The organism is Curtobacterium sp. RIT-PI-V (assembly GCF_025642935.1).
Taxonomy (GTDB): Bacteria; Actinomycetota; Actinomycetes; order Actinomycetales; family Microbacteriaceae; genus Curtobacterium.
In genome coordinates this window covers 1-94139 of record NZ_JANZKM010000016.1, presented here as the reverse complement: position 1 = coordinate 94139, position 94139 = coordinate 1, and the positions used below count along the sequence as shown (strand labels likewise).

Below are 94139 nucleotides of genomic sequence, written 5' to 3'. Positions count from 1 at the left end.
GGGCCTCCCGGCCAATAGCGTCGACGCAGGCGGCGCAGGCCGTCGCGAGAGGGGTACGACATGCTCACCATCGAAGGGGTGACCAAGCACTTCGGCGACCGCCGGGTGCTCGACGACGTGGGGTTCACGGTCGGCAACGGCCGCCTCACCGGGTTCGTCGGCGGCAACGGCGCCGGCAAGACGACCACCATGCGCATCATGCTCGGTGTGCTGCAGGCCGACGCGGGATCCGTCTCGATCGACGGCACCGTGGTCCGGCCCGCCGACCGCCGCCGCTTCGGCTACATGCCCGAGGAACGCGGGCTGTACCCGAAGATGCCGGTGGCCGAGCAGATCACCTACATGGCCCGGTTGCACGGCGTCGACAAGCGCGCGGCGACCACGCGGACCACCGAGCTGCTCGAACGGCTCGAGCTGACCGGCCACGCCGACGACGCCGTCGAGAAGCTGTCGCTCGGCAACCAGCAGCGGGTGCAGATCGCCGCGGCCCTCGCCCACGACCCCGAGGTGCTGGTGCTCGACGAACCGTTCTCGGGCCTCGACCCGATGGCGGTCGACACGGTGCTGGGCGTCCTGCGCGAGACCGCGGCGCGCGGGGTCCCGGTGCTGTTCTCGAGCCACCAGCTGGACGTCGTCGAACGGCTCTGCGACGACGTCGTCGTGATCGCGGGCGGCACCATCCGTGCCGCCGGCCCGCAGGACGAACTCCGCAAGCAAGCAGGGCCCGCCGCCTGGGAGCTGCTGGTCGACGGCGACGTCGCCTGGCTCCGCGACGAGCCCGGCGTGACGGTCCGCGAGTTCGACGGCGGCTACGCCGTCTTCGAGGCCGACCCGTCCACCGCCCAACACGTCCTGCAGCGGGCCGTCCAGCAGGGCACCGTCGGCTCGTTCGCCCCGCGGGTCCCGCGGCTCAGCGAGGTCTTCCGGGAGGTCATCCGATGAACGACTCCTTCGTGCAGGCCGTGCGGCTCGTCTCCGCACGCGAGATCCAGGCACGCATCCGCAGCAAGGCCTTCGTGGTCTCCGCCCTCATCCTGATCGGCATGGTCGTCGCGTCCATCGTGGTCGGCGGGATCGTCGGCAAGGCCACCGCCGACGACACCACGCCGGTCGCCGTGGTCGACGGCGTCTCCCTGCCCACCACGAGCGGACTCGACGTCACGAAGTCCGGTTCCGTGGCCGACGCCGAACGGCTCGTGCGGGACGGCGACGTCGACGCGGCGGTCGTGCCGTCCGACGACCCGCTCGGCTACAAGGTCGTCGGACTCGACGAGGCCCCGACCGACGTCGTCTCCGCGCTGAGCGTCACACCGCGGATCGAACTGCTCGACCCGGACGCGCTGCCCGGCGGACTCGTCTACCTCATCGCCATCGCGTTCGGCGTCGTGTACTTCGCCTCGGCCGTGACCTTCGGCCAGTCGATCGCGCAGAGCGTGGTCGAGGAGAAGTCGACCAGGGTCGTCGAGATCCTGATGTCCGCGATCTCGGCCAGGGCGCTGCTCGCCGGCAAGGTCCTCGGCAACAGCGTGATGGCGTTCGCGCAGATCGTCGCCGTGGCCATCGCCGCGGTCGTCACCCTGGCGGTGACCGGGCAGGACAACATGTTCTCGATGCTCGGCCCGAGCATCCTGTGGTTCGTCGGGTTCTTCGCCGTCGGCTTCGTGCTCATCGCGTCGCTGTTCGCCGCGGCGGCCGTGCTGGTGTCGCGGCAGGAGGACGTCGGCAGCGTCACCACGCCGGTGATGATGCTCGTGATGATCCCGTACATCCTGATCATCGTCGCGTACAACAACCCGACGGTGCTCGGCATCATGTCGTACGTGCCGTTCAGCGCACCGATCGGCATGCCGATGCGGATCTTCCTCGGCACGGCCGAGTGGTGGGAGCCGATCCTGTCGCTCCTGATCGTGGTCGCCGCGGTGGTCGTGGTCGTCCTGGTGGGCGCCCGCGTCTACGAGAACGCGCTGCTGCGGACGGGCAGTCGCGTGAAGCTGACGGAGGCGCTGCGCGGCTGACGCCGCGGTGTGGACGGGAGGCCCGGATCACGTGAGCAGACCGCTCACGTGGGACGGGCCTCCTGTCCGTTGCCCGGTGCCGGTCCGGCACGCAGCGCCGGTCAGGCGCTCAGCGTCGCGAAGGCGGACCGGTGCCAGACCAGCGGGCTGTGCGCGAAGTCGGACATGAGTCCGAGCACCCGGAGCACGACGATGTCGTGGTCGCCGGCGGGGTACGTGTGCTCGACCGAGCACTCCAGCCAGATCGGGGCCCCCTGCAGGAAGACCGCTCCAGTGTCGGCGACCGTCGTGTCGACCCCGACGAACCGGACCGACTTGTCGCGTGAGGCGAGCTGCCGCGTGACCTGTGCGTGCCCCTCGCCGAGGATCGAGACGCCGATCGTGCCGGCGTCGCGGAGCACCGGCCACGTGGTCGAGGTGTGCTGCACGGCGAACATCACCAGCGGTGGGTCCTGCGAGACCCCGACGGTGAACGACGACGCGACGAGCACGGTCGGTTCACCGTCCACGACGGCGGACAGTGCGGCGACACCGCAGGGGAAGCCCGAGAACGCCTGCTTGAGTGCGGAGAGGTCAGGGGCCTCGGTGGAGTAGGGGCTGATCATGACGCGGTTCCTTCCTGGTGGCTGACGGTCGCACCGAGGACGACGTCCCGCCAGCGGGCGAGCCAGACGTCGGTCGACGCGGGGTCCGAGTACTGCTTGTCGTTCAGGTACAGGGCGGGGGCGGGGACGGTCGCGCCGAGTTCGACCAGCACCGGTTTGAGGAAGACCTCGGGGGCGAGCGCGTGGGCCGGACCGGCACCGAGCATGAGCGGCACCGCGACGACGCCGGCGAGCCCGTCTCCGGTGCCGAACTGGTCGAGGAACAGCTTGAGCACGCCGGTGTAGGTGGCCTTGAACGTCGGCGACGCGACGACCACGAGGTCGGAGCCGGCGACGGTCCGGACGGCGTCGGACACCGCCGTGTCGCCCCAGCCGAGCAGACCGGCGCCGAGGTCGATGACGTCGACGACGTGGTCCGGGGCGCGACCGGTGAGGCGTTCGAGCACGACCGTCGCGGCGTCGAGCGTCCGTGAGGCCCGCTTGGGGTTGCCGGCGACGACGGTGGTGATCATCGGGGTGCTCCTGTCGTGGTGGCGGGGGTGGTTCGTTGGTGCAGTCCACCGCTCGTTCGTTTCGCCGCCGTGCCGGATCCGTATCGGCTGGGTTACGCCAGCGGCCCCCGGGCCGGCGACGCCGGAATGTCCCGGTCAGCCGGGCTGTGCGGCCAGGGACCCGGGGCATTCCGCCAGCCGCCGTGCGCGGCCGTCGCATCGAATTGTGAGAGCGCCGTTACCGGAAGTCGCCTCGGATGCGTCCGGCGTGTTTCGCCCCGCCGTCGCCGCCCCGTCCCCGTCCGGATCCGCGCGTGCACGGGCCTCGGTGGCGCAGTCGTCCCCCGCGGAACCACGCGGCGGACGCCCCACGCGCACCACCGCAGCGGGTGGCCTAACACCAGCGAAACAAACGCCTAACAGGACCGTTACCGGGCGACCGCCTGCTGGCTCCCCGCTGCCGTTACATTCGCATCAGCCCCACTGCAGCGGCCGGCGTCACCCCGACGCCCCGCCGCCGGTGAACGTCTCCCGGCTCCCTGCACACGCCACCCCGCGCCGCGGGGTGTTCGTCGTACCCGCTGCAGCTTCCCCGCACCTTCCCTGCTCCACCCGTCCAGGAGGTCCCCGACCGATGTCGTCCCCCGCACCGTCCCGAACGCGTCTCCCCCGTCCCGCGCTCCTCGCCGCCGCACTCTCCGGCGTGCTGTTCCTGTCCGCCTGCTCGGCCACCTCGACCGCGTCGACGAGCTCCGGCGACGACACCGCCGGGGTCGAGCACGCCACGAGCCAGATCGAGGCGGCCAGCGTCGACCCCGAGTTCACCTTCGAGGGCGAACCCTTCGACATGTCGGGGATCGCCGGCAAGACGATCTTCAACATCCCGAACTCGTCCGCCGTCCCCTTCATCACCGCGGTCGACGAGGCCGGCGAGAAGGTCGCCGAGCAGTACGGCGCGAAGTGGATCGAGTACACGAACCAGGGCACGCCCACCGAGCACTCCGCCGGCATCGACCAGGCGATCAGCCGCGGCGCCGACATCATCGTGCTGGCGCAGGGCGTCAACGGTGAACTCATCGTCCCGGCGCTGAAGCGTGCGAAGGCCGCGGGGATCCCCGTGCTGATCAGCCACACGTACCAGACCGGCGAGGCGCTGCCGGACCAGCTGCAGGACCTCGTCGCCGCGCAGGTGACCGCCCCGTTCCACGAGGCCGCGAAGCTCAACGCCGACTGGGCCATCAAGGAGACGAAGGGCCAGGGCGACGTCCTGATCATCACCTCCTCTGAGGTCCCCCCGTCCGACGGCATCGTGCAGGCGATGCAGGACGAGTTCGAGGCGCAGTGCGACGGCTGCGCCGTCAAGGTGACGAACGTGCCGGTCGCCGACTGGGCGACGAAGATCTCGTCGACCGTGCAGTCCGCCGTGCAGTCCAACCCGAACCTCGACTACGTGCTGCCGGTCTACGACTCGATGACCCTCTACGTCGAGGCCGGCGTGACCGCGGCGGGCAAGACCGGCCAGGTGTTCACCTCGTCGTACAACGGCACCCCCGCCGTGCTGAAGATCCTGCAGGACGGCAGCGTCCTCACGATGGACATCGGCGAGAACATGGAGTGGCTCGCGTACGCCACGCTCGACCAGGCCGGCCGCATCCTGACCGACACCCCGATCATCGAGGACGGCGACGAGAAGACCCCGCTCAAGGTCTTCACGAAGGACAACGTCGACGAGACCGGCACTCCGCCGGCGCCGAGCAAGGGCTACGGCGACGCCTACAAGACCGGGTACGAAGCCATCTGGGGCGCGGCGAAGTGACCGCCACGCCGGTGCTGCGGATCAGCGGGCTCACGAAGCGCTTCGGCGGACTGACCGCACTCGACGACGTCGACCTCGAGGTCCTGCCGGGCCAGGTCCACGCGCTCCTCGGCGAGAACGGCTCCGGCAAGTCCACCCTCATCAAGATCCTGTCCGGCACCTACGCGCCGGAGCCGGGAGCGACGATCGAGGTCCGTGGCGCCCGACTGCCACTGCCGGTGCCGCCCGGGTACTTCCGCCGCGTCGGGATCAGCTTCGTCCACCAGGACCTCGCGCTCGTCCCGTCGCTCGGCGTGACCGAGAACCTGCGGCTCGCGACCGTCGTGGCCGGCCGGGGCCCCTTCGTCCGCTGGGGCGCCGAGCACCGCGCCGCCGCCGAGCTGTTCGCCCGGTACGGGGTCGACATCGACCCCCGCGCACGGATCGACGAGCTCTCCGACACCCAGAAGGCGCTCGTCGCGATCCTGCGGGCCGTCGCCGAACTCGGCGACGACCGCGCGCTCATCGTGCTCGACGAACCGACGGTGCTCCTGCCGAAGGAGGACGCCGACCTGCTGTTCCGGGTCGTTAAGGACCTCGTCGCGGACGGTCGCACCTCGGCACTGCTCGTGTCGCACGACATGTCCGAGGTCCTCGAGCACGCCGACCGGGTCACCGTCCTGCGGGCCGGCCGGGTCCAGGCGCACCGTGACACCGCCACGACGACGGCCGACGAGCTCGTCGCGCTCATCGTCGGCCGCGGGCTCGACGGCGCCGCCGCCAGGACCCCGCGTCCGGCGACCACCGGTGACGCCGTCGTGGCGGTCCGAGACCTCCGGGTCGGTGTCGTCGACGGCCTGTCGTTCGACGTCGCGGACGGCGAGGTCGTCGGCATCACGGGCCTCGCCGGCTCGGGCGTCGAGGACGTGCTGCCCGGCCTGTACGGCGCACGACCTGCGACCGGTTCGCTCACCGTGCGGGACGACGAGGTGCAGGCCGCCCCGATCGACCTGGCCCGGGTGTCGCCCGGTTCCTCCATCGCCCGCCGTGTCGTGTACGTCCCCGCCGACCGCAAGCGCGAGGGCGGTGCGCTCACCCTGTCCGTCGAGCAGAACGTCACGCTCCCCGTCCTCGGGAAGCTCCGCGGACTGCTCGGCCTCTCGCCCGCGCGGGAACGGTCGCACGTCGCGGGACTCGTCCGTGACTACGACGTCCGACCCGCCGACCCGTCCGCCCTGTTCGGCACGCTGTCCGGCGGCAACCAGCAGAAGGCCGTCCTGGCGAAGTGGATGCAGGACGACCCCCGGCTCGTGCTGCTGCAGGAACCGACCCAGGGCATCGACGTCGGCGCCCGTGCTGCGATCTTCTCGATGCTCCGCCGGAGTGCGGAGCAGGGCGTCGCAATCGTCTGCGCCTCCACCGACTACGACCAGCTCGCGCAGCTGTGCGACCGCGTCGTCGTCCTCGCCCACGGTCGCGTGCACGACGTGCTGACCGACGGACGCGTCGACCGCGACGTCATCGCGGCCGCCGTCGTGGCGAGCCTCGTCGACGCGGCCGAACCCGCCGCGCCGTCCCCCGCTGCTCCGTCCCCTGCTGCTGTTCCCTCCCTCGTCAAGGAGAACGCCTGATGTCCACCACCGCCGACCCCGTCCTCGAGACCTCGATCGTCCGTCCGACCCGCCCGCGCTTCTCGTGGGGGCACACCGAGCGCTACGCCCTGCTCGGTGCCTGGCTCGTCATCGTCATCGCGTTCAGCATCGTGCTGCCCGACACGTACCCGACCCTCGGCAACCTGCAGAACATCCTCGGGTCCCAGTCGGTGCTGCTCATCCTGGCGCTCGGGTTCCTCTTCCCCCTGACCGCGGGCGAGTTCGACCTGTCCGGCGCCTCGACGATGTCGCTCTCCGCCATGACCATCGCCGTGCTCAACGCGAAGATGGACGTCCCACTCGTGCCCGCGATCGCCGCCGGTCTCGTCATCGGCGTCGTGGTCGGGCTCGTCAACGGCCTGCTCACCGTCGGCTTCCGCATCGACTCGTTCATCGTCACGCTGGGCACCTCGACGTTCATGATCGGGATCATCCAGTGGATGAGCGCCTCGTCGTCGGTGACGGGCATCGATCCCGCCCTGGTGCAGGCCACGGTCGGGTGGCGCGGGCTCGCCGGCCTGCCGCTGGCCTTCGTGTACGGCCTGATCGCCACCGTCGTCGTCCTGGTCGTGCTGAGTGCCACCCCGGTCGGCCGACGGCTGCTGTTCGTCGGCACCGGCCGAACCGTCGCCGAGCTCTCCGGGCTGAACGTGCGACGGCTCCGGGTCGGTGCGTTCGTCGGCGCCGGCCTCACCGCCGCGGTCGCCGGGGTCGTCTACGCCGGCACGCTCGGCGGCGCAGACCCGTCGAGCGGACAGTCGTTCCTGCTCCCCGCGTTCGCCGCCTGCTACCTCGGCGCGACCGCCATCATCCCGGGCCGCTTCAACGCGATCGGCACCTTCATCGCCGTGTACTTCCTGTTCTCCGGGGTCGTCGGCCTGCAGATGCTCGGCGCCGACAACTTCGTGCAGCAGCTGTTCTACGGCGGCGCCCTCATCGTCGCCGTCGCCGTGTCGCAGACCATCCGGCGGCACTCCGTCGCGACCGCCGCCAAGGCCGCCGCGAAGCGTTCCTGACCCACCTCGTCCTCCCCTCCCTGCTCGACACCCACCACAGAAAGCGAGTCCCCCATGGACATCGGAGTCTTCATCCCGATCGGCAGCAACGGCTGGCTCATCTCCACCACGTCGCCCCAGTACAAGCCGTCCTTCGACCTGAACCTCGAGATCGTGCAGAAGGCCGAGGCGTACGGCTTCGACTTCGCGCTGTCGATGATCAAGCTGCACGGGTACGGCGGCCCGAGCGGATTCTGGGACGAGAACCTCGAGTCGTTCACGCTGATGGCCGGTCTCGCCGCCCGCACCGAGCGGATCCGCCTGTTCGCCACGACCGCGGTCCTGACGATCCCGCCGGCGATCGCGGCGCGCATGGCGGCGACGGTCGACTCGATCTCGCACGGTCGCTTCGGGCTGAACCTCGTCGCGGGGTGGCAGAAGGCCGAGTACGACCAGATGGGCCTGTGGCCCGGCGACGACGTGCACTTCAAGCGCCGCTACGCCTACCAGACCGAGTACATGCAGGTCATGAAGGAGCTCTGGGAGCACGGCGAGTCCGACTTCAAGGGCGACTACTTCACGATGAACGACTGCAAGATGCTGCCGAAGCCGACCGGACACATCCCGATCGTCTCGGCCGGCCAGTCGTCCCAGGGCATGGCGTTCGCCGCCCAGTACTCCGACTACAACTTCTCGATGGGCGTCGGCGTGAACACCCCGACCGCCTACGCCGACCAGAACAAGGCCCTCATCGAGGCACGGGCGAAGACCGGTCGCGACGTCGGCTCGTACGTGCTGTTCATGGTCATCGCCGACGAGACCGAGGAGGCCGCCCAGGCCAAGTGGGCGCTCTACAACGACGGCGTCGACGTCGAGGCGATCTCGTGGATGACGGGCCAGGCACTCACCGACACCGAGGGCGAGGAGGGCAACACCGCCAAGCGGATCTCCCTGCCCGAGGGCGCCGTGAACATGAACATGGGCACGTTGGTCGGCTCGTACGAGCAGGTCGCGGCGATGCTCGACGAGGCCGCCGTCGTCGAGGGCACGAAGGGCATCATGCTCGTGTTCGACGACTTCCTGCAGGGCATGGACGACTTCGGCACGCGCATCCAGCCGCTGATGCGCACCCGCGAGGGCGTGGAGTCCGTCGCCCCGAGCGCGGTCACCGCATGAGCACCGCATCGAACCGACCGGTCATCGAGGTCGCGGTGGTGCAGGCCGGACAGACCCCGGCCGACGGCGACGCCGCGCTCGACGAACTCATCACCCTGTTCGAACAGGCGGCCGAGGGCGCCGACCTCGTCGTGTTCCCCGAGCTCTGCACCACGCCCTACTTCTGCGGCGTGGTCAACGACAGCCGCAAGGCCTGGGCGCAGCCCGTCCCCGGCCCGGTGACCGCACGGTTGGCCGCCGCGGCGAAACGTCTGGGTACCGCCGTCGCCTTCGGCCTGTACGAGGACGCGGGCGACGCGCAGTACAACAGCGCCGTGCTCATCGACGCCGACGGCACGCTCGTGCACGGTACCGACGTGCACGGCGAGCAGGTGGCGTCGTACCGCAAGACCTCGATCCCGACCAACGCGATCTCCGACGTCGACGAGAAGCACTACTTCGCCGCCGGCTCCGGACCGGTCGTGTTCGACGCGCTCGGCACCCGCTTCGGCATGCTCATCTGCTACGACCGGAGCTTCCCGGAGTACTGGCTCGCATCGCGGGCCGCCGGTGCCGAGGTGATGCTCGTGCTGGTGTCGTCGATGGGCTTCCGCGAGACCCTGTTCACCCAGGAACTGCAGGTCCGCGCGCTCGAGACGCAGACGTGGATCGTCGCCCCGAACCGCGGTGGCGAGGAGACCGTCGACGGCAAGACCGTGAGCTACTTCGGTCGGTCGTCGGTCGTCTCACCGCGGGGCGACCTGGTCGTCTCGGCACCTGCCCACCAGGCGGGGCCGATCATCCGGGCCACCGTCGACGTCGGCGAGGTCGCGGCGGCACGCGACGACTTCCCACTCGGACGCGACCGCCAGCCCGGGGTGTTCCGGTACCTCGCCGACGCCCACGCACCGGCGGCGGTCCCAGCATGACGGACGTCGCCGCCGTGGTCCGCGGCACCATCGCCCCGCAGCTCGACCGGGCGCTGGCCGCGAGCCGCGCGAACCCGTTGCCGGCCGCCCCGTCGGCGCTGCGCGCGGAACCGGCACACAGTGCGCAGCTGTTCGGCCGGCTGCTGGGCGCCGCGATCGACGCTGCGCCGACCGCGGCACGGCCCGAAGACCCGCCGTCGGCGTCCCGCCCCGCTGCCGACGCCGCCGCCGACCCCGCCGCGGCCACGGTCGTCGAGCTCCTCGACGCCTACCGTTCCGGCACCACCACCCCGTGCGCCGTCCTGGCCGCACTCGCTCCGCACTGGACGAGCGACGACGTCTGGTCGGACGCGGTCCTGCGCCTGGTGGACGGGGCCGAGGCGGCCGCCGCCGAGTCCACCCGTCGCTGGGCGGACGACGAGGCCCGACCGCTCGAGGGCATCCCGTTCGCCGTGAAGGACATCATCGACGTCGCGGGGACGATCGTCACCAGTGGCTCGCTCCAGACCGGCGACCGTGTGGCCCCGGCCGACGCGACCGTCGTGGCCCGACTCCGTGCAGCCGGCGCGATCCCCGTGTTCACGGCGGCCACGACGGAGTTCGCCTGCGGTGGGCCGCACAACGCCCGGTACGGTGCCGTGCGGAACCCCTGGGACCCCGAGCGCTGGACCGGTGGCTCGTCGACCGGGTCGGGTTCGGCGCTCGCCGCCCGGATCGTCCCGTTGGCGCTCGGATCCGACACCGGCGGGTCGATCCGCGTGCCCTCTGCGCTCTGCGGCACCACAGGGATCAAGCCGACCTACGGCCTCGTGCCGCGCACCGGGGTCGCGAGCCTGTCGTGGACCCTCGACCACGTGGGTCCGATGGCCCGCTCCGCCGAGGACCTCGCGCTCGTCCTGGCGGTCGTCGCGGGGTCCGACGGCGAGGACCCGACGTCGTTCACCGCCGTCCCGCTCATCGAGGCGGCACCGGAACGGGTCGAGGGGCTCCGCATCGGGGTGCCGCGCGGCTGGTTCACCGAACGCGTCGACACGGCGGTACTCGACGCCCACGCCGCCGCGACCGAACGGTTCCGCGAACTCGGGGCGACCCTCGTGCCGATCGAGTTCGACGACCTCGAATCGATCGACGCGGAGTGCTGGACCGTCTTCTACGGCGAGCTCGCCGCGAACCAGGAGGCGAACGCCGCCACGGCCGACCTGTTCGACGCCGGGACCCGCGCGCGGTTCGACGTGTCGTTCCTGCCGACCGCGGCGGACTACCTCCGGGCACTCCGCCGCCGCCCGCTCGTGCAGGCCGCGATGGTCGCCCGGATGGACGAGGCCGGCGTGGACGTGGTGCTCACCCCCGGCATCGGGGCCACCGCCCCGCGACTCGACGACCTGACGATGTCGGTCGACGGCGAGCGGTTCAACCTGCACGACGTCGTCCCCCGGAACACCCGCCTGTTCGACTACGTGGGGTTCCCAGCGCTGATGATGCCGGCGGGCACCGCGCCCGACGGTCTGCCCGTCGGCGTGCAGCTCGTCGCGCGGCCGTGGGACGACCGCCTGGTGCTGTCCGCCGCCGCCGCCTTCCAGCGGGTCACGACGCACCACCGCCTGGTGCCGCCGTCGTCCGCCGTGCGAGGGCCGACCGATCAGTAGCCGCACCATCGACGAGGGCGCCGCCCGACGACGCGCCTGGCAGGTGCTCTGCGCATCGAGCCTGAGCGTCGTCCTCGTCTTCATCTCCTCGAGCGCCCTCCTCGTCGCACTCCCCGACGTCAGCCGCGACCTCGACGCCAGCGCGGTGCAGTCCAGCTGGGTGCTCCTGAGCTACATGCTCACCACGACCACCCTGATCCTGGTCTTCGGACGGATCGCCGACCTGGTCGGCCGGCGGCGCCTGTACATCGCCGGCATCCTCGTCTTCCTGCTCGCCTCGCTCGCGTGCGGGTTCGCCCCGGACGCCGCCGTCCTGCTCGGTGCCCGGCTCGTGCAGGGCGTGGGTGCGGCGGCCATCGTCACGAACACGACCGCACTGCTCACCGACGTCTTCCCGGAGTCGATCCTGTCGCTCGGCCTCGGCCTGAACGCCACCGTCGCCGCGGTGGGGCAGGTCATCGGCCCGGTCGTGGGCGGGTTGGTCGCCGAGTCCTTCGGGTGGCGCTGGATCTTCCTCGCCGGCGTGCCGATCTCACTCGCCGGACTCGTCTGGTCGCTCCGGTTGATCCCGCACAGCACCCGTCCCCGTTCCGGCGAGCGCCTCGACGTACCGGGGTCGATCCTGTCCGTCGCGGCCGTCGGCCTGCTCGTCGGTGCCGTCTCGATCGGCGGCTCGATCGGCTGGTCGGCCGTGCCCGTCGTGGCGATGGCCTCGGGCGCAGTGGTCCTCGGTGGCGTCTTCGTGTGGGCCCAGCGGCGGGTCGCACACCCGCTGGTCGACCCGGCGATCTTCCGCGACCGCGCCACCATCACCCTGTTCTCCGCCGCCGGGCTCTGCGCCCTGTCCAGCTACGCGCTCGTGCTGCTGGCGTCCCTGTCGTTCCAGGCCGTCGACGGCAAGGACGCCGTCGAGGCCGCCCTCTGGGTGCTCCCGACCCCGATCGGCACGACCGTCGCCGCCGTGAGCGCCGGGTTCCTCGCCCGCCGAGTGGCCGCGCGGACCCTGTCGACCATCGGCATGCTCCTCATCGCACTCGGCGCCGCGGTGCTCGCGGTCTCGCTCGCCGACGGCAGCGCCTACGTCGTCACCGCCACCGGCCTGGGCGCGGTCGGGGTCGGGACGGGCGTGTTCATGACGCCGAGCACGTCCGCACTGATGACCCGGGTCCCGGAACACCGACGCGGCATCGCCAACGCCATCCGCTCCGCCCTGCAGAACGCCGGCTTCCTGTTCTCGACGGCCCTCGGACTCGCGATCGCGACGGGTGGACTGTCCGCCTCCCAGGCGGCAGCCGCCTACGACGGCAGCCTGCTCGGTCTGCCGGCCGGCGACGTCCAGGTGTTCGTCGACGGCGTCCGCGCCGCAGCGCTGACCTTCGCCGGCTGCGCGGCCCTCGGCGCGCTCATCGTCGCGTTCGGTCCGTTCGGACCACCCGACCGGGAGGCACCACTCCGGCCCGACAGGGCGGGTCCGGTCCCCGAGCCGGGGGCGTCCACGTGACCGTCCCCACCCTGGCAACGACCACCCACGACGGAAGCAGGACCCCATGACCGACGACCACCAGGACTACGCGGCGGCCGGGTTCACCGGCGCGCTGCAGCCAGGACGACGCGCCGCGCTCGTCGTCGTCGACCCGGTCCGCGCCTACGTCGACCCCGACTGCGGGCTCTACGCCGGGGTCGAGGAACCCGTCGAGCGGATGCGGGAGCTCACGACCGCTGCCCGCGCCGCCGGGGTGCACGTGGCGATCACCACCATGGCACTGTCCGCCGACGGGTCGAACGCCGGGGTGTTCTTCCGCAAGGTGCCGGCGCTCGCCGCGTACCTGCCGGGGGCGTCCACGGGCGCGTTCGTCGACGGGCTCGAGCCCCAGGCCGGGGACACCCTGGTGCCCAAGCAGTACCCGAGTGCGTTCTTCGGCACCTCGCTGGCCGCCGACCTCGTCGCCCGCGGTGTGGACACCCTCTTCATCGCAGGGCTGTCGACGAGCGGGTGCATCCGTGCGACCGCCACGGACGCCATGCAGCACGGGTTCGTGCCGATCGTCGTGCGCGAGGCGGTGGGCGACCGGTTGCCGAGCGTGCACGAGGCGAACCTGTTCGACATCGCCGCCAAGATCGGCGAGGTCTGGAGCATGGACCGGGTCCTCGAGCACTGGGACGCGGCATGAGCCCCGCGACGAGCACCACGGCGAGCACCGTGACGGGCACCGAGGCGCCGGCCCGCGGTCGGCCTCGGAGTGCCGCCGTCGGCGAGTCCGTCTACACGGCGTGCGTCGAGATCCTGGCCGAGGGCGACCCGCGCGCGTTCACGATCCGGGCCGTCGCCGACGCTGCCGGGGTGGGGGCGGCGACGATCTACCGGCGGTGGTCGAGCAAGGAGGTGCTGCTCACCGAGACCGTCATCCGGTTGATGGAGGAGCACATCCCCACGATCCAGGACGCCCCGATCGCCGAGGGGGTCCTCGGGCTCACCCGGGGGTGGGTGCACGCCCTGGTCGCGACGCCGGTCGGCCGCGCACTCCCGCTCATCGTGGAGACCGCGTCGCACGAGCCGCGCGTCGCCGAGGCCGTCACCGAGTGGCACCTGGACCGACGGTTGCGGGTGAACGCGATGCTGCAGCGGGCGATGGACGCCGGCGACCTGCGCCCGGACGTCGACCTCGGCATCGCCGTCGACCTGCTCGGCGGGCCGACGTTCTACCGACGCGTGTTCGTCTCGCTCGACATCCAGGCGCCCGACTACCCGGTGCGACTGGCCCGGGAGTTCCTGCGCTGGGCCGGCTGGACCGGCGACGTCTCGACGGTGGGGGTGGCCTCGTGACCGGGATCGTCCCGGAGGAGTTCGCCCCGACCGCGGCCTGGACCGACATGGGCGTCGGGACGACCCCGTCGGCGCCGGGGCACTGGATCGGGTTCAACCGACGCTCCGACGCGGCGCGCCAGGTGTCCGACCTGATCCGGGCCGACATCGTCGCCGGCCGCTTCACCGGCCCGCTGCCCTACGAGTGGGAGCTGCTCGACCTGTACGGCACGACGCGGAACGTCCTGCGGGCTGCGCTGACGTTGCTCAAGGAACAGCGGCTGCTCACCCGTGCACCACGATCCGGCACGTTCGGTGTCCGGCCCGTCGCCTCGGTGAGCCTGGCCCGCACGTCCGACGAGGTCACGATCTACGGCGAGACGGCCGGCGGCAGCGTGTTCGAGTCACCCCGGCTCAGCATCGTGCACCTGTGCGTGCAGCAGGTGACCGCGCCGGAGACCGTCCGGCGCAACCTGCAGATGACCGGCAGCAGCGCGTTCTTCGTCGAGAGCCTCATCTCGTTCGACGGCGAACCGAGCCGGGTCCGGACGAGTTGGGTACCGCACGAGCGCTTCCCCGACCTGGTCGCCGAGCCGCTCACCGAGTACGTGCCGGACGTGCTGGTCCGGAAGGCCGGTACGCGTCCGGAGGCCCGGCGGCTGCTGCTGAGCACCGTGAACGCCGACCAGTGGACGGCCGACCTGCTGGACATCGACCCCGGTCAGGCGATCTTCCACATCGAGCGGTTGATGTGCCTGGCGGACGGGACGCCCGTCGAGTACGGGTTCTCGCGGTACCGCGGGGACCGGGCGGTGATCGACTCGCGGATCATCTGACCCGTGCGCCCGGGCTCAGTCGGTCCGCACCGAGAAGACGTCGCCCGGCTGGCACCCGAGCTCCTGGCAGAGCCGGGTGAGCGTGGAGAAGCGGATCGCGCGTGCCCGGTTGTTCTTCAGCACCGACAGGTTCACCACGGTCACCCCGACCCGGTCCGCGAGCTCGGTCAGCGTCATGCCCCGAGCGGCGAGCAGCTCGTCGAGGTGGCAGACGACCGCGTGGCCGTCCTCTTGTTCCGGGGGCATCAGACCAGCCCGGACTGGTCGCGCACCATCCGCTGCGAGGCGGTCAGGGCGAACCGGAAGCAGATGACGACGAGCAGGCCGAGGTACACGGGCACGAACTGGTGGTCGACGTCGGGCGTCGGCAGACGCCCGTCCCAGCCGAGCCCCGACACCACCCAGTTCCACCCCATCCGGCGGACGAACTGGGGCACGAACCCGGCCACGAGCACCGCAGCCGCGAGCCAGTCGAGGATCCGGGTCGTCGACCGGTCGAACAGCCCACCGCGCGAGATCTTCCACGCCACCGCCGCCACGAGGGCGATGAGCGCACTGACGAACAGGACCTCGAGCGCATCACCGACCCGGATGTACCCGATCGCCCCCGCCGGCACGTCCGCGATCGGGGCCCGGAGCACGAGGTGGTCGGCGGTGACGGTCGCACCGCCGGGCGGCTGCGGGACGTCGCTCGTCGCGGTCATCCGGACGGGCACGGACACCGTTCCGGAGCTGACCGAGCGGACGAGCAGGTCGACGTACCGCCAGACGACGAGCGCGATGCCGATCACGCAGCAGGCGACGTAGGCGAGGTAGGAGTTCCGGCCGCGGGGCGGTTCGTACACGGGTGCGGTCATGGCGTCTTCCCCTGTCGATCATCGATACCATCGAATTTCGATACAACGATAAACGATGGGTCGGACCGGTGCAAGACCCCGTCCCGCTCCGACCTACAGCAGGCCGAAGACCGCCTGCGCGCCGAGGCTCGTGCCCGCCACGAGCGCCCAGAGCGCGATACCGAGCAGCATCGGACGGAAGCCGGCACGTCGCAGCGCCGCGAAGTCCGTCGAGCAGCCGATCGCCGCGAGCGCCACCGTGATGAGGAACGACGCCGCGGTCGAGAAGCCGGGGGCCGCACTGGCCGGCAGCACCCCGACGGTCCGGAGCAGCACCACCACGAGGAACCCGATCAGGAACCACGGGACCAACCGGAACACGCGGAACCCGCTGCGCGACCCCGTGTCGGGCGTGAGCTGCTCGCGGGAGGCGCGTCGGGCCTCCAGTCCGGCCAGCCCGATGACGATCGGGATGATCATCAGGGTCCGCACCAGCTTCACGACGACCGCCGTGTCGGTCGCCTGGCGACCGTAGACCGTCGCCGTGGCGACGACGGACGACGTGTCGTTCACCGCCGTCCCCGCGAAGACGCCGAAGGCGTGCTGGCTGAGGCCGAGGGCGTGGCCGAGCAGGGGGAAGGCGAACACCGCGGCGATGTTGCAGAGGAAGATCGTCGACATCGCGTAGGCGACGTCCGCGCTGACCGCACCGATGACGGGCGTGACGGCCGCGATCGCGGACGCACCGCAGATGCCGGTCCCCACGCCGATCAGGGTGCGGAGGGTGCCCGACACCCGGAGCAGTCGGCCGATCCCCCACGCTGCTCCGAGACACACGACGAGCGTCGTGAGCATCACCGGCAGGGTCTCACCGCCGATGCGCAGGACCTCGCCGATGGAGAGCTGCGCGCCGAGCAGGACGACCGCGAACTGCAGGACGCGGCTCGACGAGAACTTGACGCCGGGAGCGAGCACGGCGAGGGTACCGCCGGTGCGGCGACGGACGAGCCAACCGAGCACCGCGCCGATCAGGACGGCGGGGACGGGCCCGCCCACGACCGGGACGACCGATCCGATCAGGGTCGCGACGAGGCCGATCGCGACGGCGACGGCGACACCGGGAGCGGCGGTGCGGGCGAACTGCATGGGAACAGCATCTCGTGCTCGCGGCCGTGGTGCGGTCCAGCCGGGCAGGATTGCGTGGTGGAGTACTCGGGCGAGCGGTGGGTGCAGCGGCTGCGTGACGGCGAGATGCCGAAGCGGTGGCCGGTCCTGCTCGTGGCCGCGGTGACGACGGCCGCGGGGCTCGGCGTGCTCGTCGCCGAGTTCGCGTCGCCGGACTTCCTGCGCGGTCTCGACAGCGCCCGCACACAGGCCAACTTCGTCCTGTGGCCGCTGTTCGTCGCCGGGTTCGGCCTGCTGCTGGCGGTGGTGACCTGGAGCGCCGGTCGGACCGATCGCCGCACCCTGGCACGGATCCGGGAACGCCGCGCGCCCCGGTTCCACCTGCCGGTCTCCGCGTCGGGGTTGCGGGCGACCGACGACCTGCCGGGCCCCCGACCCGAGATCTGGACCGTCGACGCGTCCGGTCTGCACGCGTGGGCGCCGTCGCGGGCGGAGCCGGTGTTCGACCTGCCCTGGACCCACATCCGGAAGTTCTCCGTCGCCACGAAGGACGCACGCGGACAACGGGTCGACTTCGGCGTCTGGATCAGCACGACGGTCGGCGAGGACGTCGTGGTGGAGCCGCGACCAGCACTCGGACGTGGGTTCGAAGGCGGCCCGGACAAGCTCGCGACGATCGTTCGGGTCCTCCGCGCACTGCAGCGCGAGCTTGCTGCCGCCGATCAGCCCTGAGCGGGCGGGACCTCGCCGGTCATGTCGACGCGCTCGGTGCCGTCGTTCCAGATGTACGTCGCGGTGGTGCGACCGGAGGCGTCCGCGTTCGCCTCGTTCGCCTTCGCGTACGTGTAGGTGACCTTGATCGAGGCGTCGGCCAATCGTTCGACAACCGGCTCGAACGCGTACTGCTCGGAGGTCGCGGTGCCGAGGTACCGGCCCTGGTGGAAGAGCAGGATCGCGTACGGCGAGCCGGCGGTGCCGAACTCGGGCGCGACGACGGACCAGGACAGTGAGGCGCAGGCGTCGTAGCCGGTGTAGTCGGCGTTCGCAGCGTCCCACTTGGTGTCCTCGAGGCCGGCGGGCGAGGGCAGCGCAGCGATCCCGGCGGCTGCTGCCTCGGAGCCGGTCGCGGGACCACAGGTCGGGGTGGGGGTCGGCGTCGGTGTCGGCGTGCTCGTCGGCGACGGGGTGGCTGCCGTGTCCGTCGGCGCCGCGGTCACGGTCTCGGTGACGGTCGGGGCCGCGTCGCCACCGTCCCCGCCACCGGAACAGCCGGTCAGCAGGGCGACCACGGCCGCGCCGGTCAGGAACAGAGCAGTCTTCGAGGTGCGCACCACTCCACGGTGCACCGACGGCAGTGTCGGCGCTCGCATCGTTACCGGCCCGTAGTCTGCTGGCATGCGGAGAGAGGACATCGGGGCATCGGCGGACGTCGTGGACGACCACGTCGTGGGTCCGCACGGACCGGTCCCGATCCGGCGCTACCGCCCGCAGGACCCCGCACCCGCTCCGACGCTGGTCTGGCTGCACGGGGGTGGGTTCTTCCGCGGCGACCTGGACCTGCCCGAGTCGGACGCCGTGGCCCGTGCGCTCAGCGCCCGCGGCATCCCGGTGATCACCGTCGACTACCGCCTCGGTCCGCTGCCCGGCATGCCATGGATCGGGCGGACGGGTCCACGAGCACGCCGACGTGCACCGCACGCGCGGGACGAGGTCGTAGCGGTGCTCCGCTCGCTCGCGGAGGAGTGCCCGGCCGGCCTGCTGCTCGGTGGCGCGAGTGCCGGCGCATGCCTCGCGGCGTCGGCGGTCGCCGCTGGCCCGCCCCTGGCCGGCACCGTGCTCGCGTACGGGTTCTTCCACGCGCGGATCCCCCGCGACCCGGCAGTACAGCGTCTCGTGCGCGGGCACCGGCGGATCACGCACGCTCCACTGTTGCTCGACGCCGCGAACCGCACCTACGCCGGGCCGCTCGGCGCCGGAGCGTTCCCGGCACCGGAGGACCTCAGCACGTTCCCGCGCACCCTGGTGCTCGACGCCGAGCGAGACACGATGCGCGCATCCGGCGACCGGTTCGCACGGCAACTCGGTGCCGCGGGGGTCGATCTCGAGCGTCACGTCCTGCCCGACAGCCGGCACGCCTTCCTCAACCGACCGGGCAGCATCGACTTCGCGGCTGCCGTCGACCTGGTCGCTTCGTGGGTGGTCCGCCGACCCGACTGAGCGTTCGAGCGTGTGCGACCGTCGGACATTCCGGTGACGCCACGGCGAACCGGACGTATTCTGCTGTCGGAAGCAACGGCGGTTCCGAACACCCTTCGCCACGTTCACCGTCGTGGCGTCCCGCCTCTGCGACGAAGAGTCCAACCGTGACCGAACACCTCATCGAGTACGTCGCCCGTGACCGCACGGGCATCACCGCCGTCGTGACGACCACCAGCGTCATCGACGTCGACACCGTGATCCAGCACATCAGCTCCGGCCACACCGGCTACTACGTGGCTGCCGACTCCTGGAAGCGCACGCCGGTCCGGAGCATGTCGTTCATCGGCGGCACCTACCTGTTCGCGAACTGGGACGGCTCGAAGCGGAACATGCTGCACGACCTGGCGTTCCGGTCGCCGACGCGCGCGGTCCGGACAGAGGAGCCGACGGAGACCCGCTTCGCGCGCTTCCTCAGCGCGGTGTTCGGCCGCCGACTGCCGCAGCCCTGACCCCCGCCTACCCTGCTGCTGCCGCTGCGCACGTCCGTGAGAGCATGACGGGCATGCAGAAGGGGGAGCACATGCTCGCGAAGGACGTGTCCGACAAGCGGTTCCGACCGACCAAGTGGCGGGAGGGCTACGACCAGGGTGAGGTCGATGCGTTCCTCGACCGGATCCAGACCACCCTCGCCGGGTACGAGCAGGGGCGGCCGGTGGATCCGCTCACGCCGGATGACGTGACCGCCGTGCGATTCCAACCGACGAAGTTCCGCGAGGGCTACGACCAAGACCAGGTCGACGACTTCCTCGACCAGGTCGTCGTGGCACTCCGCTCGCACATGGCTCGCTGAGACCGGCGCCGACGCAGAACGACATCCCCGTCGTCGTACGACGTCGGGGATGTCGTTCCGGGTCGATCCCGCCAGTCGAGCGAGCCCTCAGACCTGCGCGCCCTCCAGCGTCGCCGCGAGCGGGTCGAAGTCCTCGGGCAGCGACGCGATCGGTGCGACGGTCGACTCGACCTCGATGAACGAGCGGGCGGCGATCGACTCCTCGACCGCGACCATGGTGTCGAGCACGTGGTACCCGACCTCGCCGGTCGCGATGTGCGACCCACCACCGCGGATCGCCCGCGCCATGTCGAGCACGCCGAGGCCACGACCGACGGTGGGCTCCTCGTCGAGCAGGACCTCGAAGTCCTGCGAGAAGGGGAACGTCGCGTCCGCGGTCAGCGGTCGCGCGATCCGGATCGGGTGCCCACCACCGAACGTGTTCGGGTCGGGCAGGACGATCGTGCCCTCGGTCCCGTTGACCTCGAACACGCCGTGGCGGAACAGCGGGGTGTCGAACGACAGCAGCGACTGTGCGTTGCCGCCCTGCTCGAACGAGGTCAGGACGGAGACGTGGGTCGGCACCTCGACGGGGAACGAGTCGCCGGCGTTCGGTCCGACGACCAACTGCCGCGTCGACCGCGACTGAGACCCCGTCGCGACGACGGAGTCGATCGGTCCGAGCAGGTGCACGAGCGCCGTGAAGTAGTACGGGCCGATGTCGAACAACGGGCCCGCACCCTTGGCGTAGAGGAACGACGCGTTCGGGTGGAACACGTCCGGCCCCTGCCACTGCATGCTCGTGACCGCGGTGAGCGGGGTGCCGATCACACCGGCCTCGATCGCTCGCTTGGCGGTCTGCCAGCCCGGGCCGAGCACGGTGTCGGGGGCGATGCCGAGCTTCAGACCGAGGGAGTCGGCGAGTTCGACGAGCGATGCGGCCGAGGCACGGTCCACGCCGATCGGCTTCTCGCTCCACACGTGCTTGCCGGCACGCAGTGCGTCCATCGAGACGGCGACGTGCGTGGCGGGGAGCGTCAGGTTGATGACGATCTCGACGTCAGGGTCGGCGAGCACGGATGCGCCGTCGCCCGAGGCCGCGACACCCCACTTCGAAGCCGACGCCGCGGCGCGCTCCGTGTCGATGTCGCCGATCCGGACGACCTCGACGTCGGGGAACGTCGTGAGGTTCGCCAGGTACTGCTCGCTGATCATGCCGGCGCCGATGAAGCCGATGCCGACGCGTCCGGTGCGGGTCATGCGGACACCTCCGATGCGGACGACGAACCGGCCGGCGCGAGCTGTGCCGCGAGCCACTCGTACGACTGCTGCACACCGTCGAAGACGTCCCCGTCGAACCCGTCGAACTCGATGACGGCGTACTCGAGCGCCGTCGCCGCACGCAGCGCCTCGGCGAGCCGGACGTCGCCCTGGCCGGCCGGGGTCTGGTCGGTGGGGATCGTCGCGGTGGAGATGTCGTCGCGCATCGGACCGTCCTTGACGTGCACGGCGACGATGCGGTCGCCGAGCTCCTCGATGAACGCGACGACGTCGATGCCCGCGGCCGATGCCCAGTACAGGTCGAGCTCGAGCACCACGGCCGGGTCGAGCAGCGACGCGAGCACCTGCAGCGCGGGCTGCCCGTCGATCTGCGGTCGGAGCTCGTGGTCGTGGTTGTGGTAGCCGACGCGCAGACCGTGCTCGGCGGCCTCGACGGCGGCGGCGTTCAGTCGTGCGGCGACGCGCTCGACGCCCTCGCGGGTCGTCCACGCGTCGGGCCCGACGAACGGGTCGATGACGATCTCGAGGCCGAGTTCGTTCGCCGCGGCGAACGTGTCTGCGTGCGACGGAGCGGTCATCACGGTGCCGTCGGGCAGCGGGATGGTCTCCTCGACCAGGAACGCGTGGCCGGTCTTCGCGGTGATGCCGTGGGCGTCGAACGCGGACTTGAGCTGCGGTGCTCGGTCCACGAACGCGAACGCCTCGACGGTGTCGAAGCCGATCTCGGCAAGGCGGCGGACGCCGCCGTCGAGGTCGGGCTCCAGCGCGGCGTTCACCGTGTAGAGCTGCAGGGAGATGGCGGGAGCCATGTCGGGTCCTTTCCGGGGGTGGTACAGGTGACTGCCTGGAGGCGCGACTCGCGTTGCGGACGCGAGTCGCGCCTCCCGGCTGGTTGCGTTGGTCAGCGGACCGACTTGATCGGCAGGATCACGAGGGCACCGAGGATGACGGCGACGCCGGCACCCCAGAGCATGAGCGTGTAGTTCTGACCACCGCCGATGCCGAGCAGGAACAGGCCGACGGCCGGAGCGAGCGACTGCGGCAGCGCGTTCGCGATGTTGATGACGCCGAGGTCCTTGCCGGGGCGTTCCGGGTCGGGCAGCACGTCGACGATCAGGGCGGTGTCGATGGCGGCGTAGATGCCGAAGGCGAAGCCGAGGACGATCTCGGCGAAGTAGAAGCCGCCGACGGTGTCGACGTGGGCCAGGATCACGAGGCCGACCGCGGTCAGTGCGGTGGAGCCCCAGACGAAGACCTTCCGGCGCTGGACGCGGTCCGACACCCAGCCGGAGACGGCGGCGCTGACGAGCAGGGCGACCGTGTACAGCAGGACGCCGAACGCGACGACCCCGACGGCCTCGGCCTGCGGCAGACCGATGCGGTCCTGCATGTAGAGCAGGCGGTACGTCGTGAACATGAACGTGCCGAAGGTGATGAGGAAGCGACCCCACCATGCCAGGCCGAAGTCCGGGTGCTTGATCGGGTTGGTCCAGAACGAGCTGATCAGGTTGATCCAGCTGAACGGCTTGACCGGCGTCGTCGGCAGGTCGTCGCGGGCCACGAAGCAGTAGACGAGGATCGCGATGATCGCCAGGACACCCGGGGCGATGAAGAGCACCGGGAGGTTGCCGACCAGGTACACGGCCAGGTACAGACCGGCGAGGATGGCAGTGTTCTGCGCGAGGGCGATGACGCTCGAGGCCTTGCCGCGCTGGAACTCCGGCACGTTGTCGGCGAAGCTCGCGGTCAACGTGGCGAGGACGGCGTTCGCCGTGACCTGCGCGAGGACCCAGGCCAGCGTGAGCTGCAGGACGTTCGGCGAGAACGCGAGCCAGGCGAGCGAACCGACGAAGACGATGACGCCGCCGAGCATCCACGGGCGTCGGCGTCCCCAGCGGCTGCGGGTGCGGTCGGAGATCGCACCGAACAGCGGGTTGGCGAACAGCGCGCCGAGGGCACCGAACGGCAGGACCGAGCCCACCACGGTCTCGGGGCTCGTGGGGTTGAGCTCGGTCGCCTTGATCGACATGCTCACGAAGACCGGCGTGAGCAGGGCGACGAACAGGCCGAACTGGGCGAAGCTGAGGCCCCAGAGGTAGCCACGGCCCACACGCATCGTGCTGACGGACTGCGTGATCCCCTCGACTGAGAACGCTCGGGGCGCCGCGGCGTCCGAGGCGGTGGCACCGGCGGCTGCGGTGACCGCTGGTGATGCGGTCCCGGCGATGCCGCGTGTGGGTTCTTCCTTCGACGTCGGTGTCGACATGACTCCTCCTCGAGTCATAGGGGGCTTCGGGGCCCTCGAATACCTAGTGCTGCTAGGTGATCGGGACTGTAGCACCGGAAACCTCCGACCGGAAGTTTTTGAGCCGATTGTTGCGCCGGTACATTGGCAGGCGTGACCTCCAACGATGGAATCGGCACCAGGGGCCCCTACGCCAAGGGCGTGCAGCGTCGGCGGGAGATCCTCGACCAGACGCTCGACGTCGTCGCCTCGCGCGGGATCGACGGCACCTCGCTGCGCGCCATCGGCGATGCGATCGGGGTCTCGCACGCGGCGCTGAAGCACTACTTCTCGTCACGCGAAGCGCTGCTGGTCGAGGTCCTGCGGGAACGCGATGCCGCCTCGGACCGGGCTCTCGGCGACACCGAGGGCGTCTTCACCAGGCTGTCGTTCGTCGCCGACCGGAACGTCAGCGAGCCGGCACTCGTGACCCTCTACACGACCCTGCTCGGGGCATCGGTGGAGGACGGCAACGAGACGGCGCGGGAGTTCTTCGCCGCACGGTTCGACGAGGCACGGGGGAACCTGGTCGCCCAGCTGCGCGACGAGCTCGCGGCGTCGGGGCGACACTCGGACGCCGACCTGGAGCAGGTGGCGTCGCTCATCATCGCGGCGTTCGACGGACTGCAGGTGCAGTGGCTGCTGGACCGGAACGTGGACATCGCGGGGACGCTGCGGTTGCTGGAGCGGGTGCTGTAGGGGGGCATGCCACGTGTCGACGTGGAACGACGTCCTCGTCGTCGTACGACGACGAGGACGTCGTTCCGAGTCGACGAACGACCCCTACTCCTCGCCGTCCTCTTCCGGGTTGAAGTGCGAGTCGTCCCCGACGTGCCCAGCGGCCAGGCCGTCCGGGTGGTTGGGGATGGTGTTGTCGTCGCCGAGCCCACCCGGCTTCTCGGTGCCCTCGGAGTCGTTCACGGGGGCCTTGGCGTCGTCGTCGTGCGTGTTGCTGCTGTCGGTCATGGTCTGCTCCAGTGCAGTGGTCGAACCGAGGGCGACGCCCCCGGCAGGTGCTGACCTCGGACGCTACGTGCCGCTGCTCGGAATCCCCCCACCAGCCGCGTGCCCCGACCGGTCGACAGCGGGGTCGCCGCTCGGTAGATTGTTCAACAACCCGCGACGACAGGGAGTCCCCGTGACGACGATCGACCTGAACAGCGACCTCGGCGAGGGGTTCGGCGCCTGGACGATGGGCGACGACGCCGCGATGCTCGACGTCGTGTCGAGCGCCAACATCGCCTGCGGATTCCACGCCGGCGACCCGACGATCATGCTCGCCACCGCCCGCGCCGCCGCCGAGCGCGGGGTCGCCATCGGAGCACACGTTGCCTACCGCGACCTCGCCGGCTTCGGTCGCCGTCCGGTGCACGTCACCCCGGACGAACTCCACGCCGACGTCGTGCACCAGCTCGGCGCGATGGCCGCCACCGCGCGGGTCGCCGGCACCGCTGTCACCTACGTCAAGCCACACGGCGCCCTCTACAACACCGCCTGCGCCGACCCGGTCCAGGCCGAAGCCGTGGTCCGGGCGGTCGCCGACGTCGACAGCGCGCTCGCGGTGCTCGCGCTGCCGGGATCCGAACTCCTGCTCGCTGCCGAACGCCACGGGCTCCGCGCGGTCGCCGAGTCCTTCGCCGACCGTGCCTACGAACCCGACGGCGCCCTGGTGTCCCGCAGCACGCCGGGATCGGTGCTCGACGATCCGGACGAGGTCGCGGCTCGCGTCCTCCGGATGGTCACCGACGGGGTCGCGACCGCCGTCGACGGCTCCGAGCTGCAGGTCAGCGCCGACTCCGTCTGCGTGCACGGCGACTCCCCCGGTGCCGTCGCGATGGCGCGCGCGATCCGATCACTGCTGACCGAGCACGGCGTCACGATCGCGCCGTTCGCACCGTGACCGTCCTCGACCTCCGGCCCGCTGGGCGCGCGGCCTTGCTCGCCACGTTCGACTCGCTGCCGCAGGTCGTCGCGTTCCGCGCCGGGCTGACCGCGGCTCGGCTGCCCGGCCTCACCGAGGTCGTGTCCGGCGCGCGGACCCTGCTGCTCCGGTACGACCCGGCGTCGACCGACGCCGCGAGACTCCGCAGCGCACTCGAACGGGTCGTCCCGTCCGTCGACGCCGAAGCGGCGAGCGCCGCGGACCCGCTCGTCATCCCGGTGGTCTACGACGGCGAGGACCTCGACCAGGTCGTCGCCCTGACGGGCATGCGCCGCGACCGCGTGATCGCGTGGCACACCGGCCAGCTCTGGACGAGCGCCTTCTGCGGCTTCGCCCCGGGCTTCAGCTACCTCACCGGCACCGAGCCGTCACTCGACCTGCCCCGCCGGAGCACGTCGCGCACCGCCGTCCCGAGTGGCGCCGTCGCGCTGGCGGGCGAGTTCAGCGCCGTCTACCCCCGCGTCTCCCCCGGCGGCTGGCAGCTCATCGGCCGCACCGACGTGCCGATGTGGTCGCTCGACCGGGAGCCGCCGGCGCTGGCACCCGCCGGCACACGGGTCCGGTTCGTCGACGCGGGTGCGGCATGAGCGGGCTGACCGTCCTGCAGGTCGGCTTCGGCGTCGCCACGCAGGACCTGGGGCGCCCCGGCTTCAGTGACATGGGCCTCGGCGCGGCGGGCGCCGCCGACCGCGGATCCGCCGCACTGGCCAACCGGCTGGTCGGCAACCGTCCCGATGCGGCCGTCCTGGAGGCCCTGCTCGGCTCCGTCACCCTGCGGACCGACGCGTACGTGGTCGCCGCCACCGCCGGGGCCGCCTGCCCGGTCGAGATCGAGCGGGCAGACGGGCGGGTCCGCGGTGCGGCCTCGCACGAGGTCCTGATGCTCGCCCCGGGCGACACGCTCCGGATCGGTACGGCCACCGCCGGGCTGCGCTCATACATCGCGGTCCTCGGCGGGTTCGCGGTCGAGCCCGTGCTCGGCAGTCGCTCGTGGGACTCGCTCGCACGCCTCGGGCCTCCGCCGTCGTCACCGGGTGACGTCCTGCCGATCGGCGACGCGCGCGCTTCGTGGCCGATCGTCGACGCCGTGCCGCAACCCGACGAGCGCTGGCCGGACGACCCGGTGGTCCTCGACGTCGCCGCCGGCCCCCGTGACGACTGGTTCACGCCGGGCTGGCGCGACACCCTGACCGGACAGGACTTCACCGTCGGGTCGGACAGCGACCGCGTGGGGGTCCGCACCACGGCTCCGCAGCCGCTCGTCCGCGCCGTGACGCACGAGCTGCCGAGCGAAGGCGTCGAGACCGGGTCGCTGCAGGTCCCGCCGGAGGGCTTCCCGGTGCTGTTCCTCGCCGACCACCCGGTCACCGGCGGCTACCCCGTCGTGGCGGTCCTCACGCCGGAGTCGGTCGACCGGGCGGCGCAGCTCCGGCCGGGCGACACCATCCGCTTCCGGCTCGTCCACTGACGACCGGCCGGCTGACCGATCCGGAACAGGGCGGTGCCGCCGCCGGTTGAGTCGGACACTACCGACGAAAGGTGCACCACATGTCGATCACCGTCCTGCTCGAAGTCCAGTTCCAGAGCGACGTCCCCGCTGACACCGTCGAGGCGGCGATCCGCGAGACGCTCGCGCAGACCCGCGCGTTCGACGGCTGCGAGTCCCTCGAGGTGCTGGTCGACGACGCCGACCCGACACGCATGGTCGTCGTCGAGTCCTGGACGAGCGGGGCCGCCCACGACGCCTACGAGGCATGGCGGGCGACCCCGGACGGTGCCGCAGCGATCGGACCGATCGTCGCCGCACCGCCCCTCGCGCGGACGTTCGCACGGACGATCGCGATCGGCTGACCTGCTGCGGGTCAGCCCGTGTACTCGTAGGTGCTGACCCAGTCGATGTCGAGGTGCCCGGCGGCGCCCCAGTTCCCGACCTGGAACATGTACCGGTGCGCGGTCGTCGGCACGTTCGACGCCACCGTCTTGATGACCTTGCCGTCGAGCAGGTACTGCACCGACTTGCCGGGGATCCACTCGACCGAGTAGACGTGCCAGCTGCGCCAGGTCACCCCGGTGCTCATGCTCGTCGAGTTCGCTTCCTGCCCGGCGACCATCGAGTGGTGGTGGAGCATCGGCGATCCCTCGAAGTTCGCCTCCGGGTAGTCGATCTCGCCGTCCGACCAGACGTTCGACGACGGCCACAGCATGAACGCTGCACCGTTCCCGTTGCCGCCGGTGGCCTTGGCACGGACGCTGAACTTGCCGCCCACGTGCGACCACGCGCCGTTCGGGGTCCCGAAGGTCCCCGCGGCTCCGTGCTTGCCGTCGAGCGTGACGTCCATGTAGCCGTCGCGGGCGCTGACCTGTGAGCCCGACCAGTACGTGCCGGCCGTCCCGTCCGGGTAGGGCTGCCACGAGTTCGCGTAGGTCATCGCGAACTGGCCGTTCGCCGAGGCCGTCGTGCTGAAGTTCTCGACGAAGGTCTGCTTGAACTTGCCGACGTTGCCGACCGGGGCGGTGACCCCCGCGTAGGCAACGGTTCCCGCTCCGAGCGGCGCCGCCACGACGACGGCTCCGATGAGTGTGGCGATGAGTGCTGTCCGCCTGATCCTGCGGTGCTGCATGTGTCACTCCCTGGTGTGACTGGTGGCACCCGTTCCCCTCGGACACCCAGCCGGATCTCGGCTGCGCGTCGAAGGTAGGTGCATTCCGCAACGAATGCCGGGGGTTGACACCCACCCGCTGGAGATGTTGCAGAGCGGCACACCTGTGACCACGAGCCACATCGCGCCCTCGTCAGCGGTATCGTGTTTGCATGCAAACGTCGGTCGTTGATGGTGTCTACACCACACCCATCTACGCGTTGAACGAAGCCGCGCAGATCGTCCGCGCGCCCTCGAGTTCGTTCGCGCGGTGGGCCCATGGACACAAGTTCCGACAACGGCGCGAGGGTGAGTGGGGGTGGAGCGAGCCGATCCTCACCGGAGTGCGCGAAGGACGTGGCTACACCGTCCCGTTCAATGCCCTCGCTGAGGGGTACATCGTCGAGACCTTCCGCCGAGCTGGACTGCCCATGGCGCGGATCCGTCCGGCGATCACCGCGCTCCGGAACGAGATCGGCATCGAGAACGCGCTTCTGAGCGAACGCCTCAAGACTGACGGTGCGGAGATCCTGTTCGAGAACGGTGACGACGAGCTGGTCGTCGTTCGGAACAAGCAAGGCGTGTTCCGGGACGTCGTCGCGGAGTACCTCCGGACGATCACCTACCGCAACGGATACGTCCAGTCCGTACGACTCCCGACCTACGAGCGGGCAGAGGTCGTCGTTGATCCGCTCCGGAACTCGGGCCAGCCGACGATCGACCGGATCGGCGTGAGCGTCGAGAGTGTCGTCAGCCGCGTCCGCGCCGGAGAACCGATGGCGGATGTCGCTGAGGACTTCGGTCTGGCGAAGCGAGAGTTGCAATCCCTGCTCCTGCAGGCAGCGTGATCGTGCTGTCTGCCCGGTTTCTTCTCGACCGATCTGTCGGAGGGCGACTCCTCGTCCGCAGGCTCCGCGAAGCAGGCTGGGACGCTCGCACGCTCGCAGAGGAGTACGGCGACGACCGCGCACAACGAATGCGCGACGAAGAGTGGATTGCCGAGCGCACTCGCGGCGGGTTCCTTCTGCTGGCCAAGGACCACCGCGTGGCCAGCCGGCCACTCGAAGCACCGGCGATCTACATGAACGACGCGAGAGTCATTGCCTTTGCGCGCGGAGAGACCACCGCTGGAGTGGTGGGTGACCTGTGTCTCGAGCACGAGCGGTCCATCCATCGGCTGGCGCAGGCCAGCGCGCCGTTCGTGATGTCCCTCAGCGAACGCGGGATCCGTCGGAAGCGCCTCAACTTCCCGTGACGGGACTCAGCTGACGGCAGGGTCAGCGTGCGGCGTGCTCCCGCGCTTCCATGGCATCCCAGGCGAAGCTCGCGAGCCAGTGCGTGGAGTAGTACTCCTCGCCGACGCTGGCGGCCAGACCCGAGGCCAAGAGCCGGTCGGCCGCCTCGTCGAGCAGGGTCGCGAGCCCGTCGTCGTCGAACTCACCGGCGCGCAGGGCGTCCGCGATGCGCCGGGCCGAGCCCGCTCGCGACAGGTCGAGCCCGAACAGGTGCACCTGCTGCGGGTCGTTCTCGTCGCGGACCACCGTCGACTGCAGGATCGCGTCACCCGACCGCACCTCGGCGAAGAAGCCGTCCGACCACGTCGCGAACTCGGCCGGGGTCAGCACAGCCCGCATCAGGTCGGCCTCGGCCAGTCCGGCGGACAGGAAGTCGTGCCCGCTGCGCTCCCAGGCGAACGGCCACCCGGCGTCCTCGCCGAACCACTCGCGCGCCGCCCGCTCCACCGTCGTGGCGAGCTCGTCGCGACCGAGCGACCGTGCGGCCTCGAGCACGAGCAGCAGCCCGAAGGCCGAGTTCGAGTGCACCCCGTGCCGCACCGGGTGGGCAGCGCCGTCGACCCAGCGGGCGACGAGTTCCTCGAGCACGTCGACGACGGGCGCGAACCCGGGGGCGAGCTGCCGGATGGCCGGCACCTCGGACGCGGAGACCTCGGCGGCGAGCTTCGCGAGCCAGGCCCACCCGTAGGGGCGCTCGAAGTGCGGCGTCGTGTGGAAGTAGGCGGCTTCCGTCGCCAGGTGATCCGCGCTCAGGTGGGCCTGCAGGATCGTGGTGAGCCGGGCCTCCTGGTCGGCCGGCAGGCCGTGCGCGACCAGGCGCGCTGCGAGCCAGTGCATGTGCACGGACGAGTGCCAGTCGTAGGACGTCGCGAAGGCGGGGTGCAGCTCGACCGGCAGCGCTCGGTCGTCCGGGCCGGACGTCGTGTGGTGCGCCGCGTACGGGTACTCGCGCGAGGTGTTCTCGGCGGCGACGGCCGCGAAGCGGTCGGCCCACGCGGCCCGGGTCAGGTCGAGCGGGGCAGCATCAGAAAGCGACAAGGTACATGACTCCCATGTTGACGACGAGCAGGATGGCGGCGGTCGGGATCTGCGCCTTGATCGGACCGTACTTGTCCCGCATCTCGAGCAGGGCGGCCGGCACCAGGTTGAAGTTCGCGGCCATCGGTGTAACCAGCGTTCCGCAGAAGCCGGCGAGCATGCCGATGGCGAAGACCGCGGCGGGGTTGCCGTCGAAGCCCTGCACCAGGACGGGCCAGCCGATCGCGGCCGTCATGATCGGGAAGGCGGCGAACGCGTTGCCCATGATGATCGTGAAGAGCGCCATGCCGAGGCAGTAGACGACCACCGCGGCGATCAGCGAACCGCCGGGCAGGATCGACTTGATGATCGTGCCGACGGCGTCGCCGACACCGGCCTGGGTGAACACGATGCCGAGGGTGGAGAGCATCTGCGGCAGCAGCGCCGCCCACCCGATGGCCTGCAGCAGACGACCGCCCTCGCGGATGGGCGTGGCGATCCTCGGCGGGCGCAGGACGAACACCGCGACGACCACGGCCAGCACCGAGCCGATGCCCAGGCCGGTCAGGGTCGCGCTGCCCTCGGCGAGCAGCGGTTCGCCACCGATCGAGACGAGCGGACCGAGCGTCGCCACGAGGACGGCGACCACGGGCACGACCAGCGCCGGGATGAAGAGCTTGTTGCCGAACCGGGTGGCGAACGCCGCACGCTCGTCCGGGCTGGTGGTGGCGAGGACACTCGTGCTGGCGGACGGTTTCGTCGCGGCAGCGGTTGGCTCGGCCGGGCCGGTCTCGGCACCCGTGCCGGCGCCGGGGATGCTGGCGACCCGCGAGCGACTGGTGGTCCCGGTGAACCCGAGTCCGGCGAGCGCGACCATCACCAGGACGGCGATGCCGAGCACCCACGACGGCGCGGTCTTCGCGGCGACGAAGGTGCCGTAGAAGAACGAGACCCCGAGGATCCCCCAGAACGCCGCGTTGCCGAGTCGCTTCGCGTGCGCGGTGTCCGTGACGATGAGCACGGCCACCGCGATGAAGAACGCGCCGATGAGCCAGTAGAGCCATTCGCTGGTGATCACGCTGCGGCTCCCTGCGTCGGGGCGTCGACGCGTGCGTCGGCAGCCATCTTGTCGAGCGTGCGGTCGAACAGCAGCAGCCGCGTGCCGTGGACGAGGAGCGCGGCGATGCCGGTCGGGATCGCCCACAGCGCCAGGTCGATGGGTTCGAGCGACAGACCGTAGGTGGCGTCGACGAAGGTCGTGATGAGCAGGATCGAGCCGACCGCGACGAACACGTCCTCGCCGAAGAAGACCCCGACGGTGTCCGACGACGCCGAGTAGCCCTTGATCTTCTCGCGCATCCGCTCGTCGATCCGGCCGTACTTCTTGATCGCCGCCCCTTCGGCCATCGGGTGCACGAGCGGCCGCACGGTCTGCGCCGGCCCGCCGATGCTGGTGAGGCCGACCGCGGCCGTGACCTGCCGGATGGCCAGGTACCCGGCCAGCAGACGACCCGTCGTGAGCCTGTCGAGCTTCGCGATCAGGCGCTTGGCCTGGTCCTGCAACCCGTAGCGCTCGATCAGGCCGATGACGGGCAGGACGAGCGCGAAGGTCGTGACGGACCGGCTCGACGCGAAGCCGTCGCCGAACGCGGTGAGGATGCCGACGGGACCGATCCCGCCGATGGCCGCGGTGACGATACCCGCGACGGTCACGACGAGCAGCGCGTTGATGCGCAACGCGAACCCGATGATGACGACGGCGACGCCGATGAGGACGAACATGCGGGACAGTCTGGACCGCATTGTTCAACAATCGCAAGGGGGTGTTCTGCTCTGTAACACGACGGTCACACGGTGCAGGGTTCGCACCCTCGATGCCCGAGGCCGTGTCAGGATCGGGACATGACCCGAACCGTCAGTGGTGCCGACTCGACGGCCGAGCGGCTGCGCACCCTGATCGCGGCGGGCGAGTTCTCCCCCGGGACGCAGCTGTCCGAGGAGCGGTTGAGCGACCAGCTCGGGGTGTCGCGGAACACGCTGCGCGAGGCCTTCCGGCTGCTCGCACGCGACCGGCTCGTCGAGCACGTGTTCAACCGCGGGGTCTTCGTGCGACGACTCTCCGCCGAGGACGTCGCCGACCTGTACGCCGCCCGGCGGGTGCTCGAGGAAGCCGCGGTGCGTGCGTGCTCACCAACGGCACCGGCACTCGATGCAGCCGCGGCGGCCGTCACGGCTGCACGGGACGCTGCTGTCGCGGGCGACTGGGGCGCCGTGGGCACCGCGGACATCCGGTTCCACTCCGAACTCGTCCGCGCGGTCCCGAGCGCTCGGATCCACGGGCTGATGGACGGGCTGCTCGCCGAGATGCGGCTGGCGTTCCTGACGACCGACGACCCGGGGTCGTTCCACGCCGAGTTCGTGGAGCGGAACGACGCGATCGTCGTGGCGCTGCGCGCCGGCGACCAGGCCGGGGCATCGGCGCTGCTGGCGGACTACCTCGACGATGCGGAGCGGACGCTGCGGGCGGCCGCGGGCGCGGCAGGCTGACGGGAGGCCCGGTGCGGGTCCTGCCGACGCGCTCGGACCGCCTCGACTAGCGCTGGTACCGGCCGAGGCCGCGCTTCCTGCCGCGGAGCGCGACGGCGAGCATGCTGCCACCGAGCACCAGCCACAGGACGGCCATGATCGTTCGGAACGTGCTCGGCTCGACGATCGCCAGGACGCCCCAGACCACCCCGACCGCGATCCACACCACGCCGACCCAGACGAGCGGCCGCCCGAAGGCCGCGCGGAAGAACCGGTCGTCGCTGCTCATGGGCCGAACCCTACGCCCAGCCGTGCGACACGTCAGCCCCCGACGAGCGCCTTGACCGCGTCGATCACGATCTGCCGACGCCGCGCGGGTGCGACCGCCGCGACCAACGAGCCGTACTCGGGAGAACTCGAGCTCCAGAACGCAGCGAGGTGCATCACCAGGCCCAGCAGCACCGCGGGCCGGTAGCTGCGCGGCAGGACCCCGGCGCGCTGTGCGTGCTCGACCGCGGCGACGGCCTCGGCGTTGCTCGCAATGACGGCTTCGAGCGCACCGTCACTCCCCCGCTCGAGGCGGTGCCACGTCGCGAGCCGTTCGGCCCAGGGCCGCTGGACGTACGAGTCGTGCAGGCGGGCCGCCCACTCGGCGAGGTCGTCGGTGTCGACGGGGACCTCGTCGAACGTCTCGGCGACGGTCTGGGCGAGGAGGGCGTCGAACAGCCCTTCCTTGCTGCCGAAGTAGTGGAAGACCTGCGCCTTGTTGCTCGACGACGCCGCGGCGATCCGCTCGACCTTGGCGCCGACGAGCCCGGCCGCGGCGAACTCGTCGCGTGCTGCGAGCAGGAGTCGTGCGCGCATCGCGTCGGCGGCTGGGGGCGTGAAGCGTGCCATGCAGACAACCGTACTGACGCATTGGCAACTCGTGGCAACATTTCAGTGTCACACCGGTGATACTGACACTTTGCTAGCGTCGACTGTGTACGAACGGGCGCCGGACCAGGCACGGTCCGACGCGCTTCCGGCGCACGAAGAAGGAGGGTCCGTGCCCGTCAAACACTCTCGTCTGCGCCACATGGTCAGCACCGGGCTCGCAGTGAGTGCAGTCCTGCTCGGGACAACCTGTGTCGTGCTCGTCGCCAGCGGCTGGCCGCTGTCGGTCGCAGCCGGAGCAGCCGGGCTGACCGCCTCGGGCTTTGCAGGCACCGTCGATCCGAAGAGCAAGGCCGCCCCGGCCGCCTTCCTGATCTGCGTTGCAGCAATCGGCACGGCGTTGGTTGTCCATCAGGTGGTCTCGTGAGCGACCCGATCGAACTGCGCGGGGTCCGCAAGGCCTACGGAAAGCACGTCGCCCTCGACGATGTGTCCTTCACCTGCCCGCAGGGGACGATCACAGCGTTCTGCGGACCGAACGGCGCCGGCAAATCCACCGCGCTTCGGATCCTGACCGGGATCACCCGAGCGGACGTCGGCACTGCGATGGTGAACGGTCAGGAACTCCAGGAGCTGCCCACTCCGGCCAGGTTCCTCGGTTCCCTTCTCGACGCGTCAGCGTTCCACCCAGGTCGGTCGGTTCGCGAGACGCTCCGACTCACCGCCTTCACCATCGGTGAGCCCAGGCAACGAGTCGACGAGTGCCTCGAGACCGTCGGGTTGCAGTCGGTGGCCGCGAGGCGAGTCGGCAAGCTCTCCCTCGGCATGCGGCAACGACTCGGGCTTGCGCATGCACTACTCGGACGCCCTCGGGTGCTCGTCCTGGATGAGCCCTCCAACGGTCTGGATCCCGAAGGAATGCAGTGGCTCGACAGAATGCTTCGCCAATTCGCTGATCAGGGCGGGACGGTGTTGGTCTCCACACATCAGCTCGCGGCGGTGGAGCGGACTGCGGATCGCATCGTTGCGATCTCGCGCGGACGGGTCGTCGACCAGGTTCGGCTTGAGGAGCTGCGCGCACGAACCGGGCGGAGTTTCCTCGTGGCCGAGGATCAACCGCGCTTCGCGCATGCTTTGCGGCTCGTCGGGGCGCACCCATCTCCGATGGCAGAAGGCTTGCTCGTGGACCTCGAGCCCGTGGAAGTCGGGCGGCTTGCCAGAGATTCGGGCATCGCGCTCTCCGCACTCCGCGCAGAGGACGTCCGGCTTGATTCCTACTTGTCCTCCATCACTGAGACCGAATACGAGGGGAAGTCGACGTGATCCGATTAGTTCTCGTCGAACTGCGACGCGCGGTCGATACGCGCGGGCCGCGCTGGGCCTTCGCGGCGGCGGCCGTCAGCGGGGTCCTGTTGTCCTTTGTCGTTGCGCGAGATGCGACGACGTTCGCGGCGTTCGTCGCCGGACTCAGCCTTGCGCTTCCGCTGCTCATGGGCCTTCTGGCTGTCATGGCGTTCACGGCGGAATGGAGCACGCGCGCTGCGTTGACGACGTTCACTGTCACGCCACGCCGACAACGAATACTCGGTGCCCGTTACGCCGCAATCCTGCTCCTCGCTGCCTCGACTCTCGTTGCCATCCATCTCCTCGCAGCCGTCGGCTTCGTTGTCAGCAGGCCCGGTTCTGTCGGTTCCGTTTTCGACGTTGCCGTTCTGGCGCAGTTCTGGCAGATGCTCGCGACAGCGGTCGCGGCAACCCTCACGGCAATCGCCGTTGCGAGCCTCGTGCTGCGAACGGCGCTCGCCCTGCTCATCGCCGTGTTCGGACCTTTTCTCCTGACCATCGGGCTCGCGTTCACACCCGGCCTGGTCGACTGGCTGAACCCGTACGGCTTCGCGTCTTGGCTCGCGGAGCCGCAACTGTCCTGGACCATCACGTCGGAGACCACTGTCGGACTCGGGCCCGCGGTGACGTCATTCGCGGTCTGGACCGCACTCCCGCTCGCGCTCGGGTGGGTCCGACAACTCCGCGCGGAGCCTCGCTGATGCTTGGTCCGACCGCGGGCAAGGCAAGCGGGCGCCCTCCGAGACATCGCGTACCGACGCTCGACCTCGTCGGCGGGGTGGTCGTGACCTGCGGCGCCTGGCTGGTTCTCGACCTGCTCGCCGCCTGCGTTGCTGCGCTGGCCACGCTCGCCTGGGCGGCGTCTGCGCCGAGCGTCACCGGGACCACGCCGATCCCCCAGGGAGCATCGCCGGACCCTGCGGCAGTGCGGCGATGGCGCGCAGAGCACCCGAGCTCGACCGTGAGCGAGGCGATCGCCGCCATCACGAAGTCGTAGCTGTTGACGGTCCCCCGAGCCCGCGCCGGCGAAACGTTGCGCGCCGAGCGACATCGCGTGCGCTGACAATGCCCCGGCGCACGATTCCCCCACGGATGGGCAAGAATGCGTCCCCCGATCCTCCCTAGGCTCATGACAAGCGCACCACCACGCCGCAGATCCGCGGCCAGCCCAATGACGGGAGGTTCGACATGTCACAGTTCGTCCAGGAGTTCACGCAGGGCGCCATCGTCGGAGAACCCGAGGTCGTCGAGGACCGCCCGTCGGTGCGCGAGGTCGCCGAGCATCCCGCGTGGACGCGGCTGAAAGCCGCTGTCGTGTCGTTCCGTGCGCTGCAGACGGCCGACGGCTCGATACCCGACCAGTCGGACCACGCGACCGCTTCGGAGCACCTGGCCACGATCCTCCCGGCCATTGCCGAACTGGCCCCGTTCTTTCCGCACGATGCGGCGTACCTCGTTGCACTGCAGCGCGACTTCGCACGCTGGGAACGCGACGGTTTCGGCGTTCCCGACTTCCTCGATGCACTGAACGCATTCCAGCCGCAACAGCACCGCGTCGACGGGCTCGGCCACCTGGTCGTCTTCCCGATGGTGACGCAGAACGGCAGTTCCTCGCGGCTCGTCGAAGCCGTCCTGGTCGAGGTCATCTGGCCGGAGTTCATCGCGGAACTCGAAGCGGGCGACTTCAGCAACAAGCTCTTCGTCGCGTTGCGGTTCGTCGACTTCACGCCCGGGTACGACACGAATTCTGCGGTGCTGTTCCCCGAGACCGTCGCGATGCGCGAGATCCCGACGTTCACGTGGGGTGCGATCTTCCAGGACCGCGAAGCCGCTCGCTACCGCCGAGTCGTCCGTGCCGCTGGGGAGATCACCAAACTGGAGTTGCCGGACGACGCTGCAGCGATGCTCGACGACCAGGAGCTGACGGAACGGGTCTTCGTGATGTGGGACATCATCCACGACCGATCGCACATGCGCGGCGACCTGCCGTTCGACCCGTTCATGATCAAGCAGCGGATGCCGTTCTTCCTCTACTCGCTGGAAGAACTCCGCTGCGACCTGACGGCGTTCCGGGAATCCGTGCGGCTCGAACGCGCGCTTTCCGCGGTACCGGATGCAGATCTCGACGAGGCGCAACGCGCGATCCGCGACCACGCCCGCCTGGTGCAGTACGCCGTCGTGTTCGACCGCATCTTCCGGTTCGCGATCACCGGCAGCCGCGTCCGGAACTACGACGGGCTCGGCGGGCAGTTGTTGTTCGCGTGGATGCACCAGCACGATGTCCTGCACTGGACCGACACACGACTCACGATCGACTGGGATGCCGTTCCCGATGTGATCATCGCGCTCAGCGATCAGATCAACGAGTTGTACCGGCGCTCGATCGACCGGCCGAAATCGGCACACTGGCTCGCTGCGTACGAGATGCTGACCCGGACACTCACGCCGCACCCGGCCTCGAAGTGGGCGCGGGGACTGCCGGAAGAAACACTCGCCGGAATGCCGAAGGGCTACACCGACGCCGTGCTCGACGACGAATTCCCACTGTCGATGTTCTACGAGGCGCTGAACAAGAAGATGGCTGCGGTCATCGCTTCGACGGCTGGCATCACCGGCTCGTCGTCAATTGCTCCCTCCGCTGTTCCGTCCGTTCCGGACGTCGCCGCGTGAGCGCTGGATCCCTGTCCGGTCGCACGGTGCTGGTCGCGGGCGCGACCAGCACCAGCGGCACGGCCGTCGCGCGCGCACTCACCTCCGCCGGGGCGGCCGTCGTCGCGGTCGGCACCAGACCAGACGCACTGGAGGCACTGCGCGCCTCCGTCCCGGGCGTCACGACCCACACGTGCGACCTCGCAGACCTCGGGGCGGTCACCGCGCTCGCGGCTGCGGTCCGCGAGACGGCGGGACCGGTCGATGGACTGGTCCACCTGGTCGGTGGGTGGCGCGGGGGCGGGGGCATCGCCGGCCAGTCGGACGACGACTGGGACTTCTTCGACCGGGCGTTCCGCACCCTGCGGAACACCACGCGCGTCTTCTACGACGACCTGGTGGCGTCCCCGGCCGGACGACTCGCGTTCGTCTCGTCCACCGCCGTCGACTCCCCCACCGCCGGTGCCGCGAACTACGCAGCCGCCAAGGCCGCTTCCGACGCGTGGGTCCGTGCCGTCGCCCAGGGCTTCCGGAAGAACGCACCGGACTCGGCGGCAGCCACCGTCTTCGTCGTCGGCGCTCTGGCCGGTCTGGAGGACCGCCTCGGCGACGAGGTCGTACGGCTCTGGTCGGCACCGCCGGCCGACGTGAACGGCGCCCGTCTCCCGCTCCCGCTCTCCTTAGGATGAACCAGTGACCCTTCGACTCCACGACCTGGACCTGCGGGGCTTCGCCTCGGACAACTACGCCGGTGTCCACCCCGAGATCCTCGACGCGATCGCCGCGGCCAACGACGGCCACCAGATCGCCTACGGCGAGGACGTCTACACGGCGCGGTTGCGCGAGGTGGTCCAGGAGCACTTCGGTCCGCAGGCCGAAGCCTTCCCGGTGTTCAACGGCACGGGCGCGAACGTCGTGGGCCTGCAGTCGATGCTCCCCCGCTGGGGTGCCGTCGTCTGCACCACGACCGCGCACATCCACACGGACGAGGCCGGCGCACCCGAGCGCATCGGTGGGATCAAGCTCCTGCCCGTCGAGACACCCGACGGCAAGCTCACCCCCGAGCTCATCGACAAGGAGGCCTGGGGCTGGGGTGACGAGCACCGTGCCCAGCCGCTCGTCGTGTCGATCACCCAGACCACCGAGCTCGGCACCGCGTACACCGTGGAGGAGATCCGCGCGATCGCCGACCACGTCCACGCGCTCGGCATGACGCTGCACATGGACGGCGCCCGCATCTCCAACGCCGCCGCGACCCTGGGCCTGCCCCTCCGCGACTTCACGACCGACGCCGGCGTCGACGTGCTGAGCTTCGGGGGCACGAAGAACGGGATGCTCTACGGCGAGGCGATCGTCGTGCTGAACCCGGCGGCGTCCGATGGCCTGCACTACCTCCGGAAGATGAACATGCAGCTCTCGTCGAAGATGCGGTTCGTCTCGGCGCAGCTCATCGCGCTGCTCACCGACGACCTGTACGTCCGATCCGCGGGCCACGCCAACGCGATGGCCACACGACTGCGCGGGGCGCTCGAGGCCGGGATCGCGGACGGCAGCATCCAGGGCGTCGGGTTCAGCCAGGAGACCCAGGCCAACGGGGTGTTCGCGACGCTGCCTGCGGGGGTGGCCGAACGCCTGCGCAAGCACTTCCGGTTCTACGACTGGGACGCCAGCCGCAACGAGGTGCGGTGGATGTGCGCGTACGACACCTCGGAGCAGGACATCGACGACTTCGTGGCGGCGTTGACGCGGGAGCTCGACGCGGCCTGATCCAACGTAGAATCCCGTGTGATCTCCGAGCACCCCGAACCCAGCGGCATCCTCCCCGAGGACCTCGACGCCACACTCCGGGTGCTCGAGCAGATGAGCGACATCGACGAGACGCACCCGGACTTCGTGCGGGTGCGTCAGGCCACGGCGAAGATGTTCAAGGCCGTGAAGCGGGCCCACCGCCTCGAGAAGCGCGCGGTCATCGCCGAGGCCGACCGCCGCGTGATCGCCGCCACCGCGACCGGAGCAGCCGACCGCATCGACGACGAGACCCGCGGGGTGCCGATCAGCACCTCGACCACGGCGTCCACCGCAGGCACCCTGCTGAAGTCACGCCCCTGCTACATGTGCAAGCAGCAGTACACGGTCGTCGACGCGTTCTACCACCAGCTGTGCCCTTCGTGCGCGGCGATGAGCCACGCGAAGCGCGATGCCCGGACCGACCTGAGTGGCAAGCGGGCCCTGCTGACCGGCGGCCGCGCGAAGATCGGCATGTACATCGCGCTCCGCCTGCTGCGCGACGGCGCCCACACGACCATCACGACGCGGTTCCCCCGCGACGCCGTGCGCCGGTTCACGAGCCTCCCCGACTCGGCCGACTGGATCTCGCGCCTCAAGGTCGTCGGCATCGACCTGCGCGACCCGGCCCAGGTCATCGGTCTCGCCGAGGACGTCGCCGCTGCTGGCCCGCTCGACATCCTGATCAACAACGCCACGCAGACGGTCCGCCGGTCGCCCGGCGCGTACCAGCCCCTCGTCGACGCCGAACTCGCGCCGCTACCGGACGGCCCGTTGCCCGAGCTCGTGACCTTCGGGCACACGAACGACCAGCACCCGCAGGCGCTCGCCCGCTCGGTGACGGCGCACCCGATCCTCGCGGCCGCCGCAGCCCGCGCCGACGAGCTGACCGAGCAGGCCATGGCTCCGGGGTCGAGCTCGCTCGAGCGCCTCGCCATGGGCACCGCGATCGACGCCGGTGGTCTCGTGCCCGACCTGCACGACGTCAACTCGTGGACGCAGGCCGTCGACGAGGTCGACCCGCTCGAGATGCTCGAGGTCCAACTCGCGAACACCACGGCGCCCTTCATCCTCATCTCCAAGCTCCGCCCCGCGATGGCGGCGAGCGAGGCGCACCGCACCTACGTGGTGAACGTCAGCGCGATGGAAGGTGTGTTCGGCCGGGCCTACAAGGGACCGGGGCACCCGCACACGAACATGGCGAAGGCCGCCGTGAACATGCTCACCCGCACGAGCGCGCAGGAGATGTTCGAGACCGACCGCATCCTGATGACGAGCGTCGACACCGGGTGGATCACCGACGAGCGACCGCACCCGACGAAGGTCCGGCTGGCGGAGGAGGGCTTCCACGCCCCGCTCGACCTCGTCGACGGGGCGGCTCGCGTGTACGACCCGATCGTGCGGGGCGAAGCGGGCGACGACGTGTTCGGTGTGTTCCTGAAGGACTACAAGCCGAGCTCCTGGTGAGCCCCGCGGCCCGTCCGCCGCTCAGTCCCCCTCGTGCGCAGCCAGGGTGGCGAGTACGAGCTTCGTGATCCGACGCTGCCCCTCGTCGTTCGGGTGGATGCCGTCCGTCGAGTAGATCCCCGAGCCTGATGTGTCGGCCTCGGGGAACGTGTCAGCCATGCTGACGTACGCGGCCCCGCCCTCCGCTGCGGCACGCTTGATCTCGGCGAGGTAGCTCGACCACGGCTCCGACATGGCGTCCGTCATGCTCGAGGCCGGGGTGAACTCCCCGATCACGAGCAACGAGGGCTTCGTGGGCAGCGCCGCGAGCGTCTCGAGGAACGCCACGTACTGGGCGCCGAGCTCCTCGGGTGTGAGGTTCGCCGCGTCGTTACCACCCAGCGTGATGGTGATGAGGTCCGGAGCAGCACGGCGCATCGCCGTCAGGAAGCCCTCTTGGTTCTTCGTGAACGTCGCGATCGTCGAGCCCGAGTGCGCGGAGTCGTAGCGGCGGATCCCCTTGTCGCGGTCACCGTCGTAGATCGTGAACCCCAGCAGTGAGAACCGCGCGACCGCGGTGATGGTCACCGTGTGCTCCCCGCTCGACAGTCCGTCCACCGTCGTGGTCGTCCCGGTGCCGGCGGTCCCGGTCGTGGCGACGGTCGTCGGTGCGGCTCCGTCGACGCTGTAGGTGAAGTCGCCGGACCCGGGGTATCGCGCCCACCAGATGTCGATCCCGGTGCCCGTGAAGTCGTAGCTCCGCGAGGCGCCCGCCTGCATGGTGACCGAGCGGTAGCCGAGGCCGGGGGCGGTGACGTCGAACTGGCTCTCGCCCGTGCGCGCCGTCGCCCAGTCACCCCAGGTCGAGTCCGGTGCGTACACGGCGAACTGCGCCGGCAGGTACCCGGCCCCTCCGGTGACCCCGTCCGTCGGGTGCTCCGTGCGCAGCTGGTCGAGCGTCAGGTCCATCCACCGTGTGGAGCGGGACGAGGCGCCCTGCCCCTCGGTGATCGAGTCCCCCAGGGCAACCCAGTTCGCGGGCGCCTCGGTCCGGTCGGCCACGGCAGCGTTCCAGGTCGCGAGCGGCTCGGCGGCCTCCGGGGGCTTCGCCGCGGAGCACCCCGTCACGACGATCGACACGAGTGCGACGACCAGTCCGGCGACGAGCCGGGGCGCCCCTCGACGCAGTCCGCGATCGGTGGTGCGCTCGTGGCCGTTCACGTTGTCTCCCTTGGGTGGGATGGGGTCCGCGACCGGGCGTCGGGGCGGCAATGCTATCCGCGCAACCCTGGTGAACTACCGTCGTGTCCGTGCCCTCCTCCACCGGAACTCCGGACCCGACCACCGGTCCAGCGACTGCACCGCACCTCGTCAGACGGACCATCGCGGTCGGTCTGGCGGTCGTCGTGTCGGCAGCAGCCCTGGTCGGCATCGGTGCGGTCGCGGGATCAGCGGACACCGCGGCGTCGCCCGTGAAGATCACCAAGGTCGCCGCGACCTCGACCGGCAGCGCCGTGCGCACCACCTTGAAGGTCACGAACACCACCTCGGTGCGGAAGCCGGCTTCGTCCGCCTGGCTCTCCCTGTCGACCGGCACGACGAAGTACTCGCTCGGCCGGGTCGCGGTGCGGGCACTCGCCCCGGGCTCGAGCACGACAGTCAGCGCAGTCCGCACGACGCCTTCCCGAGCCGCGGCCGGGAAGTACTCGGTCCTCGCCTGCTCGGGTGCGTACTCCGCGCAGCACTGCCGCACGTCGACGGCGACCGTCACCACCAAGCCCTCGAAGCGCGCACGTCCCGAGACCGGTGTGATGCTCGACGTCGCCCGTGCCTACTACCCCGTGGCGCTGATCAAGCGGTACATCGACCTGCTCGCCGGCAACGGCGGCCGCTTCCTGCACCTGCACCTCACCGATGACCAGAACGTCGGGATCGAGAGCACGGTCCTCGGTCAGACGCTCGCGAACGCTGATCTCGACCACGGCGTCTACACGAGCCGCGTGACCGGCCGGCCGTTCCTCAGCGCCGCACAGGCACGCACGATCGCCGACTACGCGGCGAAGCGGGGCGCGGCGATCGTGCCCGAGGTCGACACTCCCGGCCACATGGCTGCCGCCTTCGTCCTGCTCGAGGCGCCGCACGGCACGAAGTGGGTCGACCGCATCCGTTCGGGCGAGAGTGAGCTCGACCCCTCGGCGCCCGGCAGTCTCGCGCTGGCGACGAAGCTGTACGCCGAGGTGCAGCGGACGTTCCCGTCCAGCCGCACCGTGCACATCGGTGGAGACGAATGGGGCGGCGACGTCACCGCCGACGGGCGCGTCGCGTGGCTGAACGCGATGGCCGCCGCGCTCGGCAACCGCGAGGTGTGGGCCTGGAACGACGGGATCGATCGGGCTGCCGTCGGGCGACTGGATCCGCGCATCCGCATCATCTACTGGAGCTTCGACGGTGACACCGAGGACGCAGCGGAGCGCAGCGAACGCCGAGCACGACGGGCGAGCGCGGTCGACCTCCAGAAGGCCGGGATCGACCTGCTCAACTACAACTCGTACTACCTCTACGAAGTGCCGACCGACCTCGACCCGGCCGACAGCGAGTACACCGTCGCCGACCTCCGCGAGCACTGGTCGCTCCGGACGTGGGACGGCGACTCCGGAGCACGTCTCGCTGCTCCGATGTCCGGCGCGGCCGTCGCGATCTGGGGCGAGGACCTGGAAGGTCCACCTACTGACGCCCTCCTGCGGTGGAGCGCGCCGCAGGTGAAAGCGATGATCGAGACCGCAGATTCCTGACGGACGCGGGACGGGCCTCCAGGCCGACCGCCGGAACCGCCGGAACCGCCGGAACCGCCGAAAGCGCCGGACCCGCCGGACCCGCCGGACCCGCCGCCCGCCTACCCGAGCGGTTCGACGCCGTAGCTGGTGACCACCGCGCGCAACTCGTCCAGGTACGTTTGCGCCTGCACGGTGAGGGGAACCGAAGCGTGCGCGATCCAGCCGATCTCGATGCGTTCGTCGACGTCGAGGGGGATGGCGACGATCTCGGGGTCGAGGTCGTCGCTGATCAGGCCCGTCGAGATCGTGTAGCCACCCAGGCCGATCATGAGGTTGAAGATCGTCGCCCGGTCCGACACCCGGATCTCCCGCTTGCTCGACATCGTCGACAGGATCTCCTCGGACAGGTAGAAGGAGTTGTTCGCGCCCTGGTCGAACGTCAGCCGCGGCAGGTCGGCGAGGTCCTCGAGGGTCGCACGCTCCCGTGACGCGATGGGGTTCCGGCGGGCCACGAAGATGTGCGGCTGCGCGACGAACAGCGGCGTGAACACGACCCCGGCGTCCCGCAGCAGCTTGCCGAGGACCTGCTTGTTGAAGTCGTTGCGGTAGAGGATGCCCACCTCGCTGCGCAGCGTGCGGACGTCCTCGATGATGTCCCAGGTGCGTGTCTCGCGCAGCGAGAACTCGTACTCGTCCGCGGCCGCGCCTTCGACCATCCGGACGAAGGCCTCGACGGCGAACGAGTAGTGCTGGGCGGACACCCCGAGCAGCCGACGCGACCGTTGGCCACCGACGTAGCGCTGCTCGAGCAGGGAGACCTGCTCGACGACCTGTCGGGCGTAGCCGAGGAACTCGACGCCGTCGACGGTGAGCACGACCCCTCGGGCCGATCGGGTGAAGAGCGGGCGTCCGATCCGCGTCTCGAGGTCCTTCATCGCCGCGGACATGGTCGGCTGCGACACGTAGAGCAGATCGGCTGCCGCGCTGATCGAGCCCTCGGTGGCGACCTCGATGAAGTACCGGAGCTGCTGCAGGGTGATGTCGTTCGAGACGCGGGCCATAGGCGCAGGCTATACCGGTGCATAGCGTCTCGGTATTACCTGATGGCTCGTGGTTCCCGCCATCATCGGAGTACCCCTTCCCCAGTGCCCTCGGGCGCTCGACGAACAGATTGCCGACCATGGCGAACGACCTCACCTTCAGCATCACCCGGACCCGCTTCGACGAGGACTACTCCCCCGCGGACAGCTCCCGGCTGACCACGAACTTCGCCAACCTGGCGCGCGGCGAGCACCGTCAGCAGAACCTCCGCGCTGCGCTGGCGATGATCGACGGACGCGCGAACGACCTCTTGGTTGCCGGCGATCGCTACCGCCTGCAGCTCGACATCGTCTCGGCCACACTGGCGTTCTCCGACGGTGGGTCGGACGCCGAGTTCCCACTGCTCGAGATGCTCGACGTCACGATCGTCGACCAGCACACCGGCGAGCACCACCACGGCATCCTCGGCAACAACTTCTCGTCGTACCTGCGCGACTACGACTTCTCGGTGCTGCTGCCGTCGTCAGAGGGCCTGCCGTCCGACTTCGGTGTGCTCCACGGGGCGCTCTTCCAGCGGTTCCTTTCGTCGCCGGCATTCCGCGACGGGTTCGGTGGCGAGCCCGTCGTCTGCATCAGCGTCTCGACGAGCCAGACCTACCGCCAGACCGGGTACGTCCACCCCGTCCTCGGCGCCGAGTACGAGCACGAGCACTCATCGCTCACCGACGACTACTTCGGTCGGATGGGCATGCGGGTCCGGTACTTCCAGCCCGCCGGAGCGTCGGCCCCGCTCGCGTTCTACACGCGCGGCGACCTGACCGGGGACTACACGGACCTCCAGCTCATCGGCACGATCGCCACCATGGAGACCTTCCAGAAGATCTACCGCCCGGAGATCTACGCCGCGAACACCCCGGCCGGCAGCACCTACCGCCCCACCCTCGACCACACCGACTTCACGCCCACCCCGGTCACCTACGACCGCGAGGAGCGCAGCCGCCTCGGGATCACCCAGGGCCGGTGGACCGAGGAGCACCTCGTGACGCCGCACCACGCGCTCCTCTCGCGGTTCGCGGCCGACGCCGCCATTCCTTCTCTCTGATCGTTAGGACTCGCACCCGCATGAGCACCCTCCTGCCCACCTCGATCGTCGGCAGCCTGCCGAAACCGTCCTGGCTCGCCGAGCCCGAGAAACTCTGGTCCCCCTGGAACCTGCAGGGCGCAGCGCTCACCGAGGGCAAGCAGGACGCACTCCGCTCCGCCGTCCACGAGCAGGAGCGCCGCGGCATCGACATCGTCAGCGACGGCGAGCAGACCCGCCAGCACTTCGTCACGACGTTCATCGAGCACCTGGACGGCGTCGACCTCGAGCGCAAGGAGACCGTCCGGATCCGTGACCGGTACGACGCGGCCGTCCCGACCGTCGTCGGTGCCGTCAGCCGACGCGCACCCGTGTTCGTGGACGACGCCCGCTTCCTCCGCGCCCAGACCGACCGTCCGATCAAGTGGGCGCTCCCCGGCCCGATGACGATGATCGACACGCTCTCCGACCAGCACTACAAGAGCCGCGAGAAGCTGGCGTGGGAGTTCGCCACGATCCTCAACCAGGAAGCGCGCGAGCTCGAAGCCGCCGGCGTCGACATCATCCAGTTCGATGAGCCCGCCTTCACCGTCTTCCACGACGAGGTGCAGGACTGGGGCGTCGCCGCACTCGAACGCGCCACCGAGGGCCTGCGCGCCGAGACCGCCGTGCACATCTGTTACGGCTACGGGATCGAGGCGAACAACAAGTGGAAGGAGACGCTCGGAGCGGAGTGGCGGCAGTACGAGCAGTCCTTCCCGCTGCTGCAGCAGTCGTCGATCGACATCGTCTCGCTGGAGTGCATCCACTCCCACGTGCCGCTCGAGCTCGTCGAGCTGATCCGCGGCAAGAAGGTCATGCTCGGCGCCATCGACGTCGCGACCGAGACCGTGGAGACGCCGGAAGAGGTCGCGGAGGTGCTGCGGCGGGCGCTCGAGTTCGTCGACGCGGACAAGCTCATCCCGAGCTCGAACTGCGGGATGGCGCCGTTGGCTCGTGGGGCCGCGCTGGACAAGCTCGGTGCGCTGTCCGCTGGGGCGGACACCGTGCGGGCTGAGCTCGTCGGCTCGGCGGTCCCGTCGGCCCGCTGATCGCCGCGAAACACCACGGCGGCTCTCTTCCGGAAGGAGGAGGACCGCCGTTCGTGTTGCGTCCGCCGCGTGCGCGGCTCTCGATCCGGCCTGGAGGCGCGGCTTCCGTCCGGCTGGCAGGTTGCGTTGGCAACGCCCGCACCCTCTACTGCCCCTCGACCCCGGTCACGGCCTCAGCGATCCGCTTTCAGTCCCTCGCGCGGGAAAGCAGCCAGTACGGAACAACGGCCCACGCGGGCGCCGCCGCGAGAAGCCACCAAGCCGTCGGACTCAACGTCGAAGACGCCAATCCCACGATGATCAGCCAGCTCATCGCGAGAGCCGCGACGAACCCTGCGGTGACCGCACACGAGATGCGACCTCTGCGCCGGTCTCGAGCGAAGGCGGACCCGACAGCCGCCACGAGAAACAGCGCCTGTATCGCCGCGAGCAGGATCGCGGTTCCCAACGGTGTTCCGTACCCGCTCGGGCTGCCGTCGGGGCCGAACGTCGTGGCGATCCGTTCGGGTAGTCGATCCCACCAGGCGCTGGTGAGCGCAACCTCGACGACGACGGGCAACGCGGCAGCGACGGCAGCGAAGATCCCCGCTCGCCTGCGTCGGCCGCGGGCGTTGGCCATCGGTGCGTTCATCAGCCGCTGCATGTCTCCCGCGCTTCCCGCTCGATGAGCGCCGTGGCGATCGCGTCGGCCGCGCGTGGGGCCTTCGCGAGCGTGTGCACCACCGCGGTGAACCCTGCCGCGTTGGCGATGATCGCTCCCGCCGCTCGCACCTCTCCGTTGATCCAGGTCGATGCCCCTTCCCGCTGCCAGCTCACCGTGCGGGAGCGCCCGGCTCCGCGTTCGAGCGCCCAGTCGGCGTAGCGACAGAGATCGTCGAACGTCGACCAGACGCCGCCTGCCGCCGCGAACGACGATTCTCCGAGCGCCCACGGCTTGATCGCGCGACCGAAGAGCTTCGGCACCACCCGGTCTGCTGGAGCGGGCACGAGGACCGCCGAGCTGATCCCCGCCGGCTCGAGGACGTGCTGGCGCACGGCGGCGAACCAGTCGCCGTGCACCTCGTCGAGTACTGCGCCGAGGAGCGCGTACCCCAGGTTCGAGTACTCGAACTGGCCTCGGGGAGTGACCGGCCCCGCAGCTGCCAGGTCCAGAGGAACCCCGACAGCCTCTCGGTACGGGTCGCCGAACAGTCGGTCGCGCATCGTGGCCGGAAGCCGTGGCAAACCCGAGGTGTGGTGCACGAGGTCAGCAACGGTCATGTCGGCGTCGGGCACACCGGGGAGGTAGTGCACGACAGGCCGGTCGACCTCGAGCGTGAGCCAGGCCGTCGCGCCGACGAGTCCCTTCGTGATGCTCCCCCACTCGAGCATCGAGGCGGTGGCGTACGGCCCGCGGGGCTCACGGACGGTTTGCCAGCCGTCCGCCGCGCGAAGACTTGCGCGCCAAAGCCCTTGGGGCTCACGCGGGCTCCGCACCGGATCCCTTCCTCCGCAGAAGGGTCGTCAGGGGGTGTGCAGCGCCGTTCCGCCGTGACCGGACTCGGCGCTGGCGGCTCGGGACATCACCGCTCACCATGCGGTGAGAATCAGGCGTCGTCATCGAGGTACCGGAACCTCTGTCGCCGCCCGCGGAGCCGAACGGCGAACCACGACACCGGACCGACGAAGGGGACGAAGAGGACGACGAGAGCCCAGGCAAGGAACTGCAAGCCCGTCGGTGACGCTGCTCTGATCAGCGACGCGAGAGCCGCTAGGGCAAGCAACAGCCCGAAGATGCAAACGCTCATCGCGGCGCCATCCAACACTGTCGGGACGAGAGGGCTCACGCCCAGTCCTCCGTCGGATTCGACATTCTGTCCGCTCCCCTCCTCGGCGACAACACAGCACTCGAAACATTGCCGTTCACACATCAGCACAGTAGCGTCGAACTCATGGATGAGGCAATGGTGTTCGCGCTGGCTCTCGAGGTCGGTGCCGCGGTACTCGTGACCTGGCTGACCTGGAGAGCCGCGAACGGGTCGCTGGCTCGGAACGATCTCGCCGGCGTCCGGACCCGGATCACCATGTCCAGCGATGCGGCCTGGCGCATCGGGCATCGCGCGGCACTGCGCCCCACGATCATCAGCGGGACGATCACCGCGGCGTGGTGCCTCACCAGCATCGGCCTTGCTCCGCTCCGCAATCCGGTCTCGGTACTCGTGGCCGCAGGAGTGCTCGTCGGCGGCGCACTCCTGTCGATTCCGGTGGCGCACCGTGCCATCCGTCGAGCCTCCCTCGAGAGCTGATCGCCAAGTCGTCTCTCCCGGGTCTGCGTGCCACGCGCCGGACGGGAGGCGCGGTTCCGGCTGTGAACTGGTCCCGCGCCTCCTGCCCAAACACGCGTTGCCGCGAAGCGTCAGGCGCACGGCGTTGACTACGGCCATGATCTCCAAGAGCCTCATCCATCAGGTCGAGAGCGCGCGCAAACACTTCGGGCTGTATGCCACTGGCGCGGCGACGGGGGACATGGGCGACCCGCACGAAAACCTCGATCAGGCCGGCACCGGCCCCGCGGGCGCGGACGACACCGAGGGCGCAGGGACGACGCCGGCGGCCTAACTGTGCGCCCGGAGGGAGCGGCATTCGCTGAGATTCCGTGCTCCCTGCAAGCGGACCTCGCCCCGTGCAAAAAGAAGTCTTGAGCCGAGCGTGCGCTGGTTGGTCACGGTGTGCCTGTTCCGAAGTCTCCTACCAGCCAGGGTCCTCGCCGTCTTCTCCGTGATGTCGTCTACGAGCAGATGCTCGAGGCGATCGAGAACGGCACGCTCGAGGCGGGGGAGCGACTCAACGATGACGAGCTCACGAGCTGGCTTGGTGTCTCGCGTACTCCGGTGCGGGAAGCGATCGCCCGGCTCGAGTCGGAAGGGCTCGTGGAGCCTGTCCGGCCCTGCGCACGACCAGGCGGCCATGCTCCTCGCTGCGCTCCACACGTGGGCGGTCGACCACGCGGGCGAGGCGACCGCTGATGCGCGGACGAGCGCGGCCGCTGCTGCGAGCAAGGCCACTGCCGGCGTTGACGCGCACGACGTCGAGGAATACCGGGAGCTGCAGGATGCGGGTCGCGGTGCTCATTCGGGTTCGACAACCCGCTCTTCACGGCGACAGAGGCCGCAGTTCGTGGCCGGGTGAAGTTCCATGCTCCCGCGCCGGACGCGAACATCGACTGGGATGCGGCGTCTGCAACGGCGGGCGCTCTCGCGAAGATCTGACCGCCGCCGCTTGGCGCGGGGTGCGATGTATCGCGGGCTGATGACAACGCCGACGTGTTCCCAGGGCTAGGACCACGCGCAAGGGCCTCACCAGCTCCTGTGCGGGCCTGGGTTGAGGCGACGCCAGCGTAGCCGACGAAGAGAACCTCGCAATCACTATTTGGATGCGTCTTTCACCAGCGTGGCGAGCACGTTTTGGTTGATCGGGCCGAGAATTCGTGCGCTCACACGACCATTGCTGTCGAGCACGATTGTTGACGGCGTCGAGTTTGGTGCCGTTCGCCCTGCAAAAGCCAGCTGGACCGCACCGCTCTCAGCGTCGACCACGTTGTCGTAGGGAACTTTGTACGAACGTACGAACGCGTCAGCGGTGCCCGCGGAGTCCCGGACGTTGACGCCGATGAAGCGCGCCTCGTCTGCGGTGTCCTGACTGACGGCGGCGAGATCGTCCGCTTCCGCCCGACACGGAGCGCAGCTCGCGTACCAGAAATTGAGGACGAGTGGCTTGCCGCGGAACTGCTTGGCCGTGATGGCCTTACCATCGAGGTCCTTGGTGGTGAAAGTGATCTGGTCGCCGCGGTCCTTCGCGGGAAATTCCGTGACCGCCCCGTCGCCCGAGATGTAGTTCTTCGTATCACCCGCTCGGTATTGAGCGGCGAGACCATCCGACTGAGTGCAGCCGGCCATCGTGAGCATCACGGCCATCCCTGCCGCTACCGTGACCCATCGTTGCCTCATGTACCGAGTCTACTTCTGGCCGTTGACAGACCACCCGGACCGCACCACGCTGGAACCCTCTGAGACTTTCTCAGGCGTGAGCTCAAAATTAGGGGAAACAGTGAAGTTTTATATCAAGAGTGTCGCGTCGGTGCTGGGCGCTGTGGCTCTCGGCGCCACGTTGATCGTCGCTCCCGCAGCAACAGCTGCGGCAGCGCCGCTTTCGACCCAGAGCGTCGGAACCTGCACCAACACCGTCGCGAACCCTGCAGCCGGCGGTAAGACCTACACCTCACCAGCTACAGCGAGCCGCAACCGCGACTGCCGGCTCGAGCAAGGCAATCAGGGCTCTCCCGTGACTCGCCTCCAACAGGAGCTGAAGAACGGATGCGACAGCGCCCCACAGCCGAGCCTTGTTGTGGACGGGCAGTTCGGCCCAGCAACGAAGACTGCCCTCATCAAAGCGCAGCGCGAGCTCGGCATCACCGCCGACGGAATCTACGGCACTGAGTCGGCCAGGGCCTTCTCGTGGCTGACCACGGACGGCAGCCTCTGCTACCACCCGGGCCTCTAAGCCAAGGAACAGCGCGATGGGTCGGGGATATATCCCCGACCCATCGCGCTGGACACGGCACCGGCCACCCCTCGGGGCAGCCGGCTGTTTTCGTCGTCGGCGACACCGCACGCTGATGCTAACCGTTCAGACCGTGAATGCCTGACCGCAGAGAAGGCAGTGAATCGGCATCGCAGCGTCATCGGGGACCTTCACTGGTTCCCAGGGATGACAAGGCGGAGCCAGCATGGCCATATCGTCAGGCTCCACCAACGGATCGGGCTCGGGTGGCCCGTCTGCGTTGCCTCGCTTGAAGGCATGCTGGCGGTGCTGGAAACGCGTTAGACCTTCCGCCACCGGGGGCACCATCGCTGGCTGCGCTGACGCATGAAGGCCCCTTCCAAGACTCTTGGAACGGGCCCTCATGCTGAGGCGACTACTGCTTCATTGCGCTGGTCTTGCCGCTGAGAACCGAGTAGAGCACAGTTGCGAGCGGAACAACGGCTAGCAGGAAGCAGACCACGATGCCGACGATTGCCGGTAGAGGAAGAGCCGCAACGAACCAGCCCAGTCCGACGCCTGCCAGTACCAGACACGTAGCCAGCACGGCACGCGTTCCCTTGCTGAGGGCGATCGGCTTACTCATCGTCGCCATCGTACGCACCGTTCACCCAGCGGTGGGCAACTACTCCGATACCAACCGTGACACCCACCACACCTCCGATGGCAGCTCCAACGCCTAGTCCAGCCAGCGCTCCCGCGGGCCCACCGGTGAGCAATCCAACACCGGCTCCGATTCCAAGTCCTGCAAACTCCCCGGCGCCCGCTACTGCTCCGAATTCGCTCGCAGCCTTGATGAACTTGAATCGGCCGGAGGGGTCGTACCCGTTGACGGGGTCGTTACCGGCGTAGGCGTAGCGGTTGGCGTTTGACGGGTTTAACGGGGCGTCGAGCGTGTCACGCTCAGTCCACTGCCCCGTCGTCGAGGACTGCCACCGGTACCCGAACTTCGTCAATCCCGCGTCGCCGTTGCTCGAGCTGAGGCCGGTCTTGTATCCGTAGGGGTTCTGTAGCCACTGCGTGCTGGTCTTCCCCTTGGTGACGGTTTCGGCACCGTACGCGTCGTAGGAGACCTGGTAAGCGATCTTGCCAGTGTCCGCGATCAACATGGTCGAGTTCCCGATGCCATCGAGGACGTACAAGCTGGTGACGCTGTCAATGGTGCGGAGGTCCAGCGGCTGCCCGGTGACCGGGTCGGTCAGCACTGATGCGGTACCGGTGCCGATCTGCTCGCGGGTGGCGATCACGGGAACGCCGTTGGAGTCGCTGGTGCCATACGCGTAACCGTATTCTGCTCCCCCGTCGGTGGACTGCCAGAGCAGCTTGTTCATGTCCGCGCCGGCGTACTCGCAGCTGGTCTTCACCCCGTCCTTCGTGGACGCGGTCAGCTGCTGCGCCCCGTTGTACGTATACGTCTCGCCCGGCGCCTTGGTGAGGTTGCCGGTCCCGTCGTACGTGTACCCGTCCGTGGTGATCTGCGATGCGGCGTTGTAGGTCAGCTTCTGGTCACTGATCACGGCGCTGGTCGCAGCGTTGGTGGCCTTGGCTTCGGTGCGGTTGCCGGCGTCGTCGTACGTGAATGCCCAGTTCGTCGGGTTGGTGCCGCCGGACTGCGTGATCCCGGTGAGGTGCTTGGTCTGGGTCTTCCCGTCCGTGTCCGTGTACCCGTACGTGGTGGCCTGCTTGCCGATGTTGTCGTACGACCACTGCAGCTTCGTGCGGTCGTTGCCTTCCGTAGCCGTGCACGTCGGGGCGGTGGTGGTGGCCATGTAGCAGTAGTCGGTGTCGACGACGAGCTGCGGGTCCTCGTTCGCCGCCCACGCCTGCACCTTGGTGACCTTGCCGGACTTGTCGTAGCTCAGCTTCTGGTGCGCACTCCACGTCGACGGTGCAACACCGGGCGTTGCCGATGCGTCGGCTCCGAGCCACGTGTCGGTACGGCGGCCCGGCGAGTCGGTGAGGTAGATCTGCTTCGCCGTGCCCGAGCTCGTCGGGTACGTCGTCGCGGTGAGCACCTCGGACGCGTCGTACGTGTGAGTGACGGTGCCGGTGGAGTCGGTGACCTGCGCCGTGTTCCCGGTAACGGCGCCTCTCACGCCGGCATGGGTGGCCCCTATCAGCCGAATGCGCCTTGCAGAGCAAGTTCAGTGATCGCGGACACGGCGCTGCTCGTTGCTGCCGCCAAAGCGGCACCACCAAGCTTTTCGGTCAAACTCCGGAGCTTCCCGGTGAGCCGCAAGACTTCACCCGACTCAGCTCCCTCTGTGGTCATCGCGGCCTCGAGGTCTCGCACAGCAGCTTGGACATCAGCTTGCTGTGACCGCTCCAACTGGTTTGCGGCCTTGGCTACCTCCTTGAGCAGGGTTACCGCATCCGCGATGCTCAGACCTGCGTTGGCCGACGACTCCCGCCCGATCGCCGTTGGGCCGCTCGGCTGAAGCACTGTGGTGTTGTAGACATCACCCACATGCTCTCTCACCGCGGCGTCCACACTTGCTCGCCCAGGCAACTCCGTTAGGGGAGTGCTCGCTGTGAGGTCAGCGATCATATCGACAAGATTCGTGCGCACCTGCGCCAAAATCCCACTCAAGAAAGAGCCAGGGACTACAAACGCAAGCGAAACGACACTTTGATACGGCCCGAGTTCGCTATTCCATACAGTCTGCGCCATCGCGAGACCTGCGTGTCCAAAGTTGAGATGCTTTTGCTGCGCAAGCTGCGCCAACTCCTCAACCGGCTGCACGAACGAGATGAACTCCGGGACGTATTCTCGAGCCTTTGCCGGGACTTGAAGACGGGCTAGATTCTGCCCTTTTGCCCAAGTGTTTCCACTCATCGAATCCATGACCATTGGCACTCCGTGGAGCTTTCGGTAAGCCGGAACGTCGTCACCCTCGGGCGGGTAGCCCTTGAGCTCAGCTCGCGCCCACGTCCTCAAAGACTCAGACCCAGTCTCGGCACCGAGCAGGAGACACTTTCGCAGCAGACCGGCCAATGGCTCAGTCTCGTCGAGCATCACTTCGCGGAGGGAGCGAAGAAGAGGTTCGGTCATGGTCGGATACTATCCGTGACCACGGACATCCATGGCGGCACAATGAAGCACATCCATGGGGCCACTGATGCATCGGTGATGCCTCTGCCTCAGTCCTCGAGGCGGCGAGGTCACTGGCCTGCAAAGCGGATAGCGCCAGCGCCAGGAGCGATCCCGGCTTAGCGGGCGTCCGTTAGCCGGTCGGCCATCGAACGAACTGCTCCACGCTTCAGCAGGTAGATGAGCTTTGTCTCACATAGCCCGTCCGCGCGCAACTTCGTTGACGGGGCGACATACGGACACAAGAACGCCCCGCCAGCCGAAGCCAGCGGGGCGTTCCCCGGTCGATCGGAACCTAGAAGTCCCAGTCCTCATCCTCGGTCTTCTCTGCCTTGCCGATGACGTACGACGACCCGGACCCCGAGAAGAAGTCGTGGTTCTCGTCGGCGTTGGGCGACAGCGCCGACAGGATCGCCGGGTTCACGTCCGTCGTCTCCTTGGGGAACATCGGCTCGTAGCCCAGGTTCATCAGCGCCTTGTTGGCGTTGTAGTGCAGGAACTTCTTGACGTCCTCGGTCAGCCCGACCTGGTCGTAGAGGTCCTGCGTGTACTGCACCTCGTTCTCGTAGAGCTCGAACAGCAGGTTGAACGTGTAGTCCTTGATCTCCTGCTTGCGCTCTTCGGAAGCGCCTTCGAGGCCCTTCTGGAACTTGTACCCGATGTAGTAACCGTGGACGGCCTCGTCGCGGATGATCAGGCGGATCAGGTCAGCGGTGTTGGTGAGCTTCGCGCGCGAGGACCAGTACATCGGCAGGTAGAAGCCGGAGTAGAACAGGAACGACTCGAGCAGCGTCGAGGCGACCTTGCGCTTCAGGGGGTCGTCACCGGTGTAGTAGTCGAGGACGATCTGGGCCTTCTTCTGCAGGTTCACGTTCTCGGTGGACCAGCGGAAGGCGTCGTCGATCTCGGGCGTCGACGCCAGGGTCGAGAAGATCGACGAGTAGCTCTTCGCGTGGACCGATTCCATGAACGCGATGTTCGTGTAGACGGCTTCTTCGTGCGGGGTGATGGCGTCGGGGATCAGGCTGATCGCGCCGACGGTGCCCTGGATGGTGTCGAGCAGCGTCAGGCCGGTGAAGACCCGCATGGTGAGCTGCTGCTCTGCCGGCGTCAGCGTGTTCCACGACTGCACGTCGTTCGACAGCGGCACCTTCTCGGGGAGCCAGAAGTTGTTGACCAGCCGGTTCCAGACCTCGACGTCCTTGTCGTCCTGGATTCGGTTCCAGTTGATGGCACTGACCGCACTGATCAGCGGGATGGACTTGCCCGTGGCGTGGACCGGGTCGGTGAGGGTCATGGGATTGTCTTCCGGATTCGAGATGGTGATCTGATGACGGACTGGAGGCGCGGGGCGGGGCCCGCCCCGCGCCTCCAGGAAGAGAGCGGCAGCTCTACAGCATGCAGCTGACGCAGCCCTCGACCTCGGTGCCCTCGAGGGCGAGCTGGCGCAGACGGATGTAGTAGATCGTCTTGATGCCCTTGCGCCATGCGTAGATCTGCGCCTTGTTGATGTCACGCGTGGTGGCGGTGTCCTTGAAGAACAGCGTCAGGGACAGGCCCTGGTCCACGTGCTGCGTCGCCGCGGCGTACGTGTCGATGATCTTCTCGGCACCGATCTCGTACGCGTCCTGGTAGTAGTCCAGGTTGTCGTTCGTCATGAACGGCGCCGGGTAGTAGACGCGGCCGAGCTTGCCTTCCTTGCGGATCTCGATCTTCGACGCGATCGGGTGGATCGACGACGTCGAGTGGTTGATGTACGAGATCGAACCGGTCGGCGGCACGGCCTGCAGGTTCTGGTTGTAGATGCCGTGCTCCTGGACGGACGCCTTCAGCGCCTTCCAGTCGTCCTGCGTCGGGATCGTGATGTTCGCGTTGTCGAACAGCGAAGCAACGCGAGGGGTCGCGGGGGTCCACGCCTGGTCGGTGTACTTGTCGAAGAACTCACCCGACGCGTACTTCGAGTCACGGAAGCCGTCGAAGGTCTCGCCGGTCTCGATCGCGATCTTGTTCGACGCACGAAGGGCGTGGAACAGCACCGTGTAGAAGTAGATGTTCGTGAAGTCGATGCCCTCTTCGGAGCCGTAGTAGACGCGCTCACGAGCCAGGTAGCCGTGCAGGTTCATCTGGCCGAGGCCGATGGCGTGCGACTTGTCGTTGCCGTCCTCGACGGAACGCACCGAGGTGATGTGCGACATCTGCGAGACCGAGGTCAGGCCGCGGATGGCCGTCTCGATGGTCTTGCCGAAGTCCGGCGAGTCCATCGTCAGCGCGATGTTCAGCGAGCCGAGGTTGCAGGAGATGTCCTTGCCGATCTCCTTGTAGGACAGGTCCTCGTTGAAGGTCGTCGGGGTGTTGACCTGCAGGATCTCCGAGCACAGGTTGGACATGTTGATCCGACCCTTGATCGGGTTGGCCTTGTTCACCGTGTCCTCGAACACGATGTACGGGTAACCCGACTCGAACTGGATCTCGGCGATGGTCGTGAAGAAGTCACGCGCCTTGATCTTCGTCTTCTTGATGCGCGAGTCGTCGACCATCGCGCGGTAGTTCTCGGAGATCGGGACGTCGCCGAACGGGACGCCGTAGACCTTCTCGACGTCGTACGGCGAGAACAGGTACATGTCCTCGTTGTTCTTCGCCAGCTCGAACGTGATGTCCGGCACGACGACGCCGAGGGACAGCGTCTTGATGCGGATCTTCTCGTCGGCGTTCTCGCGCTTGGTGTCGAGGAACTTCATGATGTCCGGGTGGTGGGCGCTGAGGTACACCGCGCCGGCACCCTGACGCGCACCGAGCTGGTTCGCGTAGGAGAAGGAGTCTTCCAGCAGCTTCATCACGGGGATGATGCCCGACGACTGGTTCTCGATCTGCTTGATCGGGGCGCCGGCCTCGCGGATGTTGGAGAGCAGCAGGGCCACGCCGCCGCCGCGCTTCGAGAGCTGCAGCGACGAGTTGATCCCGCGCGAGATCGACTCCATGTTGTCCTCGATGCGGAGGAGGAAGCAGGAGACGAGTTCGCCGCGCTGGGCCTTCGCCGTGTTGAGGAACGTCGGGGTGGCGGGCTGGAAGCGGCCGGCGACGATCTCCTCGACGAGGTCGATGGCGAGCTGCTCGTTGCCCTGCGCCAGGCCGAGGGCGGTCATGACGACGCGGTCCTCGAAGCGCTCGAGGTAGCGCTTGCCGTCGAACGTCTTGAGCGTGTAGCTCGTGTAGTACTTGAACGCACCGAGGAACGTCTGGAACCGGAACTTCTTCGAGTACGCCAGGTCGTTGAGTCGCTGGATGAAGTCCAGCGAGTACATGTCGATCGTGGCTTTTTCGTAGTACTCGTTCTCGACCAGGTAGTCGAGCCGCTCCTTCAGGTTGTGGAAGAAGACGGTGTTCTGGTTGACGTGCTGCAGGAAGAACTGCTTGGCGGCCTCACGATCCTTGTCGAACTGGATGTTCCCGTCCGCGTCGTAGAGGTTGAGCATCGCGTTGAGGGAGTGGTAATCCATCCCCGTCTGCGGCGACGTCAGATCGACGTCTGCAACTGCTGCGTCCAAAATGCATCCAATCCTGAGTTGACCGCCGACACGTCGTCAGGGGTCCCGAAGAGTTCGAATCTGTAGAGAAGGGGGACGTTGCACTTCCGCGCGATGACGTCCCCTGCCAGGCCGTAGGCCTCGCCGAAGTTCGTGTTGCCGCCGACGACCACACCGCGGATGAGCGAGCGGTTGTGCGCGTCGTTGAGGAACTTGATGACCTGCTTGGGGACCGCACCCTCGCCGTTGCCGCCACCGTAGGTGGGTAGGAACAGGACGTAGGGCTCGTCCACGTGGAGGAAGGGTTCGCTCGGGTAGAGCGGGATCCGGTCCGCGTCGCGGCCGAGCTTCTCGACGAAGCGCGCGGTGTACCCGGACACGCTCGAGAAGTAGACCAATCGGCTCATGGTGCGCTCCTGTGGTGAAGGTGCGGAACAGGCGGACCGGAGGGTGTCTTGCGGGCGGTGATCCGGGCCTCCTGAACGGAACCGGGTGACCGTCCACAGGACGGGAGGCGACCTACGCCAGTTCGGCGCTGAGCGTCGCGATCTTGTCGGGGCGGAAGCCCGACCAGTGGTCGTCGTCCGTGACGACGACGGGGGCCTGCATGTAGCCCAGGCTCTTGACGTGCTCGAGGGCTGCCTCGTCGGTGGAGACGTCGTGCACTTCGTACTCGATGCCCTTGTTGTCGAGGGCCCGGTACGTCGCTGTGCACTGGACGCAGGACGGCTTGGTGTAGACGGTGACGGCCATGTTCTCCCCTGGTTTCTGGGCCTGATTCCAGGTCCGAAGTTCGTGTGCGGTGCTGAGGACGACGCTACTACATGTTGTGCCCGGCGGACCCGTCGACCACAAGAGAAAGTGTTACACGCCTGTAGTTTCCACAACCCGATCCACAGACTGTGGATTCCCGGAGGCCCGGTTTTCCGCCACTTTCGCACCGACCACCGACAGTCCTCCACAAGCTGTGGACGGAAGTTCTCGACACCTCCCGTCGGCGTGTCTGAGAACGGTGTCGACGAGGACCTCGTCCACACCTCCCCCGGACGGGTGACACCCCGTTCCGTCCGGTCCGTACACTCGTCTCGTGAGTACGTACGGCCCCCTCCTGAAGACCCCCGGCGTGGGTCGCGTCATCGCTGCACAGCTCACCGCGCGCTTCCCGTTCGGGATGCTCTCGCTGGCCTACCTGCTGCACGTCGAGCACGTCTTCCACTCCTACGGCGCCGCCGGCCTGGTGCTCGCGACGACGAGTGTCGGGCAGGCGCTGGCGGGCCCGCTCACCAGCCGGTGGATGGGCAGCTGGGGCATGCGCCCCGTCCTCATCCTGACGAGCATCGTCGCGCTCCTGAGCATGGGGGTCATCGGCTTCGTCCTCATGCCGCTCTGGGGCTACGTGGTGGTCGGGTTCCTCGGCGGCCTCGCGGTCCCGCCCGTGCAGCCGGCGGTGCGCACCATCTACCCCAAGATGGTGACCTCGTCGCAACTCACTCCCTTGTTCTCGCTCGACGCCAGCGCCCAGGAACTCATCTGGGTCGCCGGCCCGGTCATCACCACGTTCGTCGCGACCCAGGTCGGCACGGTCGAGGCGATCGTCGTCGCGATGGTCTTCCTGGTGGTCGGCGGTACGTGGTTCATCGCCTCACCCGAGCTCGGCCGCGTCCGCATCCCCCGCTCGAAGCGCGCGTTCGGCGTGGTGCTGAAGCGCCCGTCGGTCGTCGTCGCCACCCTGACCGGTCTGCTGCTCATCGGGGCGTGCGCCGCGGTCGAGGCCAGCGTCACCAGCGTCTTCGGCGAGGGCAGTCCGAACGCCGGCATCGTCCTGGCCGTCTTCGCGGTGGGCTCACTGTTCGGCGGCCTGGCCTTCGGCCACCGTCCGATCTCCCCCAACACCCTGTGGACGCGCATGGCGATCGTCTTCGTCGGTCTCGCGCTCGCCCTGGGCGGCACGAGCTTCTGGTGGCTCTGCCTGGCCCTCATCATCGCGGGCATCGGCATCGCGCCGGCACTCGCGGTGATGTTCGGCTCGGTCTCCGCCACCGTCAAGTTCTCCGACACCGCCGAGGCCTACGGCTGGATGGGCACCGGTCAGCTCATCGGTGCCGCGGGCGGTTCCGCGGTCGCCGGCTTCCTGATCGACAGCAGCGGCTCGATCGGCGGCTTCACCGTCGGTGCGGTCATGGCCGGGGTGGGTGTCGTCGTCGCGCTCGGGGCCAAGCGCTGGCTGCCCGACCTGCGCGGCCGTGACGCCAGCCCCATCCCCGACACCGAGCCGGTGGTCCTGCCGACCTGAGCGGGGCGGACTTTCGGCGTACCTGGTCGAATCGGGCGTACCTGGTCGGAAGTTCTGACCAGGTACGCCCGATTGCGTTCGCGATCGCGGCCCGTATGGGAAGGAACGTGCTTCCCACGAGCGGGTCGCGTTCTCCACAGATGGCCGGGAGGCCCGACGCGCGCCCGCCACGCACCGGCAGGATGGGTGCATGGTCGGTTCACTTCCCCTGCGCGATGGCAACGCGATCCCCGCGATCGGGTTCGGCGTCTACAAGGTCGACGACGCCGAGGCCGAGACGGCGGTCGGTCTCGCGCTCGACTCCGGCTACCGGCACGTCGACACGGCCGAGATGTACGGCAACGAGACCGGCGTCGGCAAGGCGATCCGGGCCTCCCGGCTCGACCGTGACGACGTCTTCGTGACGACCAAGGTGTGGAACGACCACCAGGGGCGCGACGCGACCTTGCGGGCCTTCGACGGCAGCCTCGAGCGGCTGGGGCTCGACGCGGTCGACCTCTACCTGATCCACTGGCCAGCCGCGGCGAACGACCGCTACGTCGACACCTGGCGCGCGCTCGTCGAACTGCGCGACTCCGGCCGGGCACGGAGCATCGGGGTCTCGAACTTCCAGGTGCCGCACCTCCAGCGGCTCATCGACGAGACGGGCGAGGTCCCGGCGCTCAACCAGGTCGAGCGGCACCCGTGGCTCCCCCAGCGCGAGCTCATCGCCTTCCACCAGCAGCACGACATCGTCACCGGAGCCTGGTCGCCGCTCGGTCGCGGTCGGCTGATCGACGAACCGATCCTGACCGGCATCGCAGACGCCCACGGGGTGAGCGTCGCGCAGGTCCTCGTCCGGTGGAACGTGCAGCAGGGGGTCGTGGTGCTGCCGAAGTCCGTGACGCCGTCGCGGATCCGGTCGAACCTCGAGGCCGACTGCTTCGTCCTCGGTGACGACGAGCTCGCGGCGATCGCGACACTCGAGTCCGGGCAGCGGACGGGCTCCCACCCCGACTCGGTCTCGTGACGCGGAGCGTGCGTGACGGCGTAGGTTCTTCGGAGTGAACGATCCTCAGCAGACCGCCCGCGAGCACCTCCGACCCGACGAGCACCTGTACTGGGCCGGCACGAGCGACCCGGCGAAGCTCTTCTCGGGGCGAGACGCCTTCCTCGTGCCGTTCTCGCTGCTGTGGACCAGCTTCGTCGCGTTCTCGATGGTCGACATCGTGCGCAACGGCTCCCTCGGCGTGGGCGCGATCATCCCGATCGTCTTCTCGATCGTCGGTTTGCACCTGGTGTTCGGCCGCTTCTTCGTGAAGGTCCACCGCAAGCGCACGATGGTGTACGCCGTCACCGACCGCCGCGCGCTGATCATCGGGCCGAGCACCACCCGCGAGGTCCCGGTCGGACGCACCGACCGTACCGTCACCTGGACCAGGGGCCGACGACACTGTTCGGTGGAGTGGAACACCGGCGATCCGAGCGGAGTGGCGGCGTTCTTCGGCGGCGGAGCGACCGCCAAGATCTACGCGAACACCGGACTCGACGGACTGTTCGGACCGCAGGTGTTCGCGTTCTGGGACGTCCGCGACGGCGAGGAACTCGTGCGCGAACTCGACCGGGTGTCCGGCTAGCCCCGGCGGTCCTCCTCCGACTGCCACGGCAGGTGCAGGTCGCCCGGTGCGGGCTCGACGTCGCCGGCGTCGTCCGCGCCGCCCGTTCCCGGTGCGGCGGTGATCTTGGACGTGTCGATGCCGTCCGCCTCGAGCTCGGCGTCGCTGCGCTGGTTCGTCTGCGACGCTTCGGTCTCCCGCTCGCTCGACGGGCTGTACGCGGTGTCGGTCGAGTCGGGTTCCGGCGTCTCCGGGATGCTGTCGCTCATGTCCCGGACGGTAGTCCGTGTGCCCCGAGTACCAGTTCGGTCACGACCATCGATCGGGCTGGACCCCGGCGGTACGCTCCTGCCGTGGGGGAACGATGACACGGATGCGAACCGCGGCGAGCGCGGTGATCGGCACGGCGATGGTGGGGCTGCTGCTGACGGGCTGCACGGCGTTCGGCGGGGACGGCACCCTGCCGAAGCCGACCCGACAGGCCACCGAGCGCACCGCGGAGCCGATCCCCGATCCGACGCTCACGACCGAGCAGGTCGGCGGCAACGCGGACGAGGTCGAGCAGGTCCTGCCCACGGGCACGGTCGCGGCGGAGACCGACATCACATCCCCGAGCGGTGACACGAGCATCCACGTGCGCATCGTGGCGAACGACATGGGTACGTTCACCGCGCAGCTGTCCGACTACCGCACGACCAAACCGCAGCAGATGAGCCTGCAGTTCCGGCACCGGACCGCCAGCCCGCTCGACGGCGGTGACGCGTCGGCGCGGGACACGACCGAGTGGACCGCCGCCTCCGGGCCGCCGAAGACCGTGGTCATGCACGACGCCGGTGCACGACCGGACTACTTGCAGAGTGTCGTCCTCGTCCCTGCCTCGGTGCCGGACGAAGACCCGTCGATGCGCCCGTGGGTGGGATCGGTGCTGGCCGCCAGCGCCCTGGACTGGAAGATCCCGAACCCCTACCCCGACCTGCGCGTCACCGTGGGCAAGGACCGACCGGGGGCGTACGGCATCGTGACGGACTCCGACGGCAGCCCGGCCGACTACCTGGTGGCACACGGCGACGAGCTGACCACCGTCGCGCAGCGGTTCGGCATCACGCCGGCCGAGGTGCAGTGGCTCAACCCGTACCTGGAGACCCGCGCCGACGACTGGTTGCTCGAGGGCAGCACGCTGAACCTCGATCCCGCGCGCCGATGACCTCGGCACGGACGGTGCTCGACCGTCCGTTACGCTCGACGGGCACCAGCCCCGACCAGGAGGTCCCTTCGTGACGATCGTCGCCGCAGCAGACGGCTCAGCCCTCGGCAACCCCGGCCCCGCCGGTTGGGCCTGGTACGTCGACGACGACCGCTGGGCCGCCGGTGGCTGGCCGCGCGCGACGAACAACATCGGCGAGCTCACCGCCGTCCTCCAGTTGCTCCGCGCGACGAAGGACACCGGCGAGCCGCTGCACATCCTGTGCGACAGCCAGTACGCCATCAAGGCCTGCACCGAGTGGCTGGCTGGCTGGAAGCGGAAGAACTGGCGCAAGGCCGACGGCAAGCCGGTCATGAACGTCGAGATCATCAAGGAGCTCGACGCCGAGCTGCAGGGCCGCAAGGTCACGTTCGAGTGGGTCCGCGGGCACGTCGGCCACGAGATGAACGAGGCCGCCGACGTCCGCGCCCGTGGTGCCGCCACCGCGTACCAGAACCACACCGACGTGCCGCACGGTCCGGGCTGGCCCGGAGTCGAGGTCACCGAGCCGTCCGCACTGCCCGAGGCGACCCCGCCGGCCACGCTCTTCTGACGCGGCCACCCCTGGCCGGTGGCCGAGTCTCGGCCTGAGCGACTGATCTCGCGGCCGCGCGCCCGAGAACCGTCGCTCACCGCGAGTCTCGGGCCAGCGCGTCCGCCCTCGGTCAGCCTGGGTCTCGGAGACCCAGGAACACCGAGGCACTGGTCCGCGTCGGGACTGCTGGCGATGCTGGACGCATGGAGAACACCGAACACGTCCTGGTCACCGGCGGCTCCGGCTTCATCGCCGGCCACCTGATCCTGCAGCTGCTCGACGCCGGACACCGCGTCCGCACCACGATCCGGTCCCTCGACCGTGAACCCACGGTCCGTGCGGTCCTCGCCGAAGCCGGCCTGACCGCCGACGACCGGCTGGAGTTCGTCGCCACCGACCTGACGTCCGATGACGGATGGTCTCAGGCGGTCGCGGACATCGACATCGTGCACCACGTCGCCTCGCCGGTGATGCCCGGCCACGTCGAGGACGAGGACTCGGTGATCCGTCCGGCCGTGGAGGGGACGCTGCGGGTGCTGCGCGCCGCACACGCTGCCGGAGTCGATCGCGTCGTGCTGACCTCGGCCTTCCACGCGGTCAGCTGGGGCCATCCGCACACCGATCACGTGTTCACCGAGGCCGACTGGACCGTGCTCGACGGGCCCGGGGTCGACGCCTACGGCACGAGCAAGACCCTCGCCGAACGGGCCGCCTGGGACTTCGTCGCGTCCGAGCCCGGTGCGCCGGAGCTCGTCACGACGATGCCGGTCGCGGTGATGGGACCTGCGATGGGACACACGGTGTCCGGCGCGAACCACATCCTGCAGACCATGCTCTCCGGCGCGATGCCCGCGACGCCGCGACTGTTCATCCCCGTCGTCGACGTGCGCGACGTCGCCGCGGCGCACGTCACCGCCACGACCGAACCGGACGCAGCGGGCAAGCGGTTCCTGCTCTCGAACGGTCCGGCGCTCGAGATGGCCGAGATCGCCGCCACCCTGCGCGAGCACCTCGGTGACGACGCACACGCGGTCCCGACGCAGACGCTGCCCGACGACGTCGTGCGAACCGCGGCCGAGACACAGCCGCAGTTCCGTGCGATGGTGCCCGACCTCGGCTCCGCCAAGCGCACCTCGAACGAGCGAGCCCGCACCGTGCTCGGCTGGACACCTCGTGATCCCCACGAGGCGATCGTGGCGGCGGCTCGGAGCCTCGTGGCCAAGGGCCTCGTCGGTCGCTGACCCACGAGGATCAGACCGCCCGCTCCCAGAGCGCCACCGTGCTCTCGAGCCCGTCGTACCGGTACGGCTTCCGCTCCCCCGTCGGCGCGTACCCGAGCGCCCGCCAGAACGGCTCGGCACTGGCCGCGTTCGTCGCCACGATCCCCAGTCGCAGGCGGTCGGCGCCGGCGTCGGCTGCCAGGGACACGAGGGACTCGTGCAGGACCCGACCGAGGCCGGACCCCTGCCGATCGCCGCGGACCACGAGCAGTCCGATGTACGCCGTGGTCGGCGCCGGGTACCCGAGCAGCACGTCCGCGAACGCCACGAGCGAGTCGCCGTCCCACAGACCGATCCCGTGCTTGCCCACGGGGTCGAAGCCGTCCGGCACCGACACGAGTGCACTCAGCGCGTCGGACGGCCCCGGCGGGTACCCGGTGATCCGCTCGGCGTAGCCCGGCACGGTCTCGAGCAGCACCTGCAGCGCGTCGACGTCGTCCGCACCGAGCGCTCGCACGACGAACGAGCCAGCACCGCGCGGCATCAGTCCACGTCCACGTCGGCCCACCCGTCGAACCGACCGATCTCGGTGACCCGGACCACGGCCTCGCCGGCTTCGTCCGAGGCGTCGAGGTCGATCGTCGCCGAGAACCCGAAGTCCTTGTCACCCGACGGGTCCGCGAAGATCTGCCGAACGCGCCAAACACGCGACGGGCTCGACGCCCCAGCACCAGCACCCACACCCGTCGCGCCCGCCTGGTCGAGCACCAGGTAGGACATGGACCGCGCCTCGGCGTCGGTGCCGATGGTGTCGTGCTCCTCGTAGTACTCCTCGAGCACCGCGTCCCACGCGTCGCCGTCGAACCCGGCAGCGGCGTCGAGCGCCCCGAGCCCGTCGACGTCGTCGCGTGCGGCGAGCAGCACCCGCTGGAACAGCGCGTTCCGCACGAGCACGGTGAAGGCCCGCACGTTCCCGGTGAGCCGTGCCGGCTGCGGCGGCGCGATCTCCTGCTCCTCGGCGAGGGCGAGCAGCACGTCACCGTTGAGCAGCGCTTCCCACTCATCGACGAGCGAGGAGTCGGTCTGCCGGACGACCTCGCCGAGCCACTCGATCAGGTCGTCCAGCTCCTGGTTCCGCCGCTCCTCGGTGATGGTCTGCCGCATGGTCCGGTAGGCGTCGGACAGGTACCGGAGCACGAGCCCCTCGGACCGGGTGAGCTGGTAGAACCGCACGAAGTCGCCGAAGGTCATCGCGCGTTCGTACATGTCACGGACGACGGCCTTCGGCGAGAGCGCGAAGTCGAGGACCCAGGGCTGTTCCGCCGCGTACGCCTCGTACGCCGCCTCCAACAGCTCGGACAGCGGGCGAGGCCAGGTGACCTCTTCCAGCAGCTCCATCCGCTCCTCGTACTCGATGCCCTCGCGCTTCATGCGGGCGACCTCTTCGCCGCGCTCCTTGAACTGCTGCTGCGACAGGATCGCCCGCGGGTCGTCCAGTGTCGCCTCGACGATCGAGACCATGTCCAGCGCGTAGGTGGGAGAAGCAGGATCGAGCAGCTCGAACGCGGCGAGCGCGAACGGGGACAGGGGCTGGTTGAGGGCGAAGTTCGACTGCAGGTCGACGGTGAGCCGGTAGGAGACCGGAGGCCCCGGCACCCGCTCGATGACCTGCGCGTTGATGAGGGTCCGGGCGATGACGAGTGCCCGCCGGGCCATCGCGAGCTGCCGCGCACGGGGTTCGTGGTTGTCGAACACCAGCGAGCGCACCTCGTCGAACGCCGAACCACCGCGGGCCACCACCGAGAGCACCATCGCGTGCGTGATGCGCATCCGCGAGACCATCGGCTCCGGTTCGGCGCCGATGAGCCGGTCGAACGAGGCCTGTCCCCAGGACACGAACCCCTCCGGCGCCTTCTTCCGCTTGATCTTGCTCTTCTTCTTCTGGTCGTCACCGGCCTTGGCGACCGCGCGGGCGTTCTCGATGTCGTGCTCGGGGGCCTCGGCGACGACGTCACCCTCGGTGTCGTACCCGGCACGTCCGGCACGGCCGGCGATCTGGTGGAACTCACGTGCCGACAGCTGCCGCATCTTCGTGCCGTCGAACTTCGTCAGTCCGGTGAACAGCACGGACCGGATCGGCACGTTGATGCCGACGCCCAGGGTGTCGGTGCCGCAGATGACGGGCAGCAGTCCGCGCTGTGCGAGCTGCTCGACGAGCCGTCGGTACTTGGGCAGCATGCCGGCGTGGTGGACGCCGATGCCGGCGCGGATCAGGCGGGACAGGGTCTGTCCGAACCCGGCGCTGAACCGGAAGCCCGCGATCGCCTCCGCGATCTGGTCTCGGCGCGCCCGATCAGCGACCTTCGCCGACATCAGCGACTGCGCCCGTTCGAGCGCGGCCGCCTGGGCGAAGTGCACGATGTAGATCGGCGCCTTGCCCTCCTCCAGCAGCCGTTCGACGGTCTCCTGCACGGGCGTCATCACGTACTCGTACTCGAGCGGCACCGGTCGGCTGACCCCGGTCACGCGGGCGGTGGGTCGGCCGGTGCGCCGTGACAGGTCGTCGGCGATGGTGGTGACGTCGCCGAGGGTGGCGGACATCAGCAGGAACTGCGCGCGCTCGAGCACGAGCAGCGGCACCTGCCACGCCCAGCCGCGGTCGGGGTCGCCGTAGAAGTGGAACTCGTCCATCACCACGACGTCGACGTCGGCGTCAGGTCCCTCCCGCAGGGCGAGGTTCGCCAGGATCTCGGCCGTGCAGCAGACGATGGGGGCATCGCCGTTCACGCTGGAGTCGCCGGTGACCATGCCGACGTTCTGCGCGCCGAACAGCTCGACCAGCTGGAAGAACTTCTCGGAGACGAGCGCCTTGATCGGTGCCGTGTAGTAGCTCCGTTTGCCCTCGGCGAGCGCGGCGAAGTGCGCGCCGGCCGCGACGAGCGACTTGCCGGTGCCGGTCGGGGTGCTCAGCACGACGTTCGCACCGGACACGAGCTCGATGACCGCTTCGTCCTGTGCCGGGTACAGCGGCCGGCCGCCCTCGGCTGCCCAGGCGGCGAAGGCCTCGTAGACCTCGTCGGCGTCGACGACGCCGTCCACCGCCGCCGGGATCGCGGCGACGAGCGGGGGCACGGTGGTGACGTCGGTCATGGCCCCATCCTCCCAGGCTGCGGTGACGAGGTGGTCGGCCCGGTCGACCGGGAGGCCCGGCTCCATACGCGCGCATAGACTCGCGTCATGCGCGAACTCGGCTTCCTCACCTTCGTCCCGAACCACGGCGGCACTGCGGGTGCGGCGAGCGCCCTGCAGGACGGTCTCCGGCTGTTCGAGACGGCCGAGACCCTGGGCTACGGCACGGGCTGGGTCCGTGGCCGCCACTTCGAGCCCTTCCTGACGAGCCCGATGACGTTCTTCGCCGCCGCGGCCCAGCGAACCAGCACCATCGCCTTCGGCACCGCGGTGCTCGGCATGCGCTACGAGGACCCGGTGCGCCTCGCCGAGGACGCCAGCACGGTCGACCTGCTGAGCGGCGGCCGCGTGCAGCTCGGCATCAGCACGGGCATCGCCGGGTACGGGCCGATCCTGGACCCGGTGTTCGGCGCCGTCGACCGCTCGTTCCGCGACGAGGCCGAGGCCCGGGCTTCCCGACTGCTCGAGGTGCTCGACGGCGACGCACTCGGCAGCGCCGGCTCTGGCTACGAGAGCATCCCGGCCGGTGCGGACCTGACCCTGCAGCCGCTCAGCCCCGGCCTGCGCGACCGCGTGTGGTGGGGCGGCGGGAGCGTGGGCACGGCGGTGCGCACGGCCGAGAAGGGGCTGCTCCTGCACTGCTCGACCCTGAACACCGAGGACACCGGTGCACCCTTCACCCAGGCGCAGGCCGACCAGATCGCCGCGTACCGGGAGCGGTTCACCGAGCTGCACGGCGGGACCGGCCGTCCGTCGAAGGTCGCCGTCGGCCGCATCGTCGTACCGTTGCTCGACGACCACGACCGCGCGGTCCACGAGGAGTTCCTGACCGGGTACGCCTCGGGCATGGACGACGAGGGCCGACCGCTCTCCGGCCCGCCGTTCCGGTTCAGCAAGGTCCTGTCCGGCGAGCCGGCCGCCATCGTCGACGCACTGCTCGCCGACCCCGCCGTCACCGCGACGGACGAACTCGTGATCACCCTGCCCGCGAACGGCGACGTGGCCGCCCACGAGCGGATCCTGCGCATCGTCGCCGAGGAGATCGCGCCGGCACTCCGGGTCTGAGAGCGGATCAGGACACCCGGCGGGGCTCAGATCGAGTCGGTGATGCTCGAGAGCCCTGCCGGATGACCATCTCGTCCCTGATCCGCACGGGATGGTGGGACCATCGTTCCACCTACCGAGCGGTTTGTCACACTGAGTTGCGCCCTCAGGGCGAGAAAGTTGATCATCCGTCACCCGTTTTGCCCGGATCGCACGAAGTCCGTCAACCGGTTCGCCGAACCCCTTCCAGGACGGAAACGGTCTGGACGAACGAATGCGCCCCCGCGCGGACGCGGGGACGCATTCTGGACGCACCGGGGAAGCTGGGGCATCGTCAGCCGGATCAGGAGGCTGAGTCGCACAACCAGCGACCCCGTAGTCGGTGCGTGCGCCGACGGTAACCAGCCGACTGGCGCACGTCGATGTTACTCAACAGGCGTCGTCGGCGCGCGGAAACCGGACGAACTGGTCACTCCAGTTCGAGGGCCGCGCTCCCGGACTCGTCGGTGACCGAGGCCCCGACGTGCAGCGTGAAGGTGCCGGGCTCGTACTGCCAGGCCCCGTCCCAGTGCGCGAACGCGCGGGCCGGCACCTCGATCGAGACCTCGGTGGACTCCCCCGCGCCGAGGCGGACCGGGGCGAACCCGACGAGCCACCGCGCCGGACGGTCCACCGCCGACGACTCCCGCGAGGCGTAGACCTGCACGACGTGCTTGCCGGCACGCTGCCCGGTGTTCGCGACCGTCGCCGTGACGATGACCGCGTCGCCCTCGGACACGGTCGGCGTCGCGACCACGCCGTCGATGCTCCACGTGGTGTAGCCGAGGCCGTGCCCGAACGGGTACGCCGGCGTGGTGCCGGCACGGAGCCAGGCGCGGTACCCGATGTGGACACCCTCGTCGTACGAAACCTTGCCGTCGACCGGGGTGACGTCGAGCACGGGCACGTCCGCCATCGCGACCGGCCAGGTGGTGGGCAGACGGCCGCCGGGCTCCTGCGCGCCGGTCAGGACGTCGGCGAGCGCGTTGCCGTACTCCTGCCCACCGAACCAGGTGAGCAGGACCGCGGCGACGTCGTTCCGCCACGGCATCTCCACGGGCGAGCCGGCGTTCACGACGACGACCGTGTTCGGGTTCGCCGCCACGACCGCACGCACCAGGTCGTCCTGGTGGCCGGGCAGCGCGAGCGACGAGCGGTCGTACCCTTCGGACTCGACCTTCGAGTTCGTGCCGACGACCACCACGGCGACGTCTGCCGTGCGGGCAGCCTCGACTGCGGCATCGATGAGCACCGACGGGTCCTCGTCGGACGGCTCGGTGCCGAACTGGTACGCGAGCACGCCGCCGAGGGTCTCGTCCTGGATGACGTCGTACTCGATGCGAATCGCGACCTGCCGCCCGGACGTCACCGACACGGGCACCGAACGTGCCGGCGGGTTGAGGAAGGCCGCGCCGAGCTGGTCCCCCTCGAAGGGCACGTCCTCGTCGAGGACGAGCTCGCCGTCGATCCACATCCGCGACCGGCCGGCCGCACCGATGCCGATCCGCACGGTGCCGGTGGACGGCGCGGTGTAGGTCGTGGTGATGTCGAGCCGGTCGGCCTCGCGCGTGGGGGCGTCGCCGCCGAACCAGAACAGCGCCGTGGCGCGCCGGTCCTCGACGTACAGCTCCTCGCCGTCCTTGACGAAGGCGACGCGGGCGCCGGGCTCGCCGGTGCCGGGGTTCGTGATGGTGGACAGCGGGAACTCCGCGATGCCCTCCTGCACGACGGCACCGATCGCGTAGTCGATCGTGGCGCCCGGGAACGCCGAACGGATCCCGTCGAGCGGCGACACGACCTGCGACGGCACGACCGTGGCCGAGCCACCACCTTGCGTGCGGGCCTGGTCGGCGTTGTGACCGATGACCGCGATGCGGGAGACGGCGGGCGCGTCGAGCGGCAGCACGCCGGTGTTGCGGACGAGGACGGTGCCCTCGGCCTCGGCCTCGCGCACGAAGGCGACGCCGTCCTCGACGTGCACCGGCTGTGCGGCCACGGGCTCGAAGCCCTCGAGTGCGCCGACGCGGGCGGCCAGGGTCAGGATGCGGCGGACCTTGCGGTCGATCGCCTCGATCGGCACGGCACAGGACTGCACGGCGGCGAGCAGCGGTCCCTCGCTCCACCACTGGTTCGGCCCGGGCATCGCGACGTCCTGGGACGCCTTCGCCGAGTCGACCGAACGCACGCCGGTCCAGTCGGACACGACGATGCCGTCGAAGCCCCACTCCGAGCTCAGCGGCGTCTCGAGCAGGTCGTGCTCCGACGCGGTGACGCCGTTGATCGAGTTGTACGACGACATGATCGCCCAGGCGTGCGCCTCGGTCACGGCCTTCTCGAACGCGAGCAGGTACAGCTCGCGCAGCGCCCGGTCGGAGACCTCGGTCGACGCGGTGAAGCGGTCGGTCTCGTAGTCGTTCGCGATGTAGTGCTTCGGGGTCGCGGCCACGCCGTTCTCCTGCACACCGTCGACGTACGACGCAGCCAGGTCGCCGGTCAGGACCGGGTCCTCGCTGAACGCCTCGAAGTGCCGGCCGCCGAGCGGCGAGCGGTGCAGGTTGATGGTCGGGCCGAGGACGACGTCGACGCCCTTGCGGCGTGCCTCGACGGCTGCTGCGGCGCCGTAGCGCTTCGCGATCGCGCGGTCCCACGACGCCGACAGGGCGGTCGCCGAGGGCAGGTTCAGCGACGGGTCGCGTTCGTCCCAGACCTCACCACGGACGCCCGATGGGCCGTCCGACATCAGGATCCGGCGCAGCCCGATCTTCTCGATGGGCCAGGTGGTCCAGAAGTCGCGCCCGGTCAGGAGCTGCACCTTCTCGTCGGTGGTCAGTTGGTCGACGAGCGCGTCGATGCGCTCGGCCGTACTGGAGGCAGGTGTCACGTCGTTCACGGTAGTCACGGTGGTCGGTCCTTTCGTTCAGAGCCTGGGGAAACGTGGTCAGCGCACGCCGCGGATGCGGGACACCGAGACGATGCCGAGCAGTCCGACGACGGCGCCGGTGATGAAGAAGCCGCTGTACCCGCCGGTCAGGGCGATGACGCCGGGGGCCGCAGCGGGCACGATCGACTGGGGCAGGGCCTGCGCGATGTTGACGACGCCGAGGTCCTTCGCGTTGTCCTCGTCGGACGGCAGCACGTCGGTGATGAGCGCCAGGTCGACGGCGTAGAAGACGCCCATGCCGGCACCCATCACGAACTCGCCGACCAGGACCGTGCCGAGCGACGGCGCGAGCGCGATGATCACGAGCCCGACCACGCCGACGATGCCCGCGATCGCGACGAACAGCTTGCGGCGGCCGAGCTTGTCCGACAGCCAGCCGGCGATGAGCGAGGTGAGGACGATGCCGACGACGTTCCACAGCGTGCCCTGGAACACCGCGTTCGCGACGTGGTCCGGGTCCACGCCGATGTCGTCCCGCAGGAAGTACGTCAGGTAGCTCACCGCGGTGTACTGCGCAGCGACCATCAGGAACCGGGTGAGCCAGGCCCAGCCGAGGTCCGGGTGCTTCACGGGGTTGAAGACGAACGAGCCGAAGACCTGCCCGACGCTGAGCTTCGACGTCGGCCGGTTGGTGAGCACGCGGTCGCGGAACACGAGCGCGTAGAGCACGACGACGATCGACCCGATCGCACCGGGGATGATCATCTGCGTCGCCGAGGTCGAGAAGAGCTGCACGAGGAACGTGCCGCCGACGAGCGCGAGGTTCTGGGAGAGCCCGAGCAGCGCCGCGACCCGGCCGCGCTGGGACCGCGTGACGTGGTCCGGCAGGACCGCGGTCAGGGCGGCGATCGTGGCGTTGTAGGCGACCTGCGTGACGCCCCACGCGATCACCAGCACGACGGTCGAGGTGGTCGTCGCGACGACCACGAGGCCCGCGAAGCCGACCACGGTGCCACCGATGATCCACGGACGACGCATGCCGAGCCTCCCGGCAGTCCGATCGCTGAAGCGACCGGCCAGGGGGTTGGCGACCATCGCGGCGAACGCGCCGACACCGAGTGCCAGGCCGAGCACACCCGCTTGGTTGTCCGGCGCGATCTCGGCGACCTTGAGCGCCATGGCGACCAGCACCGGCGGCAGCAGCGCGATGTACAGGCCGAGCATCGCGATCGGCATGCCGAGCGTGTACATGAGCGGGGCACCTCGGCCGCGCGTGGGTGCGACTGCGGTCGGGGTGTCGTTGATGGTCAGGGCATCGCCAGCCACTGCAACCTCTTCTCAGGGACGCCACCTGCATCGGTGACTCGCACGCCTTCGTCGGCGGCTGGTGCCACCGTAACACCAAAACCAAGCACTGCTAGGTTTTCCGTGTGCACTCCGAGCGGTACAGTCCTGCCATGGCACGACGGGGTTCGTACGCGAAGGGCATCGCGAAGCGCGAGGAGATCCTCACGGTCGCGCTCGACCTCGTCGCCTCGCAGGGGTTCCGCCGCACCAGCATCAAGGACATCGCCGATGCCGTCGGGCTGACCCAGGCCGGCCTGCTGCACTACTTCGACTCCAAGGACGAGCTCTGGGTCAAGATCCTGCGACGACGCGACGAGATGGACCTGCAGCACGACTGGCAGGCACCGGACCCGGCCGCCCTGCTCGCCGCGATCGTCCGGCACAACGCCGAGGTCCCCGGCCTGGTGCAGATGTTCGTCAACCTCTCCGCGGCCGCTGCGACCGACCCCGAGCACCCGGCCCACGCGTACTTCCAGGAGCGCTACGAGCGCAGCCGTCGCGACCTGTCCGCCGACTTCCGCACCATGCAGCAGGACGGCCGGCTCCGCGCCGACGTCGATGCCGAGGAGCTGACGAGCGTGCTGCTCGCCGTGTCCGACGGCATGCAGATCCAGTGGCTGTTCGACCCGTCCAGGGACATGGCGCAGCACGTCGAGCTCGTCGCCCGGCTCGCGATCGCCCAGGTCGCCCCCACCGCCTGACGCTCCCCCGCCGGACAGCGGGGTACGGACAGGGCCTGGTCGGGTCAGGCGGCACCGGGCAGGATGGGCCGTGCCCGAAGGGCGACCCGACGAGGATGTGGAGTGACGCGATGACGCGTGTAGTGGTGACCGGCGGCAGCGGCAAGCTCGGACGAGCGGTGGTGCGCGACCTCGATGCACACGGGTACGACGTGGTGCTGCTCGACCGCGTCCCCTCCTCAGACCAGCCCGAGGGCGTGCAGTTCGTCCGGATCGACCTGACCGACTACGGCCAGGTCCTGAACGCCCTGCTCGGCATCGACGACCGGTACGACCACGTGGACGCCGTCGTGCACCTCGCGGCCGTGCCCGCTCCGGGGCAGGTCCCCGACGTGGCGCTCATCACGAACAACGTGACGGCGTCGATCAACGTCTTCCACGCCGCACGTGCCGCGAAGATCAAGAACCTGGTGTGGGCGTCGAGCGAGACCCTGCTCGGCATCCCGATGGGCGAGCACCACCCGCCCTACCTGCCCGTCGACGAGGAGTTCGCCGTCCGCCCGCAGTCGTCGTACTCGCTCGGCAAGGCAGTCGAAGAGGAGATGGCGCGCCACTTCACCCGCTGGGACCCGGAGCTGAAGATGATCGGCCTGCGGTTCTCGAACGTGATGGACGAGACCGACTACCCGGCGTTCCCGTGGGACGCCACCCCCGAGGCGAAGACCTTCAACCTGTGGTCGTACATCGACTCGCGTGACGGCGCCCAGGCGGTCCGCAAGGCCGTCGAGGCCGAGCTCACCGGGTTCGAGGCGTTCGTCATCGCGAGCCCCGACACCGTGATGGACACCCCGACGATCGAGCTCGTCGAGCGCTACGTGCCCGACATCGAGCGTCGCGCGGACATCGACGGCGTCAGCTCGCTGCTGTCGTCCGAGAAGGCCCGCGAGCTGCTCGGCTACGCCCCCGAGCACAGCTGGCGCGACGGGCGCTGACAGCGCCCGCGACCGCGGCTACGCCGGCAGCAGCAGCCCGTCGAGCACCAGGTCGCGCGCCGCCGGCAACAGGTCGGCGGCGAGCACCTGCTCGTCGACGCCCGTGATCTGCGCGAGCGCACCGACGATCGCCGCGACCGACAAGTCCCCGTCGCAGGCTCCGACGAACGCGGCGAGCGCCGTGTCCGCGTCCACCCGCCGTCCGAGTCCGCCGCCCTGCACGAGCGTCATCACCGTCGGGTCGTCGTTGCCCGGCCAGTAGTAGCGCTCCTCGGTGACGTCGCCCGCCACCGTCAGGTGCGTCGTGGCGAGCGCGGCGTCGTCGTGCGCAGCGAGCCACGCGGCCGCGTCGAGGACGCGAGCGACCGTGTCACCGAGCCCGGCGGGGTTGGAGCCGAGCGTCTCGGGGACGCGCTCGAACCGGCGGAGGCCCGCCGTTCCTCCTGGCAGGGCTCGACGCACCACGACGTACCCGAAGCCGACGCCGGTGACGCGGCGGTCCGCGAAGTCGTCGAGCCAGGCACCCATCAGCGTGTCGAACTCGGGAGTTCCGGGCTTCGTGCCGCCGTCGCGGATCCAGGTCTCGGCGTACGACGTCGGGTCCTGGCGCTCGCGCTCGATGACCCACGCGTCGAGGTCGGTGTCCGCGAACCAGCTGCGCACGCGGTCGAGCCCGTCGACGCCCCAGTGGTACTCCCAGTTGCCGAGCAGCTGCGCGGTGCCACCGGGCTCGAGGTGCTCGGACAGGCCTCGGAGCACGGTCTCGACGAGCGCATCGCCGACCATGCCGCCGTCGCGGTACTCGTACGAGGGGACACCCGGTCGGCGAGGCGTGATGACGAACGGCGGGTTCGACACGATGCGGTCGAACCGCTCCCCCGCGACGGGCTCGAAGAGCGAGCCGTACCGGAAGTCGATCCCGTCGATGCCGTTCAGCTGCGCGTTGAACCGGGCGATGTCGAGGGCGCGGCGCGAGATGTCCGTGGCGACCACGTGCTCGGCGAAGCGCCGGGCGTGCATGGCCTGGATCCCGCAGCCGGTGCCGAGGTCGAGGACCGTGCGGACTGGGACGGGCACCTGCAGGCCGCTCAGGGTGGTGGTGGCGCCGCCGATACCGAGGACGTGCTCCTCGCTGATCGCGTGGCCGAGGGCGAGCTCGCCGAGGTCCGAGACGATCCACCAGCTGCCGGCGCCGAGGTCGTCGACGAAGGCGTAGGGCCGCAGGTCGACCGTCGGGCGGACGTCGTCTCCGTCTGCCGTCAGCAGCCCTGCCGCCACCACGGCGTCGAGCCCGGCGGTCGGGAACGCGGCAGCTGCGTCCGCGCGGGACGTCGGCAGGCCGAGCACGAACAGCGTGGCGAGCGTGCCGAGTGGCGATGGCTCACGAGCAGCCAGGGCACGGAGGGCCGCCACGCGCGAGCCCCGGTGCAGCGACGCGGCCGCTTCGGTCCCCCACAGCGCGTCGACCCGGTCGACGGTGAAGCCGGCGGCGTCGAGGTCCGCGGCGAGCGCCGTCGTCACGGCCGGGTCGGCACCGATGTCGGGCAGCCGGTGCACGGCCGCCCCGGCACCGGCGGCGGCACCCGCGCCGGGCACCGTGCTCACGACTCGATCCCGTCGCGCAGCAGGGCCGCGGGCACCTGCCAGTCGAGCACCAGGTCGAGCAGCCCCGGGAACCGCTGCTGCACGTCCTCGACCCGGACCCGGCTGATGCGGGTCAGGCCCTCGAGGTGCTGTTCGAGCAGTCCGGCCTCGCGCAGGACCCGGAAGTGGTGGGTGAGCGTGGACTTCGGTCGGTCGATCCCGACCCAGCCGCAGCTCCGTTCACCACCGGCGGCGTCGACGAGATAGCGGTGCAGGATCGCCAACCGGATCGGGTCGCTCAGGGCGTCCAGGACGACTGGGAGGTCCATCTCGGCCACGGACGGCTGGGGCAGCCGCTCGGGGGCATCGACGTGCGCGGGCATGGACGGGACGCTACCACCGTTCGGCTCGCTGTACGACTTGCGTCGTACAGCGGACTGCGGTACGAATGCAGTCGTACAACGGGCCATCGGAAGGATGCTCATGCAGCAGTCAGCTCGCTCGGTCGCCGGGTTCTGGATCCTCGCGGCGATGCTCCTGGTGTCGGTCGCGTCGTCCGCGGTCCCCCCGCCGATCTACCCGGTCTACGCCGCCGAGTGGCACCTCACGCCGCTCATGCTGACCGGCGTCTTCGCCATCTACGTCGCCGGGCTGCTCGCGAGCCTGCTGATCGCCGGCCGGCTGTCCGACCACGTCGGCCGCAAGCCCGTGCTCGTCGCCGGTGGGCTCGGCGTCGCCCTGTCGCTCGGGCTCTTCGCGATCGCGGACGGCGTCGGTGCGCTCATCGTCGACCGCATCGTGCAGGGCGTCTCCGTCGGCCTCCTGATCGGTGCACTCGGAGCGGCCCTCATCGACAACTCGCTCGAGCGGCACCCGACCCTGGCCGGCGTGCTGAACGGCGTCATCCCGCCGATCGCCCTGGCCACCGGTGCGATGTCGAGCGGTGCGCTCGTCCAGTGGGGTCCGGCGCCGGAGCAGCTCGTCTACCTGGTCTTCGGTGCGCTGCTCGTGCTCCTCGTGCTGGCGCTGTTCATCGTGCCCGAGCAGGTCCAACGGCGTCCCGGCGCACTCCGTTCGCTCCGCCCGACGATCAGCGTGCCGCGGAGCTCGCGTCGACTGTTCCGCGGGGTCGTCGGTTCCCTCGTCGCCAGCTGGGCCCTCGGCGGCATGTTCCTCTCACTCGTCCCCTCGGCCCTCGGTGCCGTGTTCGGCATCACGAACCACTTCGCGGCCGGCGCACTCATCGCCGTCGTCACGGGCGTCGGCGCACTGACCGGGCTCGCGACGCAGCGGATGGACGCTCGTCGCGCCGTGCTCGTCGGGCTCGTCGCCCTGGTGCTCGGCCCGATCGTGACCGTGGCGTTCGTGATGGCCCACTCGCTGCCCGGCCTCGTCGTCGGCAGTGCGATCGCCGGCATCGGGTTCGGCGCCGGGTTCCAGGCACCGCTGCGGATGCTGCTCGCGACCGCGGCACCGACCCACCGCGCCGGACTGCTCTCGACGATCTACGTCGTCAGCTACCTGGCGTTCGGGGTCCCTGCCGTGATCGGTGGGCTGCTCGAACCGTCGATCGGACTCGTGCCCGTCATCGCCGGGTACGGCGGGTTCATCGTCCTCGCGGCCGTCGTCGCGCTCGTGCTGCAGCTGACGTCGAAGGACGCGGCCGCCGTCGAGGAGCAGGCCGCCGAGGTCATCGAGCGCACGGCCACCGGATCGATCCGCGTCGCAGCGGAGTAGTGGGCCGTCCGCCCGGCGGGCGGCGCGCGCCAGGCGCACGGTGCGAGGTTGGTCACACGGTGCGAGGCCACAGCACCGCACGGAGTGATCAACCTCGCACCAGCTGACGGCTAGTGCCCCGGGTGCGCCGAGTTGGCGCCGCGCGCCCGTCCACGAGCACGCACCCCGACCGTCCGAGCAGCACCCGTGTGGGCGGCGTCGACGTCGGCCTTGCCCCGGTCGGCAGCATCGCGCAGGCGCTTCGGTCCGTGCCGCTTGGCCCAGTCCCAGAAGCGGTGCAGCTGCGCCTTGAGCCACACGATGATCTTGTGGAAGAAGTGGAACTCACTCGCCAGCACCGTGAGGCCGATGAACACCACGAGCCATCCCGGCCCGGGCAGCGGCACCAGGATGAGTCCGATGATGACGACCAGCCCGCCGACGATGCCGACGAGCACCTTGTAGAACAGGTGCAGGTGCGGCCTGGCGTGGATCCAGGTCCGCATGTCGTGGAACCACTGGAAGCGCTGACGCGGCGCACCGTCGGTCCGGCTCTCGCCGGGTCCGTCGTTCGCGTCGCCGTCCATGCCGAAAACGTAGGGCGTGCGGCTGGGAATCCGCGGCGCACGCGGTGGACGCGCGGTGCGTGGGTCGGGAGGCGCGGGGCGGCGTGCCCCCGCGCCTCCCGACCGTCAGGTGGTTACCGCTACTGCTCCGCCCGCGTGAGCGAGACCTCCTGCAGGGCGGCGAACCAGCCGTTGCTCCACGTGAGCATCGTCTCGACGAGAGCGTCCAGGTCGTCGAGGCCGACGGGCTCGGTCTTCGGGCCGATCGACCAGTCCGCGTAGCCCCTCGCCAGGTGAGTGCGCCCGGACAGGTGGCGCTTCGCGAGCGGCAGCTTGTGCTTGCCGAGGCCCTTCCGGCCGTTGCCCGCCGACCCACGGCTCACCGCGATCCGGCCCGGGTTCTTCGAGAGGACCTGTTCGTCCAGCACCTCGAGCGCCCGGATCCACGAGGGCGCCTCTTCAGCGAGATTCGGATTCGGGAAGTCGGCGTCGGACGTGTGGTCCACGGAGATGCCGACGAAGCCCTCGAACTGCGTGTCCTCGAGGTGCGGGGGCATTCCGCGTCCTGGAACCTGGATCTGTCCGCGGATCCACTTCGCGTCCTCGCCGTCGTGCAGGCGACGCTCGAAGACGATGGACGGCATACCGCCGTCGCCGCGCTGCACGCGGATGTCCCAGTCGGGCATCCGCTCGTGGAGCCCGAGCGCATGGAGGCGAGCCTCGACGGTCGTCTTGAGCAGACGCCCTTCGCCCTCAATGTCGTCCTTGACGAGCCGCGGGGCGTCGAAGCACGCGAGCGCCTCGTCCCAGTCGATCACGCTCACGCGATCGTCGTGCATGACCGAACTTGCGAGCGACTCCTTGCGCGGCACCAACACGAACAACGTGCCGGTCTTGCCGAGGGCTTCCAGCTGCGCGGCGACCTGCCGCGCGGTCAGCTCGTGGTCCAGCTTCGCCTCGATCCCGACCAGTCCCCTGTCAAAGGTCAGCTGCACATCGAGACGAACAGTCCCCCGCTCAGTCTCGACGTCCTTGTGCGGCACCTCACACTCGACCTTCTCGAACAACCCGAATTGCTTGCCACTCACGCGTTCGAGGAGCTGGACGAACCGCTCGTGGTCATGTCGGATCTCAGCGCCGAGGGCACGAGTCGCCATCGGCTCGGTGCGGTAGATGGTCTGCGTCATGGTGCCATGATCTCGGGGAGCTGACGACTCGTACTGGCGCGACGCGCGGTCCGCGGTGAAATAGTAAAGAAATCTCACCTGTGAGGAAATCTTCGTGCGTCACGCGTGGGCGACGCACGTCGCGGCCCACGGGACGGCGGCCAATCGGGCCGCTGGGATCGGTTCTCCTCCGACGGTGCACGTCCCGTAGATGCCGGCGTCGAGCCGCGCGAGCGCGGCGTCCACCTGCTGGATCCGCTGCCGGGCCGCGTCACGGACGGCGCCGAGCGAGCCCCGCTCCCACGCGAGGGTCGCGCCCTCGGGGTCGTGCTCGTCGTCGGAGTTGGCGTCCTGGCGGGCGTCACTGACGTCGCGCATGCTCCGCTCGAGGTCGGCGAGCAGCCGTTCGTTGCGAGCGCGTTCGGCATCGAGTGCGGGGCGGGGGTCGTCCATGGCGGACACCGTAGTCGTGACGGAATGCCCGGCTCTCCGGATGCGTTTGCATCGACATGACGAAGATCGGGTTCCTGTCGTTCGGACACTGGCGCGACGTGCCGGGGTCGAAGGTGCGCAGCGGGCGAGAGTCCCTGGTGCAGGCGATCGACCTCGCGGTCGCTGCCGAAGAGGCCGGCGTCGACGGCGCCTACTTCCGCGTGCACCACTTCGCACCGCAGCAGGCGGCACCGTTTCCCCTGCTGTCGGCGATCGCCGCGAAGACCAGCCGCATCGAGATCGGGACCGGCGTGATCGACATGCGCTACGAGAACCCGCTCTACATGGCCGAGGAGGCCGCGGCGACCGACCTGATCTCCGGCGGACGACTGCAGCTCGGCGTCTCCCGGGGCTCACCCGAGACCGCCCTCGCCGGTTACCAGCAGTTCGGCTACGTGCCGGACGCGTCCGACGAGAACGGCGGCGACATGGCCCGCGCGCACACCAGCGTGTTCCGTCGCGCCATCGCCGGCGAACCGATGGCGAACGCCAACCCGCAGATGACCGGCTCGGTCGGATCGTTGCCGGTCTCCCCGCTCTCCGACTCGCTCGGCGACCGCATCTGGTGGGGTGCCGGCACACGGGCCACCGCCGAGTGGACGGCCGAGCAGGGCATGAACCTGATGTCGTCGACCCTGCTCACCGAGGACACCGGCGTGCCGTTCGACGAACTGCAGGCCGAGCAGATCGAGCGTTTCCGCCGCGTGTGGGCGGAGTCGGGCTGGGAGCGCACCCCGCGGGTGTCGGTGTCGCGCAGCATCATCCCGATCATCGACGACGAGTCGCAGCACTACTTCGGCGTCCGCGCACAGGTCGAGGGGCAGGACCAGGTCGGACACCTCGACGGTGGGCTCGCCCGGTTCGGCCGCTCGTACATCGGATCACCCGAGGACCTCGTCGCGGAGCTCGCGGCCGACCAGGCCGTCCGCGCTGCCGACACCGTGCTCGTCACGGTGCCGAACCAGCTCGGCGTCGACTTCAACGCGCGGTTGCTCGCCGCGGTGAAGGACGTGTTCACCGAGGTCGACGCGGCGCCCGTTCCGGCCTGATCTGCTCGGTCAGGCGCTGACGGTCGGCGGCTGCGTCTCCGCAGGCGCCGTCGGCGTGGGCGTCGGCGTCGGCCAGATCAGCCGGAAACGCTCGCAGACCACCGGCATGCCCGGTTCGAAGCCGCGCGGGTTCTCGGAGTGCGCGCGCCAGTACGCCTCGTGCACCCTCCGCCAGTGCTTGAGGGTCCGGTCGCCTTCGCCTTCGGCGCGCGCGTGCTCGGCCCCGACGGCGTCGAACGGGACGATCCGGACGTCCGTCGTCTCGATGACGGCCCGCGGCACGCCGGCGCCGTCGGTCACGATGCTGAGTTCACCGGCCTCGGGCAGCGGGTCACCCGTCGCCTCGTAGTCCCAGAGCGACGACGCCGTGCCGTCCTTGACCCGACGGAGCACCAGGCCGAGCAGCTCGTCAGCCTGCTCCGGCGTTGCACCGAACGACCACGCTTCCGGCACCTCGGTCGGCAGTTCCGGGTCCTCGGCGCGCCGCTCGCTCCAGAAGTCCTCGAGGGTCGTGGTCACCAGCCGACCGTAGCGCACCGCCGGGTGTCCGCACTTGTGCCGACACCCGCCTTGGGACTGTGTCAGGACCGCCCCGACTCGTACCGTCGAGGAGCACCGTTCCCCGCACCTCGAGGAGTCCCCGTGACACTGCCGGCCGCAGGCTGGTTCCCGGACCCGCAGGACGCCAGCCGTCTGCGCTGGTGGGACGGTCACGCCTGGGGTGCTGCGACGCGCGTCCTGCCGAGCGCTCCGGAACCGGTCATGCCGATCGTCGTCGCGCCCGTCGGCCCCTCGTTCTCCGTGCACACGGCATCGATCCGGACCCATGCCTGGGCGTCCGGCGGCGCCCGCGACCGTCGGCTGTGCGTGTTCACGGTGCTCGCGGTGCTGTTGGCGCTGATGTCGATCATCATCAACCCGCTTGGTGTCTGCAGCGCGCTCGCCCTCGTGTGCGGGCTCGTCGGTGTCGTCTCCCCCGGCGCGACCGGCGGGTGGGCGGTCGCGGCAAGGAGCGCGTCGTCGAGCGCGGTGGTGGTGGCGGTCGCGACCGGCGCGGTGGCGGCGTCGGCGCAGTTCCACCTCTTCTGACGGGCCGAGTACCGCCACCGGCCGACTTCGTGAGCAGAAGTGGTCGGGTACCGACCAGCGCCCCGACCATTTCTGCTCACGAAGTGCACGCCCGGACCCGCCGAACGACGAGCCCTACCGCCGCGCCCGCGGATGCGCCGTCTGGTACACGTCCCGCAGCATGTCCGCCGTGACCATCGTGTAGATCTGGGTCGTCGCGACGCTGGCGTGCCCGAGCAGCTCCTGCACCACGCGCACGTCGGCCCCGCCCTCGAGCAGGTGGGTGGCGAACGAGTGCCGGAAGGTGTGCGGCGACACGTGCGCCTCGAGGCCCGCCGCCGCTGCCGCCGACTGGATCACGAGCCACGCGCTCTGCCGTGAGAGCCGAGCGCCCCGGGCGCCGAGGAACAGCGCCGGCGTCGAGTGCCCACGTGCTGCGAACACCGGCCGCGCACGCACCAGGTAGGCGTCGATCGCCGCCCGGGCGAAGCTGCCGAGCGGCACGACCCGCTGCTTGTTCCCCTTGCCGGTGACCTTCACGACGGCGAGGCCGTCGGCGTCGGGAGCCGAGTCATCGGACAGCGTCGTCACGTCGTCCACCGACAGCCCCACCGCCTCGGAGATCCGCGCGCCGGTGGCGTAGAGCAGCTCGAGCAGGGCCTTGTCACGCAGCTGGACGGGGTCGTCGGCGTCGACGGACACCGCGCCCAGCAGCCGCTCCATCTCCTCCACCGAGATCGCCTTCGGCAGCCGCATCGGGGCCTTCGGCGGCCGGACGGCGGTGCCGGGGTCGAGCGGCAGCCAGCCCTCGCCCGCCGCGAAGGCCGTGAACGACCGCACCGAGCTGAGCATCCGCGCGATCGACCTCGGTGCCAGCGGACCGTCCGGCTTCGTCGCCAGGTGGGTCACGAACTCCGAGACGTCCGCACGCGCCAGCCGCCCGACGTCGTCGATCGCAGAGGCCCCGCCGGCGCGGTCGGCACCGTCGGAATCGACCACCGGAGCGGTCGCCAACCACGACGTGAACACCGCGAGGTCGCGCCGGTAGGCCGACAGGGTGTGCTGCGACAGCCCGCGCTCGATCGCGACGTGCCGCAGGTACGTCTCCGTGGCACGGTCGAGCGGGATCACGACAGCAGGCGCACGGTCAGTGCAGCGCCTCGTCAGGTGCGCCGACCCGGTACCCGGTGAAGCTCACGGTCAGGCCGGCACGCGTCGGAGCAGCGCACAGCAGTCCACCCGACACGGCAGCATCGGGATCGAGGTACGCGACGCGCACCAGCCGGGGTTGCTCGTCGTCGGCCCACGCCCGCACGGTGACCGCATCGCCGTCGCGGCTGACCCGGACCGTCACGACGCGTCCCACCCACTCCGGCACGGGCGCCACCGACCAGTCCGAGGAGTCACGGGTCACCACGGCGCCGAGCTGCGGCGTCCCGTCGGAGACCTCGACACCGGCCTTGATCCAGTTCCGCTCGTCGACGCGCAGGAAGACCCCTGCCTGGTCGAACTGCTCCGTGTAGTCGAGGACGAACGATGCCTCGATCGAGAACGATCCCTCGAGGGGCTGCACCAGCGCGTGCTCGGAGTCGTGGACGAACCCGTACGACGTGGTGCGCCAGGCATCACTGCCCGGGGCCGCCGTGACCCGGAGCACATCGCCGTCGAACTCCACGGCTTCGGGCTCGTGCGTCCACGTCGCCGCGTCGACCAGTTCTCGCAGGCTCACGCGCGGCCTCGCTCGAGCGCATCCACCGCGAGCACGGCCACGACCAGTCCGGAGTTGTGCAGCCGACCGTCGAGGATCGCCTCCACCAGCTCGGCCCGCGGCACCCACCGCTTGACGATGTCGGCTTCCTCGGCCTCGCGCTCGAACGCCGTCGTCGTGGGCCGCACGCCCCGGGCGCGGTAGACCTGCAGGAACTCGTTGCTCCCGCCGGACGAAGTGTTGTACCGGACCAGCGGCTCCCACGTGTCCGCTTCGAGGTCGGCCTCCTCAGCGAGTTCACGTGCGGCAGCGACCTGGAGGTCCTCGCCTTCGACGTCCAGCAGCCCGGCCGGCAGCTCCCAGTCGCGCACCTGCACCGGGTGTCGGTACTGCTGGATCACGAGGACACGGCCCTCGTCGTCCTCGGCGTAGACCGCGACGGCACCGGTGTGGTCGATGTACTCCCGCACCATCGTCTCGTCGTGGTACGCGATCGCGTCGCGACGCACGTCCCAGACGGCACCCTCGTACACGACGGTGGACTCGGTGACCTCGAACGAGGCGGGTTCGTCAGCGATGGGTGCGTCAGTCACGGAACCATCCAAGCACGCGCCCCTCGCGGAATCAGGTTCCGGACACAGCACCGCGTCGTTCCGTGGTTCCGTGTCCGGAACCAGGTGCCGTGGACGCGACCACAGACGGACGGGAGGCGCGGTGCCAGCTGGCACCCCACCTCCCGTCCGACCGTGGCTGGGCTGCGCTTACGCGACCTGCTCCTCGTTCTGCGGGTCGAAGAGGCTCGACGCCTCGTGGCGCTCGATCGCGGCGGCGACGAGCCCCGCGAAGAGCGGGTGCGCGTTCGTCGGGCGCGAGCGGAGCTCCGGGTGCGCCTGCGTGGCGATGTAGAACGGGTGCACGTCGCGCGGCAGCTCGACGTACTCGACCAGGGTGCCGTCGGGCGACGTGCCCGAGAACACCAGGCCGGCGTCCGCGATCTGCTGCCGGTACGTGTTGTTGACCTCGTAGCGGTGACGGTGGCGCTCGGACGCCTCGGGCGCACCGTAGAGCGACTCGGCCAACGACCCCGACGTGAACGTCGCCGGGTACAGGCCGAGGCGCATGGTGCCGCCCAGGTCGCCGCCGGCGATGATGTCGACCTGTTCCGCCATGGTCGCGATGACCGGCGTCGAGGTCTCCGGGTCGAACTCGGTGCTCGACGCGTCGGTCAGCCCGGCTTCGTGGCGGGCGTACTCGATGACCATGCACTGCAGGCCGAGGCACAGGCCGAGCGTCGGGATGCCCTGCTCACGGGCGAAGCGCAGCGCGCCGAGCTTGCCCTCGATGCCGCGCACGCCGAACCCGCCGGGGATGCAGATGCCGTCGACGTCGCCGAGCTGCTTCGCAGCGCCCTCGGGCGTGGTGCAGTCGTCCGAGACGACCCACTTCAGCGTCACCTTCGCGTCGTGCGCGAAGCCACCGGCACGGAGTGCCTCGGTGACCGACAGGTAGGCGTCCGGCAGGTCGATGTACTTGCCGACCAGGGCGATCGTGACGTCCTTCTTCGGCTCGTGCACGGCACGGAGCACCGGGGTCCACGCGGTCCAGTCGACCGGACCGGCCTCGAGCTTGAGCGCGTCGACGATGACCTGGTCGAGGCCCTGGTTGTTCAGCAGCGTCGGCAGGTCGTAGATCGACGGGACGTCCACCGCGTTCACCACGGCGTCCTCGTCGACGTCGCACATCAGCGCGATCTTCTTCTTGTTCGACTCCGACACCGGACGGTCCGACCGCAGCACGAGCGCGTCGGGCTGGATGCCGATCGAGCGGAGGGCGGCGACCGAGTGCTGCGTCGGCTTCGTCTTCTGCTCACCCGAGGCGTTCATGAACGGCACGAGCGACACGTGCACGAAGAACACGTTGTTGCGGCCGAGCTCGTGGCGCACCTGGCGCGCCGACTCGATGAACGGCTGCGACTCGATGTCGCCGACGGTGCCGCCGACCTCGGTGATGATGACGTCGGGCTGCGGGTCGTTCTCCGCCTGCTCGCGCATCCGACGCTTGATCTCGTCGGTGATGTGCGGGATGACCTGCACGGTGTCGCCGAGGTACTCGCCACGACGTTCCTTGGCGATCACCGTCGAGTACACCTGGCCGGTCGTGACGTTCGCCGACTGCGCCAGGTTGATGTCGAGGAAGCGCTCGTAGTGCCCGATGTCGAGGTCCGTCTCCGCACCGTCGTCGGTCACGAAGACCTCGCCGTGCTGGAACGGGTTCATGGTGCCCGGGTCCACGTTGAGGTACGGGTCGAGCTTCTGCATGACGACCTTGAGGCCGCGAGCCGTCAGGAGATTGCCGAGGCTGGCTGCCGTCAGGCCCTTGCCGAGAGACGAGACGACCCCGCCGGTCACGAAGATCTGCTTCGTCACCTTCGGGGTCGGGGTGTTTGCCTGGGTACCGCTGCTGAGAGTGTCCGCCACGGGATTCCATCGTACGTCAGAACTGCCGGGAGGCGCGACCCGGGTTCGCCGTGGGCGTTGCGCGAGGTGGGTGGCCGGGTGTTCGGGCCGTGTTTCAGGCCGTCTGGCCGGCCACGTCGAGCAGTTCGCGGGCGTGTTCCACGCCGCTGGCGCTGTCGCCGAGCCCCGAGAGCAACCGCGCCATCTCCTGCAGGCGGTCCTCGCCTTCGAGCCGTCGCACACTCGACGAGGTCACGGCGCCGCTCGCGTCCTTCACCACGTTCAGGTGGTTGTTCGCGAACGCCGCGACCTGCGCCAGGTGGGTGACGACGATGACCTGCGTGCGCTCGGCGAGCTTCGCCAGCCGACGGCCGATCTCGATCGCCGCCGCACCGCCCACGCCGGCGTCGACCTCGTCGAAGACGAACGTCGGTACGGTCGTGCTGCCGGCCATCACGACCTCGATCGCGAGCATCACTCGCGACAGCTCGCCGCCCGATGCCCCCTTGCCGATCGGTCGGGGGTCGGTGCCGGAGTGCGGCTGCAGCAGGATCGACACCTGGTCGCGTCCGTGTCGGCGGTACTCCCCCGCGTCGGTGACCTCGACCACCAGGGTGGCGCCGGCCATCGCGAGGGTCTTCAGCTCGGTCGTGACGCGCTTCGCCAGGTCCGCTGCCGCCTTCGTGCGGGCAGCGGTCAACGCGGCCGCTGCCGCCCCGAGTGCCTGCTCGTCCTGTTCGACGGACTGCTGGAGCGCCGCGATGCGGTCGTCGTCGCCGTCCAGCTCGAGCAGGCGGTCGCTCGCCCGCTGCCCGTAGGCGATGACGTCGTCGACGGTCTCGCCGTACTTGCGGGTGAGCCCGGCGAGCAGGGCGCGCCGTTCGTTGATGAGCTCCAGGTCGTGCCCGGCCTCGGGCTCGAGCGAGCCGAGGTAGCTGGAGATGCTCGCCGAAGCCTCGGCCGCCTGGATGCCGAGCTCCGTGAGCTGCTCGAGCACGGGCTGCAGGGCGGCGTCGGAGTCGGCGACCCGCTCGACGGCGCGTCGGGCGGACTCGACCAGGCCGACGACGTCGGAGACGCCGTCGAGGGACTCGCTGGACAGGGCCTCGTGCGCCAGGGCCGCGGACAGCCGGAGTTCCTCGAGGTTGCCGAGCCGGTCGGCGCGCTCGGCGAGCTCGACGTCCTCGCCGGGCTGCGGGTCGGCCGCTTCGATCTCGTCCGAGGCAGCGCGGATCCGGTCGGCCTCGGCCACCCGCTCGTCGCGGTCGCGCGTCAGTGTCTCGAGTTCGCCCGTGTGCTGTTGCCACGCGTCGTACGCAGCGACGTACCGGTTCAGGGCCTTCTCGAGGGCCGCCCCGCCGAAGCCGTCGAGCGCCGCACGCTGCGCGGTCGACGAGGTCAGCCGGATCTGGTCGGACTGGCCGTGCACCGTCACGAGCTGGTCCGCGAGTTCACCGAGCACCGCGACGGGAGCGCTGCGGCCCCCGACGGTCGCACGGCTGCGCCCCTCGGCCGAGACGGTGCGCGTGAGGATCAGTTCGCCGTCCTCCACCGCGCCGCCGGCGTCCTCGACGCGTTCTGCGACGGCAGCGTGTTCGGGGACGTTCCACCGGCCCTCGACCACGGCGCTCGAGGCGCCACGACGGACCGAGCCGGCGTCCGCCCGAGCACCGAGCAACAGCCCGAGGGCCGTGACGATCATGGTCTTGCCGGCACCGGTCTCGCCCGTGACGACGGTGAACCCCGGACCGAGTTCGAGCGTGGTCTCGCCGATGACCCCGAGGTCACGGATCGCGATCTCCTCGATCATCGGTGGTGCTCCTCGCCTCGGCCGGTCACAGGTGGTCCTCGTCCTCGTCGGTCTGCGGCCCCCGCCACCCGGTGACCGGGAGCCGGAACTTGGCGACCAACCGGTCGGTGAACGGGGCGTCCTTGAGGCGCGCGACCCGCACGGGGTCCGGCGACCGTCGGACCTCGACGCGAGCGCCCGGCGGCAGGTCGTGCGTCCGGCGACCGTCGCACCACAGCACCCCGACACCGCTCGTGCGCCGCAGGACCTCGATCGCGAGCGTGCAGTCCGGGCCCACCACGATCGGGCGGGCGAACAGGGCGTGCGCGCTGAGCGGCACCATCAGCAGGGCGTCGACGTCGGGCCAGACGATGGGACCGCCGCCGGAGAACGAGTACGCCGTGGACCCGGTGGGGGTCGACACGACGACGCCGTCGCACCCGAACGAGGACAGCGGGCGACCGTCGACCTCGGTCACCACCTCGAGCATGCGCTCGCGCGAGGCCTTCTCGATGGTGGCCTCGTTGAGCGCCCAACTCGAGTAGACGATCTGGTTGCCGACGACCACGTCGACCTGCAGGGTGACGCGCTCCTCGACGTGGTACTCACCCGACAGGGCGCGCTCGACGGTCTCGGCGAGGGCGTCCCGCTCGCTCTCCGCCAGGAAGCCCACGTGCCCGAGGTTCACGCCGACGATCGGTGCCCGAGTCTCGCGCACGAGTTCGGCCGCGCGCAGGATCGTGCCGTCGCCGCCGAGCACGATGACGATCTCGAGCTGGTCCGCCTGGACGTCCACGCCCAGGATGTCGACCTGTCCCACCGAGGCTTCGGCCCGCCGGATGTCGGCGTACTCGTCGAACGGCATCACCGGGATCAGACCGGCGGCGTGCAGGAGGTCGCAGACCTCGACCGCAGCGTCGATCGAGTCACGGCGACCCGTGTGGGAGACGAGCAGGATGTGCCGGTCGTCGCTCATGCGGTCCCCTCTGTGAGTTCGGTTGCCCGGACTCTCCATTCTGTCGGATTGCCACCGACACCACGCTGGAAGCGCGCGAGGTACTCGTGGTTCCCGTGCGTCCCGATGATCGGCGACGCCGCGAGCCCGGTGGTCCCGAAGCCCAGGTCCCATGCCGCCCACAGCACGTTCATCAGGGCATCGTCGCGGAGTGCCGGATCGTGCACGATGCCCTCGCGCACGCCACCGCGACCGACCTCGAACTGCGGCTTGACCAACAGGACGAAGTCGTCGGCGGGGACGGCCTCTGCCAGGGCGGGCAGCACGAGCCGGAGCGAGATGAAGGACAGGTCGCCGACCACCAGGGTCGTTTCCCCTGCGGCGACGTCGAGCGCGAGGTAGTCGGAACGGGTCAGGCTGCGGGCGTTGGTGCCCTCGACCACGGCGACACGCTCGTCGACGGCGATCGTCGGGTGCAGTTGCCCGTGCCCGACGTCGAGCGCGATGACCCGGCGGGCACCTCGGGCCAGGAGCACCTGCGTGAAGCCACCCGTGCTCGCACCGACGTCGAGCACCACACGGCTGGACGGGTCGACGCCGAACGCATCGAGCGCCCCGACCAGCTTCTGGGCAGCGCGGGAGACCCATTCGTCGGCCGCGTCGACCACGATGTCGGCAGCCGGCGAGGTCGGGGTGGAGGGCTTCACGACGGGACGACCGTCGACCGTCACCCGGCCGTCCTGGATGAGCTTGGTGGCAGCGGTGCGAGACCGCGCGAGGCCATGTGTCGCGAGGAGGGCGTCGAGGCGGACCGGGGTCGCGTCGGGCACGGCTCCGTCCGGTTCAGGCACTCGCGGTGCCGCCGCTCTCGAGCCGCGTGCGCAGCTCGTCGTGGAGTGCCGAGAACGCGTCTGCACGTTCGACGAGCGGCAGGGTCTCGGCCGCCGAGGTGCGCGCGGCGAACTCGTCCTGCGGTTCCAGGTCGGCGGACGGCTGCTCGGGGTTCGGCACGTCCGACACGCTACTCGCCGCCGTACAGCTGCGGGTCCACGTCCAGGCCGTAGATGGCCAGGCCGGACTCCCAGATCAGCGCCGCGCCGGCGCGGAGCCGATCGATGTCGCTACCGGCGTCGAGCACCCGCACCACGTGCCCCCGCATCGCCACGGTGGCGCTGCCGACGGTGACGTACCGCGTACCGTCGTCGTCCTGCCGCCGGACGGTCACCGGGTAGGGCTCGGACAGACCGCGGAGGTCCTCGAGCACGAACACCGGACGCGAGCGCTGATCGGCCGCGAGCACCTGCTTCGCCTGGTCGATGCCGGTGAGCACGAGGACGCTCGGGATCCCGACGTCGTTCGCCCCCTTGATGTCGGTGTCGAGACGGTCACCGATGAACAGTGTCTTCCCGCCGCCGAACCGCTCGACCGCGGCGTCGAAGATCGGGCGCTCCGGCTTGCCGGCGACCACGGGCATCCGCCCCACGGCCTGGTGGACCGCGGACACGAGCGTGCCGTTGCCGGGGGCGATGCCGCGCTCGACCGGGATCGACCAGTCCATGTTCGTGGCGACCCACGGGATCGCCGGGTCGGCCAACGCGAACGACGCCTCGGCCAGTTCCTTCCACCCGAGGTCCGGGGAGAAGCCCTGGATGACCGCGGCCGGGGAGTCCTCGGCACTGGTCGTCACCGTGAAGCCGGCGGCCTCGACGATGCTCGACAGTCCCAGCCCACCGGTGACGAGCACCGTCGCGCCGGCGGGCACCAGCGTCGACAGGAGCTGCACGCCCGCCTGCGACGACGTGACGACGTCGTCCTCGGACACCTCGAGCCCGTAGCGCTCGAGGTGCTCCGCGACGTCGATCGGTCGTCGGGACGCGTTGTTGGTGATGTACCCGACCCGCGCGTTCAGCGAGGCCCGTGTGAGCGCCTCGACCGCGTGCGGGATCGCGTTCCGCCCCCGGTAGACGACGCCGTCGAGGTCCGTGAGCACCACGTCGACGCCGTCCGTCGGCGCGGTCGGGACGTCAATCGGCTGCGGAGCCGTCGACGTCGCGGGGGTTGTCGTCGTCGAGTTCGCCGGGCTCGTCGGCGTCGCCGGGTTCGCCGACGACGTCGGGCTCGGCGAGGGCTGGCTCGTCGTCGTCGAGGTCGGCATCGTCGTCGAGCTGGTCGGTGTCGTCGAGCTCGCCGGCGTCTCCGTGTTCTTCGACTTCGAGCGTTTCCTCGACCACATCAACTGTCTCCCAAGCGTTCTCGTCGGCGGCTTCGGCGAGAGCCGTTGCCGCACGGTCGACACGGGCCCACCACTCGTCGGCCTCGTCCTGGCGGCCGAGCTCTTCGAGCGTGGCCGCGTAAGCACTGTAGAGCGCCGGTGACCACGTGTAGGCCGTGGACGGGTCCAGCTGTGGAATCTCCAGCTCGCCCAGGGCAGCTGTGGGGTTCCCGAGGTCGATGCGTGCGCCGGACATCGCGATCGCGAGTTCGACCTGTACGGCGGTGTCGAGCGCGGCACGCTCCACCGAACGGCCGAGTTCGAGCGCACGCTCGGGGCGGCCGAGGCCTCGTTCGCAGTCCACCATCATCGGGAGCTGGTCGTTGCGACCGGAGATGCGCCGGTAGGTACGGAGCTCGCGCAGCGCGGTCGCGAAGTCCCCCAGGCGGTACGCCGTGATCGCAGCGGTCTCGCGGACGACACCGACGCGACCGGCACGACGGGCAGCGCTCAGGGCGTGCTCGTTCGCCAGGGCGGGGTCCTCGTCGACGAACAGCGCCGCAGCCACGAGGTGCCGGGCGACCCAGTCGGCGTTGTCCTTGCTGAGCGTCTTCAGCTCCATGCGCGCCGCAGGGTCGAGGTCGCGCGCATCGATCTCGTCGGGGATGTCCGGGTCGTCGTGACGCGGGCGGATCGACTTCGTGCCGTACGGGTCGCGGTCTTCCCAGTCGTCGCGGGCCGCCTCGCCGAACCGTGCGCCGGCGTGACGCGTCCCGTCGCCGAAGCGGCGGCGGTCGTCGCCACCGTCGTGACGCGGGCGGTCGCCCCCGCGGGCCGGACGGTCCGAAGCACCCCGGAAGGACGGTCGGTCTCCGTCACGACGCGGACGGTCGCCGTCGCGAGCAGGACGGTCGCCGTCACGCGCCGGACGGTCTGAACCGCCGCGGTACGCGGGACGGTCGGAGCCACCGCGGTAGGCGGGACGGTCGCCGTCACGACGCGGACGGTCCGATGAACCGCCACGGTACGACGGACGGTCGCCGTCACGAGCCGGGCGGTCGGAGCCGCCGCGGTACGGGCGGTCGCCATCGCGAGCGGGACGGTCGGCACCACCGCGGTACGCGGGACGGTCACCGTCACGACGCGGGCGATCCGAACCACCCTGGTAGGGACGGTCGCCGTCACGACGCGGGCGGTCCGAACCACCCTGGTAGGGGCGGTCGCCGTCACGACGCGGGCGATCCGAACCGCCACGGTAAGCCGGACGGTCGCCGTCGCGGGCGGGACGATCGGAGCCGCCGCGGTACGCGGGACGGTCGCCGTCACGGGCGGGACGATCGGAGCCGCCGCGGTACGCGGGACGGTCGCCGTCGCGGGCGGGACGATCGGGACGGTCCGAGCCACCGCGGTACGCGGGACGGTCACCATCACGACGCGGACGGTCCGAACCACCCTGGTACGGGCGGTCGCCATCACGACGCGGACGATCCGAACCACCACGGTAGGCGGGACGATCTCCATCACGCGCGGGGCGGTCCGACCGGAACGGACGGTCCCCGTCGCGGCGCGGACGCTCAGCACCGCGGGGGCCGTCGCCGCGCGGCGGACGGCCGGAGTCGCCGCGATCGCTCCGCCACGACGGACGATCATCACGGTCTCCGGAGCGGAACGGACGGTCGCCACCGCTCCGCGGCGCACTGTCGCGACGTGCAGCGCCGTCGCGGAACGGACGGTCGGAGCGCTCAGGGCGGTCGCGGCGGTCGCCTTCACGGCGTTCAAAGTCGCGTGGACCGGACGACCAACGGCCTCCGCTCGCAGCGTCTCCGCGCGGACCTCCGTCGCGTCGAGGGGCTCGGTCGTCCCGTCGGGGTCGGTCTCCCCGGTCGCCGTCGTTCCGCCGCTCGTCGTCGTTCGCCACCGTTGCTCCTCATCGCGTGCCCGAGCCGAAGGCCGGGCGTTCGTCCGCTGTGTCGTTGTGTTGGGTGCCGCGTCGGTCGGACCGACGTTCGAGCTCCAGTCCATCACGAACCGGAGCCGACGTCGAGCAACGAGCGGCAAAACAGAAATGGCCACCGGCCACCACCGTGAACGAGGGTCTCCCCTGCGAATTCACGATGGAGGGCCGATGGCCACATCTTCTTACGT

Annotated in this window: 99 protein-coding genes and 2 pseudogenes; 51 read left to right on the top strand and 50 right to left on the bottom strand. The window is 69.8% G+C overall.

The features are described from left to right. Nucleotides 1–60: 60 nt before the first annotated feature. A complete protein-coding gene (locus OGL88_RS11525) occupies nt 61–942 on the top strand; it encodes an ABC transporter ATP-binding protein (protein ID WP_263091468.1) in 882 nt (293 codons plus the stop codon). Further along, complete coding sequence (locus tag OGL88_RS11520) at nt 939–2015, top strand: ABC transporter permease (protein ID WP_205463083.1); 1077 nt, start codon at nt 939–941, stop codon at nt 2013–2015. The genes OGL88_RS11525 and OGL88_RS11520 overlap by 4 nt, the downstream gene beginning before the upstream one ends. Before the next feature lie 101 nt (nt 2016–2116). On the opposite strand, the gene OGL88_RS11515 is transcribed toward OGL88_RS11520, so the two are convergent. Both OGL88_RS11515 and OGL88_RS11510 read right to left on the bottom strand, forming a co-directional pair. Next, entirely contained in the window at nt 2117–2620 is a 504-nt protein-coding gene (locus OGL88_RS11515; RefSeq protein WP_123673676.1) for a flavin reductase family protein, read from the bottom strand. Then, nucleotides 2617–3132: an NADPH-dependent FMN reductase gene (locus tag OGL88_RS11510; protein ID WP_263091467.1), complete on the bottom strand. Its 516-nt coding sequence runs from the start codon at nt 3130–3132 to the stop codon at nt 2617–2619. The genes OGL88_RS11515 and OGL88_RS11510 overlap by 4 nt, the downstream gene beginning before the upstream one ends. A gap of 613 nt (nt 3133–3745) precedes the next feature. Here OGL88_RS11510 and OGL88_RS11505 point away from each other — a divergent pair. From OGL88_RS11505 to OGL88_RS11460, 10 genes are read left to right on the top strand one after another with little or no spacing between them, the layout of a single operon-like run. Beyond that, nucleotides 3746–4927 carry a sugar ABC transporter substrate-binding protein gene (locus OGL88_RS11505; RefSeq protein ID WP_263091466.1) on the top strand — a complete coding sequence of 394 codons (1182 nt, stop codon included), beginning with the start codon at nt 3746–3748 and terminating at the stop codon, nt 4925–4927. After that, complete coding sequence (locus tag OGL88_RS11500; protein ID WP_263091465.1) at nt 4924–6537, top strand: sugar ABC transporter ATP-binding protein; 1614 nt, start codon at nt 4924–4926, stop codon at nt 6535–6537. Before OGL88_RS11505 ends, OGL88_RS11500 begins: the two co-directional genes overlap by 4 nt. Further along, nucleotides 6537–7574 carry an ABC transporter permease gene (locus OGL88_RS11495; protein ID WP_263091464.1) on the top strand — a complete coding sequence of 346 codons (1038 nt, stop codon included), beginning with the start codon at nt 6537–6539 and terminating at the stop codon, nt 7572–7574. The genes OGL88_RS11500 and OGL88_RS11495 overlap by 1 nt, the downstream gene beginning before the upstream one ends. Before the next feature lie 54 nt (nt 7575–7628). Then, a complete protein-coding gene (rutA, locus tag OGL88_RS11490) occupies nt 7629–8729 on the top strand; it encodes a pyrimidine utilization protein A (RefSeq protein WP_263091463.1) in 1101 nt (366 codons plus the stop codon). Next, a complete protein-coding gene (locus tag OGL88_RS11485; protein ID WP_263091462.1) occupies nt 8726–9637 on the top strand; it encodes a carbon-nitrogen hydrolase family protein in 912 nt (303 codons plus the stop codon). Before rutA ends, OGL88_RS11485 begins: the two co-directional genes overlap by 4 nt. Next, nucleotides 9634–11283: an amidase gene (locus OGL88_RS11480; RefSeq protein ID WP_263091461.1), complete on the top strand. Its 1650-nt coding sequence runs from the start codon at nt 9634–9636 to the stop codon at nt 11281–11283. Before OGL88_RS11485 ends, OGL88_RS11480 begins: the two co-directional genes overlap by 4 nt. A gap of 43 nt (nt 11284–11326) precedes the next feature. Further along, nucleotides 11327–12784, top strand: a complete 1458-nt coding sequence (locus tag OGL88_RS11475; protein ID WP_263091460.1) for an MFS transporter — start codon at nt 11327–11329, stop codon at nt 12782–12784. A gap of 46 nt (nt 12785–12830) precedes the next feature. Further along, nucleotides 12831–13454, top strand: coding sequence for an isochorismatase family protein (locus OGL88_RS11470; RefSeq protein ID WP_263091459.1), 624 nt, complete (start codon nt 12831–12833; stop codon nt 13452–13454). After that, on the top strand, nt 13451–14107 hold the full coding sequence (locus tag OGL88_RS11465) for a TetR/AcrR family transcriptional regulator (protein WP_263091458.1): 657 nt from the start codon (nt 13451–13453) through the stop codon (nt 14105–14107). Before OGL88_RS11470 ends, OGL88_RS11465 begins: the two co-directional genes overlap by 4 nt. Beyond that, a complete protein-coding gene (locus OGL88_RS11460) occupies nt 14104–14922 on the top strand; it encodes a GntR family transcriptional regulator (RefSeq protein WP_263091457.1) in 819 nt (272 codons plus the stop codon). The genes OGL88_RS11465 and OGL88_RS11460 overlap by 4 nt, the downstream gene beginning before the upstream one ends. A 15-nt stretch (nt 14923–14937) precedes the next feature. On the opposite strand, the gene OGL88_RS11455 is transcribed toward OGL88_RS11460, so the two are convergent. The 3 genes from OGL88_RS11455 to OGL88_RS11445 all read right to left on the bottom strand — a co-directional run bounded on the left by OGL88_RS11455 (nt 14938) and on the right by OGL88_RS11445 (nt 16904). Further along, nucleotides 14938–15168, bottom strand: a complete 231-nt coding sequence (locus OGL88_RS11455; RefSeq protein WP_123341187.1) for a helix-turn-helix domain-containing protein — start codon at nt 15166–15168, stop codon at nt 14938–14940. Next, nucleotides 15168–15779, bottom strand: coding sequence for a hypothetical protein (locus tag OGL88_RS11450; protein WP_263091456.1), 612 nt, complete (start codon nt 15777–15779; stop codon nt 15168–15170). Before OGL88_RS11450 ends, OGL88_RS11455 begins: the two co-directional genes overlap by 1 nt. 93 nt (nt 15780–15872) lie before the next feature. Beyond that, nucleotides 15873–16904: a YeiH family protein gene (locus OGL88_RS11445; RefSeq protein WP_263091455.1), complete on the bottom strand. Its 1032-nt coding sequence runs from the start codon at nt 16902–16904 to the stop codon at nt 15873–15875. Between the two features lie 57 nt (nt 16905–16961). On the opposite strand from OGL88_RS11445, the gene OGL88_RS11440 reads away from it, so the two are divergent. After that, entirely contained in the window at nt 16962–17615 is a 654-nt protein-coding gene (locus OGL88_RS11440; protein ID WP_263091454.1) for a hypothetical protein, read from the top strand. Here the strand turns inward: OGL88_RS11440 and OGL88_RS11435 are convergent. Then, nucleotides 17606–18214, bottom strand: coding sequence for an LppP/LprE family lipoprotein (locus OGL88_RS11435; RefSeq protein WP_263091453.1), 609 nt, complete (start codon nt 18212–18214; stop codon nt 17606–17608). The two genes, OGL88_RS11440 and OGL88_RS11435, sit on opposite strands and share 10 nt — an antisense overlap. Nucleotides 18215–18278: 64 nt before the next feature. Here OGL88_RS11435 and OGL88_RS11430 point away from each other — a divergent pair, with 64 nt between their 5' ends. The 4 genes and pseudogenes from OGL88_RS11430 to OGL88_RS11415 all read left to right on the top strand — a co-directional run. Then, nucleotides 18279–19100, top strand: a complete 822-nt coding sequence (locus OGL88_RS11430) for an alpha/beta hydrolase (RefSeq protein WP_263091452.1) — start codon at nt 18279–18281, stop codon at nt 19098–19100. A 146-nt stretch (nt 19101–19246) separates the two neighbouring features. Continuing rightward, nucleotides 19247–19591, top strand: coding sequence for a hypothetical protein (locus OGL88_RS11425; protein WP_205463089.1), 345 nt, complete (start codon nt 19247–19249; stop codon nt 19589–19591). A gap of 44 nt (nt 19592–19635) precedes the next feature. Continuing rightward, nucleotides 19636–19755: pseudogene (locus OGL88_RS11420) on the top strand (DivIVA domain-containing protein); the annotation flags it as partial. A gap of 39 nt (nt 19756–19794) precedes the next feature. Continuing rightward, nucleotides 19795–19914 (top strand): annotated as a pseudogene (locus OGL88_RS11415) (DivIVA domain-containing protein); the annotation flags it as partial. A 105-nt stretch (nt 19915–20019) separates the two neighbouring features. On the opposite strand, the gene OGL88_RS11410 reads toward OGL88_RS11415, so the two are convergent. The 3 genes from OGL88_RS11410 to OGL88_RS11400 all read right to left on the bottom strand — a co-directional run bounded on the left by OGL88_RS11410 (nt 20020) and on the right by OGL88_RS11400 (nt 23458). After that, nucleotides 20020–21171: a Gfo/Idh/MocA family protein gene (locus OGL88_RS11410; protein WP_263091451.1), complete on the bottom strand. Its 1152-nt coding sequence runs from the start codon at nt 21169–21171 to the stop codon at nt 20020–20022. Next, nucleotides 21168–22001 (bottom strand): sugar phosphate isomerase/epimerase family protein, encoded by an 834-nt coding sequence (locus OGL88_RS11405; protein ID WP_263091450.1) that lies wholly within the window; start codon nt 21999–22001, stop codon nt 21168–21170. The genes OGL88_RS11410 and OGL88_RS11405 overlap by 4 nt, the downstream gene beginning before the upstream one ends. Nucleotides 22002–22093: 92 nt before the next feature. After that, complete coding sequence (locus OGL88_RS11400) at nt 22094–23458, bottom strand: MFS transporter (RefSeq protein WP_194646996.1); 1365 nt, start codon at nt 23456–23458, stop codon at nt 22094–22096. A 132-nt stretch (nt 23459–23590) separates the two neighbouring features. On the opposite strand from OGL88_RS11400, the gene OGL88_RS11395 reads away from it, so the two are divergent. Continuing rightward, entirely contained in the window at nt 23591–24175 is a 585-nt protein-coding gene (locus OGL88_RS11395; protein WP_263091449.1) for a TetR/AcrR family transcriptional regulator, read from the top strand. An 84-nt stretch (nt 24176–24259) separates the two neighbouring features. On the opposite strand, the gene OGL88_RS11390 is transcribed toward OGL88_RS11395, so the two are convergent. Beyond that, entirely contained in the window at nt 24260–24442 is a 183-nt protein-coding gene (locus tag OGL88_RS11390; RefSeq protein WP_263091448.1) for a hypothetical protein, read from the bottom strand. 172 nt (nt 24443–24614) lie between these two features. Between OGL88_RS11390 and OGL88_RS11385 the strand changes: the two genes are divergently transcribed. The 4 genes from OGL88_RS11385 (at nt 24615) to OGL88_RS11370 (ending at nt 27269) form a co-directional block, all read left to right on the top strand. After that, the gene (locus OGL88_RS11385; RefSeq protein WP_263091447.1) at nt 24615–25376 is read left to right on the top strand and encodes a LamB/YcsF family protein; all 762 of its coding nucleotides are present in this window, start codon (nt 24615–24617) and stop codon (nt 25374–25376) included. Further along, on the top strand, nt 25373–26005 hold the full coding sequence (locus tag OGL88_RS11380; RefSeq protein ID WP_205463093.1) for a 5-oxoprolinase subunit B family protein: 633 nt from the start codon (nt 25373–25375) through the stop codon (nt 26003–26005). Before OGL88_RS11385 ends, OGL88_RS11380 begins: the two co-directional genes overlap by 4 nt. Then, complete coding sequence (locus OGL88_RS11375) at nt 26002–26886, top strand: biotin-dependent carboxyltransferase family protein (RefSeq protein WP_263091446.1); 885 nt, start codon at nt 26002–26004, stop codon at nt 26884–26886. The genes OGL88_RS11380 and OGL88_RS11375 overlap by 4 nt, the downstream gene beginning before the upstream one ends. A gap of 80 nt (nt 26887–26966) precedes the next feature. Next, nucleotides 26967–27269 (top strand): putative quinol monooxygenase, encoded by a 303-nt coding sequence (locus OGL88_RS11370; protein WP_263091445.1) that lies wholly within the window; start codon nt 26967–26969, stop codon nt 27267–27269. Nucleotides 27270–27280: 11 nt separating this feature from the next. Here the strand turns inward: OGL88_RS11370 and OGL88_RS11365 are convergent, their stop codons facing one another. After that, nucleotides 27281–28039, bottom strand: a complete 759-nt coding sequence (locus tag OGL88_RS11365) for a glycoside hydrolase family 16 protein (protein ID WP_263091444.1) — start codon at nt 28037–28039, stop codon at nt 27281–27283. A 191-nt stretch (nt 28040–28230) separates the two neighbouring features. Here OGL88_RS11365 and OGL88_RS11360 point away from each other — a divergent pair, with 191 nt between their 5' ends. Continuing rightward, on the top strand, nt 28231–28905 hold the full coding sequence (locus OGL88_RS11360) for a DUF433 domain-containing protein (RefSeq protein WP_263091443.1): 675 nt from the start codon (nt 28231–28233) through the stop codon (nt 28903–28905). After that, nucleotides 28902–29312 carry a hypothetical protein gene (locus OGL88_RS11355; protein WP_263091442.1) on the top strand — a complete coding sequence of 137 codons (411 nt, stop codon included), beginning with the start codon at nt 28902–28904 and terminating at the stop codon, nt 29310–29312. The genes OGL88_RS11360 and OGL88_RS11355 overlap by 4 nt, the downstream gene beginning before the upstream one ends. Nucleotides 29313–29334: 22 nt before the next feature. Here the strand turns inward: OGL88_RS11355 and OGL88_RS11350 are convergent, their stop codons facing one another. The 3 genes from OGL88_RS11350 to OGL88_RS11340 are packed head-to-tail and all read right to left on the bottom strand — an operon-like array spanning nt 29335 to nt 32151. Continuing rightward, nucleotides 29335–30390 carry a DUF2891 domain-containing protein gene (locus tag OGL88_RS11350; protein WP_263091441.1) on the bottom strand — a complete coding sequence of 352 codons (1056 nt, stop codon included), beginning with the start codon at nt 30388–30390 and terminating at the stop codon, nt 29335–29337. After that, complete coding sequence (locus OGL88_RS11345) at nt 30377–31447, bottom strand: DUF979 domain-containing protein (RefSeq protein WP_263091440.1); 1071 nt, start codon at nt 31445–31447, stop codon at nt 30377–30379. Before OGL88_RS11345 ends, OGL88_RS11350 begins: the two co-directional genes overlap by 14 nt. Further along, nucleotides 31444–32151, bottom strand: coding sequence for a DUF969 domain-containing protein (locus OGL88_RS11340; RefSeq protein WP_205463098.1), 708 nt, complete (start codon nt 32149–32151; stop codon nt 31444–31446). The genes OGL88_RS11345 and OGL88_RS11340 overlap by 4 nt, the downstream gene beginning before the upstream one ends. A 120-nt stretch (nt 32152–32271) precedes the next feature. On the opposite strand from OGL88_RS11340, the gene OGL88_RS11335 reads away from it, so the two are divergent. Further along, a complete protein-coding gene (locus tag OGL88_RS11335) occupies nt 32272–32916 on the top strand; it encodes a GntR family transcriptional regulator (RefSeq protein WP_263091439.1) in 645 nt (214 codons plus the stop codon). Between the two features lie 46 nt (nt 32917–32962). On the opposite strand, the gene OGL88_RS11330 is transcribed toward OGL88_RS11335, so the two are convergent. Together OGL88_RS11330 and OGL88_RS11325 are read right to left on the bottom strand one after the other, a co-directional pair. Continuing rightward, nucleotides 32963–33184, bottom strand: a complete 222-nt coding sequence (locus OGL88_RS11330; RefSeq protein WP_263091438.1) for a hypothetical protein — start codon at nt 33182–33184, stop codon at nt 32963–32965. A gap of 32 nt (nt 33185–33216) precedes the next feature. After that, the gene (locus OGL88_RS11325; RefSeq protein WP_263091437.1) at nt 33217–33792 is read right to left on the bottom strand and encodes a TetR family transcriptional regulator; all 576 of its coding nucleotides are present in this window, start codon (nt 33790–33792) and stop codon (nt 33217–33219) included. A gap of 151 nt (nt 33793–33943) precedes the next feature. Here OGL88_RS11325 and OGL88_RS11320 point away from each other — a divergent pair, with 151 nt between their 5' ends. The 7 genes from OGL88_RS11320 to OGL88_RS11290 all read left to right on the top strand — a co-directional run bounded on the left by OGL88_RS11320 (nt 33944) and on the right by OGL88_RS11290 (nt 41016). Beyond that, nucleotides 33944–34198 carry a hypothetical protein gene (locus OGL88_RS11320; RefSeq protein WP_131921396.1) on the top strand — a complete coding sequence of 85 codons (255 nt, stop codon included), beginning with the start codon at nt 33944–33946 and terminating at the stop codon, nt 34196–34198. Next, entirely contained in the window at nt 34195–35094 is a 900-nt protein-coding gene (locus OGL88_RS11315; RefSeq protein ID WP_263091436.1) for an ABC transporter ATP-binding protein, read from the top strand. Before OGL88_RS11320 ends, OGL88_RS11315 begins: the two co-directional genes overlap by 4 nt. Continuing rightward, on the top strand, nt 35091–35816 hold the full coding sequence (locus OGL88_RS11310) for a hypothetical protein (RefSeq protein WP_263091435.1): 726 nt from the start codon (nt 35091–35093) through the stop codon (nt 35814–35816). Before OGL88_RS11315 ends, OGL88_RS11310 begins: the two co-directional genes overlap by 4 nt. A 487-nt stretch (nt 35817–36303) precedes the next feature. Further along, nucleotides 36304–37785 carry a DUF6421 family protein gene (locus OGL88_RS11305; RefSeq protein ID WP_263091434.1) on the top strand — a complete coding sequence of 494 codons (1482 nt, stop codon included), beginning with the start codon at nt 36304–36306 and terminating at the stop codon, nt 37783–37785. Next, nucleotides 37782–38453: an SDR family oxidoreductase gene (locus OGL88_RS11300; protein ID WP_263091433.1), complete on the top strand. Its 672-nt coding sequence runs from the start codon at nt 37782–37784 to the stop codon at nt 38451–38453. The genes OGL88_RS11305 and OGL88_RS11300 overlap by 4 nt, the downstream gene beginning before the upstream one ends. 4 nt (nt 38454–38457) lie before the next feature. Then, nucleotides 38458–39531: a threonine aldolase family protein gene (locus tag OGL88_RS11295; protein ID WP_263091432.1), complete on the top strand. Its 1074-nt coding sequence runs from the start codon at nt 38458–38460 to the stop codon at nt 39529–39531. 18 nt (nt 39532–39549) lie between these two features. Then, complete coding sequence (locus OGL88_RS11290) at nt 39550–41016, top strand: SDR family NAD(P)-dependent oxidoreductase (RefSeq protein ID WP_263091431.1); 1467 nt, start codon at nt 39550–39552, stop codon at nt 41014–41016. Nucleotides 41017–41037: 21 nt separating this feature from the next. Here the strand turns inward: OGL88_RS11290 and OGL88_RS18050 are convergent, their stop codons facing one another. Continuing rightward, nucleotides 41038–42216: an SGNH/GDSL hydrolase family protein gene (locus OGL88_RS18050; RefSeq protein WP_263091430.1), complete on the bottom strand. Its 1179-nt coding sequence runs from the start codon at nt 42214–42216 to the stop codon at nt 41038–41040. Nucleotides 42217–42305: 89 nt separating this feature from the next. Between OGL88_RS18050 and OGL88_RS11280 the strand changes: the two genes are divergently transcribed. After that, nucleotides 42306–43787 carry a family 20 glycosylhydrolase gene (locus OGL88_RS11280; protein WP_263091429.1) on the top strand — a complete coding sequence of 494 codons (1482 nt, stop codon included), beginning with the start codon at nt 42306–42308 and terminating at the stop codon, nt 43785–43787. A 101-nt stretch (nt 43788–43888) separates the two neighbouring features. Here OGL88_RS11280 and OGL88_RS11275 read toward each other — a convergent pair whose 3' ends face one another. Next, complete coding sequence (locus OGL88_RS11275) at nt 43889–44830, bottom strand: LysR family transcriptional regulator (RefSeq protein WP_263091428.1); 942 nt, start codon at nt 44828–44830, stop codon at nt 43889–43891. Nucleotides 44831–44949: 119 nt separating this feature from the next. Between OGL88_RS11275 and OGL88_RS11270 the strand changes: the two genes are divergently transcribed. Both OGL88_RS11270 and OGL88_RS11265 read left to right on the top strand, forming a co-directional pair. Beyond that, nucleotides 44950–45912, top strand: a complete 963-nt coding sequence (locus OGL88_RS11270; protein WP_263091427.1) for a DUF1852 domain-containing protein — start codon at nt 44950–44952, stop codon at nt 45910–45912. Nucleotides 45913–45932: 20 nt separating this feature from the next. After that, complete coding sequence (locus OGL88_RS11265) at nt 45933–46982, top strand: methionine synthase (RefSeq protein ID WP_263091426.1); 1050 nt, start codon at nt 45933–45935, stop codon at nt 46980–46982. A gap of 187 nt (nt 46983–47169) precedes the next feature. Here the strand turns inward: OGL88_RS11265 and OGL88_RS11260 are convergent, their stop codons facing one another. From OGL88_RS11260 to OGL88_RS11250, 3 genes are all read right to left on the bottom strand, one after another. Next, nucleotides 47170–47625 (bottom strand): DUF1648 domain-containing protein, encoded by a 456-nt coding sequence (locus tag OGL88_RS11260; protein WP_263091425.1) that lies wholly within the window; start codon nt 47623–47625, stop codon nt 47170–47172. After that, the gene (locus OGL88_RS11255; protein ID WP_263091424.1) at nt 47613–48458 is read right to left on the bottom strand and encodes a serine hydrolase domain-containing protein; all 846 of its coding nucleotides are present in this window, start codon (nt 48456–48458) and stop codon (nt 47613–47615) included. Before OGL88_RS11255 ends, OGL88_RS11260 begins: the two co-directional genes overlap by 13 nt. Before the next feature lie 110 nt (nt 48459–48568). Then, entirely contained in the window at nt 48569–48808 is a 240-nt protein-coding gene (locus OGL88_RS11250; protein ID WP_263091423.1) for a PLDc N-terminal domain-containing protein, read from the bottom strand. A 105-nt stretch (nt 48809–48913) separates the two neighbouring features. Here OGL88_RS11250 and OGL88_RS11245 point away from each other — a divergent pair, with 105 nt between their 5' ends. From OGL88_RS11245 to OGL88_RS11235, 3 genes are all read left to right on the top strand, one after another. After that, nucleotides 48914–49267, top strand: coding sequence for an SdpI family protein (locus tag OGL88_RS11245; RefSeq protein WP_263091422.1), 354 nt, complete (start codon nt 48914–48916; stop codon nt 49265–49267). Nucleotides 49268–49403: 136 nt separating this feature from the next. Continuing rightward, the gene (locus OGL88_RS11240; protein ID WP_263091421.1) at nt 49404–49580 is read left to right on the top strand and encodes a hypothetical protein; all 177 of its coding nucleotides are present in this window, start codon (nt 49404–49406) and stop codon (nt 49578–49580) included. 110 nt (nt 49581–49690) lie between these two features. Beyond that, nucleotides 49691–49987 (top strand): GntR family transcriptional regulator, encoded by a 297-nt coding sequence (locus tag OGL88_RS11235; RefSeq protein ID WP_263091420.1) that lies wholly within the window; start codon nt 49691–49693, stop codon nt 49985–49987. A gap of 399 nt (nt 49988–50386) precedes the next feature. On the opposite strand, the gene OGL88_RS11230 is transcribed toward OGL88_RS11235, so the two are convergent. Further along, nucleotides 50387–50968 (bottom strand): TlpA family protein disulfide reductase, encoded by a 582-nt coding sequence (locus OGL88_RS11230; protein ID WP_263091419.1) that lies wholly within the window; start codon nt 50966–50968, stop codon nt 50387–50389. Here OGL88_RS11230 and OGL88_RS11225 point away from each other — a divergent pair. Beyond that, nucleotides 50967–51521, top strand: a complete 555-nt coding sequence (locus OGL88_RS11225; protein WP_263091418.1) for a peptidoglycan-binding domain-containing protein — start codon at nt 50967–50969, stop codon at nt 51519–51521. The two genes, OGL88_RS11230 and OGL88_RS11225, sit on opposite strands and share 2 nt — an antisense overlap. Nucleotides 51522–51936: 415 nt before the next feature. Here the strand turns inward: OGL88_RS11225 and OGL88_RS11220 are convergent, their stop codons facing one another. The 7 genes from OGL88_RS11220 to nrdH form a co-directional block, all read right to left on the bottom strand. After that, nucleotides 51937–52146: a hypothetical protein gene (locus OGL88_RS11220; protein WP_263091417.1), complete on the bottom strand. Its 210-nt coding sequence runs from the start codon at nt 52144–52146 to the stop codon at nt 51937–51939. Next, on the bottom strand, nt 52139–53656 hold the full coding sequence (locus OGL88_RS18045; protein ID WP_263091416.1) for an RHS repeat-associated core domain-containing protein: 1518 nt from the start codon (nt 53654–53656) through the stop codon (nt 52139–52141). Before OGL88_RS18045 ends, OGL88_RS11220 begins: the two co-directional genes overlap by 8 nt. 20 nt (nt 53657–53676) lie before the next feature. After that, on the bottom strand, nt 53677–54612 hold the full coding sequence (locus OGL88_RS11210) for an AbiTii domain-containing protein (RefSeq protein ID WP_263091415.1): 936 nt from the start codon (nt 54610–54612) through the stop codon (nt 53677–53679). 334 nt (nt 54613–54946) lie between these two features. Next, a complete protein-coding gene (gene nrdF, locus OGL88_RS11205; RefSeq protein ID WP_110892181.1) occupies nt 54947–55948 on the bottom strand; it encodes a class 1b ribonucleoside-diphosphate reductase subunit beta in 1002 nt (333 codons plus the stop codon). A 94-nt stretch (nt 55949–56042) separates the two neighbouring features. Then, entirely contained in the window at nt 56043–58148 is a 2106-nt protein-coding gene (nrdE, locus tag OGL88_RS11200) for a class 1b ribonucleoside-diphosphate reductase subunit alpha (protein WP_111086560.1), read from the bottom strand. Nucleotides 58149–58165: 17 nt separating this feature from the next. Next, a complete protein-coding gene (nrdI, locus tag OGL88_RS11195) occupies nt 58166–58582 on the bottom strand; it encodes a class Ib ribonucleoside-diphosphate reductase assembly flavoprotein NrdI (RefSeq protein WP_071291227.1) in 417 nt (138 codons plus the stop codon). 112 nt (nt 58583–58694) lie between these two features. Then, the gene (nrdH, locus tag OGL88_RS11190) at nt 58695–58928 is read right to left on the bottom strand and encodes a glutaredoxin-like protein NrdH (RefSeq protein ID WP_017886897.1); all 234 of its coding nucleotides are present in this window, start codon (nt 58926–58928) and stop codon (nt 58695–58697) included. A gap of 334 nt (nt 58929–59262) precedes the next feature. On the opposite strand from nrdH, the gene OGL88_RS11185 reads away from it, so the two are divergent. The 3 genes from OGL88_RS11185 to OGL88_RS11175 all read left to right on the top strand — a co-directional run bounded on the left by OGL88_RS11185 (nt 59263) and on the right by OGL88_RS11175 (nt 62084). Further along, nucleotides 59263–60468, top strand: a complete 1206-nt coding sequence (locus OGL88_RS11185) for an MFS transporter (protein WP_263091414.1) — start codon at nt 59263–59265, stop codon at nt 60466–60468. Nucleotides 60469–60658: 190 nt separating this feature from the next. Beyond that, nucleotides 60659–61477 (top strand): aldo/keto reductase, encoded by an 819-nt coding sequence (locus OGL88_RS11180; RefSeq protein WP_263091413.1) that lies wholly within the window; start codon nt 60659–60661, stop codon nt 61475–61477. Between the two features lie 34 nt (nt 61478–61511). Beyond that, nucleotides 61512–62084: a hypothetical protein gene (locus OGL88_RS11175; protein ID WP_263091412.1), complete on the top strand. Its 573-nt coding sequence runs from the start codon at nt 61512–61514 to the stop codon at nt 62082–62084. Here the strand turns inward: OGL88_RS11175 and OGL88_RS11170 are convergent. Continuing rightward, on the bottom strand, nt 62081–62332 hold the full coding sequence (locus tag OGL88_RS11170; protein ID WP_205463137.1) for a hypothetical protein: 252 nt from the start codon (nt 62330–62332) through the stop codon (nt 62081–62083). The two genes, OGL88_RS11175 and OGL88_RS11170, sit on opposite strands and share 4 nt — an antisense overlap. A gap of 104 nt (nt 62333–62436) precedes the next feature. Between OGL88_RS11170 and OGL88_RS11165 the strand changes: the two genes are divergently transcribed. From OGL88_RS11165 to OGL88_RS11155, 3 genes are all read left to right on the top strand, one after another. Next, nucleotides 62437–63267: a hypothetical protein gene (locus OGL88_RS11165; RefSeq protein ID WP_263091411.1), complete on the top strand. Its 831-nt coding sequence runs from the start codon at nt 62437–62439 to the stop codon at nt 63265–63267. 70 nt (nt 63268–63337) lie between these two features. Beyond that, nucleotides 63338–63859 carry a ribonuclease H family protein gene (locus OGL88_RS11160; protein WP_111086567.1) on the top strand — a complete coding sequence of 174 codons (522 nt, stop codon included), beginning with the start codon at nt 63338–63340 and terminating at the stop codon, nt 63857–63859. A gap of 185 nt (nt 63860–64044) precedes the next feature. Next, nucleotides 64045–65082 carry an SDR family oxidoreductase gene (locus OGL88_RS11155; RefSeq protein ID WP_263091410.1) on the top strand — a complete coding sequence of 346 codons (1038 nt, stop codon included), beginning with the start codon at nt 64045–64047 and terminating at the stop codon, nt 65080–65082. A gap of 10 nt (nt 65083–65092) precedes the next feature. Here OGL88_RS11155 and OGL88_RS11150 read toward each other — a convergent pair whose 3' ends face one another. Both OGL88_RS11150 and OGL88_RS11145 read right to left on the bottom strand, forming a co-directional pair. Continuing rightward, complete coding sequence (locus OGL88_RS11150; protein ID WP_263091409.1) at nt 65093–65605, bottom strand: GNAT family N-acetyltransferase; 513 nt, start codon at nt 65603–65605, stop codon at nt 65093–65095. Then, nucleotides 65605–68211 carry a DEAD/DEAH box helicase gene (locus tag OGL88_RS11145; RefSeq protein ID WP_263091408.1) on the bottom strand — a complete coding sequence of 869 codons (2607 nt, stop codon included), beginning with the start codon at nt 68209–68211 and terminating at the stop codon, nt 65605–65607. Before OGL88_RS11145 ends, OGL88_RS11150 begins: the two co-directional genes overlap by 1 nt. An 87-nt stretch (nt 68212–68298) precedes the next feature. Between OGL88_RS11145 and OGL88_RS11140 the strand changes: the two genes are divergently transcribed. After that, nucleotides 68299–69315 carry an LLM class flavin-dependent oxidoreductase gene (locus OGL88_RS11140; protein ID WP_263091407.1) on the top strand — a complete coding sequence of 339 codons (1017 nt, stop codon included), beginning with the start codon at nt 68299–68301 and terminating at the stop codon, nt 69313–69315. Between the two features lie 448 nt (nt 69316–69763). On the opposite strand, the gene OGL88_RS11135 is transcribed toward OGL88_RS11140, so the two are convergent. Next, a complete protein-coding gene (locus OGL88_RS11135; protein ID WP_263091406.1) occupies nt 69764–72223 on the bottom strand; it encodes a glycoside hydrolase family 3 protein in 2460 nt (819 codons plus the stop codon). Nucleotides 72224–72271: 48 nt separating this feature from the next. Next, nucleotides 72272–73540 (bottom strand): MFS transporter, encoded by a 1269-nt coding sequence (locus tag OGL88_RS11130; protein ID WP_263091405.1) that lies wholly within the window; start codon nt 73538–73540, stop codon nt 72272–72274. Nucleotides 73541–73671: 131 nt separating this feature from the next. Between OGL88_RS11130 and OGL88_RS11125 the strand changes: the two genes are divergently transcribed. Continuing rightward, a complete protein-coding gene (locus OGL88_RS11125) occupies nt 73672–74262 on the top strand; it encodes a TetR/AcrR family transcriptional regulator (protein WP_263091404.1) in 591 nt (196 codons plus the stop codon). 110 nt (nt 74263–74372) lie between these two features. Next, a complete protein-coding gene (locus OGL88_RS11120; RefSeq protein ID WP_263091403.1) occupies nt 74373–75233 on the top strand; it encodes an NAD-dependent epimerase/dehydratase family protein in 861 nt (286 codons plus the stop codon). A gap of 18 nt (nt 75234–75251) precedes the next feature. Here the strand turns inward: OGL88_RS11120 and OGL88_RS11115 are convergent, their stop codons facing one another. After that, the gene (locus OGL88_RS11115; protein WP_374114438.1) at nt 75252–76838 is read right to left on the bottom strand and encodes a DUF7059 domain-containing protein; all 1587 of its coding nucleotides are present in this window, start codon (nt 76836–76838) and stop codon (nt 75252–75254) included. After that, complete coding sequence (locus OGL88_RS11110) at nt 76835–77200, bottom strand: ArsR/SmtB family transcription factor (protein ID WP_123294965.1); 366 nt, start codon at nt 77198–77200, stop codon at nt 76835–76837. The genes OGL88_RS11115 and OGL88_RS11110 overlap by 4 nt, the downstream gene beginning before the upstream one ends. Nucleotides 77201–77300: 100 nt before the next feature. Between OGL88_RS11110 and OGL88_RS11105 the strand changes: the two genes are divergently transcribed. Beyond that, entirely contained in the window at nt 77301–78554 is a 1254-nt protein-coding gene (locus OGL88_RS11105) for an MFS transporter (protein ID WP_263091402.1), read from the top strand. Between the two features lie 110 nt (nt 78555–78664). Here OGL88_RS11105 and OGL88_RS11100 read toward each other — a convergent pair whose 3' ends face one another. The 3 genes from OGL88_RS11100 to OGL88_RS11090 form a co-directional block, all read right to left on the bottom strand. Further along, nucleotides 78665–79120: a TIGR02611 family protein gene (locus OGL88_RS11100; RefSeq protein ID WP_243648858.1), complete on the bottom strand. Its 456-nt coding sequence runs from the start codon at nt 79118–79120 to the stop codon at nt 78665–78667. Nucleotides 79121–79239: 119 nt separating this feature from the next. Next, the gene (locus OGL88_RS11095; RefSeq protein ID WP_263091401.1) at nt 79240–80286 is read right to left on the bottom strand and encodes a hypothetical protein; all 1047 of its coding nucleotides are present in this window, start codon (nt 80284–80286) and stop codon (nt 79240–79242) included. Nucleotides 80287–80385: 99 nt separating this feature from the next. Beyond that, complete coding sequence (locus OGL88_RS11090) at nt 80386–80718, bottom strand: TraR/DksA family transcriptional regulator (protein WP_263091400.1); 333 nt, start codon at nt 80716–80718, stop codon at nt 80386–80388. 56 nt (nt 80719–80774) lie between these two features. Here OGL88_RS11090 and OGL88_RS11085 point away from each other — a divergent pair, with 56 nt between their 5' ends. Next, nucleotides 80775–81806: an LLM class flavin-dependent oxidoreductase gene (locus tag OGL88_RS11085; protein ID WP_276583151.1), complete on the top strand. Its 1032-nt coding sequence runs from the start codon at nt 80775–80777 to the stop codon at nt 81804–81806. Between the two features lie 9 nt (nt 81807–81815). Here OGL88_RS11085 and OGL88_RS11080 read toward each other — a convergent pair whose 3' ends face one another. After that, nucleotides 81816–82325: an ASCH domain-containing protein gene (locus OGL88_RS11080; protein ID WP_263091399.1), complete on the bottom strand. Its 510-nt coding sequence runs from the start codon at nt 82323–82325 to the stop codon at nt 81816–81818. 123 nt (nt 82326–82448) lie between these two features. Between OGL88_RS11080 and OGL88_RS11075 the strand changes: the two genes are divergently transcribed. Next, entirely contained in the window at nt 82449–82895 is a 447-nt protein-coding gene (locus OGL88_RS11075) for a DUF2510 domain-containing protein (RefSeq protein WP_263091398.1), read from the top strand. A gap of 114 nt (nt 82896–83009) precedes the next feature. On the opposite strand, the gene OGL88_RS11070 is transcribed toward OGL88_RS11075, so the two are convergent. The 10 genes from OGL88_RS11070 to OGL88_RS18040 form a co-directional block, all read right to left on the bottom strand. Then, nucleotides 83010–84002, bottom strand: coding sequence for a site-specific tyrosine recombinase XerD (locus OGL88_RS11070; RefSeq protein ID WP_263091470.1), 993 nt, complete (start codon nt 84000–84002; stop codon nt 83010–83012). Between the two features lie 19 nt (nt 84003–84021). Continuing rightward, entirely contained in the window at nt 84022–84603 is a 582-nt protein-coding gene (locus OGL88_RS11065; RefSeq protein ID WP_374114437.1) for a DUF1349 domain-containing protein, read from the bottom strand. Next, nucleotides 84600–85175, bottom strand: a complete 576-nt coding sequence (locus OGL88_RS11060) for an NUDIX domain-containing protein (RefSeq protein WP_263091397.1) — start codon at nt 85173–85175, stop codon at nt 84600–84602. The genes OGL88_RS11065 and OGL88_RS11060 overlap by 4 nt, the downstream gene beginning before the upstream one ends. A 168-nt stretch (nt 85176–85343) precedes the next feature. Further along, entirely contained in the window at nt 85344–87059 is a 1716-nt protein-coding gene (locus OGL88_RS11055) for a CTP synthase (protein WP_205463148.1), read from the bottom strand. 94 nt (nt 87060–87153) lie between these two features. Then, entirely contained in the window at nt 87154–88848 is a 1695-nt protein-coding gene (gene recN / locus OGL88_RS11050) for a DNA repair protein RecN (RefSeq protein ID WP_263091396.1), read from the bottom strand. A gap of 25 nt (nt 88849–88873) precedes the next feature. Further along, on the bottom strand, nt 88874–89803 hold the full coding sequence (locus tag OGL88_RS11045; RefSeq protein WP_111086586.1) for an NAD kinase: 930 nt from the start codon (nt 89801–89803) through the stop codon (nt 88874–88876). Next, on the bottom strand, nt 89800–90612 hold the full coding sequence (locus tag OGL88_RS11040; protein ID WP_263091395.1) for a TlyA family RNA methyltransferase: 813 nt from the start codon (nt 90610–90612) through the stop codon (nt 89800–89802). The genes OGL88_RS11045 and OGL88_RS11040 overlap by 4 nt, the downstream gene beginning before the upstream one ends. 13 nt (nt 90613–90625) lie before the next feature. Then, entirely contained in the window at nt 90626–90793 is a 168-nt protein-coding gene (locus OGL88_RS11035) for a hypothetical protein (RefSeq protein ID WP_159572718.1), read from the bottom strand. A gap of 10 nt (nt 90794–90803) precedes the next feature. After that, a complete protein-coding gene (locus tag OGL88_RS11030) occupies nt 90804–91775 on the bottom strand; it encodes an HAD-IIA family hydrolase (RefSeq protein WP_263091394.1) in 972 nt (323 codons plus the stop codon). 31 nt (nt 91776–91806) lie between these two features. After that, nucleotides 91807–92616: a hypothetical protein gene (locus tag OGL88_RS18040; protein WP_132100937.1), complete on the bottom strand. Its 810-nt coding sequence runs from the start codon at nt 92614–92616 to the stop codon at nt 91807–91809. Between the last annotated feature and the right edge of the window lie 1523 nt (nt 92617–94139).

Coding starts and splice junctions, on each gene's coding strand:
- OGL88_RS11525 (WP_263091468.1), top strand. CDS start 61: ATGCTCACCATCGAAGGGGTGACCAAGCACTTCGGCGACCGCCGGGTG.
- OGL88_RS11520 (WP_205463083.1), top strand. CDS start 939: ATGAACGACTCCTTCGTGCAGGCCGTGCGGCTCGTCTCCGCACGCGAG.
- OGL88_RS11515 (WP_123673676.1), bottom strand. CDS start 2,620: ATGATCAGCCCCTACTCCACCGAGGCCCCTGACCTCTCCGCACTCAAG.
- OGL88_RS11510 (WP_263091467.1), bottom strand. CDS start 3,132: ATGATCACCACCGTCGTCGCCGGCAACCCCAAGCGGGCCTCACGGACG.
- OGL88_RS11505 (WP_263091466.1), top strand. CDS start 3,746: ATGTCGTCCCCCGCACCGTCCCGAACGCGTCTCCCCCGTCCCGCGCTC.
- OGL88_RS11495 (WP_263091464.1), top strand. CDS start 6,537: ATGTCCACCACCGCCGACCCCGTCCTCGAGACCTCGATCGTCCGTCCG.
- rutA (WP_263091463.1), top strand. CDS start 7,629: ATGGACATCGGAGTCTTCATCCCGATCGGCAGCAACGGCTGGCTCATC.
- OGL88_RS11485 (WP_263091462.1), top strand. CDS start 8,726: ATGAGCACCGCATCGAACCGACCGGTCATCGAGGTCGCGGTGGTGCAG.
- OGL88_RS11480 (WP_263091461.1), top strand. CDS start 9,634: ATGACGGACGTCGCCGCCGTGGTCCGCGGCACCATCGCCCCGCAGCTC.
- OGL88_RS11470 (WP_263091459.1), top strand. CDS start 12,831: ATGACCGACGACCACCAGGACTACGCGGCGGCCGGGTTCACCGGCGCG.
- OGL88_RS11465 (WP_263091458.1), top strand. CDS start 13,451: ATGAGCCCCGCGACGAGCACCACGGCGAGCACCGTGACGGGCACCGAG.
- OGL88_RS11455 (WP_123341187.1), bottom strand. CDS start 15,168: ATGCCCCCGGAACAAGAGGACGGCCACGCGGTCGTCTGCCACCTCGAC.
- OGL88_RS11450 (WP_263091456.1), bottom strand. CDS start 15,779: ATGACCGCACCCGTGTACGAACCGCCCCGCGGCCGGAACTCCTACCTC.
- OGL88_RS11445 (WP_263091455.1), bottom strand. CDS start 16,904: ATGCAGTTCGCCCGCACCGCCGCTCCCGGTGTCGCCGTCGCCGTCGCG.
- OGL88_RS11430 (WP_263091452.1), top strand. CDS start 18,279: ATGCGGAGAGAGGACATCGGGGCATCGGCGGACGTCGTGGACGACCAC.
- OGL88_RS11410 (WP_263091451.1), bottom strand. CDS start 21,171: ATGACCCGCACCGGACGCGTCGGCATCGGCTTCATCGGCGCCGGCATG.
- OGL88_RS11405 (WP_263091450.1), bottom strand. CDS start 22,001: ATGGCTCCCGCCATCTCCCTGCAGCTCTACACGGTGAACGCCGCGCTG.
- OGL88_RS11400 (WP_194646996.1), bottom strand. CDS start 23,458: ATGTCGACACCGACGTCGAAGGAAGAACCCACACGCGGCATCGCCGGG.
- OGL88_RS11390 (WP_263091448.1), bottom strand. CDS start 24,442: ATGACCGACAGCAGCAACACGCACGACGACGACGCCAAGGCCCCCGTG.
- OGL88_RS11375 (WP_263091446.1), top strand. CDS start 26,002: ATGAGCGGGCTGACCGTCCTGCAGGTCGGCTTCGGCGTCGCCACGCAG.
- OGL88_RS11370 (WP_263091445.1), top strand. CDS start 26,967: ATGTCGATCACCGTCCTGCTCGAAGTCCAGTTCCAGAGCGACGTCCCC.
- OGL88_RS11365 (WP_263091444.1), bottom strand. CDS start 28,039: ATGCAGCACCGCAGGATCAGGCGGACAGCACTCATCGCCACACTCATC.
- OGL88_RS11360 (WP_263091443.1), top strand. CDS start 28,231: ATGCAAACGTCGGTCGTTGATGGTGTCTACACCACACCCATCTACGCG.
- OGL88_RS11340 (WP_205463098.1), bottom strand. CDS start 32,151: ATGTTCGTCCTCATCGGCGTCGCCGTCGTCATCATCGGGTTCGCGTTG.
- OGL88_RS11335 (WP_263091439.1), top strand. CDS start 32,272: ATGACCCGAACCGTCAGTGGTGCCGACTCGACGGCCGAGCGGCTGCGC.
- OGL88_RS11330 (WP_263091438.1), bottom strand. CDS start 33,184: ATGAGCAGCGACGACCGGTTCTTCCGCGCGGCCTTCGGGCGGCCGCTC.
- OGL88_RS11325 (WP_263091437.1), bottom strand. CDS start 33,792: ATGGCACGCTTCACGCCCCCAGCCGCCGACGCGATGCGCGCACGACTC.
- OGL88_RS11305 (WP_263091434.1), top strand. CDS start 36,304: ATGTCACAGTTCGTCCAGGAGTTCACGCAGGGCGCCATCGTCGGAGAA.
- OGL88_RS11275 (WP_263091428.1), bottom strand. CDS start 44,830: ATGGCCCGCGTCTCGAACGACATCACCCTGCAGCAGCTCCGGTACTTC.
- OGL88_RS11270 (WP_263091427.1), top strand. CDS start 44,950: ATGGCGAACGACCTCACCTTCAGCATCACCCGGACCCGCTTCGACGAG.
- OGL88_RS11265 (WP_263091426.1), top strand. CDS start 45,933: ATGAGCACCCTCCTGCCCACCTCGATCGTCGGCAGCCTGCCGAAACCG.
- OGL88_RS11260 (WP_263091425.1), bottom strand. CDS start 47,625: ATGCAGCGGCTGATGAACGCACCGATGGCCAACGCCCGCGGCCGACGC.
- OGL88_RS11245 (WP_263091422.1), top strand. CDS start 48,914: ATGGATGAGGCAATGGTGTTCGCGCTGGCTCTCGAGGTCGGTGCCGCG.
- OGL88_RS11240 (WP_263091421.1), top strand. CDS start 49,404: ATGATCTCCAAGAGCCTCATCCATCAGGTCGAGAGCGCGCGCAAACAC.
- OGL88_RS11225 (WP_263091418.1), top strand. CDS start 50,967: ATGTACCGAGTCTACTTCTGGCCGTTGACAGACCACCCGGACCGCACC.
- OGL88_RS11230 (WP_263091419.1), bottom strand. CDS start 50,968: ATGAGGCAACGATGGGTCACGGTAGCGGCAGGGATGGCCGTGATGCTC.
- OGL88_RS11220 (WP_263091417.1), bottom strand. CDS start 52,146: ATGAGTAAGCCGATCGCCCTCAGCAAGGGAACGCGTGCCGTGCTGGCT.
- OGL88_RS11210 (WP_263091415.1), bottom strand. CDS start 54,612: ATGACCGAACCTCTTCTTCGCTCCCTCCGCGAAGTGATGCTCGACGAG.
- nrdF (WP_110892181.1), bottom strand. CDS start 55,948: ATGACCCTCACCGACCCGGTCCACGCCACGGGCAAGTCCATCCCGCTG.
- nrdE (WP_111086560.1), bottom strand. CDS start 58,148: ATGGATTACCACTCCCTCAACGCGATGCTCAACCTCTACGACGCGGAC.
- nrdI (WP_071291227.1), bottom strand. CDS start 58,582: ATGAGCCGATTGGTCTACTTCTCGAGCGTGTCCGGGTACACCGCGCGC.
- nrdH (WP_017886897.1), bottom strand. CDS start 58,928: ATGGCCGTCACCGTCTACACCAAGCCGTCCTGCGTCCAGTGCACAGCG.
- OGL88_RS11180 (WP_263091413.1), top strand. CDS start 60,659: ATGGTCGGTTCACTTCCCCTGCGCGATGGCAACGCGATCCCCGCGATC.
- OGL88_RS11170 (WP_205463137.1), bottom strand. CDS start 62,332: ATGAGCGACAGCATCCCGGAGACGCCGGAACCCGACTCGACCGACACC.
- OGL88_RS11165 (WP_263091411.1), top strand. CDS start 62,437: ATGCGAACCGCGGCGAGCGCGGTGATCGGCACGGCGATGGTGGGGCTG.
- OGL88_RS11155 (WP_263091410.1), top strand. CDS start 64,045: ATGGAGAACACCGAACACGTCCTGGTCACCGGCGGCTCCGGCTTCATC.
- OGL88_RS11150 (WP_263091409.1), bottom strand. CDS start 65,605: ATGCCGCGCGGTGCTGGCTCGTTCGTCGTGCGAGCGCTCGGTGCGGAC.
- OGL88_RS11145 (WP_263091408.1), bottom strand. CDS start 68,211: ATGACCGACGTCACCACCGTGCCCCCGCTCGTCGCCGCGATCCCGGCG.
- OGL88_RS11140 (WP_263091407.1), top strand. CDS start 68,299: ATGCGCGAACTCGGCTTCCTCACCTTCGTCCCGAACCACGGCGGCACT.
- OGL88_RS11125 (WP_263091404.1), top strand. CDS start 73,672: ATGGCACGACGGGGTTCGTACGCGAAGGGCATCGCGAAGCGCGAGGAG.
- OGL88_RS11120 (WP_263091403.1), top strand. CDS start 74,373: ATGACGCGTGTAGTGGTGACCGGCGGCAGCGGCAAGCTCGGACGAGCG.
- OGL88_RS11110 (WP_123294965.1), bottom strand. CDS start 77,200: ATGCCCGCGCACGTCGATGCCCCCGAGCGGCTGCCCCAGCCGTCCGTG.
- OGL88_RS11105 (WP_263091402.1), top strand. CDS start 77,301: ATGCAGCAGTCAGCTCGCTCGGTCGCCGGGTTCTGGATCCTCGCGGCG.
- OGL88_RS11100 (WP_243648858.1), bottom strand. CDS start 79,120: ATGGACGGCGACGCGAACGACGGACCCGGCGAGAGCCGGACCGACGGT.
- OGL88_RS11095 (WP_263091401.1), bottom strand. CDS start 80,286: ATGACGCAGACCATCTACCGCACCGAGCCGATGGCGACTCGTGCCCTC.
- OGL88_RS11090 (WP_263091400.1), bottom strand. CDS start 80,718: ATGGACGACCCCCGCCCCGCACTCGATGCCGAACGCGCTCGCAACGAA.
- OGL88_RS11085 (WP_276583151.1), top strand. CDS start 80,775: ATGACGAAGATCGGGTTCCTGTCGTTCGGACACTGGCGCGACGTGCCG.
- recN (WP_263091396.1), bottom strand. CDS start 88,848: ATGATCGAGGAGATCGCGATCCGTGACCTCGGGGTCATCGGCGAGACC.
- OGL88_RS11045 (WP_111086586.1), bottom strand. CDS start 89,803: ATGAGCGACGACCGGCACATCCTGCTCGTCTCCCACACGGGTCGCCGT.
- OGL88_RS18040 (WP_132100937.1), bottom strand. CDS start 92,616: ATGGAGCTGAAGACGCTCAGCAAGGACAACGCCGACTGGGTCGCCCGG.